We start from the raw sequence: 115,343 nt of genomic DNA on the forward strand, positions 1-115,343 counted from the left end.
ACAACTTTCGCCGTGAGGCCGGTGGCGAGGGTATTTCGTCCTACCCGCACCCACGGCTGATGCCGGACTTCTGGCAATTCCCCACCGTGTCCATGGGCCTTGGCCCGATCACTGCCGCTTACCAGGCGCGCTTCATGCGCTACCTGGAACTGCGCGACCTCAAACCCCACCAGGGGCGCAAGGTCTGGGCCTTCCTCGGTGATGGCGAAATGGACCAGCCGGAATCCCTGGCCGCCATTTCCCTGGCCGGGCGCGAGAAACTCGACAACCTGATCTTTGTGGTCAATTGCAACCTGCAACGCCTGGACGGCCCGGTGCGCGGTAATGCCAAGGTGATCCAGGAGTTCGAAAGCCTGTATCGCGCCGCCGGTTGGAACGTGATCAAAGTGATCTGGGGCGGTGGTTGGGACGCCCTGCTGGACAAAGACCACAGCGGCCTGCTGCGCCAACGCATGATGGAATGCGTGGACGGCGACTATCAGAACTACAAGTCGCAGAACGGCGCTTATGTGCGCGAACATTTCTTCGGCAAATACCCGGAGTTGCTGGCATTGGTTGCGGACATGTCCGACGACGAAATCTGGAAGCTCTCACGGGGCGGGCATGACCCGGACAAGGTCTACAACGCCTACGCCGCCGCTGTGCGCCATAGCGGCCAGCCTACGGTGATCCTGGCGAAAACCGTCAAGGGTTTCGGCATGGGTGAAGCCGGCGAAGGCCAGAACATCAACCATCAATTGAAGAAGATGGGCGCAGACGCGGTAAGAGCCTTCCGCGATCGTTTTGGCCTGGAAGTCGCGGACGAGCAACTCGCCGACATTCCCTACCTCAAGCCCGCCGCCGACAGCGAAGAAGCCCGTTACTTCGCGGCGCACCGCCAGGCCCTGGGCGGCTATGTACCGGCACGCCACAGTGCGGTCGAACCCTTGCAGATCCCCGAACTCGCCGCCTTTGCCACCCAGCTCAAGGACACCGGCGAACGGGCGATCTCCACCACCATGGCCTTTGTGCGCATCCTCGGCACCCTGCTCAAGGACCCGCACCTGGGCAAACTGATCGTGCCTATCGTGCCGGACGAGTCGCGCACCTTTGGCATGGAAAGCCTGTTCCGTCAGATTGGCATCCACTCCGCCGTAGGCCAGCTCTACACCCCGCAGGACGCAGGGCAACTGAGCTACTACAAGGAAAGCAAGGACGGACAGATCCTGCAGGAAGGCCTGAATGAATCCGGCGCCATTTCCTCGTGGATCGCGGCCAGTACGTCCTACAGCAACCACGGCTTGATGACGGTGCCGTTCTATATCTTCTACTCGATGTTCGGCTTCCAGCGGGTCGGCGACCTGGCCTGGGCCGCCGGCGATGCACGGGCACGCGGTTTTTTGCTGGGGGCCACGGCCGGCCGCACCACGCTGATGGGCGAAGGCTTGCAGCATGACGATGGACACAGCCATATCCTGTCGTCGGTGATTCCGTGCTGCGTGTCCTACGACCCGACATTTGCCTACGAGCTGGCGGTGATCATTCGCGAAGGCATGCGGCGGATGTACGTGGAACAGGAGGACATCTACTACTACATCACCCTGCTCAACGAGAATTACCCGCACCCGGCGATGCCCGAAGGGGTGGAAGACGGGATTCTGAAGGGCATGTACCCGCTCAAGACCAGCGAGCAGGCCCGGGTGCAACTGATGGGCAGTGGCTCAATCCTGCGCGAAGTGATCGCGGCGGCCGAGCTGCTTGAGCAGGACTTCGGCGTGCACAGCACTGTGTGGAGCGCCACCAGCCTCACCGAATTGCGCCGCGACGGGCATGCAGCCGAACGCTGGAACCTGCTGCACCCGCAGAGCGAGCCACGGGTAAGTTATGTGGAGCAATGCCTGGCCGGGCAGAACGGGCCGGTGGTGGTGGCGACGGACTACATGAAGCTGTTCGCCGATCAGATCCGCCCCTTTGTCCACGGCCGACGCTTTGTGGCACTGGGCACGGACGGCTTCGGGCAATCGGATACCCGTGACACCCTGCGCGCGTTCTTCGAAGTGGACCGTTATTTCATCGCGCTGGCAGCCTTGAAGGCGTTGGCGGATGATGGCGTTATCGGTCGTGAAAAAGTCAGTGAAGCCATCAGCCGCTACGGGATCAACGTCGACAAGGTCAACCCCGTGGCGGTCTGAATTACTGCGCCGGTGTCGGCAGGGGCGGAATCGCTTCTGTCGGTGCCGGCAGGTCCGGGTTACTGGTAGCCGGCGCGGGTTCCGCCTGCGGCGCAATCGGCGCGGCCTCGGCAGGCGGCGTGACGGGCTGGGAAACGGCAGGCTCCTCCTTCGGCGGTTCGGTTTTCTCTGCTGCCGGTACGGTTTTAGGTTCCGGCACACCCAGCTCGGCTTTCGGCTGCTCGGGGATATGCGCGGCCTTTTTTACTTCCTGAGGCAAGAACACGTCCACCAGCGCAAAATAGCGCTCGTAGAATTTCGGTGCCGAAACGGTCTCGCTCGCCACCTTCACCATCGAGTCATCGGTGGAACCGATCGGCATCGACACCGAACCCAGCACGCCCACGCCCAGGCTCGCGGAGTTGTTGACCTTCTTCAGCGCGTAACGGTCCTGCAAGGCGTTGGCGAACATGGTGGAGTGATTGGTACCTTTGCCATCGTCGGCACACACCACGTTGAAGCTGATCTGCAAGTGGGTCTCGCCGGTCTGCTGGAAGCTCTTGTTACCCACCACCAGTTTCGGATCGCTGCTGGTGATGATATAGCCCTGGCTCAGCAAGGCACGTCGCGCCGCTTCGCACGCCGCCACATCGGTGACCGGGTAATCGCGGGAAAACGTACCGGAGTCGTCGAAATTCTCATGTTCATAAATGGCGGTCTTGGGTGACGAGCAGCCCGCGGCGCCCGCCAGCACCAGCGCCAGCCCGAGGCTACGCAAGTGAAATGATGTCGACATTGAAAATCCTGAGGAAAACGGTCCGGGCGGTATTGTGCAACAGAACGAGGCCTTGGCGCGCGCATTCCTGTCGGTAAAACGTCACAGCCTTACCTTACGCCGCCCGTAGGAAAAAGACCTGCACATATATGATCAATAAACACGCGCAATTTGACCGAAGCATGGCGACTTGATGGCCATAACATCCAGAAACTGCCTCGGTGTTCCAGAAAATCATCCAGCACCCTTTGCAGGCGCCCCTCCTGCACGGCCTGTTCGACCATGTAGTCCGGCAGGCAGGCGATCCCCAACCCGTCGAGCACCACATGCTTGAGGGACTCGATGGTGGTACTGACCAACGGAGTGCGCAGGACCGGCTCCGACGCGCCGGGGGCGTGGCGTTCGGCGGGTTGCCCGCATTGCTGCAAACCGCACTGGCCAAATCGGCAGGTGAGTCGGCGGACGCCGCGCAATCGATGCTGGTGACCGTGTGGAACCTGGGCATCGCTGGCGGCGGCCTCGCGGGCGGGGTGCTGCTCCAGGGCTGGGGCGTCGCCGCATTTCCCTGGGCGGTGGTGTTGCTGATGCTGTGGGCATTGGCCGGGGCGTCGAGAGGCGCCCGCAGCTGAAGAATCAATAAGACCGTACATGGCTGAGCACCACGGCCGAAAGATACAGACCGGCACCAAACACGCCATGGGACAGCACACTGCGCAGGCGATTTCTCCAAGGTGTTGGTGTGCGAGACGCCGCCACACCCGCGCCCATCGCGGGCTGCATCACAAAGTAAGGGATCACCACCGTCAGCGTGCCCACCATCAACGCAGGCAACCATTGGGGATCATGCAGCCATTGCACGCCGTAGATACTCACCAACAGCGCCGCAAAGGCGATACCCACGGCATAGTGAATCGCCCAGCCCAGCGCCGATTCGCCGCGTACCGGCGAGGCCTTGCCGATACTGGCATGGGCAAGCGTGCCGTGACGCAGGTGGCCGGCCCAGCGGCCCACCATCGAGTAATCGAGCGTTGTAATGCCCAAGCCTTTGAGGATCATCGACCACACATCCATCACGACAGTCGCCCCGATCCCGATCAATACCAGCCTTACACCTTCTTCCATCGACAACATGACCTGCCCTCCGATTGATGAGCCCCTCGTTCACAGGCAGGATAGAAGTTGAAGTCAACTTCAAGTCAAGGGAGGCATCATGGATATCTCGGAAGTGGCCCGGCGTACGGGGCTGCCCTCCTCCACCGTGCGGTTTTACGAGAAGGCCGGGTTGATCACCGCGACCAGTGCCCCAGGGGAACGGCGCCACTTCAGGCCCGCAGTGCTCGATCAATTGGCGCTGATCGCCCTCGGACAAGCCGGCGGCCTGTCGCTGGATGAAATCCGCAGCATGCTGCCCTTCGAGGGCGTATTGCAGGTGGACAGACAGCTGTTGCTGGACAAGGCCGACAGCATCGACGCGACCATCAAGCGCCTGAAAGCGATGAGTCAGGGCTTGCGGCATGCGGCGGACTGCCCGGCACCTGACCATGGGCAATGCCCGAATTTCAAGCGCTTGCTCAAGGTCGCGGCAGGCACGCTGAAAAGGAGCAGAACGGCGCGTACCCCATCGGGCAGTCCACTCCAACGCCCATAAAAAAGCCCCCGGTCTTTTCAGGCCGGGGGCTTTTGAGTCAAACCGACATCAGAACTTCTTGATGTCAGCCTTGGTTTCCAACTGCTTGCGGTAGGCCGCGAAGTCCTGCTGACCGACACGGGAAGCGAGGAAGCGGCGGTATTGCGCCTTTTCTTCGTCCGTTGGCGCAGCGGCTTCGTTGACGCCGTTCAGGCGCACGATGACCAGGCTACCATCCGCCAGGGTCACGGTGGTGAAGGTCGGCTTGTCCTTGGCCGCAGGCTTGGGCATGCGGAACAGGGCTTGCAGCACAGCAGGGTCGATCGCTTCCTGGCTACGGGTAGCGGCTTCAGTGACCTTCCAGGCCTGGCCGTCGACCGGCTGGTTCAGCGGGGTCTTGCCATCACGCAGGCTGGCGATCAGCTCGTCAGCGTGAGTCTTGGCAGCCGCGCTGGCGCGTTCCTTGGCCATCTGGGTGCGGATCGCCGCTGCGACGCTTTCCAGCGGCAGTTGCGAAGGCTTCAGGTGCTCTTTGGCACGCAGCACGATGATGGTTTCCGGGTCCAGCTCGATAGCGCTGCTGTTGGCACCCTCATCCAGCACTTCCGGGCTGAACGCAGCGGTGACCACGGCCCGGTTGGCCGCAACACCTTCGCCTCCTTCACGGCCAAACGGCGCGGAGGTGTGTACAGTCAGTTTCAGGTCGGACGCCGGCTGGGCCAGGTCGGAGGCTTCGAATGCCGCATCTTCCAATTGTTTGGTCGCTTCGACATAACGCTGCTCGACCTGCTGGGTCTTGAGCTCTTTGGTCAGCTTGTCTTTCAGGCTGGCAAAGGTCGGCACTTGCGGTGCTTCAACGCCGAGCAGCTTGATCAGGTGCCAACCGAAGCTGCTGCGCACCGGTGCCGAGACCTGGTCCTTGTTCAACGCGTACAAGGCGGTTTCGAAGTCCGGGTCGTAGACGCCAGGGCCGGCAAAGCCCAGGTCACCGCCGTTGCTGGCCGAGCCTGGATCCTGGGAGAACTCCTTGGCCAGGGCTTCGAACTTCTCACCCTTGGCCAGGCGTGCCTGGATTTCTTCGATCTTGGCCTTGGCTTGCGCGTCGGTGGTCTTGTCGTTGACTTCAATCAGAATGTGCGCGGCACGACGCTGCTCAGCAAGGTTGGCGATTTCTTTCTGATAGGCGGCCTGCAACTCATCGTCCTTCACGGTGACCTGGTCGAAGAAGGAAGACTTCTTCAGTTCCAGATAGTCGATGACCACTTGATCAGGGGTCATGAACTCTTTGGCATGCTGGTCGTAGTAAGCCTTGACCTCGTCGTCGGTGAGTTTCACCGCGGCAGGGTTGGCCTTGATGTTGACGGTGGCGAAATCGCGGGTCTGCTTTTCCAGGCGGGCGAATGCCAGGACTTCCGCGTCGGTCACAAAACCGCTGCCGGCGATGCCTGCGCGAACCTGGCCGATCAGCATTTCCTGGGTCAGCATCTGACGGAACTGCATACGGGTGTAGCCCAGTTGGCGAATGACCTGGTCAAAGCGGTCAGGGCTGAACTTGCCGTCCACCTGGAATTCCGGCGTCTGCAGGATCACCTGATCCAGTGCAGCTTCGGAGAAGCCAAACTTGGAGTCGGCGGCGCCTTGCAGCAGCAGCTTGCGATCGATCAGGCCCTTGAGGGCCGCGTCGCGCAGCAGTTTTTCGTCCAGCAGCGAAGCATCGAAATCCTTGCCCAGCTGTTGCATCAGCTGGCGGCGTTGCATGTCGACGGCCTGGCTCAGTTCGGTCTGGGTGATTTCTTCACCGTTGACCTTGGCCACGTCCTGCTTGTTGTTACCCGAAGCCTGGAAAATGGCCTCGATACCGGTGAACGCCATCAACGCGACGATGATCCCGATAATGGTCTTGGCAATCCAGCCTTGTGAATTGTCCCTGATATTTTGCAGCATGCGTCCCCCAGAAACGGTTGAACTTCAAGAATAGGCAACCGTGGAGCGTGGGTAGAGTACGGATATAAGAAAGGCGCATCCAAGGATGCGCCTTCTCGCAACTGGCGGAGCGGACGAGGGTTTTCGTTCTCCCCCCGGCTTGGCGACCCGATGAATACCTGGGTCTGCTGGCCGCTCCGCTGCCAGGTCGAACCTGCGTCCGACCCGGGTAGGTAAAGGCTTGGTCGAAGCTTAGTTAACGGCTTCTTTCAGGGCTTTACCGGCTTTGAAACCTGGTTTCTTGGCGGCAGCGATTTGCAGTGGGTCGCCAGTCTGTGGGTTACGGCCAGTGCGAGCTGGGCGGTGAGTCACAGAGAACGTACCGAAGCCTACCAGTACCACGGAGTCGCCGGCCTTCAGAGCGCCAGTGACGGATTCGATTACTGCATCCAGCGCACGGCCAGCAGCAGCTTTCGGGATATCAGCGGATGCAGCGATAGCATCAATCAGTTCCGACTTGTTCACTCTAAGTCCCCTTATATATCTATTGAGTATGATTCTAAGTTTTTTGGTGAAAGCAAAAACCAGTGCTGAATGGCCTACAGACACTTAAGAGCCGCTTTATAACAAGGGCTCTAAAAAGCTGTCAAGGAAGCCCCCAGGCTTTAACGCATTAATGCGTGCTAATTCTTTCCTTGGAATCAGACTCGCGTTTTTCGTCCTTTGCAACTATCTCCGGAGCCACATCCGGCAAGGGCTCCGGCGCGTATTGCAGCGCAATTTGCAGGACCTCGTCAATCCATTTAACCGGTTTAATCTGAAGATCTTGCTTGATATTGTCAGGAATTTCCTTCAAGTCGCGAACATTCTCTTCAGGAATGATCACCGTCTTGATACCCCCCCGGTGTGCAGCCAGCAATTTCTCTTTCAGGCCACCGATAGCCAATACCTGGCCACGCAGGGTGATTTCACCGGTCATGGCGACATCGGCGCGTACCGGAATGCCGGTCAACGCCGATACCAGGGCCGTGCACATGCCTACACCAGCGCTAGGGCCGTCCTTGGGGGTCGCCCCTTCCGGCATGTGGATGTGCGTGTCGTGCTTCTCGTGGAAGTCCAGGGGGATCCCCAGGCTCCTGGCGCGGCTGCGCACCACGGTCTGCGCGGCAGTGATGGACTCGACCATCACGTCACCGAGGGATCCGGTCTTGATCAACTGGCCTTTGCCTGGAATCACTGCGGCTTCGATGGTCAGCAACTCGCCGCCCACCTGGGTCCACGCCAGGCCAGTCACCTGGCCGACCTGATCCTGCTGTTCGGCCAGGCCGTAGCGGAATTTGCGCACGCCCAGGAAGTGCTCCAGGGAGTCGGCCGTGACCTTCACCGAGAAGCGTTTTTCCAGTGCGTGCTCTTTGACCGCCTTGCGGCAGATCTTCGCAATCTGGCGCTCAAGGCCCCGTACACCGGCCTCGCGGGTGTAGTAGCGCACGATGTCGCGGATCGCCTCGACCTCGAATTCGATCTCGCCTTTCTTCAGGCCATTGGCCGACGTCTGCTTGGGCGCGAGGTATTTGACGGCGATGTTGATCTTTTCGTCTTCGGTGTAACCCGGCAGACGAATCACCTCCATCCGGTCCAGCAGCGCTGGCGGGATGTTCATGGAGTTGGAGGTGCACAGGAACATCACATCGGAGAGGTCGTAGTCGACTTCCAGGTAATGGTCGTTGAAATTGTGGTTCTGCTCGGGGTCGAGCACTTCCAGCAACGCCGATGCCGGATCGCCTCGCATGTCACTGCCCATTTTGTCGATTTCATCGAGCAGGAACAGCGGGTTGCGCACACCCACCTTTGTCATCTTTTGAATCAATCTTCCTGGCATCGAACCGATGTATGTGCGGCGATGACCACGGATTTCCGCTTCATCCCGTACACCACCAAGGGCCATGCGCACGAACTTACGGTTGGTAGCGTTGGCAATCGACTCGGCCAGGGAGGTTTTACCCACACCCGGCGGACCAACCAGGCACAACACCGGGCCACGAATCTTCTTCACGCGTTTTTGCACAGCGAGGTATTCGAGGATGCGTTCCTTGACTTCTTCCAGGCCATAGTGATCGGCGTCGAGAATGTCTTCGGCACGAGCGAGGTCCAGGCGTACCTTGGTCTGAGCCTTCCACGGCACCTGCACCAGCCAGTCGATGTAGGACCGCACCACGGTGGCTTCGGCCGACATCGGCGACATCTGCTTGAGCTTGTTCAGCTCGGCGGTGGCTTTGGTCAGGGCGTCTTTCGGCAGGCCGGCGGCATCGATGCGCTTTTTCAGCTCTTCGATTTCGTTGTGGCCTTCCTCGCTGTCGCCGAGTTCCTTCTGAATGGCCTTCATCTGCTCATTCAAGTAGTACTCGCGCTGACTGCGCTCCATTTGCTTCTTCACGCGACCACGAATGCGCTTCTCAACCTGCAACAGGTCGATTTCGGCATCCAGCAGTGCCAATACATGTTCTACACGTGCCGGCAAGTCGATGATTTCGAGGATGTCCTGCTTCTGCTCGATCTTCAGCGCCATGTGCGCAGCCATGGTGTCGACCAGGCGGCTCGGCTCATCGATGCTGTTGAGGGAGGACAGGACTTCAGCCGGGACCTTCTTGCCCAACTGCACATACTGCTCGAACTGCGAGAGCAGGCTGCGTACAAACACTTCGGACTCGCGCTCGGGGGCCTCGACTTCGTCGATCAGCGCCACTTCGGCGCGCAGGTGGCCGTCCACTTCCATGAAGCGCTCCACCGCACCACGCTGCTCGCCTTCCACCAGCACCTTGACGGTGCCATCGGGCAGCTTGAGCAGTTGCAGCACGGTGGCAATGGTACCGACGCGATACAGGGCATCTTCGCCTGGATCATCATCGGCAGGATTTCTCTGGGCCAACAGCAGGATTTGCTTGTCGCCCGTCATCGCGGCCTCGAGGGCTTCGATAGACTTCTCGCGCCCCACGAACAGCGGGATAACCATGTGCGGATAGACGACGACATCACGCAACGGCAGGAGAGGCAATTCGATGGTTGTCTTCATGATTTCGCCTCTATGACAATTGAAAAGTAAGCTTGAAACCAAGATGGGGTCTGCATGCAAAAAAAACAAGCTTATTGCCAGCAGTTAACGCAGTAAACGCTCCTGCGTAAAAAACGCCGTAAAAACAAAGGGGCCCCTGGAGGCCCCTTGCTTATACAGACAGTGCGAAACGCTTACGCGTCTGGCGCAGCCTTGGCAGTCGGCTCACTGTTTTCGTAGATATACAGTGGCTTGGACTTGCCTTCTATAACGCTTTCATCGATCACCACTTTACTCACCTCGGACTGCGAGGGGATTTCGTACATGGTGTCGAGCAACACGCCTTCGAGAATCGAACGCAGGCCACGTGCACCGGTCTTGCGCTCCAGTGCCCGCTTGGCCACTGATTTGAGTGCGTCGGTACGGAACTCGAGGTCTACACCTTCCATCTCGAACAACTTGGCGTATTGCTTGGTCAGGGCGTTCTTCGGCTCGGTGAGGATCTGGATCAAAGCCGCCTCATCCAACTCGTCCAACGTGGCCAGGACCGGCAGACGGCCAACGAATTCAGGGATCAGACCGAACTTGACCAGATCGTCAGGTTCGACTTCACGCAGGGACTCGCCCACCTTCTTGCCTTCTTCCTTGCTGCGCACTTCTGCACTGAAACCAATGCCACCACGGGTGGAACGCTGCTGGATGACTTTTTCCAGGCCGGAGAACGCACCGCCACAGATGAACAGGATGTTGCGTGTATCAACCTGAAGGAATTCCTGCTGCGGGTGCTTGCGGCCGCCTTGTGGCGGTACGGAAGCGACCGTGCCTTCGATCAGTTTCAACAGTGCCTGCTGCACGCCTTCACCGGAAACGTCCCGGGTGATCGACGGGTTGTCCGACTTGCGCGAGATCTTGTCGATTTCGTCGATGTAGACAATACCCATCTGGGCCTTCTCTACGTCGTAGTCGCACTTCTGCAGCAGTTTCTGAATGATGTTCTCGACATCTTCACCCACGTAGCCAGCCTCGGTAAGGGTGGTGGCGTCGGCGATGGTGAACGGAACGTTCAGCAGGCGAGCGAGGGTTTCTGCAAGCAGGGTTTTACCCGAGCCTGTAGGACCGATCAGCAAGATATTGCTCTTGCCGAGTTCAACTTCGTCGCCTTTCTTGTCACGCTGGTTCAAGCGCTTGTAGTGGTTGTATACCGCTACGGCCAGAACCTTCTTTGCACGCTCTTGACCAATCACATACTGGTCAAGGATGCCGCTGATTTCTTTAGGCGAAGGCAATTTATGCGCGCTGCTCTCGGCCTGGGCTTCCTGCACCTCCTCACGGATGATGTCATTGCACAGGTCGACGCATTCGTCGCAGATAAACACCGAGGGGCCGGCAATCAATTTGCGTACTTCATGCTGGCTTTTGCCACAGAAGGAGCAATAGAGCAGCTTGCCGTTGTCCTCGCCGTTGCGGGTGTCAGTCATTCGTTCGATCCAAATCCGATAGGCTTGCAGCACAAGATGAAGGCTTATGCGGGCTTTTTCAAGCCCGCCAGTGGTCGGACATGCCGACCAGCCCTATTTTGAGCGGCTTATTATTAAGCGGGACGCTGGGTGATCACTGCGTCGATCAGGCCATATGCCTGCGCCGCTTCGGCACTCATGAAGTTGTCGCGGTTGGTATCGCGCTCGATTTCTTCCAGGGTGCGCCCGCTGTGCTTGGCCATCAGCGTGTTGAGGCGCTCGCGGATAAACAGGATTTCCTTGGCGTGGATTTCGATGTCCGACGCCTGGCCCTGGAAACCGCCCAGTGGCTGGTGAATCATCACGCGCGAGTTGGGCAGGCAGAAGCGCTTGCCCTCGGCACCGGCAGTCAGCAGGAACGCGCCCATGCTGCAGGCCTGGCCGATGCAGGTGGTCGACACGTTCGGCTTGATGAACTGCATGGTGTCGTAGATCGACATGCCCGCCGTTACCGAACCGCCTGGGGAGTTGATGTAGAGATGGATGTCCTTGTCCGGGTTTTCCGCTTCAAGGAACAGCAGCTGCGCACAGATCAGGTTGGCCATGTAGTCCTCTACGGGGCCCACCAGAAAGATCACTCGCTCCTTGAGCAGGCGCGAGTAGATGTCGTAGGCGCGTTCGCCACGAGCGGACTGCTCGACAACCATCGGGACCAGGCCGCCAGCGGCCTGGATATCAGAGTTCTGCTGAATATAGGAATTACGGAACATGCTCTGCAGTTACTCCCAAATAGTCATGTCTTGAAAACGCATAAGCCAGCGCGAGGCTGGCTTATGGTTGAATTTCCAACGAGTTGGACAATCAGTCGGCTTGTGCTGCTTCCGCCGGTTTGACTGCTTCTTCGTAAGAGACCGCTTTATCGGTCACCTTAGCCTTCTGCAGAACAGTATCCACAACTTGTTCTTCCAGCACAACCGAACGCACTTCGTTCAGTTGCTGATCGTTCTTGTAGTACCAAGCCACGACCTGCTCAGGCTCCTGGTAGGCCGAAGCCATTTCCTGGATCATTTCGCGAACGCGGTCTTCGTCCGGCTTGAGGTCGAACTGCTTGACCACTTCAGCCACGATCAGGCCCAGCACGACGCGACGCTTGGCTTGCTCTTCGAACAGCTCGGCCGGCAGCTGGTCAGGCTTGATGTTGCCACCAAACTGCTGGACAGCTTGAACGCGCAGGCGATCCACTTCGTTGGTCAGCAGTGCCTTGGGCACTTCGATCGGGTTGGCAGCCAGCAGACCGTCCATGACCTGGTTCTTGACCTTGGACTTGATGGCCTGGCGCAGCTCGCGCTCCATGTTCTTGCGAACTTCGGCGCGGAAACCTTCGATACCGGTTTCCTTGATACCGAATTGCGCGAAGAATTCTTCGTTCAGCTCTGGCAGCTTAGGCTCGGAAACGCTGTTGACAGTCACGGTGAACTCGGCGGCTTTGCCAGCCAGGTCCAGGTTCTGGTAGTCAGCAGGGAAGGTCAGGTTCAGAACGCGTTCTTCGCCGGCTTTGGCGCCAACCAGGCCGTCTTCGAAACCCGGGATCATGCGGTTGGAACCCAGCACCAGCTGAGTGCCCTTGGCGGAGCCGCCAGCGAACACTTCGCCGTCAACCTTGCCAACGAAATCGATGTTCAGCTGGTCTTCGTTCTGGGCAGCACGGTCGGCCACTTCGAAACGAGTGTTCTGCTTGCGCAGGATTTCCAGCATGTTGTCCAGGTCCGAGTCAGCCACTTCGGCGCTCAGGCGCTCGATGGCGATACCGTCGAAACCGGCCACTTCAAACTCAGGGAACACTTCGAATACGGCAACGTATTCCAGGTCCTTGCCTGCTTCCAGGGACTTAGGCTCGATCGACGGCGAACCCGCCGGGTTCAGCTTGTGTTCAACGACCGCTTCGTAGAAAGAAGCCTGGATCACGTCGCCCACAGCTTCCTGGCGCGCATCGGCACCAAAACGGCGCTTGATTTCGCTCATTGGCACTTTGCCTGGACGGAAACCAGCGATCTTGGCCTTCTGGGCAGTCTGCTGCAGACGCTTGTTGACCGCAGTCTCGAGACGCTCAGCCGGCACGGTGATGCTCAGGCGACGCTCGATAGCAGTAGTATTTTCAACAGAAACTTGCATGGATATTCCTCGTTGCACAGACGTTAGCCGGCCATTTCCGACCCCAATCAAGGGCATGCATTCTAGTGGGTCAAACTCAAGAAGTCACCCTACTGCAAATACGCCCGAAAACAGCCGGCAATTTATCGGTACGAAGGCACTGATGCACCTCGCCCCGGTGACAAATACAGCCCATCACGCCAGGGCTCTGCGCCGCCCCTTCTATATATAGAAGAAGTCGTCATCCATCTCCCTGACGGCCAACCCTTCAAACAGGGCTGACAGGCAGCGCAGCATCATCGAGATACATAAATACGACGAAACGCCCTGCCGTTGCGGCCCACTACGTGCTGCCGCCGAATAGTCGAACCACTGAAACCAAAAAAGGCGCCAGACTGTTAAATCTGGCGCCTTTCGAATATGGGGTGGACGAAGGGGATCGAACCCTCGACAACGGGAGTCACAATCCCGTGCTCTACCAACTGAGCTACGCCCACCATATTGCGTTAACAAAGAAACCAAACCACTTCTTTGTCTAGCCCTACCCCGTTTCTCAACAAGGCCAGGCTTTATTTGGTGCGGATGAAGAGACTCGAACTCTTACGCCTCGCGGCGCTGGAACCTAAATCCAGTGTGTCTACCAATTCCACCACATCCGCGCTTGAAGCTCTTAAAGCAAAGGCGCCAGACGATTAATCTGGCGCCTTTCAAAATATGGGGTGGACGAAGGGGATCGAACCCTCGACAACGGGAGTCACAATCCCGTGCTCTACCAACTGAGCTACGCCCACCATCTGACGCTACTTGTGCCAAAGCTGCCTAATGGCGCACCCGGCAGGACTCGAACCTGCGACCATCCGCTTAGAAGGCGGATGCTCTATCCAGCTGAGCTACGGGCGCCTTATTAATCTGTACTCTTGGAGGATTACAAACTAAGTGCTTCCAGCCTTGCAGAACAACACGCTATTCTGCTCGGCCTTCTTAACCAGTGCTAGGCTGTGCCCGACAAGTGCGACGAATAGTATAGACGCCCTCCAAACCCGTCAAATCTTTTTTGAAAAAAATTCATTTTATTTAAGGGGTTAGGGCAATTTGCAGACCAAGCGCCTTTGCCCTAACGCCTTGGCATGCGAGAATGCGCGCACTTTTCTTCCCCCTCTCGATGGTTAATCACGCGTAATGACTGCACAACTTATCGACGGCAAATCAATCGCCGCCAGCCTGCGCCAGCAGATCGCCAAACGAGTCACCGAGCGCAGCCAGCAAGGCCTGCGCACGCCTGGCCTCGCGGTGATCCTGGTCGGCAGCGATCCTGCCTCTCAGGTTTATGTCTCGCACAAGCGTAAAGACTGTGAAGAGGTCGGCTTTATTTCCAAGGCCTACGACTTGCCTTCCGAGACCACCCAGCAGGCCCTTACCGACCTGATCGACGGCCTCAACGACGACCCGAAGATCGATGGCATCCTGCTTCAACTGCCATTGCCCGAGCACCTGGACGCCTCCAAATTGCTGGAGCGCATTCGTCCGGACAAAGACGTCGACGGTTTCCACCCTTATAACGTCGGCCGCCTGGCCCAGCGTATCCCGCTGCTGCGCCCGTGCACGCCGAAGGGCATCATGACCCTGCTGGAAAGCACCGGTGTCGACCTGTACGGCCTCGACGCCGTGGTTGTTGGCGCGTCCAACATCGTCGGTCGCCCGATGGCCATGGAACTGCTGCTGGCCGGCTGCACCGTGACCGTTACCCACCGCTTCACCAAGGACCTCGCCGGCCACGTCGGCCGCGCCGACCTGGTGGTGGTTGCCGCCGGCAAGCCGGGCCTGGTCAAGGGTGAGTGGATCAAGGAAGGCGCCATCGTCATCGACGTGGGCATCAACCGCCAGGAAGACGGCAAGCTGGTCGGCGACGTGGTGTACGAAACCGCCCTGCCCCGCGCCGGCTGGATCACCCCGGTACCCGGCGGTGTCGGCCCGATGACGCGCGCCTGCCTGCTGGAAAACACCCTGTACGCCGCAGAGACCCTGCACGCTTAATAACCGGGTGTACTGAAAAAGCCCTGCCTTATCGCAGGGCTTTTTATTGCCCATAATAAATCCTGTTTTTTCTTAGTTTTTAAGTACTTTCGTCTGGTTCCAGAAGAACATTCGACAGTTTCTGATCCATACTCCTAAAATGTAACGGCATTTATCCAAAAACCGTTCCCGAACGGTATTTCCTTACTTTTTTAGCGAGTTCATCCGCGTGAAAATTCGTCTCTCTATCGTCAGCCTATTTTTTGCGTTTACAGGCACTTTCGCTCACGCCGCCGAAACCACCCAGGCCCCGCGTGATACCTCCAAACTGCAAATCGCCTCCGGCAGCGCCATGCTGGTGGACCTGCAGACCAACAAGGTCATCTATTCCAGCAACCCCGACGTGGTGGTGCCGATCGCCTCGGTGAGCAAGTTGATGACCGGCCTGGTGGTCCTGGAAGCCAAGCAGAACATGGATGAATACATCGATATCAACATCAAGGACACGCCGGAAATGAAAGGCGTGTTTTCCCGGGTGAAAATCGGCAGCGAGATGCCACGTAAAGAAATGCTGCTGATCGCCCTGATGTCCTCGGAGAACCGCGCCGCCGCCAGCCTGGCGCATCACTATCCAGGCGGTTACCCGGCGTTTATTGCCGCGATGAACGCCAAGGCCAAGGCGCTGGGCATGACCAGCACTCACTACGTTGAACCCACCGGCCTGTCGATCCACAACGTGTCCACCGCCCGTGACCTGAGCAAACTGCTCGCCGCCGCGCGTCACTACCCCTTGCTGAGCCAATTGAGCACCACCAAGGAAAAGACCGTGTCGTTCCGCAAGCCCAACTACACCCTGGGCTTCTCCAACACCGACCACCTGATCAACCGCGCCAATTGGGACATCAAGCTGACCAAGACCGGCTTCACCAACCAGGCCGGCCACTGCCTGGTGCTGGTGACCAGCATGGGCAACCGCCCGGTGTCATTGGTGATCCTGGACGCTTTCGGCAAATTCACCCACTTTGCCGATGCCAGCCGTATCCGCAATTGGGTTGAAACCGGCAAGAGCGGGTCGGTGCCGGATGTGGCGTTGCGCTACAAGGCCGACAAGAACCTGAAAAATCGGCCGAATGCTGCAGAAGCGCGTCGATAACCGACCATAAGAAACGGCGCTTGATAGCGCCGTTTTTTATTTGCTTTCCGCCAACACCTTCAGTGCCTGCGCCGCCGCCCGCTCCTGCCCGGCCTGGGCCGTCGCGCCAGCCGCATCCCGCCAGCGCTGCGCGTCGACGTTGGCTGGCAGTTGGCTCGGGCGCTGGGTGAGGATTGCCCAGTTCCCGGCACTTTTCCATTTTGACTCGAAGTCGCCGAAGCTCATCAACAGGCGCCGATCCATGCCTGAGCGCAGCAGCACCGTGCTTTTCTGCTGATTGAACCCCACCACTACCACGTAGTGCGCGTCGGACCACAACCCGCCACCAATCCGCGCCATCACCGGATAACCCGCCGCCACCTGTGCCAGCACCGCCGTCAGCTTCGCATCCAGCGGATACACCATCAGCCCGTACTCACGCGCCAGTACCTGCATGTTGCGCTCAAGGTCCGCTTCACCGCCCGGCAGATGCAATGGCTTATCCAGCAACCCCGGTGTCATGACAATGCCTTGTTGCGACAGCATGCTGGCTAACGATGTAGGACCGCTCTGATAAGCCTCGCTGCGAAAGGTCGGCACGCCATTGAGTTCGACTCGCTCCGGCAGGCCCGCCAGCCTCGACGGTGCGGAGGAACAGGCCGCGAGGCCCAGGGCACAAGCAATTAACAAGGATGTTTTCAGGTTCGACCGTAACCGCAATTTTCTACTCTCTTGATCGACTGCCGGTAAGGGCCCTGATCATAGCCCAATCGCGATTGTGCAGGGGGCGTGGATATAGCAAAGAAGTTGGTCGCACTCGACCATTGGTCAATAGCAGGCAACCGCCGGGTAGCTAGACTGTCCATTGAGAAGACTGTGTGTGCCCCCTGCGGGGCGAAAGGAGGCCCGAATGAGCCTTGCAACGACGATTTTCCTGTTGATCTGCGGTTGGCTGGCGGTAGCCGGCGCCATGCTGTGGGGGGTGTTGCGCATTACCCGCCGGCACCATCACCCCCACGTCAAACCGACGGCACCCGCCAAGCCTCACAAGGCCGCGGTGCATCACGCCTAGCCCGGCATGCAATTGAAGTCCTGAGTGGCCGCAACTTCCTTGCCGTGCCCGTCCATCAAGGACGCACGCACGGTAGTACCCAGGCTGGATTCGACCAGGGTGTAGTGCTCACCCGCCTTGAAGTGCTTGTACTCGACACGCCCCTGGCAGTCCTGCTGATTGTCGTCGCCGGGTTCTTCCTCGAACAGCGTCACGTCCAGGCGATGATCGCCTGGTGGCACTTCAAAAAAGCGTCCGTCATCCACGCGCTTGCCATCTACCCGCTCGGCCATCAGGTCATTCGGCGCTTCTTCTTTCAGACCGATCCACGCTTCGCTCGGGTCAGCCTTGGGGATCGGGCCGGCACATGCCGACAACAACAGCACAGCACCAAGGGCAGGAATCAACAATAAAGGTTTGAGTGACATGGCAGGGCTCCAAAGAAAGACAATGTGTCCGATGGGTTGCAAGCTTGAGGAGCTGCCCTTTGTAGAACAAATGAATACATATGAAACGATCTTCAGCCCTAACCTAAATGTTCCTTCACCTGGCTGAAAGGTGCGTGTTAGGTGGGTCGCGTGAGACTGCCGGGGTTTGCAATCCTGCTCCTTCCGGAGGTTTCACGCATGCTCGGGCTGGTAAAGACCGCACTGCAAAAGCCATACACCTTTATCGTGTTGGCCATCTTCATCTGCATCATCGGGCCAATGGCGGCCCTGCGTACCCCTACTGATGTTTTCCCGGATATCGGCATCCCCGTGGTCGCCGTGGTCTGGCAGTACAACGGCCTGTCGCCGGACGCCATGGCCGGCCGGGTGATCTACACCTACGAACGCTCCCTGAGCACCACCGTCAACGACATCGAACATATCGAATCGCAATCGCTGCCCGGCATGGGCATCGTCAAGATTTTCTTCCAGCCCGGCGTGGATATCCGCACCGCCAATGCCCAAGTGACGGCGGTTTCACAAACCGTGCTCAAGCAAATGCCACCCGGCATCACGCCGCCGCTGATCCTCAACTACAGCGCCTCCACGGTGCCGATCCTGCAAATGGCGTTCTCCAGCCCCAGCCTCTCGGAAGCCAAGATCCGCGACCTGGTGCAGAACAACATTCGCTTGCCGCTCAGTTCCCTGCCCGGCCTGGCCATGCCGACACCGATGGGTGGCAAGCAACGCCAGATCACCCTCGACCTCGACCCGCAGGCGCTGGCTGCCAAAGGCCTGTCGGCGCAGGACGTGGGTAACGCCCTGGCACTGCAGAACCAGATCATCCCGGTGGGCACCGCCAAACTCGGCCCCGACGAATACACGATCCTGCTCAACAACAGCCCCAAGGCCATCGATGAACTCAACGACCTGCCGATCAAGACCGTCGACGGTGCGCTGATCACGATTGGCCAGGTGGCGCACGTGCGTGACGGCTCGCCACCGCAGACCAATATTGTGCGCGTCGACGGCCACCGCGCCGTGCTGATGCCGGCGCTGAAAAACGGCAGCATTTCCACCCTGTCGATCATCGACGGCATCCGCCAGATGTTGCCGCGCATCAACGAAACCCTGCCGCCGTCGCTGAAGACCTCGCTGCTCGGCGACGCATCGGTGTTCGTCAAGCAATCGGTGGGCAGCGTGGCCCAGGAAGGCATCATTGCCGCGCTGCTGACCAGTGCGATGATCCTGCTGTTCCTCGGCAGCTGGCGTTCGACGCTGATCATCGCCGCGTCGATTCCCCTCGCCGTGCTCTCGGCCATCGCGTTGCTGGCGGCCAGCGGGCAAACCCTCAACGTGATGACGTTGGGCGGGCTGGCGCTGGCCGTGGGCATCCTGGTGGACGACGCCACGGTGACCATCGAAAACATCAACTGGCATCTGGAGCAAGGCAAGGCGGTGAAGACCGCGATCCTCGACGGTGCCGCGCAAATTGTCGGCCCGGCGTTCGTCTCGCTGCTGTGCATCTGCATCGTGTTCGTGCCGATGTTCCTGCTGCAAGGCATCGCCGGTTACCTGTTCCGGCCGCTGGCCCTGGCGGTGATCTTTGCCATGGCCAGTTCGTTCATCCTCTCGCGGACGCTGGTGCCGACCCTGGCGATGTTCCTGCTCAAGCCGCACACGCCGGAGCCAGGCGCCGGGCATCACCCGGAAGATGAATTCATCAACCACCACGAGGGTGAACAGCACCCGAAACCGCGCAATCGCGTGCTGCAATCAGTGCTGAATTTCCAGCAGGGCTTCGAGCGTCACTTCTCGAATATCCGCGACACCTACCACGGCTTGCTGACCTTGGCGCTGGGCAATCGCAAGCGTTTTATCGTAGGCTTCCTGGCCTGTGTGCTGGCGTCGTTCCTGCTGCTGCCGAGCCTGGGCCAGGATTTTTTCCCGGCCACCGACGCCGGCGCCCTGGCCCTGCACGTACGCTTGCCACTGGGCACGCGTATCGAAGAAAGCGCCGCGGCCTTCGACCGCATCGAAGCGCGGATCCGCGAAGTCATCCCCGCCGAAGAGTTGGACACCATCGTCGACAACATCGGCATTCCGCTCAGCGGCATCGACATGGCCTACAGCAGCAGCGGCACCATCGGTCCGCAGGATGGCGATATACAGGTCACCCTGAAAAAGGACCATGCGCCCACCGCCGATTACGTGAAAAAACTGCGTGAAGCCCTGCCGCAAAGTTTTCCCGGCAGCCACTTTGCCTTCCTGCCGGCGGACATCAGCAGCCAGATTCTCAACTTTGGCGCTCCGGCTCCGCTGGACGTGAAGATCTCCGGGCGCAGTGATGAAGAAAACCGCGCCTATGCAGTGGAGCTTGAGCGACGCCTGCGAAACGTACCGGGCATCGCCGACCTGCGTATCCAGCAATCCACCGGCTACCCGTCGCTGCAGGTGAACGTCGACCGCCTGCGCGCCAATGGCCTGGGTATCACCGAGCGCGACGTGACCAACAGCATGGTGGCGTCCCTCGCCGGCAGTTCCCAGGTGGCGCCGACCTTCTGGCTCAACCCGGCCAACGGTGTGTCCTATTCCATCGTCGCGGCCACCCCGCAATACCGCCTCGACAGCCTGCCCTCGCTGGAAGCCCTGCCGGTGACCGGTGCTAACGGCCAGTCGCAGATCCTCGGCGGTGTAGCCACCATCTCCCGCGTGCAGAGCCCGGCGGTGGTGACCCACTACAACATCGAGCCGACCCTGGACCTGTATGCCAACGTGCAAGGCCGCGACCTCGGCGGCGTGGCCCGTGACGTGCAGAAAGTGCTGGATGACACCGCCGCCATGCGCCCCAAAGGCGCGGTGATCAGCCTGCATGGGCAGATCGATGCACTGCATGAAGCGTTCAGCGGCTTGAGTTTTGGCCTGCTCGGTGCGGTGGTGCTGATCTACCTGCTGATCGTGGTCAACTTCCAATCATGGGTCGACCCGTTCGTGATCATCACCGCCTTGCCGGCGGCGCTGGCGGGGATCGTGTGGATGCTGTTCCTCAGCGGCACGTCCTTGTCGGTGCCGGCACTGACCGGCGCGATCCTGTGCATGGGCGTCGCCACCGCCAACTCGATCCTGGTGGTGAGTTTCTGCCGCGAACGCCTGGCCGAACATGGCGATGCATTGAAGGCGGCGCTGGAAGCCGGCTACACGCGTTTTCGTCCGGTGTGCATGACCGCCCTGGCGATGATCATCGGCATGTTGCCCCTGGCGATGTCCGAAGAACAGAACGCCCCGCTCGGCCGCGCGGTGATCGGTGGCCTGATCCTCGCCACCACCGCCACCCTGTTGTTTGTACCCGTGGTCTTCAGCCTGGTCCACGGTCGTCACCCTAATCGTGCTACAGCTGGAGAAACGTCTCATGTCGTCTGATCACAAACCCTCGCGCAAGCGTCTGATGCTCATGGGTGTCGGCGGCCTGACCCTGGCCGCCCTGTTGGTCGCCAACGGCCTGCACGCCCGCACCTTGCACGAACAGTCGGTCACGGCCTGGACCGAGACCGCCGCCATCCCGCAGGTGATGGTGTTCCAACCGCAGCAGAATGCGGCCGGCGATACCCTGCGCCTGCCCGCGCACCTGGAAGCCTGGAGCAAGGCACCGATCCATGCGCGGGTCAGCGGCTACCTCAAGGACTGGAAAGCCGACATCGGGACGCGGGTCGAAGCCGGGCAAATCCTTGCCGAGATCGACAGCCCCGACCTCGACCAACAACTGGCGCAGACCCACGCACGCCTGGTGCAGGAACAGGCCAACGCACGCCTGGCCGCCACCACCGCCACGCGCTGGCAGAACTTGCTGGCGAGCCACTCGGTGTCGCGCCAGGAAGCCGATGAGAAAACTTCCAATGCCGCCGCCGCCAAAGCCAACGCCGAGGCCGCCGCTGCCGACTACGCCAGGCTGATCGCACTGGAAAGCTACAAGACTATCCGCGCGCCGTTCGCCGGCACCATCACCGCACGTAATACCGATATCGGCCAGTTGATCAAGGCCGACACCGACAGCGACCCGGAGCTGTTCAACATCGCCGACACACACCAACTGCGCCTGTATGTACCGGTGCCGCAGAACTACGCCGCGGTCATCCACCCCGGCCTTGAAGCCGAGCTGACGGTACCCGAGCATCCTGGCGAGCACTTCAAGGCGCGCCTGATCGGCGACTCCACTGCCATCGACCGGCGCTCCGGCACCCTGCTCGCGCAGTTCGTGGCCGACAACCCCAACGGCGAGCTGCTGCCCGGCGATTACGCCGAAGCGACCCTGCCGATCCCGGCGGACACCCATGGCGTGAGCATCCCGGCCAGCGCGTTGATCTTCCGCGCCCAGGGCACGCAAGTGGCGGTGCTGGATGCGCAGAATCATGTGCACTTGCAGGACATCCATATCGGCCTCGACCTCGGTGAACGGCTGGTCATCGACCAAGGCCTGAAACCCGCCGACCGCGTGGTCGACAACCCGCCCGACGCCCTGCGCGAAGGCGACCCGGTACAACTGGCAGCCGCCGCTGGAGGTACGCATGCGCCCAAGGCTTAAGCCCCTCGTTGCACTGATGTTGCTGGCGTTACAGGGTTGCTCGATGGCGCCCACCTACAAAGTGCCGCCGATTGACCTGCCTGCGAACTACCGCGAGCAGACCAGCGACGGACCCTGGCACAGCGCGCAACCGTCCGATCAACTGGCACCCGAATGGTGGAAGCTCTACCACGATTCACGCCTGAGCGATCTGCAACAGCAACTGCTCAAGGCCAACCCGGACCTGGCGGCGGCACTGGCGCACTTCGATGCGTCCCAGGCGTACGCCAGCCAACTGCATGCCGGGCTGTTCCCGCAGATCACCGCCAGCGCACAGCCGTTGCGCCAGCGCCAATCGGATTCACGGCCGCTACGCGGGACCACGCAGCCGTCGGTGTACAACAGCAATAGCGCAGGGTTTTCGTTGAGTTACGACCTGGACCTGTGGGGCAAAATCCGCAACCAGGTGGCGGCGGGTGACGCCCAGGCGCAAGCGTCGGGTGACGACCTGGCGGTGGCGCGCCTGAGCTTGCAACATCAACTGGCGAGCCTGTATGTGCAGCTCAATGGGCTGGATGCACAGGCGCGGATTCTCAAGCGTTCGCTGGATGATTTCAGCCAGGCCCTGCAACTGACCCGCAGCCGGTATGAGGGTCAGATCGCCTCGGAGCTGGACCTGACGCGTGCACAGAATCAACTGGCCGAAGCCAAGGCGCAGTTGGATGAAGTCCGTGGGCAACGCAACCTGACCGAGCATGCCATCGGTGAACTGGTGGGCGTGGCGGCCAGCCAGTTCACCGTGCCGCCGAGCCCGCAATTGATTGCACTGCCGGGCATTCCATCGCAGCTGCCAAGCCATCTCCTGCAACGTCGGCCGGATATTGCAGCGGCGGAACGGCGGGTGTTTGCCGCCAACGCCAACATCGGCGTAGCGAAGGCAGCGTGGTATCCGGATTTCAGCCTGACCGGGTTGATTGGCGGGCAGACGCAAGGCGTCGGCAACCTGCTGTCCGCCGGTAATCGCTACTGGGCGCTGGGGCCGCTGGTGAACCTGCCGATATTTGACGGCGGCCGCCTGAGCGCCAACGAGCGCCAGGCCAAAGCCGAATTCGAAGAGGCATCGGCGCACTACCGCAGCCAGGTGCTGAAGGCCGTGCGCGAGGTGGAAGATAACCTGGGGCAATTGCGAGATCTGCAGCAGGAAGCCTTGGATGAGCAGGCAGCAGCGGACGCGGCGCAGCACACCCAGGCGCTGGCGATGAACAGCTACGAGGCGGGGGCCGTGAGTTATCTGGATGTGGTGACGGCGCAGACGGCAGCGTTACAGGCGCAGCGCACCTTGCAGGCGGTGCAGACGCGGCAGTTGCAGGCGAGTGTGGGGTTGGTGACGGCGCTTGGCGGTGGCTGGCAGCCGGGTGCTTGATAAGGTGGGTCAGTCACATAACTGTCAACTGACTACCGCAATCGGGGGCAAGCCCCCTCCCACACTTGTCCTGTGCCAGACACACAATGTATGAACGCCGCAGAACCAATGTGGGAGGGGGCTTGCCCCCTTCCACCCTGCTCCTGCGCCAGACACACAATGTATGAACACCGCAGAACCAATGTGGGAGGGGGCTTGTCCCCTTCCACCCTGCTCCTGTGCCAGACACACAATGTATGAACGCCGCAGAACCAATGTGGGAGGGGGCTTGCCCCCGATGGCGTTCTTCCAGACACATCCTGCCAAAGGCCGGCCAATCAGCCTTTTACACACCGATCTAGCCTCTCTGAACACACCTTGAGAGGGCCAGGGAATGGCAGATTTACCCGCTTCACATCGGCTGCGCATCGGACGCTTCAGCGAACCCAACCGCATCTACCTCATCACCACCAACACCCACGAACGCCTACCGATATTCAGCGACTTCCACCTCGGTCGACTGGTGGTCTGGCAGTTTCGCCTGGCTCAGTACAGAGGGCTCGCAAACTCGCTGGCGTGGGTGATCATGCCTGACCACTTTCATTGGCTTATTGAGTTGAAAAAAGGCTCGTTGGCGGACCTGATGCGGCAGGTGAAATCCAAGAGCACGCGGTCCGTCAACGGCCTAAGCGGACGCAAGGGAAGACTCTGGCAGGAAAGCTTCCACGACCGGGCACTGCGCAAGGAAGATGACTTGGTGAAAATGGCCAGGTATGTGGTGGCTAACCCATTGAGGGCAGGGTTGGTAGAGAAGATTGGCGACTACCCGCTGTGGGATGCAATCTGGATATAAAGCTGAACACACACTCATCGTGGGAGGGGCTTGCCCCCTCCCACATTTTTTACTGCATTTCAGGCGGCCAGCTTGCCGCTGGCGATAGCGGCTGACGCTGCAACCATCGCGCGCAACAACACCGCACATCCCGCCGCCAGGTCATCCGGTGCAGCATTCTCGATTTCGTTATGGCTGATGCCACCTTCACACGGCACGAAAATCATCCCCGCCGGGCCCAGTTCGGCGACGAAAATTGCGTCGTGCCCTGCCCCGCTGACGATATCCATGTTCGACAAGCCCAGGCCATTGGCGGCATTGCGCACCGCGTCTACGCAGCCCTGATCGAAATACAGCGGCGGGAAGTCAGCGGTGGGCTCCATCTCGAAACTGAGCCCATGCTTGGTGCAGGTGTCCTCAATGACCTTGCGCACCTCACTGATCATCGAGTCCAGGCGCGCCGGCTCCAGGTGACGAAAATCCAGGGTCATGCGCACTTCACCGGGAATGACGTTGCGCGATCCCGGATAAGCCTGCAGGCAACCTACCGTCCCACATGCATGAGGTTGGTGCCCCAATGCGGCAGCATTCACCGCCGCCACCACCGCCGCCGCGCCCACCAGGGCATCCTTGCGCAGGTGCATCGGCGTCGGCCCCGCATGCGCCTCGACGCCACGCAGTTTCAGGTCGAACCACTTCTGCCCCAAGGCGCCGAGCACCACGCCAATCGTCTTCTTCTCATCCTCAAGGATCGGCCCTTGTTCGATATGCGCCTCGAAATACGCTCCCACCTTGTGCCCGCTGACCGGCCGCGAGCCCGCGTAGCCAATCGCATTCAGCGCATCGCCCACACTGACGCCATCCACATCGACCTTGGCCAAGGTATCGGCCAGGGTGAATTTCTCGGCAAACACCCCCGAGCCCATCATGCAGGGCGGGAAGCGCGAACCTTCTTCGTTGGTCCACACCACCACTTCCAACGGTGCCTCGGTCTCCAGCTTGAGGTCATTGAGCGTACGCAGCACTTCCACCCCCGCCAGCACGCCAAAGCAACCGTCGAACTTGCCGCCGGTGGGCTGGGTGTCGATATGGCTGCCGGTCATCACCGGCGGCAGGTCAGGGTTGCGTCCGGGGCGGCGGGCGAAGATATTGCCGATGCCGTCGACGGTCACGGTGCAACCGGCGTCTTCGCACCACTGCACGAACAGATCGCGGGCCTTGCGGTCGAGGTCGGTGAGGGCCAGGCGACACACACCCCCCTTGGGCGTGGCGCCGAGCCTGGCCAGGTCCATCAGCGATTGCCACAGGCGGTCGCGGTTGATGTGCTGATGGGTGGATTGCAGAACGTCCAGGGCAGCGTTCATGGGGATCTCCTCAGGCTACATTTCTTCTTATGGATTGACGGTGACCGGCGTGGCCCCGCGCTTGGCATTCAGGCCGTAATACAACAACCCACCCAGCGCCGAACCGGTAAACCAGCCATAGCTGTAGAACCAGCTGAACGCATCGCTGCCCAACGACAGCAAGGTCAGCACCACCGGCACGCCGAAGGCGATGAAACCGCTCCAGTTCCATGCCGGGTACACGTCATCGCGATACAGGCCGGCCAGGTCCAATTGCTGTTTGCGGGTGATGAAATAGTCCACCACCATGATCCCGGCGATCGGCCCCAGCAGGCTGGAATAGCCGAGCAACCAGTTGGAGTAGACGGTCTCCAGGCTCACCTCGGAAACGATCAGGCCGAGTTTCTTCAGCAGCTCATGGGCCATCAACGCCAGCCCGACCAGGCCGGTGAGGATCACCGCCGTGGTGCGGTTGATCAGCTTGGGCGCGATGTTCTGGAAGTCATTGGTGGGCGAGACAATGTTCGCGGCGGTGTTGGTGGACAAGGTGGCGACGATGATCAGCGCCATGGCCACGGCCACCCACACCGGGCTCTGGATATGCCCGATCAGTGTCACCGGATCGGACACGCTCACGCCCACCAGTTTCACCGAAGCGGCGGTCATGATCACGCCGAGGGCGGCGAACAGGAACATGGTCAGCGGCAGGCCGAAAATCTGCCCGAGAATCTGGTCCTTCTGGCTTTTGGCGTAGCGGCTGAAATCGGGAATGTTCAGTGACAAGGTGGCCCAGAACCCTACCATCGCGGTGAGCCCGGCCATGAAGTAACCGGTCAGGCTCGCACCCTCGGGACGCTTGGGCGGGATCGCCATCAATTCGCTGATCGACACGTTGGGCATCGCCCACACCAGCAGGCCGATGCCCACCGCCACCAGCAACGGCGCCGACAAGGTTTCCAGGCGCTTGATCGATTCGGCGCCACGCAGCACCACCCATAGGTTCAGGCACCAGAAAATCATGAAACCGATCACCTCGCCGGTGCCGCCAAGGGACTTCCACCCCTCGAAGATCGAGCCCAGGAACAGGTGGATCGCCAACCCGCCAAACATCGTCTGGATACCGAACCATCCGCACGCCACCAGTGCCCGAATCAGACACGGCACGTTCGAACCAAGGATGCCAAATGACGACCGCAACAACACCGGAAACGGTATGCCGTACTTGGTGCCCGCAAAGGCGTTGAGGGTCAGCGGAATCAGCACCACGATGTTCGCGAGCAGGATCGCCATCAGCGCCTCGCCCACCGACAGCCCGAAGTACGCAGTGAGCACGCCACCCAGCGTATACGTGGGCACGCAGATCGACATACCGACCCACAGCGCGGTGATGTGCCACTTGTTCCAGGTGCGTTCGTGCACCTTGGTCGGTGCCATGTCGTGGTTGTAGCGAGGGCTGTCGAGGACGTCGGGGCCGGCGTCGAGTTCGTACAGGCCGTTGCGTTCAATGACTTGCGATCTGTTCTGTTGCATGGCCGCTCCACGGTTTTTTCGAATTATTGTTGCGCGCCTGCAGTTGGGTGCAGGCGGCCGGAGTACCTCGTAAACAACATGACATCACGGGCCCGGCCAGCCGCCTCTGCACTCAATAACCGTGCCGACAAGCGTTACCGCACCCTCACCGCTTATATAACGTGCTGATGTTTATCAGCTTTCCGATTGCGCCTTCGGTACTTGCCGCCTTACTCAGGCTAAATAGTGCGGAAGTTGCCCGAACCATCAGGACTCAATCTGGTGCAACACAATTATTTTTATTTCCCCTACCCGTCAAGAGGCATGTCTCAAGCGTCTGATTTGCAATAGGAAATGTTGCTCAATTCAAGAACCTGTCAAGTGCGTCAAAATGGTGAGAGGTCGCTACATTTTGGTGATTATTGATTTTTATCCTTAAAAATCAATAGTTTGAAAACGATATATGCTTATAAAAAATCTTCTTGCCCAATCGAAAAACTCGGGCTAGTTTCTATTCCTGTCACCGATGACAGGAATTAACCGACCATCGGCAAGCAGCAATACAACACTTAGAACTGGCACAAGCCGGTCAAGCCTGTGAGGAACTCGACATGTCGCTGTTGATCCGTGGCGCCACCGTTATTACCCATGATGAAAGTTACCGCACCGATGTATTGTGCGCAGGCGGTCTGATCCGGGCTATTGGTACGAACCTGGATATTCCCGCCAGCACTGAAATACTCGATGGCAGCGGCCAATACCTGATGCCCGGCGGCATCGACCCCCACACCCATATGCAATTGCCCTTCATGGGCACCGTGGCCAGTGAAGACTTTTTCAGCGGTACGGCGGCGGGCCTGGCGGGAGGCACCACGTCGATCATCGACTTCGTCATTCCCAACCCACAGCAATCCTTGCTGGAAGCCTTTCACCAATGGCGCGGCTGGGCGGAAAAGTCCGCCTCCGATTACGGCTTCCATGTGGCGATCACCTGGTGGAGCGAGCAGGTGCGCGAGGAAATGGCCGAGCTGGTCAGCCACCACGGCATCAACAGCTTCAAGCACTTCATGGCCTACAAGAACGCGATCATGGCGGCGGACGACACCCTGGTCGCCAGCTTCGAGCGCTGCCTGGAGCTGGGCGCAGTGCCCACCGTGCATGCGGAAAACGGCGAGCTGGTGTATCACCTGCAACGCAAGCTGATGGCCCAGGGCATCACCGGGCCGGAAGCGCACCCGCTGTCGCGTCCGTCGCAGGTGGAAGGCGAAGCGGCCAGCCGGGCGATCCGCATCGCCGAGACCCTCGGCACGCCGTTGTACCTGGTGCATGTGTCCACCAAAGAAGCGCTGGACGAAATCACCTACGCCCGTGCCAAAGGCCAGCCGGTCTACGGTGAAGTCCTCGCCGGGCACCTGTTGCTCGACGACAGCGTCTACCAACACCCCGACTGGCAGACCGCTGCCGGCTACGTGATGAGCCCGCCGTTCCGACCCCGCGGGCACCAGGACGCGCTTTGGCACGGCCTGCAATCGGGCAACCTGCACACCACCGCCACCGACCACTGCTGCTTCTGCGCCGAGCAAAAAGCCGCCGGGCGCGACGACTTCAGCAAGATCCCCAATGGCACCGCCGGTATCGAAGACCGCATGGCGCTGTTGTGGGATGAAGGCGTGAACACCGGGCGCCTGTCGATGCAGGAGTTCGTGGCGCTGACCTCCACCAACACTGCGAAGATCTTCAACCTCTACCCGCGCAAAGGTGCAATTCGCGTGGGTGCGGATGCCGACCTGGTGCTGTGGGACCCACAGGGCACGCGGACCATTTCCGCCAAGACCCATCACCAGCAGGTCGACTTCAACATCTTCGAAGGCAAGACCGTGCGCGGCGTGCCCAGCCATACCATCAGCCAGGGCAAGCTGGTCTGGGCCGATGGCGATCTGCGCGCCGAGCGCGGGGCCGGGCGTTATGTGGAGCGGCCGGCGTATCCGCCGGTGTTCGAGCAGTTGAGCAAGCGGGCTGAGTATTCCAGGCCAGTGGCTGTGAAGCGCTGAGACCGCTATCGGGGGCAAGCCCCCTCCCACACTTGACCGCGTTGATCCTGTTGGAATGGGGTCAATGTGGGAGGGGGCTTGCTCCCGATGAGGCCAGTGCAAGCAACAAAAAAACCAATGCCCATCAGAGGCAGCACCTCAATAACCGTGAGGCCAACACCGTGATCCAGACCCTGACCCATCTCCCCCATCCCGTTGAGGATGGACCGACACTCGCCAGCCATTTCACCGACCTGGCACCGCCCCTCAACGCCCGCCAGGCCCAACTGGAAGCCTCGCGCTGCCTGTATTGCTACGACGCGCCCTGCGTGAACGCGTGCCCCAGCGAAATCGATATCCCGTCGTTCATCCGCAACATCCACACCGAAAACGTGCAAGGCGCGGCGCAGAAGATTCTCTCGGCCAATATCCTCGGCGGCAGTTGCGCGCGGGTGTGCCCCACCGAAATCCTGTGCCAGCAAGCCTGCGTGCGTAACAACGCCGAAGAATGCGCTCCGGTGCTGATCGGCCTGTTGCAACGCTACGCCATCGACAACGCGCACTTCAGCGAACACCCCTTCCACCGCGCCGCGCCTACCGGCAAACGGATTGCCGTGGTCGGTGCCGGGCCTGCCGGTCTGTCTTGCGCCCATCGCAGTGCCATGCACGGTCACGACGTGGTGATTTTCGAAGCCCGGGAAAAAGCCGGCGGCCTGAATGAATACGGGATCGCCAAGTACAAACTGGTGGATGACTTTGCGCAGAAGGAGCTGGATTTCCTCTTGCAGATCGGCGGTATCGAGATCCGCCACGGCCAGCGCCTGGGGGACAACCTGACGTTGAGCGACCTGCACCAGCACTTCGATGCGGTGTTCCTCGGCCTCGGCCTTGCCGCCAGCAAACAGCTCGGCTTGCCGAATGAAGACGCGCCCGGCCTGCTCGCCGCCACCGACTACATCAGCGAACTGCGCCAGGCCGACGACCTCACCCAACTGCCCCTGGCCGATCACTGCATCGTGCTTGGCGCCGGCAACACCGCCGTCGACATGGCCGTGCAAATGGCCCGCCTCGGCGCCCGCGATGTGAACCTGGTGTACCGTCGCGGCCTGGCGGACATGGGCGCCACCCACCACGAACAGGATATCGCCAAGGCCAATCAGGTACGCCTGCTGACGTGGGCCCAGCCGGAGGAAGTGCTGCTGGACGATCAGGGCCACGTGCGTGGCATGCGCTTCCTGCGCACGCGTATGGAAAACGGCCGTCTGCACCCCACCGGTGAAACCTTCGAGTTGGCCGCCGACGCAATCTTCAAAGCCATCGGCCAGGGTTTCGATAACGAGGCCCTGCGCGACCCGTTGGCCGAGCAACTGCACCGGGTCGGCGAGCGTATTTTCGTCGACGAACAGCTGCGCACCAGCATTCCCGGGGTGTACGCCGGCGGCGATTGCGTCAGCCTCGGCCAGGACCTCACCGTGCAGGCGGTGCAACACGGCAAGCTGGCCGCCGAAGCCATGCACGCCCAACTCATGTTGACTGTGGAGGCTGCGTAATGGCCGATCTCTCGATTGTGTTCGCCGGTATCAAGGCCCCCAACCCGTTCTGGCTGGCCTCCGCGCCGCCCACCGACAAAGCCTACAACGTGGTCCGCGCCTTCGAAGCCGGCTGGGGCGGCGTGGTGTGGAAAACCCTGGGCGAAGACCCGGCGGCGGTCAACGTGTCGTCACGCTACTCGGCGCACTACGGCGCCAACCGGGAAGTGCTGGGCATCAACAATATCGAGCTGATCACCGACCGCTCGCTGGAGATCAACCTGCGGGAAATCACCCAGGTGAAAAAGGACTGGCCCGACCGTGCACTCATCGTGTCGCTGATGGTGCCGTGCGTCGAGGAGTCCTGGAAAAACATCCTGCCGCTGGTTGAAGCCACGGGTTGCGACGGCATCGAGCTGAACTTCGGCTGCCCCCACGGCATGCCCGAACGCGGCATGGGCGCGGCGGTGGGCCAGGTGCCGGAGTACGTGGAACAGGTGACGCGCTGGTGCAAGACGTACTGCTCGCTGCCAGTGATCGTCAAGCTCACCCCGAACATCACCGATATCCGCGTGGCGGCACGGGCGGCGTACCGCGGCGGTGCGGATGCGGTGTCACTGATCAACACCATCAACTCCATCACCAGTGTGGACCTGGAGCGCATGGTTGCCCTGCCTGTAGTCGGCACCCAAAGCACCCACGGCGGTTACTGCGGTTCAGCGGTGAAGCCGATTGCGCTGAACATGGTCGCCGAAATCGCCCGCGACCCGCAGACCGAAGGCCTGCCGATCTGCGGCATTGGCGGCATCGGCAACTGGCGCGATGCGGCGGAGTTCGTCGCCCTGGGCTGCGGCGCGGTGCAGGTGTGCACGGCGGCAATGCTGCATGGGTTTCGCATTGTGGAGGAAATGAAGGACGGGCTGTCGCGCTGGATGGACAGCCAGGGTTACACCAGCCTGCAGGAGTTCTCCGGGCGAGCGGTGGGCAACACCACGGATTGGAAGTACCTGGATATCAACTACCAGGTGATCGCCAGGATCGATCAGGCCGCCTGCATTGGCTGCGGGCGTTGCCATATCGCCTGCGAAGACACCTCGCACCAGGCCATTGCCAGCCTGAAACAGGCGGATGGCACACATAAATATGAGGTGATCGACGATGAGTGCGTGGGCTGCAACCTATGCCAGATCACCTGTCCGGTGGCCGATTGCATCGAGATGGTACCGATAGACACCGGCAAGCCGTTTTTGAATTGGACGCAGGATCCGAGGAATCCCTACCGGGAGGCTGTGTAGGCCTTTAGACCGGCATCGGGGGCAAGCCCCCTCCCACATTCGACCGCATTCTTTCAGGTGAAATGCAGTCAGGTGTGGGAGGGGGCTTGCCCCCGATGAGGCCCTCAACCCCAACAGAGATCAAGGCTCCAACCCAATCCCCCGCAAAATCACACTGGTCACCGTCTGGATCGCCTTCTCGAACTGCATATCCGACAACGGCTGGTGATCATTCAAGATTTTTACCTGGTGATCAAAGTCCGCATAGTGCTGGGTCGAGGCCCAGATCATGTACAGCAGGCTCGATGGTTCCACCGGCAGGATGCGTTTGTCCTCCACCCATTGGCGAATTTTCGCTTCCTTCATCTTGGCCCAGTCGTACAGGCTTTCATCCAGCGCCTCACCCAAGGTCGGCGCGCCGTGGATGATTTCGTTGGCCCAGACTTTCGAACCATACGGCCGCGTGCGCGAGCGCTGCATCTTGGCGCGGATGTAGCTGCTGAGCACCACCCGGGGGTCATCGAAGGTCTCGAAGCTCAGGGCGTCCTGCTTCCACACTTCCAGCAGGTCGAACAGCACGGCGCTGTACAGCTCGCTCTTGGTGGTGAAGTAGTAATGCAGGTTGGAGCGCGGCAGTTGCACTTCTTCAGCGATGTCGGCCATGGCGGTGCTGCCGTAGCCTTTTTCGGCGAAGATTTTCTCCGCGGCCAGCAGGATTTTTTCGACGTTGACCCGACGAATTCCGATCTTGTGATTGCCCATAAGGGCTCCCTGACAACAACTTGGCTTAAAGACTACCATCGGCTCTAGATCGGGGCGACAGGCCATAGTGAAACTTCTGACGCGAACCTTTCCCCCGGAAATCGGATTGGTTAGGATCGCGGTCCCCATGAAGGATCATTGCAATGACTATTCGACCTCGTGTGGCTACCGACGACACCGTGCTGGGAGCACTGTGGGAACGCTCGGTGCGCGCCACCCATGACTTCCTCCCCGAGGATGACATTCAACGTTTGCTGCCCCTGGTACGCGACACCTACCTGCCGATGCCTGCCCTGGAAGTGTGGGTGTATGAAGATCAACAAGGCATCGCCGGTTTTATCGGTACCGGCGGGAACAATGTGGAGATGCTGTTTATCGACCCCGAGCGTCGTGGCCAGGGCATCGGCCGCCAGTTGCTGGACCACGCCCGTGCCCGTCACGACACGCTCACCGTCGATGTAAACGAACAAAACCCACAAGCTGTGGGGTTCTACCTGCACTATGGTTTTATCCAGGTCGCGCGCTCGCCGCTGGATGGCGAAGGCAAGCCCTTTCCCTTGCTGCACATGGCTCTACCGACTCCCTGACCCCGAAGGTATTGAACAATGTTGATCAAGAAAAGCCTCACCACCCTCGCCCTGCTCGCTTCCTTGCTCGGCGCCTCGGCAGCGTTTGCCCATGCCCACCTCAAGGGTGCGGAGCCAGCGGCCGACAGCAGCGTCGCTGCGCCCAAGGACCTGCGCCTGACCTTCAGCGAAGGCGTCGAAGCCACCTTCACCAAGGTGTCCCTGAGCAAGGACGGCACCGAAGTCGCGATCAAGGGCCTGGAAACGCCGGACGCCGACAAGAAAGTGCTGGTGGTCACCCCGGCCGCCCCGTTGGCCGCCGGTACCTACAAAGTGGTGTGGAACGCGGTCTCGGTCGACACCCACAAGAGCAACGGCGAATACAGCTTCAAGGTCGGCCAGTAACCCATGGCTACCCTGCTGGTGCTGTGCCGTTTCCTGCATTTCAGCGTCGTGTTGTTGATGTTCGGGGCCTGCGCATTCAGGCCCTGGCTGCTCGGCGCTGCACCGCAACCGGCGCTGGACCGGCAACTTGAGCGGATCACCCAGGGGTTGGCCTGGCTGGGGCTGGGCTCCGGTCTCGCCTGGCTGTTGCTGATCACCGCGAGCATGGCCGGCCGCTGGGACGCGGCATTGCAGCCGGCCACCGTACAGCTGGTGCTGGGCAAGACCTTCTTTGGCCAGGTGTGGGTGTGGCATCTGTTGCTGAACCTGCTGCTGGTGATCGTGTTGGTCAAACCATGGCCGATGATGCGCCTGCCAGTGATCGCACTGCTGCTGGCGACACTGGCACCGGTCGGCCATGGCGCCATGCTGGACGGACTCAGCGGCAGGTTGCTGATCCTCAATCAGGTGGTGCACCTGGTGTGTGTCGGTGCCTGGCTCGGCGGGTTGCTGCTGCTGGTGTTGATCCTGCGCCAATCCCCGCCTGTTGCGCTGGAGCCGATCCTGCGACGGTTCAGCGGTGTGGGTTATGGCCTGGTCGCCGGCTTGCTGGTGACTGGCTTGATCAACGTGCGTGTACTCACCGGGCAACTGTGGCCTACACCGTTGTTCAACGGGTTCGCCCTGATCCTGTTGATCAAGGTGCTGCTGGTGCTGGGCATGTTGGCCCTGGCGCTGCTGAACCGGCTGCGTATCGAGCGCTGTGAAGAACGCCTGGGCAGCCTGAAGGCCAGCGTGAAGCTGGAGTGGGTGCTGGGGATTGCCGCCGTCGCCGCCGTTTCCCTCCTGGGCACCTTGCCGCCGATGCTCATGGTTGACTGAAACACACCGTCATCGGGGGCAAGCCCCCTCATACATTGAACCTCCACACCGAGCAGGTCATCGTATAACTTCTACTTGACAGCGCCTGAAAACCTCGCAAATATCGCACTCAATGTTGTACGACAACGTATGACAAATAATAAAAACAACAAAAGAAAGGGAGCTTCACTGTGAGTTCACTCGCCCGCAATTCCTCCGTTCGCCTGGGTGTTATCGGCCTCGGCAGCCTGGCCTTCACCTTGCCCCTCGCCGCTTCGGCAGAAGGCTTCGTCGACGATGCCAAAGCCACGCTCAACCTGCGCAACGCCTACTTCAACCGCAACTTCACCAACCCGAGCAACCCTCAGGGCAAGGCCGAAGAGTGGACACAGAACTTCATCCTCGATGCCAAGTCCGGCTACACCACAGGCACGGTGGGCTTCGGTATTGATGTGCTGGGCCTGTATTCGCAAAAGCTCGATGGCGGTAAAGGCACCGGCGGTACGCAGTTGCTGCCGATCCACAGCGATGGCCGCCCGGCCGACAATTTCGGCCGCCTGGGCGTAGCACTGAAAAGCAAATTATCGAAGACTGAATTGAAGGTCGGCGAGTGGATGCCAGTGCTGCCGATCCTGCGCTCCGACGATGGCCGTTCCCTGCCCCAGACCTTCCGTGGCGGCCAGGTCACGTCTAATGAGATCGCCGGCCTGACCCTCTACGGCGGGCAATTTCGCGGCAACAGCCCGCGCAATGACGCGAGCATGGAAGACATGTTCATGAACGGCAAGGCCGCGTTCACCTCCGACCGTTTCAACTTCGGTGGCGGCGAATACAGCTTCAACGACAAGCGCACCCAGGTCGGTGTGTGGTACGCCGAACTCACCGACATCTATCAGCAACAGTATTTCAACCTGACCCACAGCCAACCCGTGGGCGACTGGACCCTGGGCGCCAACCTCGGCTTTTTCACCGGCAAGGAAGATGGCAGCGCGCTGGCCGGCGACCTCGACAACAAGACCGCTTTCGCCCTGCTCTCGGCCAGGTACAACGGCAACACCTTCTATGTAGGCCTGCAAAAACTCACCGGCGACAGCGTGTGGATGCGGGTCAATGGCACCAGTGGCGGCACCCTGGCCAACGACAGCTACAACGCCAGCTACGACAACGCCAAGGAGAAATCCTGGCAGGTGCGCCATGACTTCAACTTCGTGGTGCTCGGCATTCCGGGGCTGACCCTGATGAACCGCTACATCAGCGGCAGCAACGTGCACACCGGGGCGATCACCGATGGCAAGGAATGGGGCCGCGAATCAGAGTTGGCCTACACCGTACAGAGCGGTGCACTCAAGGACTTGAACGTGCGCTGGCGCAACTCGACCATGCGTCGGGACTTCAGCAATAACGAGTTCGACGAGAACCGGCTCTTTATCAGCTACCCGATTTCGCTGCTGTAGGTTTCGGGCCGGGCGCAGACGTCGAGTCAATGCATATCCCGCATTTGAAACCCCATCGCCTGTATTAGCGTTGACAACCCAGGGAATCCCTAACGATACTTCGATATAGTCATACGACAACCTACAACAACAATGGAACCCTCATGACCACTTCCACAACCACGCCTGTTCCATTCAACCGCCTGCTGCTCACCGGTGCCGCCGGCGGCCTCGGCAAAGTCCTGCGCGAGCGCCTGCGCCCCTACGCCAACGTGCTGCGCCTGTCGGACATCGCCAACATGGCGCCGGCCGCCGACGCGTCCGAAGAAGTGCAGACCTGCGACCTTTCCGACAAGCAAGCCGTGCACCACCTGGTGGAAGGCGTCGACGCCATCCTGCACTTCGGCGGCGTCTCGGTTGAGCGTTCGTTCGAAGAAGTGCTCGGCGCCAATATCTGCGGGATTTTCCATATCTACGAAGCCGCCCGCCGCCAAGGCGTGAAGCGTGTGATCTTCGCCAGTTCCAACCATGTGATCGGCTTCTACAAGCAGGGTGAACAGCTCGACGCCCACTCGCCGCGCCGCCCGGACAGCTACTACGGCTTGTCCAAGTCCTACGGCGAAGACATGGCCAGTTTCTACTTCGACCGCTATGGCATCGAGACCGTGAGCATCCGCATCGGCTCGTCGTTCCCGGAGCCGCAGAACCGCCGGATGATGCACACCTGGCTGAGTTTCGATGACCTCACACAGTTGCTGGAGCGTGCGCTGTACACGCCCAACGTCGGCCATACCGTGGTGTACGGCATGTCGGATAACCTCGACACCTGGTGGGACAACCGCTACGCCGCGCACCTGGGCTTTGCGCCCAAGGACAGCTCGGAAGTGTTCCGCGCCCAGGTCGAGACCCAGCCACCCGTGGCCGCCGATGACCCGGCCAAGGTCTACCAGGGTGGCGCGTTCTGCGCGGCCGGGCCATTCGGGGACTGACCATGACCGCTGAATTGATCGTCGACGCCCGCAACGCCGTGGGCGAATGCCCGGTGTGGGTGCCCGAGGAGAACGCACTGTACTGGGTGGATATTCCCAACGGTGGCCTGCAACGCTGGAGTGCTGCCACCGGCCATCTCGCCGCCTGGAAAGCCCCGCAGATGCTCGCCTGTATCGCCCGCACCAATGCCGGCAACTGGGTCGCGGGAATGGAAACCGGCTTCTTCCAACTGACCCCGCACAACGATGGCAGCCTCGACACCACGCCGTTGGCCGGTGTCGAACACCCCCGCGCCGACATGCGCCTGAACGACGGTCGCTGTGATCGCCAGGGCCGCTTCTGGGCCGGCAGCATGGTGCTGAACATGGGCTTGAATGCGGCCGAGGGCATCCTCTACCGCTACGCTTGCGGCGCCGCGCCCCATGCACAACTGGACGGTTTCATCACCCTCAACGGTCTGGCCTTCAGCCCGGATGGCCGTACGATGTACGCCTCGGACTCGCACCCCTTGGTGCAACAGATCTGGGCCTTCGACTACGACACCGACACCGGTACGCCCTCCAACCGCCGCGTCTTCGTGGACATGCACAACTACCTCGGTCGCCCCGACGGCGCGGCGGTAGACGCCGACGGCTGCTACTGGATCTGCGCCAACGACGCCGGCCTGATCCACCGGTTCACCCCCGACGGCCGCCTCGACCGCTCCCTCACCGTACCGGTGAAGAAACCCACCATGTGCGCCTTCGGCGGCAGTCGCCTGGACACCCTGTTCGTCACCTCGATCCGTGACGACCAGAGTCCCCAGTCGCTGTCCGGCGGCGTGTTCGCCCTCAACCCCGGCGTTGTCGGATTGCCGGAGCCCACGTTCACCCTCTAGCTGCATCGCTGTGCCTTGAATACAACAATAACAAGACAGGAGTGACACCCCATGGACTTCAAACGCACCTTGCTCGCCGCTGCATGCTTGACCCTCGCCAGCGCCGCACACGCCCTGGAAATCAAGTTCGCCGACATCCACCCCGCCGGCTACCCCACCGTCGTCGCCGAAGAAAACATGGGCAAGGCCCTGACCAAGGAAAGCAATGGCGAACTGACCTTCAAGTACTTCCCCGGCGGTGTGCTGGGCTCCGAGAAAGAAGTGGTCGAACAGGCCCAGGTCGGCGCGGTCCAGATGACCCGTGTCAGCCTCGGTATCGTCGGCCCGGTGGTGCCGGACGTGAATGTGTTCAACCTGCCGTTCGTGTTCCGTGACCAGGCGCACATGCGCAAGGTCATCGACGGCGAGATCGGCGATGAGATCCTCGCCAAGATCACCGATTCGGAATTCGGCCTGGTGGCCCTGGCCTGGATGGACGGTGGCACGCGCAACCTCTACACCAAGAAACCGGTGCGCAAGATCGAAGACCTCAAGGGCATGAAGATCCGCGTGCAAGGCAACCCGTTATTCATCGAGGCCTTCAATGAAATGGGGGCCAACGGCATTGCCATGGACACCGGCGAGATCTTCAGCGCCCTGCAGACCGGGGTGATCGACGGCGCGGAAAACAACCCGCCGACCCTGCTCGAACACAACCACTTCCAGAACGCAAAGTACTACACCCTCACCGAACACCTGATCTTGCCCGAGCCCATCGTGATGTCGAAAATCACCTGGAACAAGCTCACTCCCGCCCAGCAGGACATGGTGAAGAAAGCCGCCAAGGCCGCCCAGGCGGACGAGCGCGTGCTGTGGGACGCCAAGTCCGCCAGCAGTGAAACCAAGCTCAAGGCCGCCGGCGTGGAATTCATCACCGTCGACAAAAAGCCCTTCTATGACGCCACCGCGCCGGTGCGCGCCAAATACGGCGCGGCTTATGCCGATATCATCAAGCGTATCGACGCCGTTCAGTAACGCCCTCCTTCTCTAGCAAGGCCCGGCGCGGTCGGCATCGACGCGCCCGGTTACGGTGAACGCCATGAAGAATTTACTGCTGCGCATCAACGACCGCCTGTACATGACCTGTATCTGGGTCGCCGGCCTTTCGGTACTGGGGGTTGCGCTGATCATCCCCTGGGGCATCTTCGCCCGCTACGTCCTCGGCACCGGCGCCAGTTGGCCGGAACCCACCGCCATCCTGCTGATGCTGATCTTCACCTTCGTCGGCGCCGCCGCCAGTTACCGCGCGGGTGCGCATATGTCGGTGGCGGTGGTGACTGACCGCCTGCCGCCACGCCAACGCCAGATCGCCGGTATCGTCGCGCAACTGTTGATGGCGACGATCTGCCTGTTCATGGCCGTGTGGGGCACCAAGTTGTGCCTGTCCACCTGGAACCAGTTCATGAGCGCCATCCCCACACTGCGCGTGGGCATCACCTATATGCCAATCCCCATCGGCGGGCTGCTGACCCTGGTGTTCGTGCTGGAAAAACTCCTGCTCGGCGACCAGAGCCAGCGGCGCGTGGTGCGGTTCGACCTGGTGGAAGAAAACGAAGGGGCTGCCTGAAATGGATGCATTGATTCTGTTGGGCAGTTTTATCGCCTTGATCCTGCTGGGCATGCCAGTGGCCTACGCCCTGGGGATGTCGGCACTGATCGGCGCGTGGTGGATCGACATCCCGTTCCAGGCCCTGATGATTCAGGTGGCCGGGGGCGTGAACAAGTTTTCGCTGATGGCGATTCCGTTCTTTGTGCTAGCCGGAGCGATCATGGCCGAGGGTGGCATGTCACGTCGGCTGGTGGCGTTTGCCGGGGTGCTGGTGGGCTTTGTGCGCGGCGGCCTGTCCCTCGTCAATATCATGGCCTCGACGTTTTTCGGCGCCATCTCCGGCTCCTCGGTGGCCGATACCGCCTCGGTCGGCTCGGTGCTGATCCCGGAAATGGAACGCCGTGGGTACCCACGGGAATTTGCCACCGCCGTGACCGTCAGCGGTTCGGTGCAGGCGTTGCTGACGCCACCCAGCCATAATTCGGTGCTCTACTCCCTGGCCGCCGGCGGCACCGTGTCCATCGCCTCGCTGTTCATGGCCGGCGTGGTGCCGGGCCTGTTGATGAGCGCCTGCCTGATGGTGCTGTGCCTGATCTTTGCGAAAAAGCGCAACTACCCCAAGGGCGAAGTCATTCCCCTGAAGCAGGCGCTGAAGATCGCCGCCGATGCCCTCTGGGGCCTGATGGCCATGGTGATCATCCTCGGCGGCATCCTCTCGGGCATCTTCACCGCCACCGAATCGGCCGCGATTGCCGTGCTGTGGGCATTCTTCGTGACCATGTTCATCTACCGCGACTACAAATGGCGCGAGCTGCCCAAGCTGATGCACCGCACGGTGCGCACCATTTCCATCGTGATGATCCTGATCGCCTTCGCCGCCAGCTTCGGCTACATCATGACCCTGATGCAGATCCCGGCGAAGATCACCACGGCGTTCCTGACCCTATCGGACAACCGCTACGTGATCCTGATGTGCATCAACATCATGCTGCTGTTGCTCGGGACGGTGATGGACATGGCGCCGCTGATCCTGATCCTCACGCCGATCCTGCTGCCGGTGGTGCTCGGACTGGGCGTCGACCCGGTGCATTTCGGCATGATCATGCTGGTCAACCTCGGCATCGGCCTGATCACCCCACCGGTGGGCGCGGTGTTGTTCGTGGGCGCCGCAGTGGGCAAGGTGAGCATCGAGAAGACCGTGAAAGCGCTGCTGCCGTTCTATGGGGTGCTGTTCCTGATCCTGATGGCGGTAACCTACATCCCGGCGCTGTCGTTGTGGCTGCCAAGCGTGGTGCTGTGATGCTGATCGAACTGGAAGACAACCTGACCCACCTCACCCTGGCCCCGGCCGTGGGCGCAAGCATCGTCAACTGGCGCGTGCGGGCCAGCGGCCAGCCGTTGTTGCGCCACAGCGACCAACAGGCCCTGGATACGGGCCTGCCGGGCAAACTTGGCTGTTACCCGCTGGCACCCTGGTCCAACCGGATCGCCCAAGGCGGGTTCGATAACCCCGACGGCTGGCTGGCGCTCACGCCGAACAGCATGACCGACCCGCTGCCCATTCATGGGTCGGCCTGGCAACAGGCGTGGCAGGTGGTCAGCCAGTCGGCGGACGAAGTGGTGCTGGAACTGCTGTGCGACACACCGTTCGCCTATCGCGCCGAGCAGCGGTTCTGCTTGCGCGGCGGTGAACTGAGCATCACGTTGCGGGTGACCCATCTGGCGGATAACCCCGCGTGGCATGGCTTGGGATTGCATCCCTACCTGCCGCGCACAGCGCAAACGCGGTTGCAGGCCAAGGCCTCGCAGGTGTGGATGAGTGATGCGTCGAAACTGCCCACGGGGCTGGCACCCGTGCCGGCCGCCTGGGACTTCCAGACGTTGAAGACCTTGCCGGAAGGCCTGGTGGACAATGGCTTTTGCCAGTGGGACGGGCATTGCCTGATCGAGCAGCCAGAGTTGGGCTACACGCTGGAATGCCAGGCCACCGGCGCCGACTACTTTCTGCTGTACTGCCCACCGGGGCTGGGGTTCTTCTGCATCGAACCGGTGAGCCATCCGGTGAATGCCCATCACCTGGCCGGACGGCCGGGCCTGAAACTGCTGGAACACAATCAGTCGGTACAACTCAACTTCAAGCTCAAATACATACAACATGTGGGAGGGGGCTTGCCCCCGATGGCGGTGAATCAGTAACACAGTGGGTAGCTGACACACCGCTATCGGGGGCAAGCCCCCTCCCACAGTTTTGATGTGTGTTGAGTCAGGGTGGAGCGTTTTTCAGGCGCCCGGCAGTGTCGATACTGACGACCACCGACAACCCAGGCCGCAACCGCTCGCTCTCGGCCTGGTTCGGATCTACGGTGATCCGCACCGGCACGCGCTGGGCGATCTTCACGAAGTTGCCGGTGGCGTTGTCCGCCTGCAACAGGCTGAACTCCGAACCGGTGGCCGGGGAAATATGCTGCACCGTGCCGTGGAATTTGCGGTGGTTCAAGGCATCTACCGTGAAGGTCACCGGCTGGCCGACCTGCACGTTGTCCATCTGGGTTTCCTTCATGTTGGCAATCACCCACAGCTGCGGCGGCACCAGCGCCATCAGTTGCGCGCCGGAGTTGACGTAGGCCCCCAGGCGCACGCCAATCTGCCCCAACTGACCGTCACGCGGCGCAGTGATGCGGGTGTTGGACAGGTCGATACGCGCCAGCTCCACCGCGGCCTCGGCACTCGCTACGGCAGCTTCCAGGGAGCCACGGTTGACGATCACTGTCTGCAGGTCCTGTCGTGCGATTTCCAGGCTGGCCTGGGCCTGGGCCACGGCGGCGATGGTCTGTGCATTGGCGGCGCGGGTCACGTCCAGCTCGCGCCTGGACACTGAGCCGTCGCTGATCAGTTCTTCATTGCGGCGCAAATCGGCCGTGCTTTTGCGGGCTTGTGCCTGGCTGTCCACCAAGGCTGCCTGGCGCAGCTTGATGGTGGCTTCGGCGCTGTTGCGCTGCTGCACCACATTCGCCAGCGAGGCCTTCTGCACCGCCAGTTGCGCCAGCGCCTGGTCCAGGCGCTGTTTGTAGATGCGATCGTCGAGGCGCACCAGCAGGTCACCGGCCTTGACGTATTGGAAGTCCTGCACCGGCACTTCGAACACATAGCCGCTCAGTTGCGGGCCGATGATCGTCACCTGCCCACGCACCAGGGCGTTCTCGGTGGTTTCCACGGCGCTGCTGAACGGCGGCAACTGCCAGGCATACAACACGATCAGCACCCCGACAATGGCAATCGCGGCAAACCCCAGCGATGAGACGATGCGCACCCGCAGGGAACGTGGCTCGGTGACCGAGGCGCCTGGCGGCGTGGTGCCTTCCGGGGTGGCGGCGATGGCGTTGGTGGTCGTGGTGGTGGTGGAAGTCGGTTCGGTCATGAAGAAGCGCCGCTGGGTTGAACGGGAGGGGCTGCTGTTTTGGTCGTGCTCATCAGCCACAGGCTGCGGATAAAGATCCAGATCATGGTCAGTATCGCGATGATCGCGATCAGCATGAAGACATCGTTGTAGGCCATCACGTTCGCCTCGCGGGTCGCCGCCGTGGCCAGGCTGCGAATGCCCATGAGGTTGCGCAACTCGGGGTCGGCGACAATGCCGCCATAGGCCGAACCGCCGCTCGATACCCGCGCGGCCACACGCGGATCGAGCAGGGTCAGATGCTCGACGATCATGCTGGAATGGTACTTCTCGCGCACGATCTGGAACGTGCCCAGCAACGCCGCGCCAATCAGGCCGCCGAGGTTCTGGCAGATACCGAACATCACCGAGAAACTCACCAGGTTGCGCGGGTTGGCCAGCACGTTCCTGGTGCCCAGCACCATGGTCGGCCCCAGGAAGAATGTACCGCCGAAGCCTAGCAGGAACTGGCTGACATACAGGTTCTGCGGCCGGGTCAGGTTGCTGGAAAAACTGTCCATCACCGACCCGGTGGCCATCAGTGCCAGGGAAATCACCAGCGGCATCAACAGGTGCGCCGGGTTGATGGTCAACGCACTCACCGCCAGCCCGGCAATCGCCCCCGCCAGCATCACCACGTACAGGGTGTGCATCTGCTGGTAGCTCATGTTCAACATCTGCATGAAACCCACGGCGCCGGTGGACTGCTCGGACAGCACCATGCGGATCAGGATCACCGCCAGCGCCAGGCGGATCATCACGCCGCTGCCCAGCCAGCGGGTCATCAGCATCGGGTTGGCGCGGTTATGCTCGATGGCCAGCCCGGCCATGATCAGCACCAGGGAACAGGCCGAGGCGATGCCGATCCACGGTGCTTCCAGCCACCAGTCGATGCGGCCCAGGGACAGCACGGCGCAGAGCAAGGCGACACCGGTGGCAAGGATGGCGAAGGTGAGGAAGTCGAGTTTCTCGAAGGTCTTGAAGCGGTCGCCGGGCGGGAGTTTAAGCAGGAATACGCAGCCCAGGCAGATCAGCGCCATGCCCAGTTCAAACAGATACAACCCGCGCCATTCAGCAATTTGCAGCAAGTCTTCGGAGAACAGGCGCGCCAGTGGCAACGCCAACTGCGCCGTACCCAACCCCAGCACCAGGGACTTCAAGCGCCACTTGGCCGGGAACGCCTGGATCATGTAGTACAAACCCAACGAACTCAGCGCCGCCCCCACCATGCCATGGGCCGCGCGCACCGCGATGGCCGAGCTGAGGTCGTTGACGAACAAGTGGCCGAAAGTCACCAAGGCGTACAGCACCAGGAACACCTCGGTAAATGCACGCAGCCCGAACTGCTGGCGGAACTTCACCAGCAGCAGGTTCATGCACACGTTGGTCATCACATAGGCGGCGGGCAGCCAGGCCATTTCAGCGGTGGTCGCGCCGAGTGCGCCTTGCAGGTATTGCAGGTTGGCGATGACCAGTGCGTTTCCCAACCCACCGGTAATCGCCACCAGCACGCCCACCATCGCGAACAGCCAACGCTTGTGCGTCGGGTGCAGCGGCGTAGACGGCGAACCGGGCAGGCTCGGGCGCTCGTGGGGCTCCCAGGTGTGGGGGGTGTATTTGTTCATTCGATGACTCAGGTAAACCCATACTCAGAGACAGTAAACCTGAGCGGAGTTCATCTTGCCATGTCGAGGGCATAATTGATGCGAAGAACCTGAAATGTACGAGGGCAAGTCGACTTGTCGCCCTGCCCCGCTGGGATGTCCTGTGTATTCAGATCCAGCCGAGCCAACTCCAGTAGGTCGCAGCGAATACCAGCATCAACAGGTAGCCAACCAGCGTCACCAGAACCCCCACCTTGGCGAACTGCCGCGCCGTGAACGTCCCGGTCCCCAGGCACACCATGTTCTGCGGTGCATTGATCGGCAGGATAAACCCGTAGCTCATCACAAACCCCAGGAGCATGGTCATGCCCAACCGGCTGAAATCCCCCGGCAAGGTCTGCAACACCGCGATCAGGATCGGCAACAGCGCCGAGGTCAACGCGGTGGCGCTGGCGAAGCCCAGGTGGATCAGGATCAGGAACGCACCAAGAATCGCAAACACACCCAGCGGCCCCACCTGGTCAAGCCCGGTATGCGCCACCACTTGCGCGCCCAGCCATTGCCCGGCCTGGGTGGTCAGCAGCGCCGTTCCCAAGCTGATGCCTACCCCGAACACGATCACCGTTCCCCACGGAATGCGCGACTGCACATCCTTCCAGGTCATCACGCCGATACCCGGCAATAACAGGAACACCAGGCCGGCGTAGGTGGTCGAGGTGGTGTCGAAACTGTGCAGTCGCCCTTCCGTGGCCCAGGCCAGTAGCAGCAACACCGAAACGCTCAACAGGCGCTTCTGCGCGCCGGTCATCGGCCCTATCTCCACCAGCGACTGCGCCACCGCCTCTTTACCGCCGGGGATGCTGTCGGTCTCCGGCGGCAGCAACTTGAGCACGAGGAACAGCAACACCGCCGACATGATCAACGCCCACGGCGCGCCGGCAATCAGCCAGTCGATCCACGACACGCGCTGGCCAAGCATCTTGTCCATGAAACCGACGGTGAGCAGGTTCTGCGCGGCGGCGGTCTGGATGCCGACGTTCCAGATGCTGGTGCCCTGGGCCACCACGATCATGATGCCAGCGGCGATATTCGAGCGTTTGTCCACGCCGAACGCGGCGATCACGCCCATCATGATCGGCACCACGCAGGCACTGCGCGCCGTGGCGCTGGGTACCACGAGGCTGAGCAGCACCGTCACCGCAATCGCCCCCAGCAGGATGCGCCGGGTGCTGGTGCCGACCCGGCTAAGGGTCACCAAGGCGATACGCCGGTCCAGGCCGGTGTGGGTCATGGCTGCTGCGATAAACAGCGCCCCGGCCACCAGCGCCAGCGCCGGGTTGGAAAACCCGGTGAGCGCCATGCTGATCGCCGGGCTGGTGCCGATCACATGCGCGGTGTCCTGCAACGACGGCGCGGTGCCCAGCAGAAAGGCCATCAGCGACGTGATCATGATCGCACTGGCTTCATAGGACACCGCTTCAGTGATCCACACCACCACGGCAAACGCGAGGATCGCCAGCATGCGGTGCCCGGCGACCGGCAAGTCGGCGGGCACCGGCAACAGCAGCACCCCGGCCATCACCAACACGGCGACGACCAGGCCCAGGGGTAATTTGAAAGATGCCGCACTCATGGGCCACTCCAAGGCTCTAGATCAGGCCTTGAGCATGGGCTAAAAGCACCTGCGACGTGTTGACCTAGGCCAACAACTGGCTCAACACGGCCCGCAACTTGCCGGGCTTGACCGGTTTGTTCAGCAACGGCGCTTCCAGCCGGCGCAACGCCCTACGGCACTGGTCGGTGCGGTCGGCGCTAATGATCACGGCCGGGATGTTCAGTTCGAAATGCTCACGCAGGTGCTTGACCACCGCACACCCCACCACCCCATGGTCGAGGTGATAATCGGCCAGGATCAGTTCCGGCGCCCTGCCCTCCAACGCCAGCAACGCTCCGGCCTGGTCGGTGGCGGTGACCACATCACAGCCCCATTGCCCGAGTAGCGCGCGCATGCTGTCGAGGATGCTCACCTCGTTGTCGATCACCAGCAGACGCCGTCCCGGCAGCGGGTTGCCGGTGGTCGGCTGGGCCGGCAACTGGCTGATCGGCAGAGGGACCTCGTTGCTCAACGGCACCTCGATACTGAACATCGAGCCCCGTCCCGGCCACGAGCGTACGGCAATCGGGTAAGCCAGGATTTCGGCGATCCGCTCGACAATCGCCAGCCCCAGCCCAACGCCTTTACGGTCCGCAGCACGGCCGACGTCGAGCTGGTTGAACTCGAGGAAGATCGCCTCCAGCCGGTCCTCAGCAATCCCGCGCCCGGTGTCCCAGACCTCCAGGCGCAGGCAATCGCCCCGCTTGCGCGCGCCCAACAGGATGCAACCTTCGTCGGTATAGCGGCAGGCATTGCTGAGGAAGTTACGCAAGATCCGCGTCAGCAATCGCAAGTCGGTGCTGATCGCATAGCAGCCGGTGTGCACCCGCAGGTTCAACCCGGCCGCCTGGGCCACCGACTGGAACTCCGAGACCAGCGGCGCGAACAATTCGTCGAGGCGGTACAGCGCCACATCTGGCTTGACCGCCGCCTGGTCGAGCCGCGAGATGTCCAGCAAGTCGGTGAGCAAGTCCTCGGCGCCCTCCAGCGCCTGGTGCGTGCGCTCCACCAGCACCTGCTCGACGCTGGGCAACGACCGTTCACGCAAGGTGGCGATCAACAAGCGTGCGGCATTCAGCGGTTGCAACAGGTCGTGGCTGGCGGCGGCGAGGTATTTGTCCTTGCTGCGGTTGGCGGCCTGGGCGGCGTCGCGGGCGTCGCGCAGGTCCTGTTCGATCTGCTCGCGCTGGGCGATCTGCTGTTGCAGGTTGTGGTTGGCTTCCAACAGTTCGTCGGTGCGTGCGGCGACCCGCTGCTCCAACTCGTCATTGAGACGGATATAGCGCTTGCGCTCAGCCTCCAGCTCATCCAGCCGCGCCGTGAGTTCCGGGTAATGGCTCTTGCGCGCCGACTGGTCGCCCAGCCCCAGCAACCCGGCGAGTGCGCGCTGCTGGTCGTCAGAGAGCTTCGCCATAGACGACCTCGACGTCACGCTGGCTCGACTCTCTCGGGTTGGTGAGGATGCACGGATCCCCCATCGCATGCTGGGACAGGAACGGAATATCCGCCACGCGCACACCATGCAGGCCCAGGGTTTCGTGGAAGCCGATGGCCCGCTTGAGCGCTATCAAATGCTCCACCAGCCGCCCGCAGATCTGCCGGTGATTGAGGCCGCGACAGTCGATACCAAACGTCTCGGCAATCACCTTGAAACGCTCCGGCGCCGAGCTGTAGTTGAACGCCACCACATGCTCCACCAGCACCGCGTTGCACAGCCCATGGGGCAGGTCGAGGAAGCCGCCGAGGCTGTGGGACATGGCGTGCACTGCGCCGAGGATCGCGTTGGAAAACGCCAACCCGGCCTGCATGCTGCCGAGCATGATCTTCTCGCGCAGGGCGATATCCGTGGGGTTGGCGATCATCTGCACCAGGTTGCCGTTGATCAGGCGCATCGCCTCCAGCGCATGGGGGTCGGTGAGTGGGCCGTGGCCGGTGGAAACGAACGCCTCGATAGCATGCACCAATGCGTCGATGCCGGTGCAGGCGGACAGGAACGGGTCCATGCTGGCCGTGGTTTCCGGGTCGATCAGCGACACATCCGGCACTACCGCCTTGCTGACGATAGAGAACTTCATGCGTTCCTGCTGGTTGGAAATGATCACGAACTGCGAGACATCCGCCGAGGTGCCGGCGGTGGTGGGGATCAGGATCAGCGGCGGGCTGGGCACGCGAAGGGTGTCGACGCCCTCGAACTCAAGAATGCTGCGCCCGTGGGCCACCACGATGCCGATGGCCTTGCCGCAGTCCATCGGGCTGCCGCCGCCGATGGCTACGATCACGTCGCAGTGGTGTTCGCGGTACACCTCGGCGCCGGTCATCACTTCTTCGACACGCGGATTGGGCGAGACGGCGCTGTACAGGCAGTAGTCGATGCCGAGGGCTTGCAGGCTGGCTTCCACATCGGCCACCCAACCGGCGGCGATCACGCCAGGGTCGCTGACCACCAGCACCTTGCGCGCGCCGAAGGTCTTGGCGTAGTTACCGACGTTGTGCCGGCAACCGGCTCCAAAGATGATTTCAGGCGAGACGAATTTACGCAGGAGGCTCAGATTTGGGCTCATTGGAAAGCCTGTTTTTATTATTTTGGAAGAATGCGCTCCACACTAACCGATCCGGCTGCGAATGCAATCAGACCAAAGAGGCATCCTTCCGACAGCTCCCGCGATCAACGGCTGGCGAAGTACATGGTCACTTCGAAGCCGATACGCAGGTCGGTAAACGCAGGTTTGGTCCACATGGGGGCAGTCCTCTTGTTGTTCCGGAAAATTCCGGTGGGGTCATTAATGCATGGGGGAGATGGGGCAGCGAATGCTACTTTCGAAGTATCAAGCGCACTGCATTAGTCGCGAATGTACAGAGGCCAAAATGTGGGAGGGGGCTTGCCCCCGATGGCAGCGGGTCAGTCAACATTTATGTCAATGACACACCGCTATCGGGGGCAAGCCCCCTCCCACAGGGGACCGCGTTGCAATCAGAGGGTCAGAAGAAGCCCAGCGGGTTGATGTCGTAGCTCACCAGCAGGTTCTTGGTCTGCTGGTAGTGATCCAACATCATCTTGTGGTTTTCACGCCCGACGCCCGATTTTTTGTACCCGCCAAACGCCGCATGCGCCGGGTACAGGTGATAACAGTTGGTCCACACCCGACCCGCCTTGATCGCCCGGCCCATGCGGTAGGCGCGGTTGATGTCGCGGGTCCACAGGCCGGCGCCCAGGCCGAACTCGCTGTCATTGGCAATCGCCAGGGCTTCGGCCTCGTCCTTGAAGGTGGTCACGCCCACCACCGGGCCGAAGATTTCCTCCTGGAACACACGCATCTTGTTGTGGCCCTTGAGCAGGGTCGGTTGGATGTAATAGCCGCTGGACAGGTCGCCTTCCAGGCGCTCGGCCGCGCCGCCGGTGAGCAGCACCGCGCCCTCTTCCTGGGCGATCTTGAGGTAGGACAGGATCTTGTCGTATTGCTGCTCCGAGGCCTGGGCGCCGACCATAGTCTCGGTGTCCAGCGGGTTGCCGCGCTTGATCTTGACGATCTTCTTCATCACCTCGGCCATGAACGGCTCGTAGATCGACTCCTGCACCAGCGCCCGCGAGGGGCAGGTGCACACTTCGCCCTGGTTGAAGAACGCCAGCACCAGACCTTCGGCCGCCTTTTCGATAAACGCAGGCTCGGCGCTCATGATGTCTTCGAAGAAGATGTTCGGCGACTTGCCGCCCAGCTCCACGGTGGACGGGATGATGTTCTCGGCCGCCGCGTGCATGATGTGCGCGCCCACCGGGGTGGAGCCGGTAAAGGCGATCTTGGCGATGCGCTTGCTGGTAGCCAGGGCCTCCCCGGCTTCGCGGCCAAAACCTTGCACGATGTTCAGCACGCCGGGCGGCAGCAGGTCGCCGATCAGCTCGGCAAACACCATGATCGACAAAGGCGTCTGCTCGGCCGGCTTGAGCACGATGCAGTTACCGGCGGCGAGTGCCGGCGCGAGTTTCCACGCCGCCATCAGCAATGGGAAGTTCCACGGGATGATCTGCCCGACCACGCCCAATGGTTCGTGAAAATGATAAGCCGCTGTGTGCTCGTTGATCTCGGCGGCCCCGCCTTCCTGGGCACGGATGCACCCGGCGAAGTAGCGGAAATGGTCAACGGCCAGGGGCACGTCGGCGTTGAGGGTTTCGCGCACGGCCTTGCCGTTGTCCCAGGTCTCGGCCACAGCCAGCACTTCCAGGTTCTGCTCGATACGGTCGGCGATTTTCAGCAGCACCAGGGCGCGGTCCTGGGCCGAGGTCTTGCCCCAGGCATCGGCGGCGGCGTGGGCGGCGTCAAGGGCCTTATCGACATCGGCGGCGCTGGAACGCGGGAACTCGGCGATGACTTCACCGGTGACCGGCGAGGTATTGGTGAAGTACTCACCCTTGAGCGGCGCGACGAACTCACCGCCGATGTAGTTGCCGTAGCGCGGCTTGAAGCTGACGATGGCGCCGGGGGTGCCAGGTTGGGCGTAGATCATGGTGAGGCCTCTGCTTATTGTTGGGTGTTGATGGGCTGCATCTGGGTGCGTTCGTAGTGGGGGTACAGGTGGGTCACGCTGCGGGTCAGTTCATAGCGGCTCAGGTTGATGCCCGCGAATCGCTCGGGGATAGGGCTGCGGATCAGCTCGGGCATGTCGCTGCCATGGGCTGCCCCGTCGCGTAGCAATTGATCGAGCCAGGTGAGGTAGTCACGCATCTGTTCGAAGGGTTTGGCGTCGGTCGCAATGGGGCCGTGGCCGGGCACGATCAGGGTCCAGGGCAAGCCTTGTAGGGTGGCGATATCCGCCAGCCAGATCGCCAGCCCCGGTGAGTGGGGCGTGGTGAGTGCGCGCTGGTAGAACACCAGGTCGCCGGCAAACAGCACGCCGGTCCTGCGGTCGAGGATCGCCAGGTCGGCGCCGGTATGGCCGCGCAGGTGCAGCAGTTGCAGGTCGTGGCTGCCGAAGGTTTTCACCCCCGCTTGCAGGGCTTCGGTGGGCAACACCACTTCGGTGCCGCGCATCCAGTCACCCACCATGCGGTACAGGTTCTCGGCCATGCTGTCGCCCTGCTCATGCAGCAAATCCTTGGTGCCGGCCACGGCGCCAATCGGTACATCCCTGAAGGCTTGGTTGCCCAGGGCGTGGTCGGGATGGTGGTGCGTCAGCAGCACCTGGATCACCGGTTTGTCGGTGACACGGGCGATGGCCTGGCGCAGGGCTTCGCCGTAGCGCCTGGACGGCCCGGTGTCGATCACCACCACGCCGGGCTCGGTGACGATGAACCCGACATTGACGATATTGCCGCCATTGTCCCTGGTGAAGTTGTCGGTGCTGCCTTCCAGCAGCCAGGTGTTATCGGCGATCAACCGAGGTTTGAGGACGTAATCCAGGTCCGCCAGCACCGGCAGGCTGAACAGCAGCAGCCACAGCACAATCCAGCGCAGGCTCATGGGATGGCCGCCTCGAACTGGTTGCCGCTGGTGTCGCGCAGGGTCAGGCGCGTGGGCTCGCGGCCTTCGATGTCGAAGGCCAGGCTGGGGTTTTCGCTGACGGCGGGGAACAGTTCCAGGCGTGCCAGCAGTTGGTTATCTGCGCCACGCAGCTCGGCCTGGTGGATAAAGAATTCGGGAATGCCGCTGATCATGCCATTATCCATCGGATGGGCAACTTGCAGTTTCACGCGGCTGAACTCGGCACGCGGGTAACGGCCGCCGAGCACTTCGCCTAGGTGCTCTTCCCAGCCGGGTTGGGTGCGCACCACGCTGGGCGCGGTGCAGCCGCCACCGGCGGCATCGATCAGGGCCGAGCCGACATGCCACATGCCATCCCGGGTGAGCACCGCTGCACGCAACGGCGTGGCCTGTTCGATACGAATCCGCAGCGACAGCCACGGCAGTACTGGCCCCAACGGCTGGAAATCGACGATCTGCGGCAGCGGGTTCAACTCGGCCCAGGCAAGGATCTTCACCACGTCCCCCTTGAAGGCGCGGGCGTCGATCTCCAGCGGCACCTGGCGCGCATCCTCGGCGAACGGCGGCGCCAGGAGCTTCACCCGCTCGTCGAACACAAACGCTGCATTGTCGAGCAAGCGCTGGTGATAATAGGCCCACATCACCGAGGGCACCGGGTCGACGGGCGCGCCCCAGGCCAGCATCGGCACACAGCACAGCCACCACCCGCGCAGGCCCATGGCTTACTCCTCGACGTGCACGCTGTCGAGGTAGGTGCGCACCGCCCACAGGGCTTCCTGGCTGAGGTAGTCGGCCATTTTCGGCATGTACACCCGGCCATCGCGCACGGCGCCGTGGCGCACACGTTCCACGAACCATTCATCGCCGGCGTCGCCGGCATCGAGCATGCGCAGGTCGGGGGCGATGCCACCGGACTTGGCTTCCAGGCCATGGCACGCCGCGCAGTTCTGGTTATAGGCCGACGCACCGACCTCCACCGCTTTGTCATGTTCGGGCGTGGTGCGATAGGGGTTGGTGGCGGCCCAGCCATCGGCGTCCAGCGGCACGCCGGCGTCCTTGATCGGGGTGAGGCCTTTGGTTTCCACGGCGGTGGGCGTCACGTTGCCGTGAGCCCAGGCGGATCCACTACTGATTGCACCGGCGAGCAGGCAGGCGGTAATCAAGGCGTTGCGTTTTGTTGTCATTATTTTTCCCTCGGGAGTGCACGCAAAACCTCTTGGCAGAGGCTATGGCAACCATCTTAGGAAGCACCCGGCAGGACCCGTATGCTGCTTTGGTGGGCGGGTTCTCATCCGTTGGTAGCAGGCCTTGTGGGGCACTGCTAAATCAGAGGCGGTTCGGGAAATTGTCCCGGCAACACCGGGACTTTTTCCGTATTCGCCACGGCGTTCACGTCGCACCCTGTGCAGGCCATAACCTCCACTGGGAACTGCAACCATGACAATAAGATCGCTACCCGCCCTCTCGCCGCTGAGCCTTGCCGTGCAGGCCTTCCTGCTGGTCGGCAGCCTGTCCTTGAGTGCGGCCAGCTTCGCCGCCGCCGAGCCTGCCAAACAGACCCGCAACGTCACCTGGGAAGACATCGCCAACGACCACCTGACCACCAAGGACGTGCTGCAATACGGCATGGGCACCAACGCCCAGCGCTGGAGCCCGCTGGCCCAGGTCAACGACAAGAACGTGTTCAAGCTCACACCGGCCTGGTCTTATTCGTTCGGCGACGAGAAGCAGCGTGGCCAGGAATCCCAGGCCATCGTCAGCGACGGCGTGGTCTACGTCACCGGCTCCTATTCCCGGGTGTTCGCCCTCGATGCGAAGACCGGCAAACGCCTGTGGACCTACAACCACCGCCTGCCCGACAACATTCGCCCGTGCTGCGACGTGGTCAACCGGGGCGCGGCGATCTTCGGCGACAAGATCTACTTCGGCACCCTCGATGCACGCCTGATCGCCCTCGACAAGAACACCGGCAAAGTGGTGTGGAACAAGAAGTTCGGCGACCACGCCGCTGGCTACACCATGACCGGCGCCCCGGTGCTGATCAAAGACAAGGTCAGCGGCAAGGTGCTGCTGATCCACGGCAGCTCCGGCGATGAATTCGGCGTGGTCGGCCAGCTGTATGCGCGCGACCCGGACACCGGCGAAGAGGTGTGGATGCGCCCGTTCGTGGAAGGCCACATGGGCCGCCTGAACGGCAAGGACAGCACCCCGACCGGCGACGTCAAGGCTCCGTCCTGGCCGGATGACCCGACCACCGAAACCGGCAAGGTCGAGGCCTGGAGCCACGGCGGCGGCGCGCCCTGGCAGAGTGCGAGCTTCGATGCCGAGACCAATACCATCATCGTCGGCGCCGGCAACCCTGGCCCGTGGAACACCTGGGCGCGCACCTCCAAGGACGGCAACCCCCACGACTTCGACAGCCTCTACACCTCCGGCCAGGTCGGCGTCGACCCGAGCACCGGCGAAGTGAAGTGGTTCTACCAGCACACGCCGAACGATGCCTGGGACTTCTCCGGCAACAACGAGCTGGTGCTGTTCGACTACAAGGACAAGGCCGGCAAAGTCATCAAGGCCACCGGCCACGCCGACCGCAACGGCTTTTTCTACGTGGTCGACCGCAACAACGGCAAGCTGCAGAACGCCTTCCCGTTCGTCGACAACATCACCTGGGCCAGCCACATCGACCTGAAGACCGGCCGCCCCGTGGAAAACGAAGGCCAGCGTCCGGCCAAGCCTTTGCCGGGTGAAACCAAGGGCAAGCCGGTGGAAGTCTCGCCGCCGTTCCTGGGTGGCAAGAACTGGAACCCCATGGCCTACAGCCAGGACACCGGGCTGTTCTACATCCCGGGCAACCAGTGGAAAGAGGAATACTGGACCGAAGAGGTCAACTACAAGAAGGGCTCGGCGTACCTGGGCATGGGCTTTCGCATCAAGCGCATGTATGACGACCACGTCGGTACCCTGCGGGCGATGAACCCGACCACCGGCAAGGTGGTGTGGGAGCACAAGGAACACCTGCCGTTGTGGGCCGGCGTACTGGCGACCAAGGGCAACCTGGTGTTCACCGGCACCGGCGATGGCTTCTTCAAGGCCTTCGACGCGAAGACCGGCAAGGAGCTGTGGAAATTCCAGACCGGCAGCGGCATCGTCTCGCCGCCGATCACCTGGGAACAGGATGGCGAGCAGTACATCGGCGTGACAGTCGGCTACGGCGGCGCGGTGCCGTTGTGGGGCGGCGACATGGCGGAGCTGACCAAGCCGGTGGCACAGGGTGGGTCGTTCTGGGTGTTCAAGATCCCGAGCTGGGACCTGAAAACCGCGCAGAAGTAACCTCACCCTATATGCGGGGGTCATCCTTTGTGGCGAGCGGGCTTGTCCCGCGTTGGGCAGCGAAGCGGCCCCCGGCTTTTCTCCAGCCTCACCGAGTCGTCAGGTTTTGGGCTGCTGCGCAGCCCAACGCGGGGCAAGCCCGCTCGCCACAGCAAGCCCGCTCACCCCAGGATCCCCAGAGGTCTCGCGATGAAATATCTGCCATTTTTAATCCTGCTATCCCTGCCCTTGGCTCACGCCGACGAGGGCGACGACGCGCCGCTGGTCATCAACGGCTGCACCCTGGCCGCACACAGCCAATGCCCCGGTGCCAACCTCAAGGGCGCCGACCTGAGCAACCAGGACTTGAGCAAAATGAACCTGGCCGGTGCCGACCTGCGCGATGCCGATCTGCGCCACGCCAACCTCGACCTGGCCAACCTGGAAAAAGCCCAGCTGCAAGGCGCCAACCTGACCCGCGCCAGCCTGCAACAAGCCAACCTGCGCCTGGCCGACTTCACCGGCGCCACGCTGATGGCCGTGCAAGGCTGGGGGCTGTTCGCCCAGGGTGCGCAGTTTGAAAACGCCAACCTCAGCGCCGCCTACCTGCAATTTGCCCGGCTGTCGGGGGCCAAGCTGCACCACGCCAACCTGCGTGCGGCCGACCTGGAGATGACCTGGCTGAGCAAGGCCGATCTGCAAGGCGCCGACCTCAGCGACGCCAATCTGCAAGAAGCCAAGTTCGGCGAAAGCAACCTGGAAAAAGCCACGCTCACCGGCAGCCGCCAGCACTATGCGAATTTCCAGGATGCGAATATGGACGGTTGCAAGGATTGCCCGACCACCTGGGATCGTTAACCCGCCACCCGCACCACCCCCATGTCGATACCCAAATGCACCAACTCGGCATGGGAACTCACCTGCAACTTACTCTTGAGCAAGGTCAGGTGATTGGACACGGTCTTGCTGCTGATACTCAACTGAGCGGCAATCGCGCGCGCCGGGGTGCCCTTGGCGAGCATCAGGAAAATCTCCAGCTCACGCTGGGTCATGCTTTGCAGGCGCCGGTCGGTGGGGTGGTAAGCCAGCTGGGTGGCCAGGTCCTGTTCAATATAGGTGTGGCCGTCAAGAATGCGCTCGACCGCATCCAGCATCACCGCCGGCAACGCGCTTTTGGTCAGGTAGCCGGACGCACCGGCCTCCAGCGCCTGGCGCACCAGGGGCAATTCGGCATGCTGACTGAAAAACAGCACGCGCAATTGCGGCAGGCGCTGGCGCAGGCGGCGGGTGGTTTCCAGGCCGCTGATACCCGGCAGGCCAAAGCCGATGATCACCAGGTTGGGTACCGCTTCGTGCACCCGCGTCAAGGCGTCCTCGCCACTCGCTGCTTCGCGCACCACCACATCCGGCAGCCCGCTGCGCAACAGGCTGGCGTAACCCAGGCGGACCACGGCGTGATCATCGACCAGCAGGATGTTCATAGTGCCTCCCATGGCAGTACCTCTGGCCATGCTAGAACCCCGGGGACCAATGGGACCTACTACTTTGGTACTGGTTTTGCTGTCTATCGTCGCATTCCCAAGGCAGCGGGACTGGCGTGTAATGGGGGCATAACGATAAGGACCGGACCCGCCATGCTGCCCGCTAGACTGCCACTTGCGGCACTGTTGTGCCTGTTCATCACGCACGTACAGGCCGACACGCCACTGTTTTCCGCCGATGGCTACCGCATCAGCCTGTACCGCAGCCCCACGCCCGAACACCTGCCCGGGGCCGTCATTGTCGACACCCCGGCCCTGCAGACGCTGTTGGCCCAGATGCCCGCACCGGTATTGATCGACGTGTACCGCCGCCCGTGGCTACAGGGTCGTTTCATCGAAGACCAGCACCACGCCAACCTGCCCGGCAGTCACTGGCTGGCCAATACCGGCGACGGCGACCTCACGCCCGAGTGGCAAGGTTACTTTGTGCGTCACCTTTACAAGTACACGGGCGGCAACCTGGCGCGCCCGCTGGTGTTCTACTGCCGCGCCGATTGCTGGCTGAGTTGGAACGCGGTAAAACGGGCCGCCAACCTGGGCTATACCACTGTGTATTGGTACCGCGATGGTTTGGATGCATGGGAAGCGGCAAACCTGCCAGTAATGGCTGCGACACCCGAACCCTTTGAATAAAAAACCACAACAAGAAGGTGAACGGCCATGTACAAAATCCTGATCGCCGATGATCACCCGCTGTTTCGCGAGGCGATCCACAACGTCATCAGCGACGGTTTCCCCGGCAGCGATGTGATGGAAACCGCCGACCTGGACAGCGCCCTCGCCCTGACCCAGGAACATGACGACCTCGACCTGATCCTGCTGGACCTGAACATGCCCGGCATGCACGGCCTCAACGGCCTGATCAACCTGCGCAACGAGTCGCCGACCATCCCGGTGGTGATTGTCTCGGCCGAGCAGGACAAACAGATCGTGCTGCAGGCCATCACCTACGGCGCCGTGGGTTTTATCACCAAATCATCACCGCGCCTGCAAATGACCGAGGCGATCCAGCAGATTCTCAACGGCAATGTGTACCTGCCGCCGGACATCATCCGCACCCAGAAAAACACCGGGCAGCGGCGGATGAATGACAGCCCGGGGTTTGCCCCGGAGCTCTTGCAGGCACTGACCCGTAAACAATTGCTGGTGCTGGAGCGGATGACCAAGGGCGAATCGAACAAGCAGATTGCCTATACGCTGGAGATTGCCGAGACCACGGTGAAGGCCCATGTGTCGGCGATTTTGCGCAAGTTGAATGTGCATAACCGGGTGCAGGCGATACTCAGTGCCGGGGATATCGATTTCGGCTCGTACCTGCGCCGCTGACGGTCTGACACTCCACAAATCAACTGTGGGAGGGGGCTTGCCCCCGATGGCAGAGTGTCAGTCAGCACATCCATTGATTGATGCACCGCTATCGGGGGCAAGCCCCCTCCCACAGTTGATCTGCATTTTGTCAGGGCCGGCTGAGCAGGTGGCTCATGGCGGTTTTCAGCTTCATGGGCCTGACGGGTTTGTGCATCAACGTATGCCCTAGCTCACGTATCTGCAGCTTCAATTCTCGGCTCGTACCTGCGTCGCTGACCCTTTGACACATCACAAATCAACTGTGGGAGGGGGCAAGTCCCCTCCCACATTTGATCTGCATTTTGTCAGGGTCGGCTGAGCAGGTGACTCATGGCGATTTTCAGCTTCATGGGCCTGACGGGCTTGTGCATCAAGGTATGCCCCAACTCCCGTATCTGCTGCTTCAATTCTCGGCTCGTACCTGCGTCGCTGACCCTTTGACACATCACAAATCAACTGTGGGAGGGGGCTTGCCCCCGATGGCAGAGTGTCAGTCAGCACATCCATTGATTGATGCACCGCTATCGGGGGCAAGCCCCCTCCCACATTTGATCTGCATTTCGTCAGGGCCGGCTGAGCAGGTGGCTCATGGCGGTTTTCAGCTTCATGGGCCTGACGGGTTTGTGCATTAACGTATGCCCTAGCTCACGTATCTGCAGCTTCAATTCATTGCTGTAGTTGGCGGTGATCATCAACGCCGGCACCGCGCTCCCGCGCCGGGCGTTGATGCGGGCCACGGCGTCCACGCCGTTCTGGTCGTCGTCCAGATGGTAATCGGCAATCAACAGGTCCGCCTCGGCATGGTAGTTGTCCACCTGCCGCGCCAGGTCCTGTTCCGACAGCGCCGTGATCACCCGGCAGCCCCAGCCTTCGAGCAAGGTACGCATACCCGCGCAGATCGCCGCGTCGTTATCCAGCACCCACACCCGGGCACCTTGCAGGCGCTCGAGCAACGGCTCGCTCATGGAAGGCGCAGGCAGCGACTTGGGGGCCGTGGCGCTCAACGGTACCTCCACCGAGAACATCGAGCCTTTGCCCGGCCAGGATCTGACGCTGATGCGATGGCCGAGTATCCCGGCGATCTTTTCCACGATGGCCAGGCCCAGGCCCAGGCCGCGGTCCTGGTCCGGTCGCTGCACGTCGCCGCGTTTGAACTCCTGGAAAATCTCCTCCAAGCGCTCTTGGGCAATCCCCATGCCGCTGTCCCACACCTGGATCAACAGGCGCTGCTGCTGACGCCGGCAACCCAGCACCACCCGCCCCTGGTAGGTGTAGCGAATGGCATTGCTGAGCAGGTTGCGCAGGATCCGCGCCAGCAACTGGATGTCGCTGCGCACCAACGCAGAGCAGCCGACAAAGTGCAGCGCCAGGCCTTCGGCGCGGGCCAGCTGGGTGTACTCGGCGGCGAGGTTGTCGAGCAACTCACTCAAGGCGAACGGCGCGATATCGGCCTTGATCACGCCAGCATCCAGCTTGGAAATATCCACCAGGGTCCCCAGCAGGTTTTCCACGTCCTCCAGTGAGTTGCTCACATTGCGCACCAGGGCTTCGCTGGGACGCTCCAGCAAGGCACTGGTGAACAGCCGCGCCGCATTCAACGGTTGCAACAGGTCATGGCTGACGGCGGCGAGAAACTTGGTTTTCGACAGGTTGGCCTGCTCGGCCTCGAGCTTGGCTTCGCGCAGACGGGTTTCCATGCGACGGCGCTCGTCGATTTCCTTGAGCAGTTGGTCATTGAGCGACGTAAGCTCCGAGGTGCGCTGGGCCACGCGCTGTTCCAGATGCTGGTAGGCCTGGTGCAAGGCTTCGGCCGTGCGGCGGCGTTCGGTGATATCGCGGATCAACACGAAGATCCCCACCACCTCGCCACTGGCCAGCATATTCGGGACATAGGAACGCAGCATGTAGCGTTCCTGGTGGTTGATGTTGGTTTCGGCGAACTCGAAGGTCACGCTCTCCCCCGCCAAGGCACGGGCGACGTAGGCGTCCAGGCGCTGGCAATGCTGCTCGCTGTGCACTTCGCGCAGGCTCTGGCCGAGCATCATGCCGCGCGGCCAGCAGTACCATTCTTCATAAACCTTGTTGGTGAACTCATAGACCAGGTCGGCATTCAGGTAGCCGATCAGCGCCGGCACGTTGTCGGTGATCAGGCGGATCCAGCGCTCGCTCTCCTGGGCTTTCTGCGCCGCCGCCTGTTCGCCACGCAGCGTTTCGGCACGCAGGCGGGCGTTGATCAGCAGGTGGTTGCTGGCCTTGAGTTCGGCCATCGCCTGGTTCAGCGCGTCGGTGCGCTCGCGCACTTGCTCGGCCAGCACCACCGAATGCTGGAAGGTGGTGTAGGGGTTGTTGCCCTGGGGCATGCCGGACTCGATGCGCTCGATCAGCGCCACATTGATCCGCGCCAGCTTGAGGTTGTCCTGTTGCAGCCGGGCCAGCTGAGCGGGCAGGTCAGCGCCGGCCTCGGGCAATGGCGACCCCGGTGAAGGTCTGGTTGATGTGCATGCCATTGAACTGTTCTCCGTAGGTGTTGAAACCCATCACCCGCTGGTCCCGCAAGTAACCGCCGAGCTGTTCGAGGGTGCCGTTGTCCTCCAGCTCCAGGCGGCGCAAAAAGCAATCGCAGCCGATGGTCAGCAACAGGTCGCCGAGGCGCGCTTGCAGGCCGTCGAACAGAGCCTGCAGGTTCGGCAGCAGCGGGCCGGGCGTCATCACCGTCAGCACGATGCCGTTTTCCACCGCGCAGTAGAAACTCAGGCTGAGGTCTTCATGCACCTGCTGGATAGCGCGCACGTAGTATTGGTCGTGGATACGCACCGCCAACGGGTGGGCGGCGAACGTGCGGTGGTCGAGGTCGGCCACCGCCACACCGATATGCCGCGCGTACTCTTCGGCGGCGGGCTCGGCGTTGAGTTCGAACACACGGCGTGACGCGCTGTCGGCGCCGGTCACCACCAGTTTTTCCGTGCGCGGCAGGATATGGTGGGTGGTGAACACCTCGAAATCCAGCCAGGTGTTGACCAGCATCACCACCGCCGCGCCGCTGTGGAACACGCCGTTGAAGTACACGTGGGTGTGGGTGAGGAAGTTGTCGTCACCGGCCGAGCCGCCGAAATGCGGGATATCCCCAAGGGCCGCGCTAAGGGCGGCGAGGACCATTTCTTCGCGGCTGGACAGGCCGTCAAGCAGGGTCAGCGCAAACGTGTTGCCCTTGATCGGCGCCAGCGTGTTGCTGCGACAGCCACCGACCAGACGTTCGACCATGTCCTGGGCACCGATCAGGCTGAAGTGCTCGACCTGATCGATCAGCTCGGTGGCGATGGAAAAGTGCGCGTGGTTAAAGCCCATCGCGGTGATGCAATTACGGCCGTAGCCTTGGGGCGTGATTTCGCCGGCGCTGGTGCAGCCGACCACCCGTACCTTGCCGAAGCACTGTTGCAGGGCCTGGCCAAGGGCCTGGAGGTCGTAGGACGCGGAACAGAAAAACAGCACAAAACCCAGGTACGGGTGCAGCAGTTGCTGGGCCAATTCCTCGGCGGCCTGCCCGGCATCGGTGGCCTGGGACATGGCGCTGACTACGCCTTCACTGTTGTGCATCGTTGCCTCCCCCTCTGAAGCTTCAGTGTACGAAGGGCCTGGGCATGGGCCTATGCTACTTGGGTACTGGGTGGGGGATGCGATGGGATGAGGCTTTCAAGACCACTCTCTCAAAAGCCAATGGAGATCCAATGTGGGAGGGGGCTTGCCCCCGATTGCAGTGTGTCAGTCGATGCATGAGTGATTGATCCACCGCTATCGGGGGCAAGCCCCCTCCCACATTTTGATCGCATTTCAGATGACTACCACGTGAGGACAGCACCTACGGCAAAGGTATCGGTGTCTTCATTTTGGGCTTGGGTGTCATGCGCCTCGATCTGGAACTGGTTGTACTCCGCCACCAGCTTCAGGTTGTCGCCGAGCTTGAGGTCGTCCACCTGCTTGGTCATGTTGAAGCCCAGGTAGTTGGGCAAGAAGCCCATCTTCACACGCGACTGGCGGCGGTCGTATTGGTCACCGGCACGGCCGACGTCACTATTGACGTAGAAGGCGTTGATGTAGCCATCGGTGGAGAAGGTGGTTTCGTCCTTGTCGTACAGCATGATTTCGGCGTCGGCGAATGGGCTGAGGCCCAGGCCGAGGATAAAGACAGGTAACAGACGCAGGGGGACGTTCTTATTATTATGCATGGTGCGCTCCGCAACGGGGACTTGATGTCGGAGGCGATTATCAAAAGGCGGTGGGCCATGGCATACGCTGCCTTGGCCCTGATTTGCGGACGCTTTGGAGGGGCAGCGGGTGCCCGGCAAGTTCGGTTTAGTCCAGGCCCGGCACTTAGGATGTAAGACCGGCCTTGACCAACATGCCCACGGCCACCACGACACACAGGCTGGCAAACCCCACTTGCAAGGTACGCGCAGGAATCACCGAACACAGGCGCCGACCGGCCAGCATGCCGACGATACTCGCGGCGATAAACACCCAACCCACCGGCTCGATGCGCACACCGGCATGCAACGCGCCGGCCACGCCGATCAACGACAGCAGGCTGATCACCATCAGGGAGGTGGCGACGATGCCGCGCATCTGCACGTCGGTGAGTTGCTTGAATGCCGGCACGATCAGGAAGCCACCGCCGACACCAAGCAGGCCGGACACCGCACCGGTCACTGCGCCGAGAGCGGCCAGGGTCGCGCTGCATTTGGCAGTCCAGGCCAGGCGCCCGGTGTGCTGGTCGAGCATGCAGTTCTTCTGGCCCCAGGAGGCGGTGCCGTGGTCACTCGGCCCTGCCTCGCGTTTTTCCCGCTGCAACATGCGCCAGGCCACCAGCACCATCAATGCGCTGAACAGCCCCATCAACAGGGCTTCAGGCAATTGGTGGGCGAGATACACCCCCACCGGCGAAAACAGCGCGCCAAGCAAGGCGATCAGCAACGCCGCGCGGTAGCGCACCAAGCCATGGCGCAAACCATCGACCGCCCCCACCGCAGCCGCCGCGCCCACGGCGAGCAGTGACACCGGCGCCGCCTGGGTCATGCTCAAACCCAGGCCCAGCACCAGCGCCGGCACCCCGAGAATGCCGCCACCGGCGCCGGTCAGGCCCATGACCAGGCCCATCAACAATCCCAACACACTGGCGAGCAGCATTCAGTCCACCTTGCTCAGGCGGGTCAGCCATTCGCGGCCCTTGAGCATGCCGTTCCAGTAGAACCACGGCAGCAAGGTCGCCTTGAGGAACCACATCGAACGACGCGCCCGGGTCGGGTCCAGGGGAAAGGTCGGCAGCAGCTTGCCGCCATAGCCAAACTCGGCCAGCACCACCTTGCCCTTCTCCACCGTCAAGGGGCAGGAACCGTAGCCGTCATATTTGAGCGGCAACGGCGCCTGTTTGCGCAGGGCCAGCAGGTTTTCGGCAACCACCACGATTTGCTTGCGCACCGCTGCGGCGGTCTTGGCGTTGGTGGTGCCGCACACGTCGCCCAGGCCGAAGATATGCGGATACCGCAGGTGCTGCAGGCTATGGGGGTTTACCTCACACCAACCGGCGGCGTCGGCCAGTGGGCTTTGGCGGATAAAATCCGGGGACACTTGCGGTGGCACCACGTGCAGCAGGTCGAAGGTTTTATCCTCGACGCGGACGTTACCCTCGGGGTCCTTCACCTCGAACCAGGCCTTGCGCGCAGGGCCATCGACTTTCACCAGGTTGGCATTGAACGCCAGGCGGGCGTTGTATTTTTCCACGTACTTCATCAGCGGCGGCACAAAGGTTGCCACCCCGAACAGTGCGGCGCCGGCCAGGTTGAATTCGACGTCGATATTGTTCAGCGTGCCCTGTTTGAGCCAGTGATCGCAGGACAGGTACATGGCTTTCTGCGGCGCACCCGCGCATTTGATCGGCATGGCCGGCTGGGTGAAGATCGCCTTGCCGCCCTTGAGTTGCTGCACCAACTGCCAGGTGTAAGCAGCGTGCTGGTAACTGTAGTTGGATGTGACGCCATGTTTGCCCAGGGTGTCTTGCAGCCCCTCGACCTTTTCCCAGGCCAGGCGCAGGCCGGGGCAGACGATCAGGTTGTTCCAGGTGACGCGCTGACCGCTGTCGAGCACCAGGGTCTGCTCATCGGGCAGCAGTTCGGTGACGGCGGCCTGTACCCAGGTGACGCCATTGGGCAGGACATCGGCCAGTGGGCGGCGAGTTTTCTTCACGTCGTAGGCACCGCCGCCGACCAGGGTCCAGGCGGGCTGGTAGCAGTGGTGGTCGCTCGGTTCGATCAGGGTGATATGCAGGTGGGGATCGCGCTTGAGCAGGCTGGCCAGCAGGCCGATGCCCGCCGAGCCGCCGCCGATGACTACGATATCGCCACTGATGGTAGGGCCCCAGTGTTGGTCGGTCATGGTCTATCGCCTTTGTAATACATGCACACAAGGGTCGCTGCCGGATGGCGTCACGCCCAGCTTTTTATGACCGCGCCGCAGTACAGCCCGGACAGGGTCTTCATCACTTGAATCACTTCATGGCTGGCCAGCCCGTAGAAAATGTATTTGCCTTCCCGACGGGTGGCCACCAACCCTTCGTCACGCAGGATGCCCAACTGTTGTGACAGCGTGGGCTGGCGCACGCCGGTCAGGGCTTCCAGCTCGCCGACATTGCGCTCGCCCTGGGTCAGCTGGCACAGGATGAGCAAGCGATCCTCATTGGCCAGGGCCTTGAGCAAGGAGCAGGCCTTGGACGCCGATGCGCGCAACTGGGCAACTTCGCCTTCACTCAGAGTAGATTCCATTTGCCTCGGGTCCTTTGTGTCACTTAAGCTCGAAACATTATGTGAAAACGTAAACTGATTGTAACTACTTTTTTCTCCATCGGGGACGTTCGCCATGCCAGCGTTGATTCAAGCCTTTCTGGACGAGGCATCGTCGACCTACACCTACGTCGTCTATGAAACCGACGGCGGCCCGTGCGCCATTGTCGACTCAGTGCTCAACTACGATCCGGCCTCGGGGCGCACCGACACCGCCCAGGCCGATAACGTCATCGCCTTCGTGCGCGAGCACGGCTTGCAGGTGCAGTGGCTGCTGGAAACCCACGCCCACGCCGACCACCTGTCGGCGGCGCCCTACCTGCGCCGCACCTTGGGCGGCAAGATCGCGATTGGCCAGTCCATCAGCAAAGTCCAGGGCGTATTCAAGCACCTGTTCAACCTGGAGCCGGAATTTCGTGTAGATGGCTCGCAGTTCGACCACCTGTTTGCGCCGGATGAGGTGTTTCACATCGGCAATATCAAGGCCCAGGCGCTGCATGTGCCAGGGCATACACCGGCGGACATGGCCTACCTGATCGACGGCCGATTGATCCTGGTGGGCGACACGCTGTTCATGCCGGATGTCGGTACCGCCCGCTGTGATTTCCCCGGCGGGGATGCGCGGCAGTTGTATGCATCGATGCGCAAGTTGCTGGCCTTTCCTTTGGAAACCGAACTGTACGTGTGCCATGACTACCCGCCGGAAGGCCGAGAGGCTAAGTGCCGGACCACAGTGGCCGAGCAGCGCGCAGGCAATATCCATGTGCATGACGGGGTGGATGAAGCGGCGTTTGTCGAGATGCGCACCCGACGCGACGCCGGGCTGGGGATGCCGACGCTGCTGCTGCCGGCGATCCAGGTGAATGTGCGGGCGGGGAATATGCCGCCGGCGGAAGATAACGGCGTGACCTACCTGAAAATCCCCGTCAACCAACTCTGAAAATGGTCTCTGATCTGAAATGGGATCAAATGTGGGAGGGGGCTTGCCCCCGATTGCAGTATGTCAGACACATCATGTGTAGCTGATCCACCGCTATCGGGGGCAAGCACCCTCCCACTTTTATCAGGCACCCAGACTGATGCCATTGGCCGGCAGCGGCAGTGCGGTTTTATAGCGCACCTGCTTGAGCGCAAAGCTTGAGCGGATGTTCGCCACTCCCGGCACCTTGGTCAGAAAGTCCATCATGAAACGCTCCAGCGACTGGATCGTCGGTACCAGCACGCGGATGAGGTAGTCCGGGTCGCCGGCCATCAGGTAGCACTCCATCACTTCCGGACGGTCCGCAATTGCCCCTTCGAACTGCTGCAACGCCAACTCATTCTGCTTTTCCAGGCTCACGTGAATGAACACATTGACGTGCAGCCCCAGCAGGTCGGCGTCCAGCAGCGTGACCTGGTCGCGAATCAGGCCCAGTTCTTCCATCGCCTTCACCCGGTTGAAACACGGCGTGGGCGACAGGTTGACAGAGCGGGCCAGGTCGGCGTTGGTGATCCGTGCATTCTCCTGCAGAGCGTTGAGAATGCCGATATCGGTACGGTCCAGTTTGCGCATGAGACAAATTCACCTGTTTATTATGTTTATGCAGGTTTTTTATCCGCAAATGACCGCGGGCGCAACGAAACAGAGATAAATATTCTTCTACGCCACGCCTATGATTGTTGTAGGACAAGATTTCCCCTACCCGGGGACTGACTGTCAGCTAGCGCGCCCACTACAAGAAATTCACAAGATAGAGCGTAGAAAGCCATGACCCAGCAGTATGAACCACTGCGTCTGCACGTCCCTGAACCCTCGGGCCGTCCAGGCTGCAAGACCGACTTCACGTACCTGCGCCTGACCGACGCAGGCACCGTGCGCAAACCCGCCATCGACGTAGAACCCGCCGACACCGCCGAACTGGCCAAGGGCCTGATCCGCGTGCTCGACGACCAGGGCCAGGCCCTCGGTCCGTGGGCCGAAGGCGTCCCGGTGGAGATCCTGCGCAAAGGCATGCGCGCCATGCTCAAGACGCGGATCTTCGACAACCGCATGGTGGTCGCCCAGCGTCAGAAAAAAATGTCGTTCTACATGCAGAGCCTTGGCGAAGAAGCCATCGGCAGCGCCCAGGCCCTGGCCTTGAACATCGACGACATGTGCTTCCCCACCTACCGCCAGCAAAGCATCCTGATGGCCCGTGAAGTGCCACTGGTAGACCTGATCTGCCAGTTGCTGTCCAACGAACGCGACCCGCTCAAGGGCCGCCAGTTGCCAATCATGTACTCGGTGAAAGACGCTGGCTTCTTCACGATTTCCGGCAACCTCGCCACCCAGTTCGTACAAGGCGTGGGCTGGGGCATGGCCTCGGCGATCAAGGGCGATACCAAGATCGCTTCCGCCTGGATCGGCGACGGCGCCACCGCCGAATCCGACTTCCACACCGCCCTCACCTTTGCCCACGTGTACCGTGCGCCGGTGATCCTCAATGTAGTCAACAACCAGTGGGCCATCTCCACCTTCCAGGCGATTGCCGGCGGCGAAGCCACCACCTTCGCCGGACGCGGCGTGGGTTGCGGCATCGCCTCCCTGCGGGTGGACGGCAACGACTTCATCGCGGTGTACGCCGCTTCGGCCTGGGCTGCCGAGCGCGCGCGCCGCAACCTGGGGCCCACGCTGATCGAGTGGGTGACCTACCGCGCCGGTCCGCACTCCACCTCGGATGATCCTTCCAAATACCGCCCCGCCGACGACTGGAGCCACTTCCCCCTGGGCGACCCGATTGCCCGTCTCAAGCAGCATCTGATCAGGATTGGCCAGTGGTCCGAAGAGGAGCACGCGGCGGTCAGTGCCGAACTTGAAGCCGAAGTGATTGCCGCGCAAAAGCAGGCCGAACAGTACGGCACCCTGGCCGGTGGCCAGATTCCAAGCGCCGCGACCATGTTCGAGGACGTCTATAAAGAGATGCCGGAGCACTTGAAGCGCCAGCGTCAAGAGTTGGGGGTCTGACATGAACGATCACAACAACAGCATTGAAGTGGAAACCGCCATGACCACCACCACCATGACCATGATCCAGGCCTTGCGCTCGGCCATGGATGTGATGCTCGAACGAGACGATAACGTGGTGGTGTTTGGCCAGGACGTGGGCTATTTCGGCGGCGTGTTCCGTTGCACCGAAGGCTTGCAGACCAAGTACGGCAGCTCGCGGGTGTTTGACGCGCCGATCTCGGAAAGCGGCATTATCGGCGTGGCCGTGGGCATGGGCGCCTATGGCCTGCGCCCGGTTGCCGAAATCCAGTTCGCCGACTACGTCTACCCCGCCACCGACCAGATCATCTCGGAAGCGGCGCGCCTGCGTTATCGCTCGGCCGGCCAGTTCACTGCGCCGCTGACCATGCGCATGCCCTGCGGCGGCGGTATCTACGGCGGCCAGACCCACAGCCAGAGTATCGAAGCGGTGTTCACCCAGGTCTGCGGCCTGCGCACGGTGATGCCGTCCAACCCCTATGACGCCAAGGGCCTGCTGATCGCCTCCATCGAAAACGATGACCCGGTGATCTTCCTCGAGCCCAAGCGCCTGTACAACGGCCCGTTCGACGGCCACCACGACCGCCCGGTAACGCCGTGGTCGAAACACCCGCAAGCCCAGGTGCCGGACGGTTACTACACCGTGCCGCTGGACGTGGCCGCCATCGTGCGTCCGGGTTCGGCCGTCACCGTGCTGACCTACGGCACCACGGTATATGTGTCGCAAGTGGCCGCCGAAGAAACCGGCATCGACGCCGAAGTCATCGACCTGCGCAGCCTGTGGCCGCTGGACCTGGAAACCATCGTCAAATCGGTGAAGAAGACCGGCCGTTGCGTGGTGGTACACGAAGCCACCCGCACCTGCGGCTTTGGTGCCGAGCTGGTGTCGCTGGTGCAAGAGCATTGCTTCCACCACCTGGAAGCGCCGATCGAACGCGTTACCGGTTGGGACACCCCCTACCCGCACGCGCAGGAGTGGGCGTATTTCCCAGGGCCGTCCCGCGTGGGTGCGGCGTTGAAACGGGTCATGGAGGTCTGAATGGGCACGCACGTTATCAAGATGCCGGACATTGGCGAAGGCATCGCAGAAGTTGAACTGTCGGTGTGGCATGTGAAGGTCGGCGACATGGTGGTCGAAGACCAGGTGCTGGCGGACGTAATGACCGACAAGGCGATGGTGGATATTCCCTCGCCGGTGCACGGCAAGGTGATCTCCCTCGGCGGCGAGCCGGGTGAGGTCATGGCGGTGGGCAGTATTCTGATCAGCATTGAAGTGGAAGGCGTGGGCAACGCCAAGGATGCGCCGGTCGTCAAAGAGGCGCCGAAGGCCGTACCGGTGATGGAAGCCAAGCCTGCACCGGTCGTGGTTGAAAGCAAGCCAGCACCGGTTGTCGCGGCCCAGGCCCCCGTGGCACGTGCCGCCGACGAGCGCCCATTGGCCTCCCCCGCCGTGCGCAAACACGCCCTGGACGCCGGGATTCAACTGCGCCTGGTGCAGGGCACGGGCCCCGCCGGGCGGATTCTGCACGAAGATCTCGACGCCTACCTGCAACAAGGCGCGGCAAAGTCTTCGGCAACGGCCAACCCTTATGCCGAACGCAACACCGAGGAACAGATCCCGGTGATCGGCATGCGCCGCAAGATCGCCCAGCGCATGCAGGACGCCACCCGGCGCGCCGCGCATTTCAGCTATGTTGAAGAAATCGATGTTACCGCCCTCGACGAGTTGCGCGTGCACCTCAATGAGAAACACGGCGCCACACGCGGCAAGCTGACCCTGCTGCCGTTCATCGTGCGCGCCATGGTCGTGGCGTTGCGCGACTTCCCGCAGATCAATGCGCGTTACGACGACGAAGCCCAGGTCATCACCCGCCTCGGCGCGGTGCATGTGGGCGTCGCCACCCAGAGCGATGTCGGCCTGATGGTGCCGGTGGTGCGCCACGCCGAAGCCCGCAGCCTGTGGGGCAATGCCGAGGAAATCGCACGCTTGGCCACGGCGGCGCGCAACGGCAAGGCCAGCCGCGATGAGCTATCGGGTTCGACGATTACCCTGACCAGCCTGGGCGCGCTGGGCGGCATTGTCAGCACGCCGGTGCTGAACCTGCCGGAAGTGGCCATCGTCGGCGTCAATCGCATTGTCGAGCGGCCGATGGTGATCAAGGGCCAGATCGTGGTGCGCAAGATGATGAACCTCTCCAGCTCCTTCGATCACCGCGTGGTCGATGGCATGGACGCGGCGCAATTCATCCAGGCCATTCGCGGCCTGCTCGAACAACCCGCCAGCCTGTTCCTGGAGTAAGGCATGACGCAGACATTGAATACCACCCTGCTGATTATCGGTGGCGGCCCTGGCGGTTATGTGGCGGCGATCCGTGCCGGCCAACTGGGTATCCCGACCACCCTGGTGGAGGGTCAGGCGCTGGGCGGCACGTGCCTGAATATCGGCTGCATCCCATCCAAGGCCCTTATCCATGTGGCCGAGCAATTCCAGCAAACCGTGCACCACAGCCAGGGCTCACAACTGGGCATCGAAGTGGATGTGCCAACCCTGGACATCCGCAAGAGCGTGGAATGGAAAGACGGCATTGTCGATCGCCTGACCACTGGCGTCGCGGCGCTGCTGAAAAAGCACAAGGTGCAAGTGATCCACGGCTGGGCCAAGGTGGTGGACGGCAAGACCGTCGACGTCGGCGACCAGCGCATCCAGTGCGAACACTTGCTGCTGGCCACCGGCTCGAAAAGCGTCAACCTGCCAATGCTGCCGATTGGCGGGCCGATCATCTCCTCGACCGAAGCCCTTGCACCGAAAAGCGTGCCCAAGCGCCTGATCGTGGTGGGCGGCGGTTACATCGGTTTGGAACTGGGCATCGCTTACCGCAAGCTCGGCGCCGACGTGAGTGTGGTCGAAGCACAGGATCGTATCCTGCCGGCCTATGATGCCGAGCTGACGCAGCCGGTGAACGAATCCCTCAGGCAACTGGGCGTGAAGCTTTACCTCAAGCACAGTGTTACCGGTTTTGCCGATGGCAGCCTGCAAGTGCGCGACCCGAACGGCGACACCTTGTCGTTGGCCACTGATCAGGTGCTGGTTGCCGTCGGTCGCAAACCCAACACCCAGGGCTGGAACCTCGAAGCGCTGAACCTGGACATGAACGGCGCGGCGATCAGGATCGACAATCGCTGCCAGACCAGCATGCGCAACGTGTATGCCATTGGCGACCTGAGCGGCGAGCCGATGCTGGCGCACCGGGCCATGGCCCAGGGCGAGATGGTCGCCGAACTGATCAGCGGTAAGCATCGCGAATTCAACCCGGCGGCCATTCCGGCGGTGTGCTTTACCGACCCGGAACTGGTGGTGGTCGGCAAGACGCCCGACGAAGCCAAGGCCGCTGGCCTTGACTGCATCGTGTCGAGCTTCCCGTTCGCGGCCAATGGCCGGGCCATGACCCTGGAGTCCAAGACCGGCTTCGTGCGGGTGGTGGCACGCCGTGACAACCACCTGATCGTCGGCTGGCAAGCCGTGGGGGTGGGCGTCTCGGAACTGTCCACCGCCTTTGGCCTGAGCCTGGAAATGGGTTCGCGCCTGGAAGACGTGGCGGGCACCATCCATGCGCATCCGACCCTCGGCGAAGCGGTGCAGGAAGCCGCGCTGCGGGCGTTGGGGCACGCACTGCATCTGTAAAAACGCGGTGAGGCCATCGGGGGCAAGCCCCCTCCCACAAGGGGAATGCATTCCAAATGTGGGAGGGGGCTTGCCCCCGATAGCGGTGGATCGGTCACACCCAGTGGCTCCCACACAAGCCAAGAATGCAGTATTGTTGCGCCCATCCAGAAAAAAACCGACTTGACCAACGATAGAGGGTGTCATGGGTAACGAAAGCATCAATTGGGACAAGCTGGGTTTTGACTACATCAAGACCGACAAGCGGTTTCTCCAGGTCTGGAAAAACGGCGAATGGCAAGAAGGCACCCTGACCGACGACAACGTGCTGCACATCAGCGAGGGCTCCACCGCCCTGCACTACGGCCAGCAGTGCTTCGAAGGCCTCAAGGCCTATCGTTGCAAGGACGGTTCGATCAACCTGTTCCGCCCGGACCAGAATGCCGCCCGCATGCAGCGCAGCTGTGCACGCCTGCTGATGCCGCACGTGTCGACCGAAGACTTCATCGATGCCTGCAAGCAAGTGGTCGCGGCCAACGAGCGCTTCATCCCGCCGTATGGCAGTGGCGGCGCGCTGTACCTGCGCCCGTTCGTGATCGGCACCGGTGACAACATCGGCGTGCGCACCGCACCGGAGTTCATCTTCTCGGTGTTCTGCATCCCGGTCGGCGCCTACTTCAAGGGCGGCCTGGTGCCGCACAACTTCCAGATTTCCACCTTCGACCGCGCCGCGCCACAAGGCACCGGTGCCGCCAAGGTCGGTGGCAACTACGCCGCCAGCCTGATGCCGGGTTCCGAAGCGAAGAAAGCCGGTTTTGCCGACGCGATCTACCTGGACCCGATGACCCATTCGAAAATCGAAGAAGTCGGCTCGGCCAACTTCTTCGGGATCACCCACGACAATAAGTTCATCACGCCGAAGTCGCCTTCGGTACTGCCAGGCATCACCCGCCTGTCGCTGATCGAACTGGCCAAGACCCGCCTGGGCCTGGACGTGATCGAGGGCGAAGTGTTCATCGACAAACTGGACCAGTTCAAGGAAGCCGGCGCCTGCGGTACGGCGGCGGTGATCTCGCCGATCGGCGGCATCCAGTACAACGGCAAGCTGCACGTGTTCCACAGCGAGACCGAAGTCGGCCCGATCACCCAGAAGCTCTACAAAGAGCTGACCGGTGTGCAGACCGGTGACGTTGAAGCGCCGCAAGGCTGGATCGTCAAGGTCTGAGCCACCTGGAAAAACCCGCCATCTCAGGCTGTGTGAAAACGCAGCCTGGTCTGGCGGTTTTTTTCATTGTCAGGGGATATTCACCACTAGCTTCTTGCCCATGCTGATCCTGGGTTCCACCCCATACCCCAATGCCTCGTAGAACCCGACGACCCCCTCATTACCACTGGTGATCTGCAGGTTGATCTTCATGCAGCCCAGCGCCGTCAATACCTGTTCCGCATGCCGCACCAGCGACGATCCCAAACCCTGCCGCCGATAGTCCCCATGCACCGCCACTGAATACAGCCAGCCACGGTGCCCGTCGTACCCGGCCAGAATGGTCCCGATCACGGTTTTTTTGTCCGTCGCGACAAAGAACAGCCCATCGTCGACCGCCAGCTTCTTATCAATCGCCAGGGCGGGCAGGTTGTGCGCCGTTTCGTAGCCGAATGCCTCCTGCCATAACGCTACCACCTGCGCCCGGTGCTGACGGTCGCGATACGGCCCGATGGGATGCCGGGACAGCAGGGCCTTTTCCATCACCAACGTACGTTCGCTGCCGTGATAAACGTCGCGCACGGTGTGAAACCCCAATTTGGTGTAGAACGGCTCGGCGGTCAGCGATGACGGCACGCTCAGCACCGTCACCCCGGCTTCGCGGGCGCGTAGCTCAATCTCGATCATCAACAATCGCCCAATGCCCTGCCCTTGCAGCGCCGGGTTGACAAATACCGAGCGCACCACATTCGCATCCAGCGCTGCGGTGGCGACGATCACCTGATCCTGAATCGCTACCAGCACCACGCGTCGCTTGAGCAGTTCCAGCACCGCCTCCGGCGTGAAGTTAGCGGCAACCCGCGCAATCACATGCGCCGGATAGTCCCGCGCATTGCTGCTGTGCAGGGCGGCCAGGATGACCTGGCTGATGCCCTCGGCATCGGTGGCTTGGGCTAAACGAACGACGGTAGACATAATTCCTCCTGGCTGACACAGCTGCAACAAACACCACTCTACCCATGTGGGAGGGGGCTTGCCCCCGATAGCATGCTTTCAGATATAGATTTTCTGGCTGACCCACCGCTGTCGCGGGCAAGCCCCCTCCCACAGGTTGCGTGCATTTCACTCCGGCAGCCGATTCGGCTGCCATACCCCACTTTTCAGCTTTCCCGGCTGAACCACCCCTCGGTTTCAGCCGGGATTCATCCCGCACAACCCACAAAATACACCCACTGCTCACCCCATGGATGTCGTGCCCCCATGCAAACCACCAACACCGTCTTGATGATTCGCCCGGCGCGCTTTGCCTTCAACCCGGACACCGCGATCAACAACCGTTTCCAACGCCCGCCCCTCGACCCGCTCCACGCACAGCAGAAAGCGCTGGAGGAGTTCGACGGCTATGTCACCACCCTGCGCAATCACGGCGTGGAGGTTCTGGTGGTGCAGGACACCCCGGCGCCGCACACCCCCGACTCGATCTTCCCCAACAACTGGTGGAGCAGCCACGCCGACGGCAGCCTGGTGCTGTACCCGATGGAAGGCCAGAACCGACGACTGGAACGCGACAAAGGCGTGCTGCAAGTGTTGGAACAGCGATTTACGGTCAAGGACACCATCGACCTCAGCCACCTCGAACAACAGAACATCTTCCTCGAAGGCACCGGCAGCATGGTGCTCGACCGCCAGCACCGCATCAGCTACGCCTGCCACTCCGGGCGCACTCACCACGACGCCCTGCGCCAGTTCGCCGAACGCCTCGACTACCAGCTCTGCGTGTTCCATGCGGTCGACCGCCACCACGCGCCGATCTACCACAGCAACGTGATGATGAGCGTCGGCCGCGACCTCTCGGTGGTGTGCCTGCAAGCCCTGCCGATTGCCGATGAGCGCCAGGCCCTGGAGCGCTCCCTGCGCGACACTGGCAAGGACATCGTCGCCCTCGACTTCGACCAGTTGGAAGCCTTCGCCGGCAACATGCTCGAAGTCCACGACCGCGACGGCCAGCCGCTGCTGGTGATGTCGGCCAGCGCCTGGGGCGCCCTGCAACCGACCCAGCGCCAACACATAGAACGCCACACCCGGCCGGTGGTGGTGAACATCGACAACATCGAACGCATCGGCGGCGGCAGTGCCCGCTGCATGCTGGCGGAAGTGCACCTGCCCGCCCGTCCCTCATTTCAATAAGGAGTCTTTCCATGACCCGCTATATCGACGTCAACGATCTCTGCTACCTGGTCTCGCAAAAAGGCCTGCCCACCTGCATCACCGAGATGGCCGAGTACATCCGCGCCGATTACCTGCGCTGGCAGGATTTCGAGAAATGCGCGCGCCTGGCCAACCACTCGCCGGACGGCGTGATCGAGCTGATGCCGGTGTCCGACGCGTCGCTGTATGCGTTCAAGTACGTCAACGGCCACCCGAAAAACACCCTGGCCGGCATGCTCACCGTGATGGCCTTCGGTGCGCTGGGCGATGTCGATACCGGCCTGCCGGTGCTGCTGGCGGAAATGACCCTGACCACCGCGATCCGCACCGCCGCCACCTCGGCGCTGGTCGCCCGCTACCTGGCCCGCGAGAACAGCCGCAGCATGGCGCTGATCGGCAACGGCTCGCAGAGCGAATTCCAGGCCCTGGCCTTCCACGCCATGCTCGGCATCAATGAAATCCGCCTGTTCGATATCGACGCCAAGGCCACCGTCAAGCTGGCGGCCAACCTCAAGGCCTTCCCGGCAATCAAAGTGATCCTGGCCGGCAGCGTGGCCGAGGCCGTCAAAGGCGCCGACATCGTCACCACCGTCACCGCCGACAAGGCCTACGCCACCATCCTCACCGACGACATGATCGAACCCGGCATGCACCTCAACGCCGTCGGCGGCGACTGCCCAGGCAAGACCGAACTGGACCGACGTATCGTCGAGCGCGCCCGCGTGATCGTCGAGTACGAACCACAAAGCCGTATCGAAGGTGAAATCCAGCACATGCCGGAAGATTCGCCGGTGACCGAGCTGTGGCAAGTGATCAACGGCCAGCAGCCAGGCCGCGAGAATGCGCGCCAGGTCACGCTGTTCGACTCGGTGGGTTTCGCCATCGAAGACTACTCGGCACTGCGCTACGTAATGGACGTCGCAAAAGCGCTGGATGTGGGCAGCACACTTGAACTGGTGCCGGACCTGGCCGATCCCAAAGACCTGTTCGCACGCCTGGCCCGGCAGCCCGGCGTACAGCAGAAAAGGCGTGCCTGAGACCGCTCTGGCCTGCTGCTTTGCGTCGATGGCAGGCCGGTTTTTCAGGGATGAAAAGCCGATTCAGCGGGTGTCACAGCCGATTCCGCTGCATTGCCAGTTTTAACAGCGCAATTCGCGCTTTGTGCACGGGGTAAACGACACAAAAAACGCACCATCATGAAGCATTCTCTGCTCCCAGTTATTCACTGCCCTGACATCAATTACAAAATATAGGGACCTGCACATGACTCCATTGCGATCACTCTTCGCCGCGCTGCTGTTGCCACTCTGCGCAAGCGCCGCCCACGCCCAGGACTGGAAAGAAATCCGCTTCGGCGTATTCCCCGAATACCCACCCTTCGAATCGGTGGCCGCCGACGGCAGCCTGCAAGGCTTCGATATCGAGTTGGGCAACGCGATCTGCGCCAAGCTCGAAGTGAAATGCACCTGGGTCCACAACGAATTCGACGGCATGATCCCGGCCCTGCGTGCGCGCAAGTTCGACGCGATCATGTCGTCCATGGCCGTCACCCCCGCCCGTGAAAAAATCATCGACTTCAGTGACCGGCTGTTCCTCAGCCCGACCTCGGTGATCACCCGCAAGAGCGCCGACTTCGGCGACACCCCGCAATCCCTCAAGGGCAAGCAGGTCGGCGTACTGCAAGGTTCGTTGCAGGAGGCCTATGCCCGTGCGCACCTGGCCAGGCTTGGGGCGCAGATCAAGGCGTACCAGTCCCAGGACCAGAACTACGCCGACCTGCAGAACGGCCGCCTCGACGCGACCCTGACCGACAAGCTCGAAGCCCAGCTCAACTTCCTGTCCAAGCCCGAAGGTGCCGACTTCAAGACCGGCCCGGCCTTCAAGGATCCGACCCTGCCCCTGGACATCGCCATGGGCCTGCGCAAGAACGACCAGGAACTGCGCACGCTGATCAACAAGGGTATCGCTGCCGTGCAGGCGGATGGCACTTACGCGCAGATCCAGAAGAAGTACTTCGGTGATCAGGATATCTACCACGAGTGACCCCCTTGCCCTCTGTGGGCTCTGGCTTGTGTGGGAGGGGGCTTGCCCCCGATAGCAGTGGATCAGCTGATACAGGTGTCACTGACATACCCTCATCGGGGGCAAGCCCCCTCCCACAAAAAGCCTCTCCCACAGTAAATCTGTGCGCCAACGAGACTCTTCCCATGAATGAATTCCTCAACTTGCAGGGCTACGGCCCGATGCTCGCCCAGGGTGCGTGGATGACGCTCAAGCTGTCCTTCCTCGCCCTGGCCCTGAGCCTCGCCCTTGGCCTGATCGCCGCCGGCGCCAAGCTCTCCAGCGCCAAATGGCTGCGGGTACCGGCCACGCTCTACACCACGCTGATCCGCAGCGTGCCGGACCTGGTGCTGATCCTGCTGATTTTCTACAGCCTGCAACTGTGGCTAAACGACCTGAGCGAAATGTTCGGCTGGGGCTACTTTGAAATCGACCCGTTTACCGCAGGCGTCGTCACCCTGGGCTTCATCTACGGCGCGTATTTCACCGAGAACTTCCGGGGCGCGATCCTCAGCGTGCCGGTCGGCCAACTGGAAGCGGCGACCGCCTATGGGCTGAGCCGCTGGCAGCGTTTTCACCTGGTGCTGTTCCCGCAGCTGATGCGCTTTGCCCTGCCGGGCCTGGGCAATAACTGGCTGGTGTTGCTCAAGTCCACGGCGCTGGTGTCGATCATCGGCCTGTCGGACCTGGTCAAGGCCGCGCAGAACGCCGGCAAGACCACCAACGAGCCGCTGTACTTCCTGATTCTCGCCGGCCTGGTGTACCTGGTGATCACCACCCTCTCCAACCGCATCTTCAAGCGCCTCGAACGGCGCTACAACCTCGGCATCAAGGGGATGGCGCGATGATCGAACTGTTCCAGCAATACGGCCTGGCCTACCTGTTCAGCGATGGCGCGGGGCTGTCCGGCGTGGCCATGACCCTGTGGCTGTTCATCATCTCGGTGGTGTTCGGCTTCGTGCTGTCGATTCCACTGGCACTGGCGAGGGTTTCCGAGCACTTCTGGCTGCGCTGGCCGGTAGAGGTCTACACCTACCTGTTCCGCGGGACGCCGCTGTATATCCAACTGCTGATTTGCTACACCGGGCTGTACAGCCTGGAAGTGGTGCAGGACAACGCCTTGCTCAACCAGTTTTTCCGCAACGCGCTGAACTGCACCCTGCTGGCCTTCGTGCTCAACACCTGCGCCTACACCGTGGAAATCTTCGCCGGGGCGATCCGCAATATTCCCCACGGCGAAATCGAAGCGGCCCGCGCCTATGGTTTGCATGGCTGGCGGCTGAACCTGTTTGTGGTGGTGCCGGCGGCCTTGCGCCGCGCATTGCCGGCCTACAGCAATGAAATGATCCTGATGCTGCACGCAACCTCCCTGGCGTTTACCGCCACCGTCGCCGACATTCTCAAGGTGGCCCGCGACGCCAATGCCGAGACGTTCCTGACGTTCCAGGCCTTCGGCATCGCCGCCCTGCTCTACATGCTGCTGTCCTTTGCACTGGTGGGCCTGTTCCGACTGGCCGAACGTCGCTGGATGCGTTTTCTTGTTCCTACCCGAGGCTAACCCATGAATCAGTCCGCGCAGGCCCTGGCCACTTATCCCGTTGAAGAACCCGTTGCCACACCCGCCACCGCCGCTATCAAGCTGCAAGTCGAAGGCATCCACAAACGCTACGGCGAACACGAAGTGCTCAAGGGCGTATCGCTGAATGCGCGCAATGGCGATGTGATCAGCCTGATCGGCGCCAGCGGCTCCGGCAAAAGCACGATGCTGCGCTGCATCAACTTCCTCGAACAGCCGGACGCCGGGGTGATCACTCTGGACGGCATCAGCATCGAAATGCAGCAAGGCCGCGCCGGCACCCGCGCGCCGCACCAGGCCCAACTGCAGAACCTGCGCACACGCCTGGCCATGGTGTTCCAGCACTTCAACCTGTGGAGCCACATGACCGTGCTGGAAAACATCACCATGGCCCCGCGCAGGGTGCTGGGCGTGAGCGCCGCCGAGGCGGAAAAGCGCGCACGCCTGTACCTGGACAAGGTCGGCCTGCCGGGCCGCGCGGCGGATCAGTACCCGGCGTTCCTGTCCGGCGGCCAGCAGCAGCGCGTGGCGATTGCCCGGGCCTTGGCGATGGAACCGGAGATCATCCTGTTCGATGAGCCGACTTCCGCGCTCGACCCAGAACTTGTAGGAGAAGTCCTCAAAGTCATACAGACGTTGGCCGAGGAAGGTCGTACCATGCTGATGGTCACCCACGAAATGGGCTTTGCCCGCCAGGTGTCCAGCCAAGTGCTGTTCTTGCACCAGGGCAAGGTTGAGGAACAAGGCGACGCCAGGATCCTCGACCACCCCAGCAGTGAGCGCCTGCAGCAATTTCTTTCCAACCGTTTGAAGTGAAACCCATGGATACCAAGGCCAACGGACCCCATTCCTCCCCTGCGCTGGACCGCATCGATGAAGCCATTATCGAAGTGCTGCGCCATCAGGGGCGCATCACCTACGAAAAGCTCTCGTCGCTGGTACACCTCACGCCCCGGCCCTGCCTGGAACGGGTGCGCAAGCTGGAGCGGCGCGGGGTGATCCGTGGGTATGGGGCGATCATCGATGTGCAGATGGTCTCGCCAGGCTTGTCATTGCTGGTACTGGTGGCCTTGTCCAACCAAAGCGGGCGCTCGGCGCAAAAGGCCTTCGAAGCCTGTGTGAAGGCCTGCCCGCAGGTGTTCGAATGCCAGCTGATCAGCGGGCCGTTCGACTACAGCCTGCGCATGCGTTGCCGGGACATGGAGCATTACCGGGTGTTGACAGAGACCTGGCTGAACAATGATGAGTTGCACATCGATAAGTTGGTGGCGCATCCGGAATTGGCAGTGGTCAAGAACACCGCCACCGAGTTGGCCTGAACTTATCTCTCCAAAACACTGCCGATCGAATGTGGGAGGGGGCTTGCCCCCGATAGCAGTGTGTCAGTCTATGCATCTGTGACTGACACTCCCTCATCGGGGGCAAGCCCCCTCCCACATATTCAACCCTGCCCGCTTAAGATTCTCTTGCCAGGCTTGGTGCCAATCAGCCTGGCCTGCCCATCCTTCTGCTTTCCCGTCCGCGCCTCGCTGATCAACCCCGGTATCAACTTGCCCTCCGGCAGGTTCTTCCAGAACCGGCTGGGCAAATGCCCTTCCATCACCTTGGGGTTCAACCGTGCGGGGTTGAAGATATGGCTGTAATAGGTCAGCCACATCGCGCTATGGGGGTCCTCGACATTCTGCGCCAACTGCCGCCACGCCTCGGGGCACTCGCGCTGGTGGATCAACTGCTCGCCATCGTAGTAAACCCCATCCAACGGCGTGGCGATCATCCAGCGATGACGGCCCATGCGCCCGATAAAATGTTGGCTGGCGGATTTCAGGATGTCATGGGCCGGTTCATGCCAGGCCACGTATTCCGGCAGTTCCGGCCCCGCTCCCGCCGGCAGCGCGATAAACCGCACAAATGCATGCAGGTGGTGCGCCTCGCGGCTGACCTGCTTGATCCGCCGCTGCAACTCGCTGCCCAGCTTGTCCCCGGCCAGCATCGCGGTGCGGTCGCCATGGCTGACGCGCCACAGCACCTCATACAGCAGGCTCCAGCGTTGGTCGCCGTGGTAGCAGGCAGCCGATTCCAGCAGTTCCAGCAGGGCCTTGGGCACTCGCGTCTGGAAAGGCCCGGGCGCCTCGGGAATCGACTGGTCAGTGGCAAACAGGTCCGCCACCTCCGCCTCGCCCCAGCTCACCTGACTGGGGTCGACCTGATGGCTGAGCAGCCAGCGTGCCTGGTCGCGCCAGGTGGCGAACAGGTTGTCGCATTCCAGGCTGATCACCCCCACAACCCCATCTGCTCGGGTTGCGGGCGGTCGCGCAGTTGCTCGCGCAACAGCACGCTGGTGCTGTCGGCCTGTTGCGGATGGTAGTCGCTGGTGATGAAAAACGGCTTGGCCTTGGCCAGCACGCAGCGCATGCGCGCCAGGTCTTCGAAGCGGATCTTGCGTTCGCGGCGCAGGTCCACCAGGCGCTGGGTGGTGCGCAGGCCAATGCCTGGAATGCGTGCGATCAAGGTCGGTTCGGCGCGATTCAGGTCCAGGGGGAACACATCGCGGTTGTCCAGGGCCCAGGCCAGCTTGGGGTCGATGTCCAGGGCCAGGTGGCCGGGGCCTTTGAACAGCTCATTGGCGTTGAACCCATAGCTGCGCAACAGGAAATCGGCCTGGTACAAGCGGTGCTCGCGCATCAGCGGCGGCGCGGCCAGGGGCACGCTTTTCGGGCTGTTGGGGATGGGGCTGAACGCCGAGTAATACACGCGACGCAGCTTGAAGTTGCCGTACAACGCCTCGGCACCGTGGAGGATGGTGCTGTCATCGGTGTCGTCGGCGCCGACGATCAGTTGCGTGCTCTGCCCGGCCGGGGCAAAACGCGGTGCACGCGGTTCGTTGCGGACCGTCTGCTCGCCAGTGTAGATGGTCTGCATGGCCTGCTTGATCGAGACGATCTTTTTTTCCGGCGCCAGGGTCTGCAGGCTGGCCTCGGTGGGCAGCTCGATGTTCACGCTCAGCCGGTCGGCATAGCGCCCGGCCTCGGCGATCAGCGCCGGGTCCGCGTCGGGAATGGTCTTGAGGTGGATATAGCCGCGAAAGTCGTGTTCTTCGCGCAGCAGCTTGGCCACGCGCACCAACTGCTCCATGGTGTAGTCGGACGAACGGATGATGCCGGAGCTGAGAAACAGCCCGCTGACGCAATTGCGCCGATAGAAATCCAGGGTCAGGGTCACCACCTCCTCCGGGCTGAACCGTGCGCGTGGCACGTCGCTGGAGCGGCGGTTGACGCAGTACTGGCAGTCGTAGAGACAGAAGTTGGTGAGCAGCACCTTGAGCAACGACACGCAACGCCCGTCCGGCGTATAGCTGTGGCAGATGCCCATGCCATCGGTGGAACCCAGCCCCGTCTTGCCCTCGGAACTGCGCTTGGGCGCGCCACTGCTGGCGCAGGACGCGTCGTACTTGGCGGCGTCGGCGAGAATGCTGAGTTTTTCGATCAACTGCATGGAGGGCTACCGATACTGGTTTTTTGTACAGTATCAGGCAGCCCTCCCGGTCACAAGCGCAGTTGGTCAGCTGGCGGTGGCAAGCAACAGGTCCTGCACCGAGCGCCCCTTGCCGCGCCCACGGTCCAGGGCATACAACGACGCCGCAATTTCATCGGCGCGGATCGGCAGCACCGACAGCAAGGTGTCGCTCAAACCGTGGCTGGCCTGGCTGAAACCCTGGATGTAGATGCCGGCGTTGCATCGCTCGTCGGTGACGATGCGGTAGTCGCGCGCCACATCGAAGTCGCCCAGGTAGTCTTCCAGCGGCGCGAGCAAGGCGCGGTGCGTCTGGCGCTCGTAGCCGGTGGCCAGGATCACCGCGTCGTAATGGTTGAGGCAGGTTTCGCCGTTGGCGTTGTTGCGTAGAGCCAACTCGATGCCCAGCGGGCCCGGCGTGGCCTTCTCGACCACGGTCATGGTGCGGAACGCCTGGCGGGCGATGCCGGAAACTTTCTGGCGGTAGAAAATGCCGTAGATGCGCTCGATCAGGTCCAGGTCCACCACCGAATAGTTGGTGTTCTGGTACTCGGCCACCAGGCGCTCGCGATCGGCGCCCTCCTGCTGGAACACCAGGTCGGTAAAGGCCGGCGAGAACACTTCGTTGACGAACGGGCTGTCATCGGCCGGCTTGAGCGCCGAGCCGCGCAGGATCATGTCGACCTGCACCGACGGGAAGCTGTCGTTCAGGTCGATAAAGGCTTCGGCCGCACTCTGGCCGCCGCCGATGATGGCGATGCGCATGGCCTTGCCGTCGACACACGGCTGGCTGGCCATGCGCTCCAGGTATAGGGAATGGTGGAACACCCGGCTGTCGCCTTTGAGCGCGTTGAACGCCTCGGGAATACGTGGCGTGCCACCGGCGCTGACCACCACCGAACGAGTGGTGCGCACATGCTGCTCGCCCAGGGCATCGCGGGAGATCACGCGCAGGGCTTCGACCTGCTGCTGGTGCAGGATCGGCTCGATGGCCAGCACCTCCTCGCCGTAGCGCGCCTGGGCCTGGAACTGGCCGGCGACCCAGCGCAGGTAATCGTTGTACTCCATGCGGCACGGGTAGAAGGTGCCCAGGTTGATGAACTCCACCAGGCGGTCGTGGGCTTTCAGGTAATTGACGAAAGAGTACGGGCTGGTGGGGTTGCGCAGGGTCACCAGATCCTTGAGGAACGAGATCTGCAGCTCGCTCTGGGTGACCAGGGTATTGCCGTGCCAGCGGTAGTCGGCCTGTTTGTCCAGGAACAGTACGTCCAGTTTGCCCTGGGCCTTTTCGCGCTCCTGCAGGGCGATGGCCAGCGCCAGGTTCGAAGGGCCGAAACCGATACCGATCAGGTCGTGAACCGCGGGCGAAGCAATTGCCTGTGTCATTCCAGTGTCCTCTGGATAAGCCCCTTGGCGGTGGGGCGGGAATACCTTTCAAGGCCTGCACATCAGGCCGTGTGTTGATAGGAAACGAGGACAGTGAAATAAAATTTAACTGATCAGTGATCAGTGCGCTTCCCACTCGCGCATGCGCACCCGGCAGTGCTTCATGGCGTTGACGATGTGTTTTTCCACCAACGCGCGGGAAATGCACAGGCGTTCGGCAATCTGCAGGTGGGTCAGGCCGTCGAGTTTGCGCAGCAGGAAGCTGTCGCGACAGGCCGGCGGCAGCTCGGCCAGGGCGCGTTCGAGCAGTTCCAGGCGCTGGCCGTGGTCGTGGGTGGTGTGCGGCGAACTGCTGGCAAAGCGTTCTTCGGCATCGAGTACGTCCAGCGGTTCGACCTGGCGCAGGGCGTTGCGCCGGTGGCCGTCAATCACCAGGTTAAGCGCGGTGCGGTATAAAAAGGCACGGGGTTGTTCGATGGGGGTGTCGCTGGAACGTTCCAGCACCCGGACATACGCGTCATGCACCACATCCTCGGCCACCTGACGGTTGCCCAGCTTGGCGTTGAGGAAACACACCAGCTCGCGATAGTAGTTTTCCAACATGACTCCCGGCCGCGGGGTGGCGGCATTAGGTCCCCGGGTGCAAAAAAGACAGCGTTCAGGTGATGGCAGTTTGAGTGTGTGCAATTTATAGTAATTCTCATCTACTTTTAAAGCAGACTCGCATCAACGGACGATTTTTTTCTTCAAGGGAGCTGTAACTGCTTATGTAACCGCCTAAATCCCCGCGCAATTCTCTCGTTTACTTGTCAGCTCCCCGCAACTGCGGTCCGAACTTTCCTGGCTGGAAACCCACGCATGAAACGCCCTCGACCCGCCCGACGCGCCTTGCTCGTTATCGCGTGCCTGATCCCCATTATCGCCGTCGCGGCCTGGCAGGTGCTGCCGCCGGGGCGTGACACCCTCACCACCGTCAGCGTCACCCGCGGCAATATCGAAAACAGCGTGACCGCCCTGGGCACCCTGCAACCGCGTCGTTATGTGGACGTGGGCGCCCAGGCATCGGGGCAGATCCGCAAGATCCACGTCGAGGCCGGCGACCAGGTGCAGGAAGGCCAACTGCTGGTGGAGATCGACCCGTCCACGCAGAAGGCCAAGCTCGACGCCAGCCGCTACGCCATCGAAAACCTCAAGGCCCAGTTGCAGGAGCAAAAGGCCCAGCACGAACTGGCGCGCCAGAAATACCAGCGCCAGCAGCGCCTGGTCGCCGGCAACGCCACCCGCGAGGAAGACGTACAAACCGCCAAGGCGGAATTGAGCGCCACCCAGGCCCGGGTCGATATGTTCCAGGCGCAGATCCTGCAAGCCCAGGCCAGCCTGCGCAGTGATGAAGCCGAGTTGGGCTACACGCGGATTTATGCGCCGATGACCGGCACCGTGGTCGCGGTGGACGCACGGGTCGGCCAGACCCTCAACGCGCAGCAGCAGACACCGTTGATCCTGCGGATCGCCAAGCTGTCGCCGATGACCGTCTGGGCGGAAGTCTCGGAAGCTGATATCGGCCACGTCAAACCGGGCATGACCGCCTATTTCACCACCCTGAGCGGCGGCAACCGGCGCTGGACCAGCACCGTGCGGCAGATCCTGCCGATCCCGCCCAAGCCGTTGAACGAAACCCAGGGCAGCGGCAGCCCCAACAGTTCGAATAAAAGCGGCAGCGGCCGCGTGGTGCTGTACACCGTGTTGCTGGATGTGGACAACAGCGACAACGCGTTGATGGCGGAAATGACCGCCCAGGTATTTTTCGTCGCCAGCCAGGCCCAGAATACGCTGACGGCGCCGATCGCTGCGCTACAGGGCACGGCCAACGCCAACCAGCAGATCGCCCGGGTGGTGGGCAAGAATGGCCGTATCGAGCAGCGCCAGGTGCAGGTCGGCATCAGCGACCGCTTGCGCGTGCAGGTACTCGACGGCCTGAACGAAGGTGATCAACTGCTGGTCGGCCCGGCCGATGGCAACGGGGGTTGAGGTGAACACGGCCCTGATCGAACTCAAGGACATCCGCAAGTCCTACGGCGGCGGCGACAGCCCGCAGGTCGACGTGTTGCGCGGCATCGACCTGGCGATCCATGCCGGGGAATTCGTCGCCATCGTCGGTGCCTCCGGCTCCGGCAAGTCCACGTTGATGAACATCCTCGGTTGCCTTGACCGCCCCAGCACCGGCGACTACCTGTTCGCCGGGGAAAACGTCGCGCACCTGGACAGCGACGAACTGGCCTGGCTGCGCCGCGAAGCCTTTGGTTTTGTGTTCCAGGGCTACCACCTGATCCCCTCGGGCACGGCCCAGGAAAACGTCGAGATGCCGGCGATCTACGCCGGTATCAGCGCCGCCGAACGCCATGCCCGCGCCCACGCCCTGCTCACCCGCCTGGGCCTGGCCGAGCGCACCGGCAACCGTCCGCACCAGCTGTCCGGCGGCCAGCAGCAGCGAGTGTCCATCGCCCGTGCGTTGATGAACGGCGGCCATATCATCCTCGCCGACGAACCCACCGGCGCCCTCGACAGCCACAGCGGCGCCGAGGTCATGACCCTGCTGGACGAACTGGCCAGCCAGGGCCACGTAGTGATCCTGATTACCCACGACCGCGAAGTGGCTGCGCGGGCCAACCGCATCATCGAAATTCGCGATGGCTTGATCATCAGTGACTCGGCCAACGACAGCGACACCAAGCCCGTAGCCACCACCGGGGCCCTGCAAGCCGTGGACCTGCGCCAGCGCCTGGCCGACGGCGCCGAGCACAACGGCGCCTGGAAAGCCGAACTGGTGGACGCGGTGCAAGCTGCCTGGCGTGTGATGTGGATCAACCGCTTCCGCACCGCGCTGACCCTGCTGGGCATCATCATCGGCGTGGCGTCGGTGGTGGTGATGCTGGCGGTGGGCGAAGGCAGCAAGCGCCAGGTCATGGCGCAGATGGGGGCGTTCGGCTCCAACATCATCTACCTCAGCGGTTCATCGCCGAATCCGCGCACGCCGCTGGGGATCGTGACGCTCGATGACGTGCATGCGCTGGCGGCCCTGCCGCAGGTGCAGCGCATCATGCCGGTCAACGGCAACGAAGCCGGGGTGCGTTTCGGCAATGTCGACTACATGGCTTACGTGGGCGGCAACGACACCAACTTCCCGGAGATTTTCAATTGGCCGGTGGTCGAGGGCAATTACTTCACTGCCGCCGACGAGCGTGCCGCTGCCACCGTGGCGGTAATTGGTCATCGTGTGCGCGAGAAGCTGTTCAAGGGCGAGGTCGACCCCATCGGCCAGTACATCCTGATTGAAAACGTGCCATTCCAGGTGATCGGCGTGCTGGCGGAAAAAGGCGCCAGCTCCGGCAACAAGGACAGCGACGATCGCGTTGCCATCCCTTACACCGCCGCCAGCGTGCGCCTGTTCGGCAGCTACAACCCCGAGTATGTGGTGATCGCCGCGGCGGACGCGCGCAAGGTCCGCGAGGCCGAGGTGGCCATCGACCAGTTGATGCAAAAACTGCACAACGGCAAGCGCGACTATGAGCTGACCAACAACGCCGCGATGATCCAGGCGGAGGCGCGCACGCAGAACACACTGTCGCTGATGCTCGGTTCGATTGCCGCGATTTCCCTGTTGGTGGGCGGCATCGGGGTGATGAACATCATGTTGATGACTGTACGCGAGCGTACCCGTGAAATCGGTATCCGCATGGCCACCGGCGCACGCCAGCGCGACATCCTGCGTCAGTTCCTCACCGAAGCGGTGATGCTTTCGGTGGTCGGCGGCCTGTGCGGCATCGCCCTCGCGCTGTTGGTGGGCGGCGTGCTGGTGCTGGCCAAGGTGGCGGTGCAGTTTTCCCTGGTGGCGGTGTTCGGTGCATTCGGTTGCGCCCTTGTCACCGGCGTCGTATTCGGCTTTATGCCGGCCCGTAAAGCTGCCCGGCTCGATCCGGTCAAGGCGTTGACCAGTGAATAAACGATCCCTTTACCTGCCCGGCCTCTGCGTATTGCTCAGCGCCTGCACCGGCAACCCGCCTGCCATCGACAGCGGCATTGCACCGCCGGCTGCCTGGCAATATACCGAGCGCAGCGCCGCCCAGGCCACCCAGCAGCAATGGTGGACCCAGTTCGGCAGCCCGCAGCTCAATCACCTGGTCGACCAGGCCCGCCGGGACAGCTTCGACGTGGCCGCCGCCACGGCCCGCGTGCGCCAGGCCCAGGCCAGCGCAGTGATCGCCGGCGCGCCGCTGCTGCCGGAGGTGAAATTCAACCTCGCCACCAGCCGCCAGAAATTGCTGCGCGGCCCGGGTGGCCCGGACCTGGACGCAACACGCAGCGATGATACCGTCGATAACTACAGCGCCAACCTCACCGCCAGTTACGAGGTGGACTTCTGGGGTGGCCGCGCCGCCGCCCGCGACAGCGCCTTACAGAGTCTGCGCGCCAGCGCGTTCGACCAGGCCACGGTGGAACTGACCCTGCTCAGCAGCGTCGCCGACCGCTACGCGCAAACCCTGGCCGCCCGGCAGCGCGAGCAGATTGCCGAGCTGAACCTGGCCAATGCGCGCAATGTGCTCGCGCTGGTGCAGACCCGCTATGACGCCGGCTCCGCCACCGCGTTGGAACTGGCCCAGCAAAAAAGCCTGGTGGCCAGCCAGCAACGCCAATTGCCGCTGATCCAGCAACTGAGCGAAGAATCGCGGATCACCCTGGCCGCCCTGCTCGGCCAGCCGGTACAAGGCCTGGACCTGGGCTCCGAGAGCTTCCAGGCGCTGACCTGGCCAACCATCGGTGCGGGCATGCCCAGCCAACTGCTCAGCCGCCGCCCCGACCTCGCCAAGGCCGAAGCACAACTGGCGGCGGCACAGGCCGACGTCACCGTGGCCCGCGCCGCCATGCTGCCTGCCATCACCCTGGGCGCAACCCTGGGCTCGGATGCCTACAAGGCCCTGGATATCCTGCGCAGCCCCTACTACACGCTGACCGCCGGCCTGGTCGGCCCGATCTTCAACAACGGCCGTTTAAGCGCTGAACGCGACAAGGCCCGCGCCCGCCAGGATGAACTGCTGCAAACCTATCGCGGCGCGATCATCAACGGTTTTGCCGATGTGGAAAAAGCCCTCAGCAGCATCACCCGCCTCGACCAGCAACGCGAATGGCAGCGTGAAGAACTGCAACAGGCGCAGACGGCGTTCCAGATTGCCGAAAGCCGCTACCAGGCCGGCGCCGAAGACCTGCTCACCGTGCTGGAAACCCAGCGCACCCTGTACGCGGCCCAGGACCAGAACGTGCAACTGCGCTTGTCACGCCTACAGGCCAGTATCGCCCTGTACAAAGCACTGGGTGGTGGCTGGCAGACAGAGATCCGATAAACAAAACTCCAATTTCATACAACAGACGTTCTTTCAGCCTACATTCTTCGACCCAAGGTCCTTGGTAAAAAAGCCGCTATCACACGGTTGCCCGGGACCTCTCGATGACTTCTGCAAAACACCTGACGGGCGCCTGCCTCTGGCTGATGGCAAACCTTGCTACAGCCCAGCCGTTGATCCCCCCCACTGCCATCGACTGGTTGCTGGACTGTCCCCTGCCCTCCGTTGAACGCCTGGACCCTGCGGTACTGGAACGGACCCAATGCGGCACCGTGAGCGTACCGCGCAATCATGCCGCGCCCCGCCAGGGCAGGTTGCGCTTGTACGTAACCCGCGTCGGGGCCCGCGACCCGTTGAACCGTGAAGGGGTGATCATTGCCCAGGCCGGCGACGCGGCCAAAAAGACTCAGGTCGGCACCTTCGTCATCCACCTGGCCAGCCTGTGGGGCTCCCACTCCCACCCGGCCTATCGCCGGCTGGTCGACCGTTATGACGTCATCGAGCTCAGCACCCGCGACCTCAGTACCGACAATGGCATCGAGCAGGCAGCCCAGGACCTGGAGTTCGTACGTACCCAACTCGGGGAAGCTCAATTGCGTTACCTGGGCAATGCCGACAGCGCACGCCTGGGCAACCGCTACGCCACGCTGTTCCCCGAGCGGGTCACGCGCATGGTACTGGTCAACGCGCACGCGAGCGAAATGGCGGCGCCCTTCGTTGAACAACTGCGCCTGAAAGACTCGTCCACACAAGACTCCAGCAGTTGCATCAACCGCTGGGTGGGCGACTTCCTGATCTACGGCAAGCAACCTCCACGCTCCACGCGCTGCCTGGATTCCGCCGAAGGACAGTAACCCCCTGTTTGCGACCTGTTGTCCTCAAAAACGACACCCGGCGTTGACGTTGGGGGTCGATCGTTATTAAGTGCTATTTATCCGCATTAATACGATAAATCGAACCCATGCTAAGCCGCCCGCTACGACGCAAACGCCAGAAGCTGTCCGATGTGATTGTCGAGTCGGTCAAGCGCTCAATCGTCACCGACGCCTTGAAACCCGGCGACCGCCTGCCCACCGAACGTGAGTTGATGGAAAGCTTCCAGTGCTCCAAGGGCTCTGCCCGCGAAGCACTCAAGGCCCTGGAAGTGGAAGGCCTGGTGAGCACCCGCACCGGCCCCAGCGGTGGCGCCTACCTGAACCAGGCCGGCACCGAACCGGCCAGCCGCGCATTGCGCAACTACCTGCACTTCCAGCACCTGGACGGCGAACAGGTGTACCAACTGCGCAAAGTCATCGAAGTGGAACTGGCGGTGTCGGTGCTCGGGCGCCTCAGCGAAGACGACTACCAGGCCCTGCAAGACAACGTGGACTTCTGCAGCGCCCCGGAAGACAGCGAGGTCGGCCAGCGCGAACAACGCCTGGCGGAGCTGGAGTTCCACAACCTGCTGGCCAAGGCCTGCCCCAACCCGCTGCTGAGTTTCATGGCGCAGTTTCTCAACGACCTGCTGCGCGACCTGGTGGTGCTGAAAAAAGCCTACAAGCCCAAGCGCAAGCAGTTCGACGCGGCCAACCTGGATTATCACAAGCAGTTGCTGATCGCCTTTCGTGCCGGGGATGAAAGCGCGGTACGCAGCTTGATGCATGAACACATGTGCGATGCCGAACACCACATGACCGCGCTGGAAGGCCAGGTCAGCCCGCATTTTCTACTGGAGTTCGATCACTCTTAAAGAACACCACAGACCCCATGTGGGAGGGGGCTTGCCCCCGATGACGCCAGCACATTCAACATTAATGTCGACTGACACACCGCTATCGGAGGCAAGCCACCTCCCACATGTGGGCTGCATTTCAACCACACATCGTTTCATCCAATAACAGGCCTGCCCACAGGCCCTTGCTCCACCGTATCGCCATTGCCACTCCTGCCAATAACTAAACCAGGGAGTCACCCCATGCAGCGTCGTACGTTGTTGAAAGCCAGTCTCACCGCCGCAGCCGCCCTCAGCCTCCCGCTGAGCGTGCGCTCGGCATTCGCCGCCGAGCCCTTTACCTTTTACGGCCTCAAGTCCATGTCTGGCGCGTTTGCCAGCTATGGCAAGTTTGCCGACATGGGTTCGCGCCTGGCGGTGGAGCAGTACCCGCAGGTGCTGGGTCGCCCGTTGAACTACAAGGTCATCGACACCGAAGGCAACGCCGGCAAGGCGGTGCGCAAGGTCCAGGAAGCCATCCAGCAGGACGGCGCGCGGTTCTTCCAGGGGTGCACCTTGTCCTCGTCGGCACTGGCGGTGGCCAAGGAAGTCGACAAGGTCGGCGGCGTGTTCATGACCCCGGTGGGCGCCGATGAAGTCACCGGCAAGGACTGCAACAAGGCGACGTTCCGCTGGTCCGTGCCCACCTACGGCGCAATCCGCGAAACCATGGTGCCGCTGATCAAACTGCTGCCCGACGCCAAGCGCTGGTACACCATCACCCCGCAATACGTGTTCGGCGAAGCCCTGCTCGAAGGCGCCAAAAACGTGCTCAAGGAACACGGCCTGGAACACGTCGGCAACAGCTACCACTCGCTGCAGGAACAGGAATTTTCCGGCTACCTGACCAACGCCATCTCGACCAGACCCGACGTGCTGGTGCTGCTCAACTTCGGCAGCCAGTCGTCCAACACCCTGCGCCAGGCGGTCAACTTCGGCATCAAGGAGCGCATGAAAGTGCTGCTGGTGTGGTCCGCCGGACTCGACCAATTCCAGGAACTGGGCAGCGATGTACTCGAGGGCGTGTACCTTGGCGCACAGTACTGGCACCAGGTCGACACCCCGCTCAACCGTGAACTGGTCAAGCTGACCCAGGCCAAGTACGGCATCAACCCCACCTACCCGCTGGCCGCCGACTACATCAGCACCAGGGTCATGCTCGAAACCATCATCGCCACCGGCAGCTTCGACGGGCCGACCGTGGCCAAGGCCATGCAGGGCCTGAGTTTCGAAGGGCCCACCGGCAAGGAATCGATCCGCGCCGGCGACCACCAGGTGATCAAGGACTACTACCTGCTGATCGGCAAGGCCAGCAGCGAGATGGCCGACAAGGACGACCTGGCCAAGGTGCTCAGCGCCGGCCAATCGTTCCCGCCGGTGGACGCCACGGGCTGCACGCTCGGCTGATCCCCTGAATTTTGTAGCGCAGGGCCGCGCAAGCGGCGTCCTGCCGAGGGTTCCTGCATGCTTAATCTTTACCTGTTCCAGATCCTCAACGGCCTTGGGCTGGGGATGATCTACTTCCTCATTGCGGTCGGGCTGACGATCATTTTCGGCCTGCTCAACTTCGTCAACTTCGCCCACGGCGCGTTCTTTCTGCTGGGTGCCTACATCTGCTACACCGCCGTGAGCCTCACCGGCAACTTCTGGCTGGCGCTGCTGATCGCGCCACTGGTGGTGGCTGCACTGGCCTGGGTGATCGAGCGCCTGTTGATCCAGCGGATCTACCACTTGCCGCACATGTTCCAGATCCTGGTGACCCTGGGGATTGCACTGATCATCCAGGAGGCCAGCGTGATGATCTGGGGCCCGGTGGGCAAGAGCGTCGCGGTACCGGAACTGCTGCGCGGCGTGCTGGTGGTGGGTGACTTCGTGTACCCCTACTACCGCCTGTTCCTCATTGTGTTTTCCGGGCTGGTCGGCCTGGGCCTGTGGTTGCTGCTGGAACGCACGCGCTTCGGTGCCCTGGTGCGCGCCGGCAGTGAAAGCACCGAAACCGTGTCGCTGCTGGGCACCAATATTTTCCGCCTGTTCTCCATGACCTTCGCCCTCGGCGTGGCCCTGGCCGGCGTCGCCGGTGTGCTGTTCGCACCGTTGCGCGGCGCGCAGCCCTTTGTCGGCCCGGAGATTCTCGGCGTGGCCTTCGTGGTGGTGGTGATCGGCGGCATGGGCTCGTTCAGCGGTGCGCTGGTTGGCGGTTTGCTGGTGGGCGTGGTGCAAAGCCTGATGACCACACTCTGGCCCCAGGGTGCGAGCCTGATGATCTACGGCGCGATGGCCGTGGTGATTCTGGTCCGTCCCTACGGCCTGTTCGGGAGAGCCTGACATGAGCGAGAAAAATCCCCTGCCGTTTGCCAAGACGCAATCGCGCGCAATGCTGCTGTGGGTGTTGGCGGTATTGATCGGCCTGCCGCTGATCTTGCCGTCGGCGACCCTGGCCACCGAGATCCTGATCTTTGCCATGGCCGCCCTGGCCTGCAACCTGTTGCTGGGCTACACCGGGCTGCTGTCGTTCGGCCAAGGCATCTTCTTCGGGGCCGGCGCGTACTGTGCGGCGCTGCTGATGATCCACCTGCAACTGGGCCTGTTCACCGCGTTGCTCGGCGCCGCCATTGCGGGTGGGTTCCTGGCCTTGCTGGTGGGTGCCCTGGCGATCCGGCGTACCGGTATCTATTTCGTGATGCTGACCCTGGCGTTCAGCCAGATGGCGTATTTTGTCGCCTACACCCTCAGCGACTGGACCGGCGGCGACAACGGCCTGCTCAGCGTGCCGCGCCCGGAAATCCGCCTCGGCGACACCGTGCTGCTGTCCCTGGCCGACGCCCGCGCGTTCTACGGTTTTGTCGCGGTGCTGTTCCTGCTGATCTTCATCGGTGCGCGCCGGGTGATCGCCTCGCCGTTCGGCAGCACGCTGATGGCGATCCGTGAAAACGAAACCCGCGCCTCGGCCATCGGCTACGACACGCGGCACTTCAAGATCCTGGTGTTCGTGCTGTCCGGCGCCGTCACCGGGATTGCCGGGGCGCTGTACGCCATGCTGCTGCACTTTGTGCCGCTGTCGAACATCGACCTGGCGATGTCCGAGAACATCCTGATCATGACCATCGTCGGCGGCACCGGTTCGCTGTTTGGCTCGTTGCTGGGCGCCGGTTCCATCGTGCTGCTCGGGGATTTCCTCTCCGACCTGTGGCCGCGCTGGCTGATGCTGCTGGGGGTGATCCTGATCCTGGTGGTGATCTTCATGCGCGGTGGTTTGTGGGGCGGCCTGGCGTCGCTGTTCGAGAAGGTACGCGGCAGCCGCAAGAACGTGGTTATCGCCAAGGAGGAAGGGCTATGAGCATCCTGCTGGAAACCCAGGACCTGGAACTGGCCTACGGCGCGTTCCACGCAGTGAATGGCGTGAACCTCAAGGTCGAGGCCGGCACCATCCACACCATCATCGGCCCCAACGGCGCCGGCAAGACCAGCCTGTTCCACTGCCTCACCGGCGAGCGCCAGGCCACCGCTGGAGCAATTCATTTCGACGGTAAAAACCTGATGCGCAAGCCCGCCCACGGCCGTGTGGGCCTGGGCATGGCGCGTTCGTTCCAGCTGACCAGCCTGTTTCAGAACCTCAGCGTGCGCGAGAACCTGCGCCTGGCCGCCCAGGGCCGTGACGGCGCACGTGCCCTCAACTTCTGGCGTCGCGTGGACAGCCAGCGCGAACACCTGGAGATGGCCGACCAGGTGCTCGAACGCCTGCAACTCACCGCCCGCGCCGACACCCTCGCCGGCGAGTTGTCCCACGGCCAGCAACGGGTACTGGAGGTGGGCATGTCGATCTGCTCCAAGCCGAAACTGTTGATGCTGGATGAGCCCACCTCGGGCATGGGCATCGACGATATCCCGATCATGACCCAGTTGATCAGCGACCTCGGCCGCGATCACACAGTACTGCTGATCGAACACAACATGAGCATTGTCATGTCCATCAGCCAACGCATCACGGTGATGAGCCACGGCCAGATCCTGGTGGAGGGCACGCCGGAATTCGTGCGCGCCGATGAACGTGTGCGCACTGCATACCTTGGGGAGGCTGCCTGATGCTGATCGTCGAGAATATCCATTCCTACTACGACAAGAGCCACGTGCTGGAAGGCGTGTCGCTGACCGTCAACCCCGGCGAACTGGTAACGCTGCTCGGCCGTAATGGCGCCGGGAAGACCACCACCCTGCGCAGCATCCTCGGCATCATCTGCCCGCGCCAGGGCCAGATCCACTTCAACGGCCAGGCGCTGGTCGGGCAGAAGATCTTCGAAATCGCCCGTCAGGGTTTGGCATTGGTCCCGGAGAACCGTGGGATTTTCCGCTTGCTCACCGTCGAGGAAAACCTGCGCATCGCCGCACGCAAGACCAGCCGCTGGCAACTCGAAGACGTGTACGCCATGTTCCCGCGCCTCAAGGAGCGCCGCAAAAACGCCGGCCATGCGCTGTCCGGCGGCGAGCAGCAGATGCTCGCCATCGCCCGCGCCCTGCTCAACGACCCCAAGCTGCTGATCCTCGATGAACCCACCGAAGGCCTGGCCCCGGTGATCGTCGACGAACTGGTGAAAATCCTGCGCAAGGTCAAGGACGACGGCCTGCCGGTGCTGCTGGTGGAACAGAACCTGATGGTCTGCGACAAGCTCGCCGACCGCCATTACGTGCTTGAACAGGGCCGCGTCGTCTACGAAGGCAGCGCCGAAGCCTTCCGCGCCGACCCTACGATCAAAAACCGTTATTTGGCCCTGAGTGCCTGACCGGAGATTGCAGATGAACAGTTTTGCGCAACCGCTCCAGAGCAACGCCCTATTGATCAACCGCGACCGCCTGTGGCAATCGCTGATGGACCTGGCCCGACTCGGCGCCACCGCCAAGGGCGGCGTGTGCCGCCTGGCCCTCACCGACCTCGACCGCCAGGCCCGCGACCTGTTCGTGCAGTGGTGCGAGGCCGCCGGGTGCAGCGTCAGTGTCGACGCCATCGGCAATATCTTTGCCCGCCGCGCCGGGCGCAACCCCGCCCTGCCCCCGGTGATGACCGGCAGCCATATCGACACCCAACCCACTGGCGGCAAGTTCGACGGCTGCTACGGGGTGATGGCCGGGCTGGAAGTGATCCGCACCCTGAATGACCTGGACATCGAAACCCAAGCGCCGATTGAAGTGGTGGTGTGGACCAACGAAGAAGGCTCGCGTTTTCCGCCGTGCATGATGGGCTCCGGGGTATTTGCCGGTAAGTTCGACTTGCAGGACACCCTCGACAAAGTCGATGACCGGGGCCTGTCGGTGGGCGCCGAATTGCAGCGCATCGGTTACGCCGGTTCCCGCGCCGTGCTCGGCCACCCGGTCGGTGCCTACTTCGAAGCACATATCGAACAAGGCCCGGTACTGGAAGACCAGGCCACTACCATTGGCGTGGTCATGGGGTGCCTGGGGCAGAAGTGGTTCGATCTGACCCTTACCGGCGTAGAGGCCCACGCCGGCCCGACGCCGATGCACCTGCGCAAGGACGCCCTGGTCGGCGCCGCCGAGGTGGTCAGCGCAGTCAACCGCATCGCCCATCAACAGCAGCCCCACGCCTGCGGCACGGTGGGTTGCCTGAGCCTGCACCCTGGCTCGCGCAACGTGATTCCCGGCCAGGTGCACATGACCATCGACCTGCGCCACCTGCACGCGGACAAGCTGCAAGCCATGGTCGATGAAGTGCGCGACGTGATCGAAGCCACTGCCCAGCGACACGACCTGACCTTTGAGCTGACGCCCACCGCCGACTTTCCACCGCTGGACTTCGCCCCGGCCTGCGTCAATGCGGTGCGTGACGGCGCCGAAGCCTTGGGCCTGAGCCATATGGACATCGTCAGCGGGGCCGGGCACGACGCGATTTTTGTCGCCGAACTCGGCCCGGCCGGCATGATCTTTGTGCCGTGCGAAGGCGGCATCAGTCATAACGAAATCGAAAACGCCGCGCCGGATGACCTGGCAGCCGGCTGCGCGGTATTGCTGCGCGCCATGGTCAATGCGGCACAGGGGGACGTGGCATGAGCGAGATCGGCCAACTGACAGCGGTGCAACTGCTGCAGCATTTTCGCGACCAGACCTTGTCGCCGGTGGAAGTCACCGAGGACGCTTTGTTGCGCATCGAGCGCTACAACCCGGTGGTGAACGCCTATTGCCACGTCGACCCGGAAGGTGCTCTGAACGCCGCACGCGCCTCGGAACAACGCTGGCTCAAGGGCCAACCCTGCGGCCCGTTGGACGGCGTGCCGGCGTCGATCAAGGACCTGACACTGACCATCGGCATGCCGACCCGCAAGGGCTCGCGCACGTCATCCGCCGAAGGGCCGTGGGACGTCGACGCGCCTTTCACGGCCTTCATGCGCAAGGCCGGCGCGGTGCTGCTGGGCAAGACCACCACCCCGGAATTCGGCTGGAAAGGCGTCACCGACAACCCGCTGTACGGCATCACCCGCAACCCCTGGGACACCCGCACCACGGCGGGCGGCTCGTCCGGCGGCGCGGGCGCAGCGGCGGCGTTGAACCTCGGCGTGTTGCACCAGGGCAGCGACGCCGGCGGCTCGATCCGCATTCCCTGCGCGTTTACCGGCACCTTCGGGATCAAGCCGACCTTCGGTTATGTGCCGCAGTGGCCGGCCAGCTCCATGACCATTCTGTCGCACCTGGGGCCGATGACCCGCACGGTGGAAGACAGTGTGCTGATGCTGCAAACCATCGCCCAGCCGGATACGCGCGATGGCTTGATCGGTGCTCCACGCACCACACCATGGCTGACGCCGGGTACGGATTTGAAAGGGTTGCGTGTGGCCTACAGTCCGAACTTCGGTTACGTGAAGGTCGACCCACAAGTGGCCAAGGTGGTCGCGGAGGCGGTGCGAGGCCTGGAACAACTGGGCGCCCATGTCGAGCAGATCGACCCCGGTTTCAGCGACCCGCTGGACGTCTTCAGCACCTTGTGGGCAGCCGGCGCGGCACGCCTGACCGGCGCCATGAGCGAGACACAAAAACAACTGCTGGACCCCGGACTGTCAAGGATTGCACAACGCGGCGAACAGTTGAGCCTGGACGACTTCAGCGCCGCCCTTGAAGCCCGCGCCGCATTGGTGGCGCGCATGGCCGCGTTCCATGAGCATTACGATGTGCTGGTGTCGCCGATGATGCCGATCACCGCATTCGAAGCCGGGCACGACGTACCGCCCGGCTCCGGCTTGCAGGCATGGACGCAGTGGACGCCCTTCACCTACCCCTTCAACCTGACCCAGCAACCGGCGGCATCGGTGCCGTGCGGGCTGGCGGCGAATGGCTTGCCGGTGGGCTTGCATGTGGTGGGCGCGCGGTTTGCCGATGAGCAGGTGTTGAGGGTGTGCCAGGCGTATGCAAAGGCATTTCCGACCAAGCACCTGCAAGCGCCAATCATCAGAACACCGTAGGACCCAATGTGGGAGGGGCTTCACGCCGATGGTCCTGGCCTTATCTGGCTAAGGACGAACACTGCAACTGTGGGTACTTTTCGCCAGTTCTACCTGAAGATCTTGGAAGCAAGCCTTCTCCCACCGTTTCGAGCGCATTCCATTACACTGTCCCCCATTCATCCCCGGGGGCTTCATGGACATCGAACTGGCACGCACCTTCCTCGAAATCACCCGCTGCGGCAGCCTCGCCGCAGCGGCCGAGAAACTGCACGTCACCCAGACCGCCATCACCGCACGGGTCAAGAGCCTGGAAAGCCAATTGGGCAGCACGCTGTTCATCCGCAACCGCGCCGGCGCCAGGCTGACCGCCGACGGCGAGGCCTTCGTGGTGTACGCCAACCAGTTGCTGCAAACCTGGGAAGCGGCCAAACGCGACCTGCCGTTGCCCGATGGCTATCGCAACGTGCTGCACATCGGCGGCGAGGTCAGCCTGTGCAACCCGTTGATGCTCGGCTGGGCCCAGGCCCTGCGCCAGAACATCCCCGGCCATGCCCTGCGCACCGAAATCCGCGAAGGCGAATACCTGCTGCGCCAACTGGAGCTGGGTGTGCTGGACGCCGCGCTGGTGTTCCAGCCGCAATACTGGCCGGGCTTGCAGGTGGAGCAGGTGCTGGAGGAAAAACTGATCCTGGTACAGCTGGTGAGCAACCCGGCGCCCTATGTGTACATCGATTGGGGACCCGGCTTTCGTCAACAACACGACGCCGCCCTGCCCGACAAGGCCCGCGCCGCACTGAGTTTCAACCTGGGGCCGCTGGCGTTGCAGTACATCCTGGAAAATGGCGGCGCCGGTTATTTTCGCACCCGCGTGGTGCAGAGCTACCTGGACAGCGGCGTGATGCAACGCGTGCCCAAGGCGCCGGAGTTCAGCTTCCCCACGTACCTGGTGTATTCACGGGCGCGGGATTCGGCGGTGTTGCAACAGGCACTGGCGTTGCTGCGCGAGGTGGTCAAGGCCGAAAGCGACTGGTCGCAGCGCTGGGACCCGCTGATTTGAAGCAACAATATCCGCCGCGCATGCTAGCCTGCGGGTGTTTCCTTTTGCAGCCTTACCGATGAACAAGAAAAAGTCCGTCACCATCAGCGACATCGCCAAACAGGTCGGCATGACCACCATCACGGTGTCCCGGGCGCTGAGCAAACCTGACCTGGTCAAGCCGGCCACCCTGGCGCGCATCCTCGAAGTGGCGCGGGAGCTGGACTATGTGCCCAACGCCTTCGCCCGCGGCCTCAAGCGCAGCGAAAGCCTGATCATCGGCGTGATCACCGCCTCGGTGGACAACCCGTTCTACAGCGAAATGATCAAGGCAATTTCCCGCGAGGCCAAGCAGCACGGCTACACCATCATGCTGGTGGACACCGATGAGCTGGAAGAACTGGAAAGCAAGGCCGTGGACACCCTGTTGGGCTACCGCGTGGCGGGGATCATCCTGTCGCCGGTCTCGGATGAGCCGGGCTACCAGCCCGACTACCTGGAACGCCTGGCCAACGGCAAGACCCCGGTGGTGCTGCTCGACCGCACGATCCACGACAGCCCGTTCAGCCGCGTGGTGCTCGACAACTACCACAGCGGCATCCAGGCCGCGCACTACCTGCTGCGCCAGACGCCCGACCTCAGGCGCCTGCTGGTGCTGACCGGCCCCGAACATTCACGCATCACTGTGGAGCGCCTCAAAGGCCTGCGTGAAGTGCTGGCCGAACACCCGCAGGTGCAGGTCGAAGTGCAGGCCGGCGACTACACGCTGATGCCGTCCTACCTGCACACCCTCGACTACCTGGCCGAACACTCGGCGCCGGACGCAATCATGGGGTTCAACCAGTTGATCACCCTCGGCGCCCTGCGTGCGCTGCGCATGCACAATATCCCCCACGACAGCCTGACCATCTGCGGCATCGACCGCCTGCCCTTCGCCGATATCTTCGGCGTGCCCATCGCCTGCGTGGCCCATGATGCGTCGCTGGCCGGCAGCAGCGCGGTACGCCTGCTGCTTGACCGTCTCGAAGACCCGGGCAAGCCCCGGGACAAGGTGGTCATCGCCGGCCAGTTGGAAAACGGCTAGCGGCTGGTATAGCCGCCGTCGATGGGCAGGCTGACGCCGCTGATCATGCTGGCCGCGCGGCTCAGCAGGAACAGCACCGGCAGGGCCACTTCCGCAGTTTCAGCAAACCGCCCCAAGGGAATTGCCGCCAGCGCCGGATCGCGCTTGGCCGGCGCGGACCACGCCATGGCTGCCATCGGCGTGAGTGTGACCGTGGGGTTGACGCTGTTGACGCGAATGCCGAAGCGGCCCCACTCGGCGCATTGCACACGGGTGATCGCATCCAGCGCCGCCTTGGAGGCGCAGTAGCCGAGGTGATCGTCCAGCGCCACCAATGACGCCTGGCTGGAGACGTTGACGATGCTGCCGGCGATCTGCGCTTCGATCATTTTTGCCGCCACGCGGCTGGCGACCTGCGCGGCGGCGCGGGCGTTGACCTGCATCACCTGGTCGAACGCCTCGGCGCTGATGGCGGCGGCGGGCTCCAGGCGCGAGATACCCGCGCAGTTGACCAGGCCGTGCAGCGGCGGCAGGTCTTGCAGGGCATTGTCGAGGGCGGCGCTGTCGGCGATGTCCAGGCAGAGGCTATGGCAGCCGAGTTCGGCCAAGGCTTGGGCGTCGCGGCCAAGGGCAAACACATCGGCGCCGCTGGCAATCAGTTGCAAGGCGATTTCACGGCCGATGCCACTGCTGGCGCCGGTGACGAGGATGCGGTGGTGGGTGAAGTCGAAGGCTGCGTTCATTCAATTCTCCTGCAGGCTGTGCATGATCGGTTTCAGGGCCGGATACAGCTTCAGGTATTCGCCGAACGCACGGTCGTACGCCTCGACATTTTCCGCCTTGGGCTCGGCTCGCAACTCCAGCTGTACCCAGCCCTTGTCCATCTCCCCATCGCTCACCAACCCCACCGTATGTGCCGCCAGCAACGCCGCGCCCAACGCCGCCTCAACCTCCTGCACGATGGTGTACACCGGATACCGCGTAACGTCCGCGATGATCTGCATCCACAGGTCCGAATGGCTCGCCCCGCCCACCACGATCAAGCGCGGGTCCAGGGAATGCGCGCCGCGCGTGCCCGCTTCGATGTTGTGCCGCAGGGCAAGACTCACCCCTTCCAGCACTGCGCGGTACAGGTGGATTCTGCTGTGATACAGGTTCAAGCCGACAAAACTGCCACTGGCGCGGTCGTCCCACACCGGGCTGCGCTCACCCATCAGGTAGGGCAGGAACAACAACCCTTCGCTGCCCGCCGGGATATGCGTCGCACGCTGTTCCAGCAACGCCAGGCTGTCCTGGCCGCTGGCCTTGGCCTGCTGCTCTTCGGCCTGGCAGAACTGCTCGCGAAACCAGCTCACCGAAGCCCCGGCGGTGATCGCACCGCCAAAGATATACAGGTCGCGGTGGCCGTTGTAGACGTGGGGCATGCTCACCAGGCCATGGTGTGCATCCACCTGCTGGTTGAGGTACCCCCAGCACATGCTGGTGCCGATCATTGCCACATGATTGCCTGGTTGAGTCACTCCCGCCGCCAAGGTTGCCATGGCCGCATCGACGCCACCGGCCAGGATCGGTGTCCCCGCCTGCAGGCCCAGACGCGCAGCCCACCCCTCCAGCAACCCACCGACGACCTCCCCGGAATACACCAGGCGCTCCGGCATCATCGCCGGCGGTATGCCCAATGCATCGAGCATTTCGTCAGACCAGCCACGCGTCTTCACGTCGTAGACGCCACCGATGTTGCCGGCACTGCTGTGGTCCACCGCCAACTCACCGGTGAAGCACCAGTTGATGTAGCTGTTCGGTGGCAGCAGGTAGCGGGTTTTCGCCCACACCTCGGGCTGGTGCTGCTTGAGCCAGAGCATCTTGGTGAAACCGTAGTAGCTGTCCACCGAGTTGCCGCTCACCTCGAACAGGCGCTCCAGGTCCACATGCTCACGCACCCAGGCCACCTGCTCGCCGGCGCGGCGGTCCATCCAGATCAGGCACGGGTGCAGCGGTGTGAGCTGCGCATCCACCGCAATCCCCGAGCCGCCGTACAGGCTGCTGATGCACAGCGCCTTGACCTGGTCTTTCGCCACGCCGGCCTTGGCCATGCACTGCGCCACACAGATCTCGACCGCGTCCAGCCAGACCTGCGGCCATTGTTCGGCCCAGCGCACTTTCGGGGTATCCACGCGATACCCCTGGCTGTGCTGGGCGATGATCGTGCCGTGACCATCCACCAGCAGCGCCTTGGTGCTCTGGGTTCCGATGTCGACCCCCATCACGTAATTCATGCTCAAACCACCGGCTTCAACAGCACCTTGATCGACTTGGTCGAGTTGGCCAGCTCGAAGGCTTCGGCCCAGTCGTCCAGCGGGAAGTCATGGGTGACGATGCCTTTGGAGGTGACCAGGCCGCGCTCGAACAGGTCGATGGCGATCGGGTAGCAATAGGGGCCGAGGTGCGCGCCGCGGACGTCCAGTTCCTTGCGGTCGCCGATGATCGACCAGTCGACGCTGGTCTCGGCGCCGAACACGCTGAACTCGACAAAACGCCCGAGCTTGCGGATCAGGTCCAGGCCCTGGGTGACACCGGCCGGTACGCCGGTGGTTTCGATGTAGACGTCGCAACCGTAGTTGTCGGTGAGGCCGTTGATGATCTCGCGGGCGTTGTCGCGCGACGGGTTGATCACCACATCGGCGCCGAATGTCTTCGCCAGCTCCAGGCGCTCATCGACCATGTCGATCACCACCAGTTTCTTCGGGGTTTTCAGCGCGGCGACTTGGACCATGCACAGGCCGAGGGTGCCGGCGCCGGCGATCACCACCACGTCGTCGAGCTGGATATCGCCACGGTTGACGGTGTGGATCGAACACGCCATCGGTTCCACCAGTGCCGAGTCTTCCAGCGACACCGACTCGGGAATTTTGTGCACGATGGCGGTCTTGGGAATGCGCATGTACTGGGCCATGCCGCCTTCGGCGACTTCGCGCTGGAAGCCGAAGATGTTGTGCACTTCGCACATCCAGTACTTGCCGGATTTGCAGAAGCGGCACTTGCCGCAGGGCACGATCTGCTCGGCGATCACCTTGTCGCCTACCGCGACTTCAAAGTGCTCTTCGGCGCCCTCGCCCGCCTCCACCACATAGCCGAAAAACTCGTGCCCCGGCACCACCGGCGCCTTGACCCACGGGTTGTCGCCACCCCAGAACATCGCCGCGCCAGAGTGGCACTTGCAGTCACTGGCGCAAATGCCACAGGCGGCGATGCGGATCACCAGTTCATTGGCGCGCGCCTGGGGTTTGCCGATGCGCTCCAGGCGATAGTCTTTGGGGCCGTGGCAAACGACGGCTTGCATTTGGGTGTGCTTGTCCATGGTGTTAGGTCCTGTCTTGAGTTTATTTATGGCGCTGACGGCTGATGAAAATCGCCAGCAAAATGATCCCGCCCTTGATCACGCTCTGGACGTAGGGTGAAACGCCAAGCATGTTCAGGCCGTTGTTCAGCACGCCGAGCAGCATGGCGCCGAGCAAAGTGCCCACGATCACCCCGCGCCCGCCGGCAATCGACGCGCCGCCGAGTACCACGGCGGCAATCGCATCCAGCTCGAACGACACGCCGGCATTCGGCTGGCCGCTCATCAGGCGTGAGGTGAGTACCAGCCCGGCAATCGCCGCCGTCAGGCCGCTGATGCCATACACCAGCAACTTGAAGCGCGCGGCGCGCACGCCGGACAAGCGCACCGCTTCTTCATTGCCGCCGATGGCGTAGATGTAGCGGCCGATGCGCGTGTGTTGCAGCAGCACATAGGCGGCGGCGTAGGTGACCAGCATGATCAGGATCGGCACTTCGATGCCGAACAGGCTCTGGCGACCAAAGAAGCCAAACCACTCCGGCAGCCCGGAAATCGGGTAGCCGTCGGTGTACATCAGGCCCAGGCCCCGGGCGATGCCCATGGTCGCCAGGGTCACGATGATCGGCGGCATGTGCAGGTAGGCGACGAACAGGCCGTTGCCGATGCCGAAGGCCACGCCGATCAACATCCCCGCGCCAATCGCCAGGCCCGGCGGCAAGCCCGCGACCATCAGGCCAGCGGTGAGCGTGCCGGACAACGCCATCACCGGCCCCACCGACAGATCGATGCCGCCGGTGAGGATCACGCAGGTCATGCCCACCGCGATGATCGCGTTGATCGACACCTGGCGGGCGATGTTCGACAGGTTGCTGGCGGAGAGGAAGGTGTCGCTGGCCAGGATCATCACCAGGGTCACCACCACCAGCCCCACGAACGGGTAGAACGCCGGCGAGCGCACCAGCCGCGCCAGGTTCAGGCGCAGCCGACTGCTGTCGACGGTGTTAATGGACGTATTCACTTGAGCCCCCTGTTGCATGGCGCATGACCTCTTGAGGATTGACGGCGGACGCTTCGAGTACCTTGACGATGGCGCCCTTGTGAAACACGGCGACGCGGTCGCACATGCCGATGACTTCCGGCAACTCGGAGGAAATCATGATGATTGCGTAGCCCTGTGCGGTGAGGCTGCGCATCAGCGCGTAGATCTGCGCCTTGGCCCCCACGTCGATGCCACGGGTGGGTTCGTCGAACACCAGCACGTCGCAGTGGTGGTTGATCCAGCGGGCGATCACCACCTTCTGCTGGTTGCCGCCACTGAGGTTGAACACCCGGCTTTCGCCGCTGGGCGCCTTGATCGACAGCTGACGCATCAGGTCTTCGACGCTGGCGCTTTCCCTGGCCTTGTCGATCAGGCCCGAAGCGTTCTGGTATTTGGGCAGGTTGTTCAGCGAGATGTTTTCACGAATGCTGAAATCGGTGATCAGCCCTTCGCTCTTGCGGCTTTCCGGCAGCAGGCCGATGCCGTGGGCGAGCGCTTGCGCCGGGTCATCGAGGGTGATTTTCTCACCGCGCAGCCACACGTCTTTGCTCACTGACGGCAGCGCGCCCATCATGCCCAGCGCCAGTTCGGTGCGACCGGAGCCGACCAGACCGGCAAAACCGAGGATCTCGCCCTTGTGCAGTTGGAAGCTGTTGCGGGGCCCGTTGCGCACCAGCTGGATGTCCCTGACCTCCAGCAACAGCGGGCCGCGTGCGCCGCTCGGTTTGGGCGGAAAACTGCATTCCAGGCGCCGCCCGACCATCATCTCGACCAGGCGGTCGATATCACTGTCGGCCACCTCGGTGACGCCGACATTGCCGCCGTCGCGCAACACGCTGATGCGGTCGCACACCTGGAAAATCTCCTCCAAGTGATGGGAGATGAATATCACTGCCACGTCCTGGCGCTTGAGCTCGCGCATGATCTCGAACAGCAGCTCGGCTTCGCTGGGCGTGAGGGTGGCGGTGGGTTCGTCGAGCACCAGCAGGCGCGCATCCAGGGCCAGGGCCTTGGCGATTTCGACAAACTGCTGCTCGGCCACGCTCAGGTGCTTGACTGCGCATTGCAGGTCAATGGTCACGCCCAGGCGCTTAAACAAGGCCTCGCTGGCCTCGACCATTTCGCGCTTGCGCAGCAGGCCGAAACGGTTGCTGAGCTCATGGCCGAGGAAGATGTTTTCCACCGCCGTGAGGTAGGGAATCAGGCTGAATTCCTGGAACACGATGCCGATGCCAGCGGCGATTGCATCGCGGTAGGTGGCGAACTGCCGGGCCTGGCCATCGATCAGGATCTGGCCTTCGTCCTGATGCTCGACGCCGCCGAGGATCTTCATCAGGGTCGATTTGCCCGCGCCATTTTCGCCGAGCAAGGCATGGATCTCGCCGCGCTCGACCTGCAGGTTGATGGACTTGAGGGCCTGTACGCCCGGGTAACGCTTACAGATGTTTTCCAGCTTCAGAAGACTGCTCATACCGCCGACCTCGTATTCAGAAGGAGACCGCAAGCCCCACGGATGGCGTGGGGCCTGGGTGATTTACCAGCTGAAATCCTTGGCCTTGTCCCGGTCGATCAAGGTGATGTCCACCGGGATGGTGGCCGGCACTTGCGAGCCCCACTTCTTGGCCAGGGCAATGCCCAGGGCAAGGCGGATCTGGTCGCGAGGGTATTGCGCCGAGGTGGCGATGAACTTGCTGCCCGGCTTCTGGATCGCCTTGATCGCTTCCGGCGCGCCGTCGACGCTGACCAGTTTCACGTCCAGGCCGCTGGCTTCGATGGCCGAGAGTGCGCCGAGGGAGCCGTTGTCATTCACGCTGAAAATACCTTTGAGCGTCGGTTGCGCCTGCAGCATGTTTTCGGTGACGGTCAGCGCCTGGTCGCGCTCCTGCTTGCCGTTCTGGATGCTGACAATCTTGATGTCCGGGTGCTTGGCCACGGCTTCCTTGCAACCGCGCACACGCTCCAGGATCGGCACCACGGCGATGCCGTCGAGGATGGCGATGTTGCCTTTGTCGCCGATGCTCTTGGCCAGGTATTCACAGGCCTGGAAGCCGGCATCGAAGTTTTTCGAACCGACAAAGGAATCCAGCGGGCCATCCGCCTGGGCATCGACCGCGACAACCACCACACCGGCGGCATGGGCGGATTTGACGGCCGATTGCACGCCGACCGAATCGGTGGGGTTGATCAGCAGGATATCGATGCCTTTTTGCAGCATGTCTTCGACGTCGCTGACCTGCTTGGACACGTCGTGGCGGGCGTCGGTGATGATCAGTTTCGCACCGATGCTCGCCCCGGCTTCTTCCAGGGCGTTTTTCATGGTGACGAAATAGGGGTTGTTGATTTCCTGGAAGGACGCGCCGATGCGGATCGGCTTGGCGGCGTCGGCAAAAGCAGGGGCGGCGGTGCCGAGGGTGATGCTTACAGCCAATAAACACAGGGTTTTCGGGAGCATTTTCATGGCGTGGTTCTCTGTTTTGTTTTTATTGTTAGAGCAAATGTTATCGTTAACATTTTGCGAGAAGCTAACAAGGAAATTCGGGTGACGCAAGGGGCCACTGGTCGGCTTCGGTCGGAATGTGGGAGGGGGCTTGCCCCCGATGGCGGAGTGTCAGTTGGCGATGTAAGTGACTGACCCGCCACCATCGGGGGCAAGCCCCCTCCCACACGTGTTCATGTGTGCACCACAAAACCTCGCACAATCTTGAGTACCAACTAAGCTCAGCCTCCAATAAAAAATACCGAGCTGCCTGCCATGGCCCATCCCACCGAGACCTTTCGCGCCCGTTACCGCGCCCAAGTCGCGCGCCACTACAACCCCTGGCTCCACGCCAGTTTCGTGTTCGGCTACGGCATCGCATGCATCAGCCTGGCCTGGTCATCGACGCACCAGATCACCGCACTGCAATGGCTGACCGTGCCCGCGACGCTGGTGTTCTTCAACCAGTGTATCTACCTGGTGCACCGCCACCTCGGCCACCACAAACACGCCTTGTCCCGCCTGTTTTATGCGCGCCACACTGGCGATCACCACAGCTTTTTCACCCCCGGCCACATGACCTACGACAGCCCCCGGGACTGGCGCGTCATCCTGTTCCCGGCCTGGCTGATCGTGTTGCACAGCCTGGCGATCACACTGCCCGCGTGGTGGTTGATCAAACAACTGAGCCCCAACGTCGCCGGCCTGTTCGCCGGGTGCATGATCCTCGGGTATTTGCTTTACGAATTGTTTCACGCCTGTGAGCACCTGCCCGCCGACCACCCGGTGGCGCGCCTGCCGTGGATCCGCCAGATGCACCAGTTGCACGCCCTGCATCACCGCCGTGAGCTGATGCAGGGGCGCAATTTCAATATCGTCCTCCCGCTGATGGATTACCTGTTCGGCACCCTGTACTGGGAGCCGGGCCCCCACGACAACCAGGAATCGTCATGAGTACCCGTCCCAAAAAACTGCGTCATCTGTTGTTTGTGCTGTTTCTGCTGGTGGTTGCCTTCTTGTTGCTGATGCCCACCAAAGTGCAACCGGTGAACTGGACACCGCCCAAGCCACCTTCGATGAAGGACGGCCCCTACGCCGAAAACCAGCGTCTCAAGGGCGTGCAGAAGATCGGCGCCCAGGACATCGCCGGGCCAGAGGCGTTGCTGCTGGATGCACAGGGTTATCTGATCAGCGGCCTGCATGACGGGCGCATCATCCGCACCGCGCCCGACAGCCGCAGCCTGGAGGTGCTGGCCGACACCGGCGGGCGGCCCCTGGGTCTGGCGCTGCACCCGGATGGGCGCTTGATCATTGCCGATGGCATCAAGGGCCTGCTCGCCCTGGATGCAAACCGCCAACTCACTACCTTGAGCACGGGTGCCAATAACGTCCCCTTCGGTTTCACCAATGACGTCACCGTGGACGCCAGCGGGCGTTATGCCTACTTCAGTGATGCATCGAGCCGCTGGGGTTACGGCCAGGACGGCGAAGCGGTGATCGAGCATGGTGGCGATGGCCGGTTGCTGCGCTATGACTTCAGCAACAGCACCACCGAGGTGCTGCTCGACCAGCTGCAATTCGCCAATGGCGTGGCCCTGGGCCCGGATGAACATTACGTACTGGTCAATGAGACCGGCGCCTATCGCATCAGCCGGTATTGGCTCAAGGGCGAACGTGCCGGCAGCCATGACCTGTTTATCGACAACCTGCCCGGCCTGCCGGACAACCTCAGTTTCAACGGCCAGGACCGTTTCTGGGTGGCGCTGTATTCACCGCGCAACCCTTTGCTGGACAGCTTCGCCGGGTACCCCTTGCTGCGCAAAGTGATGGTGCGGGCGTTGATGGTGGTGCCCAAGCCGATCGAGCGCAAAGCCTTTGTGCTGGGGTTGGATACGCAAGGCAAGGTGATTGCCAATTTGCAGGATGGCAGCGCGGGGAATTACTCGCCCATTACCACCGCTCGGGAATACGGCGAGTGGTTGTACCTGGGCTCGTTGAAGGGCACGAGCATGGCGCGGTTGCCGTTGGCACAGGCGTTGGCGCCCTGACGCAAAAAGGGCATACAGGCGCGCGGCCTGTATGCCCTGGTGGTTACTGGTTAAACACGCTTAGCTCTTGGTGCTGCTGAGCAGGGTCTGCTTGCACAGATGGCCAAAGCTGACGAACTCAGTGTTATCACCACCCACGCCGATACCTGGGTATTCCAGCACTTCCATGCGCCATACCCCGTAGTTGAAGTCGGTACGCCAAGTGTTTTTGTAGCCCTGGGCGTAGTCGACAAAGGTGGTCTGGAAGTCACCGAAGCAGGTGCCCACGTTGATCGTGCCACTCGCCTGACCGGCACTGTTGGTAGCCGCCGAATACCCTTTGTAGACGATAGCACCGGTGTCGGGGTTGATGTGCTGGTCGAGGTAGACGATCGGGTGCAGCCCCACCAGCGGTGCGCCGGTGCTGTCCGACAGCCCCATGGTCCAGGTCAGGTCGCGATAGGCCTGGGTGGTCATGTAGCCATACCCCACGTCGGACGCGGAGTAAGGGATGCGCAACACGTTGCCTTCGCCTTTTACATCAGGGCTGTTGACCCGAGGGTTGGAACCGAAGGACAGGTTGTATTTGCCCGTTGCGCTCCAAGGCTCATTCGGGTGTTGGTTCGGACGAACACGCACCTTGACTACCCCACCGACACCCGGGTTCGGGATCGACGTCGACACGACATTCGCACCCACGGTGACCCACTGGCTGCCATCGAAACGCTCAAGGATCCACTTGTTACGGGTGCTGCCACTGGCCGCGTCGGCCGTCAGGGCTATGCCTACGCTCTGGCCACGGACCGCCGTGAAATCAAAGTAGTCGACATCGTCTAGGCTGTCGGCGTTGCCTTTGATGTAGTTCAGGGTATCCGGCAGTTGAAACGCCGTGTCGGGCGTGTCATTGGGTTCATAGGCATCGATGTTGGCATCCACCGCCACACCGAACTGGAAGCTGGAGCCCTGCACCGCTGCGTTGGCTTCCATGAACCAGTAGTAGTCACCGGCAGGCACCACCCCGCTCAGGCTTTCATCGCCCGTGCCTGGATTATTGGAGGTGCCCAGCGGGAGCGGATTGCCTTGACCATCGTCCTGGAACAGGGTCAAAGACATGTCGGTGCCTGCGGTCTGACCCACCAGCAACGCGTTGATGCGCGCCTTCTGTGGCAGGTTGAAGTGGTAGCACAGCAGGTCACCGGTCTGTACGCCATTGATGGTGTACAACTGGTTCACATCCAGCGTGGTTTCACAGCCCTGGACCAGTGCCGCCTGCACGGCGGCCGCTGCCTGGGCATCGGCTTTCTTGACCTGGGTTACCGGCGCCGGAGCGGCATGATCTTCCACCACCGAATCGGCCTGGGCCTTGGCGGCGAACGCCGGTTTTTTCAGTTGAGCACCCGCTTTGAGTTGCTGCTTGAGCGTCGCTGGGGCCTTGGTGGCCGGCACTATACCGGCGGCTTTGAGGCTTTGCTTGATGTCAGTTTGAACGGCTTGTGCAGCCAGGTGAGGGTATTGCTCGGCCAGGGCGAAGGCCGAAACGAAGCAGGAGGCCGCCATGGCCGCGCCCAGCATAAAGGCTTTTTTCGATTTCATTTTTTATCCATCCATAGTTAAAAAGTGAAGCTCAGGTGACGTCCGGTCACCTGGGATGGAATGTAGGATATGACTGGATGGATGTACAGTGTTTTTTGAAGAAATTTCAATTTCTATGGAGTGGGGATGTCGCACCACCAGCGCCAGAAGCTCCAGATAGCTGTTGCAATCAACCACATGAACCCAAGGTAATAGGGCCAAACCACCCAGCGCTTAAGCGATAAGGGAATGGAAGCCAGTTCGGCCTCAGTCACCACCCCAGCTTTCAGATGGCGCTTTGAATCTGAAAGTATTTCAGCAATCAGCATCATGCGATATTGCCTGTCGATCCAACGGCTTCGGCCCCAAAATCGCTTATTGCCGCAGACCATTTCGTTTTGGCTGAAGTAACTCTCCACCTCGTCGAGCTTTGTATATTCGACAAAAAACCCCAGCCCCAAAACGACAAACACTCCTGCAAAATGCACAAGGGTGAAGGCAAGAAAACACGACACTGTTAAGCTCCTTCCGGCACAAAGATCACATCCCCATTGGCCTCTTGGATCTTTCCACCCAATAAAGCACTTTCATGACCAAGAGCATTACCTACGGTCTGCCCACCCGCAGCGCCGCCAATAATTGCGCATGCAAGCTCGCCGCACCCCTTCATCGCAATCCCCAAAAACATGCGACAACCACGAATCGCAAGTTTGGCACCATACTTCCCCCTCCCACATCCAGCGCCAACCCCACCCTCGAACTGCACAGGGCCTTCCCAGTACGGAGTATTCAGGTCTGACTTAGAGCCAAGTGCACCAATAGCCCCAATAGGCAGCCAAAAATATCGCAAGACGAAACAACCACACAAAACGACGCCTGAGGGGTAAAGGTACGGAGGCTAACTCTGCCTCTGTCACAACACCGTCTTTCACGTGGCGTTTTGGCATAGATAGGATGTCGATCATCAAGCACATACGACTAAATCTAGGGAACCGCTGGTTTTCCCAGCGTTGTTGAAGTTTGCGTACCTCTGAATTTTCACTGAAGTAACTTTCCACCTCTTCGAGTTTTGTGCGCATGGCGTAACGCATCAGTCCCACAAAAGCGAACGTCCCAATCACCATCACGCTGGTGAAGGCAAAAAACCACGACATCGTTAAGCCCCCTCTGGTTGAAAGATCAAGTCACCATCAATCTCTATGACCGCACCGCCCAGAAACGCCCCACCAGCGCCACCTAGACTCCCTCCTGCGTACCCTCCAGCAGCGCCACCAATAATTGCGCATGTCAAACCTCCGCTTCCCCTCGCTGCGACACCTAAAAAAATAGTGCACGCGCGACGAGTGAGCTCCGCCCCCAAAAGCCCTACCCCCGCCGCCCCCACGACCCCACCCGTAAACTTCCCCGCCTCCACATACTTCGCCCTTCTACACTGCGCCTCCCGCCCCTCCACACACGCCTCCTTGATCTCCAACCCCGCCACCCCCACGTCCAGCGCCAACCCCACATAAGTCCCTTTGCCCAACCACTTCGACATCTGCGCAATCTCCCGCATCCGCTTCGCATACCCCGCAATTTCACCTTTATGCAGATAGCTCTTGGTCGATAGGCCCAACACCTTTTTTAACGAATCATTGCCCTGCAACCCCGTACCCAACCGCGCCGCACCTTGCAGTTGCACCTCCAACCGCCGGAACAATCCCTGGCGCTGTTGAATAAACGCAGCCCTGTCCAACACACCGTCCTTCAACCGCTGATGCAACCGCTCGATCTCCTCCAGCGTCTGCGCCACTTCATCCAGGTGCCGCGCCCAGGCCGAGGTCGCACTGCCGATGCCAATCGAGCCATTCGCCATGAAACTCTGCAGCAAGTCATAGTTATCGATCACCGTCGTGCCGGCCGCAGCACTTCCCTCCAGATGGCGGCGTACCTCCTCGGCATGCCGCATCAACCAAGCCTCCTCCACCGAGCAATTCACGCTGTGGCTGTCGGGAATAATCACCAGTTGCCCGGGCGCCACCAGGCCGGGACGCAGGTGCCGGTTCAGCACGTCAAAATGAGCGGAACGCTGGCGGCCCGGGGCACCGCCCATCAGTCGGTTTTTCAAGCTCTGATAGTCCGTCGCGCGGTCGTTGATAAAGCTTTGCGCCATGCCTCACATCCGGTGAGCAATGAAGATGGCGTCGAAATATAAGCAAGCGCCTAGGCCCCGGACACACGTCCAGGGGGGGCGATTTACATTTGGGAAGCTGCCTACGCAGCAAAGAAATACAGCCTACGGAAACAACCCTAATACCCGGTCATTTCCAGGTAACCCACCCCGCCCTCGAACTGCACCGGGCCTTCCCAGTACGGGATACTCAGGTTCATCCAGGCATTCGGGTTGACTGCTTGCGTAGTGATATCCAGCTGCTTGCCGGGGATTTTCAGCGACCAGCGGGTGGGGATCTTGCGCCCTTCTATGGCCGTCGTTTCCAGCGGCGTCAGTTGGATATCCGCGTTGTGCAGGGTTTGTGTATGGCCCTCGCGATCAATCCAGGTGCCGGTCAGGTAGGACGCGCCATCGGTTTGCCGTACTCGGAACAACATCAATTGCTCGCCCCGGTCCAGGTGCAGGGAAAACCAGTCCCAGCCGGTCTGGCTGGCGGTCAGCGGTTGGCTGCTCCATTCGCGGTCGAGCCAGGCCGGGCCGCTGACTTGATACACCCGGCCATCAAGGCTGACGCTGCCGCTGGCGTTGAAAAACGGTTGGCTGTAGTAGTACGAGGCCTGGCCCTGGTCGGATTTGCGGCTGTAACCGCTGTCGCCCTGCAGCACCAATGGACGGCTGGATGTCAGGTGCAGGTCGTAGGCGAATTGCGCACCGCTGGCCTTGAGTTGCATGTCCGACAAGGCGCCCATTGCACCCGGACGGGTGGCGAAATTCCAATCATCGATCCAGGCGTTGAACGGCACTGCCTGGGCTCCGGCCTGGCCGACGCCACCGCGTGCGTAACGCTCGGCGGCGTAATGGTGGGTGGCGGACGTGACGGCCGCGTGGCCGAGCCACACGGTGGAGTCATGCCAGCCTGCTTGCACCGGCCCGGCCTTGAGTGCATTGCGAAACAACGTCCATTGCACGCCAAATACATTGCCCTGCGCGTCCTTGAGATTGGCCGTGACGTACCACCATTCGATACGGAAGTCCGCATGGGAGCCATGATCCTCGGGGAAGCTGAACACCTTGCCCGGTACCACCTGGGCAAAGTCCGCCGCGTCGCTGCCCAGGCCGGCAAAGCTTTCCTGTGGCGCGGGCACTTTGTCGCAAGCGGCCAGTAACAGACACACCACCAACAGGGGCTTAATCTTCATGGGCAAACGTCCTCAACAAATCCGCAGGACGGCTGCGGTACAACTGCCACAACGGCCAGGCCGACGCCAGCAAGGTCGCCAGCATCGCCAGCCCTAGCAATTGCGCCAGCTGCCACGGGAACACCTGCAATGGCAGGCGCCAGCCAAACGCCTGCACGTTGATCACTGCATCCAGGCACCACGCCAACAGCAGGCCGAGCGGTACGGCCAGCACCAACGTGAGCACCGCCAGCAGCCAGGTCTGGCCGAGGTTGAGCAGCATCAATTGCCGACGCGTGACGCCCAATGCCCACAGCGGTGCGAGCTGGCCCAGGCGGCTCTGGCTCTGGGTCAACAGGCTGATGAACAACGCCACGCCGGCCACGCCCAAGGTCAGGCTGTTCAGGGCAGCGGTGGCGGCGAAGGTGCGCTCGAACACCTGGCTCGACCAGCCCTTGAGTTGTTGCTGATCGACGATACGGTTGTCGTCCAGGGCAAAGGCGCGCTGCACCTCACGTACCAGCGGCGCCACGTCCGACGGTGACACCCGCAGGTTGAAACGCGCCGGTGACAGCGTCGGCCAGTGCGCCAGCAGATGTTGTGAGCTGACCAGCACATGCCCCTTGGGATTGCCGTAGTCGGCGTAAATCCCCACCACCTTCGGTGACCACACACCCTGGGGCGTGGGGATGTTCACGGCATCGCCCAGTTTCACCCCGAGCCGGCGCGCCAGTTGCTCGCTGAGCATCAAGGTGTCGCCCTTCTGCAACTGGTCCCAGGGTTCGCTCGTGGCCTCCAGCAGCGGCCAATGCTGACGGTAGGTGGGATCGTCGACCACGCCAAACAGGTCCGCCGGCCAGCCCTGCACTTGCACGGCGACCTGCCAGGTGGGCAGCACGGCCTGCACTAACGGCTGTTGCGTCAGCCAGGTGCCGAGTTGTTCGGCCTGGGCAGGGCTTTGTGGGTTGAGATACAACTCGGCAGTCAGGCGCTGCTCCAGCCAGTTGTTGAAGGTATGACGAAAACCCGAGGTCATGGAGCCTGCGCCGATGTTCGCGGCCAGGGCCAAGAGCAGCGCCATCAGGGCCAGGCTCAAGGCCGGCAACTGCTGGCGGCAGTCGGCGAGAAACCACTGGCCGAGCACCGAACGGCTACGCCCCAACACGGCCTTGAGCAGGCCGTTGAGCAGCACCGGCAACCCCAGGGCGGCGCCAAGCAGCAATGCCGCCATCAGTACAAAGCCGGCAGCCAGGCTGTTACCCAGCCACAGCGCCAGCACGGCGATCAGCAACGCAGCGGCGGCCACCCACGCTTGACGACGCAACCAGCGACCGTGAGCTTCATGCCAGGCCTGGGCGTTGGCCAGCGCCAGC

General features: G+C 62.0%; 102 protein-coding genes, 4 tRNA genes and 4 pseudogenes (2 of these 110 cut by a window edge). 56 read left to right on the top strand and 54 right to left on the bottom strand.

Translation table 11 applies throughout. The annotated features are described in order from the left end of the window. Window positions 1–2,171, top strand: the 3' portion of a protein-coding gene (gene aceE, locus BM110_RS06985) for a pyruvate dehydrogenase (acetyl-transferring), homodimeric type (RefSeq protein ID WP_093512907.1). 490 nt of this gene lie to the left of the window's left edge; only the last 2,171 of its 2,661 coding nucleotides appear in the window; its start codon lies off the left edge, out of view; the stop codon is at window positions 2,169–2,171. A 1-nt stretch (window position 2,172) separates the two neighbouring features. On the opposite strand, the gene BM110_RS06990 is transcribed toward aceE, so the two are convergent. Together BM110_RS06990 and BM110_RS06995 are read right to left on the bottom strand one after the other, a co-directional pair. Next, window positions 2,173–2,946, bottom strand: coding sequence for a DUF2242 domain-containing protein (locus BM110_RS06990; RefSeq protein WP_093124153.1), 774 nt, complete (start codon window positions 2,944–2,946; stop codon window positions 2,173–2,175). Between the two features lie 89 nt (window positions 2,947–3,035). Further along, window positions 3,036–3,326: pseudogene (locus tag BM110_RS06995) on the bottom strand (LysR substrate-binding domain-containing protein); the annotation flags it as partial. Here BM110_RS06995 and BM110_RS07000 point away from each other — a divergent pair. Continuing rightward, window positions 3,318–3,554 (top strand): annotated as a pseudogene (locus BM110_RS07000) (MFS transporter); the annotation flags it as partial. The pseudogenes BM110_RS06995 and BM110_RS07000 sit on opposite strands and share 9 nt — an antisense overlap. Window positions 3,555–3,558: 4 nt before the next feature. Here the strand turns inward: BM110_RS07000 and BM110_RS07005 are convergent. After that, window positions 3,559–4,056, bottom strand: coding sequence for a DUF2938 domain-containing protein (locus BM110_RS07005; protein ID WP_092244779.1), 498 nt, complete (start codon window positions 4,054–4,056; stop codon window positions 3,559–3,561). Between the two features lie 79 nt (window positions 4,057–4,135). Here BM110_RS07005 and BM110_RS07010 point away from each other — a divergent pair, with 79 nt between their 5' ends. Beyond that, a complete protein-coding gene (locus BM110_RS07010; protein WP_093512909.1) occupies window positions 4,136–4,573 on the top strand; it encodes a helix-turn-helix domain-containing protein in 438 nt (145 codons plus the stop codon). Window positions 4,574–4,621: 48 nt separating this feature from the next. On the opposite strand, the gene BM110_RS07015 is transcribed toward BM110_RS07010, so the two are convergent. The 10 genes from BM110_RS07015 to BM110_RS07060 form a co-directional block, all read right to left on the bottom strand. Further along, window positions 4,622–6,496, bottom strand: coding sequence for a SurA N-terminal domain-containing protein (locus BM110_RS07015; RefSeq protein ID WP_093124165.1), 1,875 nt, complete (start codon window positions 6,494–6,496; stop codon window positions 4,622–4,624). A 231-nt stretch (window positions 6,497–6,727) separates the two neighbouring features. Next, complete coding sequence (locus BM110_RS07020) at window positions 6,728–7,000, bottom strand: HU family DNA-binding protein (RefSeq protein ID WP_093124168.1); 273 nt, start codon at window positions 6,998–7,000, stop codon at window positions 6,728–6,730. A gap of 148 nt (window positions 7,001–7,148) precedes the next feature. Beyond that, window positions 7,149–9,545, bottom strand: coding sequence for an endopeptidase La (lon, locus tag BM110_RS07025; protein ID WP_071492029.1), 2,397 nt, complete (start codon window positions 9,543–9,545; stop codon window positions 7,149–7,151). 173 nt (window positions 9,546–9,718) lie between these two features. Next, window positions 9,719–11,002: an ATP-dependent Clp protease ATP-binding subunit ClpX gene (gene clpX, locus BM110_RS07030; protein WP_003238279.1), complete on the bottom strand. Its 1,284-nt coding sequence runs from the start codon at window positions 11,000–11,002 to the stop codon at window positions 9,719–9,721. A gap of 113 nt (window positions 11,003–11,115) precedes the next feature. Further along, window positions 11,116–11,751 carry an ATP-dependent Clp endopeptidase proteolytic subunit ClpP gene (gene clpP / locus BM110_RS07035; protein ID WP_092244767.1) on the bottom strand — a complete coding sequence of 212 codons (636 nt, stop codon included), beginning with the start codon at window positions 11,749–11,751 and terminating at the stop codon, window positions 11,116–11,118. A 91-nt stretch (window positions 11,752–11,842) separates the two neighbouring features. Beyond that, window positions 11,843–13,153, bottom strand: coding sequence for a trigger factor (gene tig / locus BM110_RS07040; RefSeq protein ID WP_092244764.1), 1,311 nt, complete (start codon window positions 13,151–13,153; stop codon window positions 11,843–11,845). 400 nt (window positions 13,154–13,553) lie between these two features. After that, window positions 13,554–13,629 (bottom strand) — tRNA-His (locus BM110_RS07045). Window positions 13,630–13,706: 77 nt separating this feature from the next. Beyond that, a tRNA-Leu gene (locus BM110_RS07050) sits at window positions 13,707–13,791 on the bottom strand. 56 nt (window positions 13,792–13,847) lie between these two features. Beyond that, window positions 13,848–13,923, bottom strand: a tRNA-His gene (locus BM110_RS07055). 32 nt (window positions 13,924–13,955) lie between these two features. Beyond that, window positions 13,956–14,032: transfer RNA gene (locus tag BM110_RS07060), tRNA-Arg, on the bottom strand. 279 nt (window positions 14,033–14,311) lie between these two features. On the opposite strand from BM110_RS07060, the gene folD reads away from it, so the two are divergent. Next, window positions 14,312–15,166 (top strand): bifunctional methylenetetrahydrofolate dehydrogenase/methenyltetrahydrofolate cyclohydrolase FolD, encoded by an 855-nt coding sequence (gene folD, locus BM110_RS07065; protein ID WP_071492047.1) that lies wholly within the window; start codon window positions 14,312–14,314, stop codon window positions 15,164–15,166. Window positions 15,167–15,374: 208 nt separating this feature from the next. After that, a complete protein-coding gene (pbpG, locus tag BM110_RS07070) occupies window positions 15,375–16,298 on the top strand; it encodes a D-alanyl-D-alanine endopeptidase (protein WP_071492048.1) in 924 nt (307 codons plus the stop codon). A gap of 36 nt (window positions 16,299–16,334) precedes the next feature. On the opposite strand, the gene BM110_RS07075 is transcribed toward pbpG, so the two are convergent. After that, a complete protein-coding gene (locus tag BM110_RS07075) occupies window positions 16,335–16,997 on the bottom strand; it encodes a C39 family peptidase (RefSeq protein WP_093124208.1) in 663 nt (220 codons plus the stop codon). 190 nt (window positions 16,998–17,187) lie between these two features. Here BM110_RS07075 and BM110_RS29555 point away from each other — a divergent pair, with 190 nt between their 5' ends. Further along, window positions 17,188–17,349, top strand: coding sequence for a hypothetical protein (locus tag BM110_RS29555; RefSeq protein ID WP_165447913.1), 162 nt, complete (start codon window positions 17,188–17,190; stop codon window positions 17,347–17,349). On the opposite strand, the gene BM110_RS07080 is transcribed toward BM110_RS29555, so the two are convergent. Beyond that, on the bottom strand, window positions 17,346–17,756 hold the full coding sequence (locus BM110_RS07080; RefSeq protein WP_058426814.1) for a PA0061/PA0062 family lipoprotein: 411 nt from the start codon (window positions 17,754–17,756) through the stop codon (window positions 17,346–17,348). The genes BM110_RS29555 and BM110_RS07080 overlap by 4 nt on opposite strands. Window positions 17,757–17,954: 198 nt before the next feature. Between BM110_RS07080 and BM110_RS07085 the strand changes: the two genes are divergently transcribed. The 4 genes from BM110_RS07085 (at window position 17,955) to BM110_RS07100 (ending at window position 24,569) form a co-directional block, all read left to right on the top strand. Beyond that, complete coding sequence (locus BM110_RS07085) at window positions 17,955–21,176, top strand: efflux RND transporter permease subunit (protein WP_093512911.1); 3,222 nt, start codon at window positions 17,955–17,957, stop codon at window positions 21,174–21,176. Beyond that, window positions 21,166–22,335, top strand: a complete 1,170-nt coding sequence (locus tag BM110_RS07090) for an efflux RND transporter periplasmic adaptor subunit (protein WP_093512914.1) — start codon at window positions 21,166–21,168, stop codon at window positions 22,333–22,335. Before BM110_RS07085 ends, BM110_RS07090 begins: the two co-directional genes overlap by 11 nt. After that, window positions 22,319–23,737, top strand: a complete 1,419-nt coding sequence (locus BM110_RS07095) for an efflux transporter outer membrane subunit (RefSeq protein WP_093512916.1) — start codon at window positions 22,319–22,321, stop codon at window positions 23,735–23,737. The genes BM110_RS07090 and BM110_RS07095 overlap by 17 nt, the downstream gene beginning before the upstream one ends. 373 nt (window positions 23,738–24,110) lie before the next feature. Further along, a complete protein-coding gene (locus BM110_RS07100; RefSeq protein ID WP_093124221.1) occupies window positions 24,111–24,569 on the top strand; it encodes an REP-associated tyrosine transposase in 459 nt (152 codons plus the stop codon). Window positions 24,570–24,628: 59 nt separating this feature from the next. Here BM110_RS07100 and BM110_RS07105 read toward each other — a convergent pair whose 3' ends face one another. Both BM110_RS07105 and BM110_RS07110 read right to left on the bottom strand, forming a co-directional pair. Then, window positions 24,629–25,912, bottom strand: coding sequence for a Zn-dependent hydrolase (locus BM110_RS07105; protein ID WP_093512919.1), 1,284 nt, complete (start codon window positions 25,910–25,912; stop codon window positions 24,629–24,631). A gap of 27 nt (window positions 25,913–25,939) precedes the next feature. Continuing rightward, the gene (locus BM110_RS07110; RefSeq protein ID WP_093512921.1) at window positions 25,940–27,421 is read right to left on the bottom strand and encodes an NCS1 family nucleobase:cation symporter-1; all 1,482 of its coding nucleotides are present in this window, start codon (window positions 27,419–27,421) and stop codon (window positions 25,940–25,942) included. A gap of 590 nt (window positions 27,422–28,011) precedes the next feature. Here BM110_RS07110 and hydA point away from each other — a divergent pair. From hydA to preA, 3 genes are all read left to right on the top strand, one after another. Then, window positions 28,012–29,451: a dihydropyrimidinase gene (gene hydA / locus BM110_RS07115; protein ID WP_093512923.1), complete on the top strand. Its 1,440-nt coding sequence runs from the start codon at window positions 28,012–28,014 to the stop codon at window positions 29,449–29,451. A 161-nt stretch (window positions 29,452–29,612) separates the two neighbouring features. Then, entirely contained in the window at window positions 29,613–30,980 is a 1,368-nt protein-coding gene (locus BM110_RS07120) for an NAD(P)-dependent oxidoreductase (protein ID WP_093513170.1), read from the top strand. After that, window positions 30,980–32,254 carry an NAD-dependent dihydropyrimidine dehydrogenase subunit PreA gene (gene preA / locus BM110_RS07125; protein WP_093512925.1) on the top strand — a complete coding sequence of 425 codons (1,275 nt, stop codon included), beginning with the start codon at window positions 30,980–30,982 and terminating at the stop codon, window positions 32,252–32,254. Before BM110_RS07120 ends, preA begins: the two co-directional genes overlap by 1 nt. 120 nt (window positions 32,255–32,374) lie before the next feature. On the opposite strand, the gene BM110_RS07130 is transcribed toward preA, so the two are convergent. Beyond that, window positions 32,375–32,995 carry a TetR/AcrR family transcriptional regulator gene (locus tag BM110_RS07130; RefSeq protein WP_025854871.1) on the bottom strand — a complete coding sequence of 207 codons (621 nt, stop codon included), beginning with the start codon at window positions 32,993–32,995 and terminating at the stop codon, window positions 32,375–32,377. A 143-nt stretch (window positions 32,996–33,138) separates the two neighbouring features. Between BM110_RS07130 and BM110_RS07135 the strand changes: the two genes are divergently transcribed. The 10 genes from BM110_RS07135 (at window position 33,139) to BM110_RS07180 (ending at window position 41,890) form a co-directional block, all read left to right on the top strand. Beyond that, on the top strand, window positions 33,139–33,582 hold the full coding sequence (locus BM110_RS07135) for a GNAT family N-acetyltransferase (protein WP_092244734.1): 444 nt from the start codon (window positions 33,139–33,141) through the stop codon (window positions 33,580–33,582). Between the two features lie 18 nt (window positions 33,583–33,600). Next, complete coding sequence (copC, locus tag BM110_RS07140; protein ID WP_093124246.1) at window positions 33,601–33,966, top strand: copper homeostasis periplasmic binding protein CopC; 366 nt, start codon at window positions 33,601–33,603, stop codon at window positions 33,964–33,966. Between the two features lie 3 nt (window positions 33,967–33,969). Continuing rightward, a complete protein-coding gene (copD, locus tag BM110_RS07145) occupies window positions 33,970–34,827 on the top strand; it encodes a copper homeostasis membrane protein CopD (protein WP_093512928.1) in 858 nt (285 codons plus the stop codon). 170 nt (window positions 34,828–34,997) lie between these two features. Further along, window positions 34,998–36,260: an OprD family porin gene (locus BM110_RS07150; RefSeq protein WP_093124254.1), complete on the top strand. Its 1,263-nt coding sequence runs from the start codon at window positions 34,998–35,000 to the stop codon at window positions 36,258–36,260. Between the two features lie 143 nt (window positions 36,261–36,403). After that, the gene (locus BM110_RS07155) at window positions 36,404–37,228 is read left to right on the top strand and encodes an NAD-dependent epimerase/dehydratase family protein (protein ID WP_093512931.1); all 825 of its coding nucleotides are present in this window, start codon (window positions 36,404–36,406) and stop codon (window positions 37,226–37,228) included. 2 nt (window positions 37,229–37,230) lie between these two features. Beyond that, window positions 37,231–38,106 carry an SMP-30/gluconolactonase/LRE family protein gene (locus BM110_RS07160; protein WP_093512933.1) on the top strand — a complete coding sequence of 292 codons (876 nt, stop codon included), beginning with the start codon at window positions 37,231–37,233 and terminating at the stop codon, window positions 38,104–38,106. Between the two features lie 51 nt (window positions 38,107–38,157). After that, the gene (locus BM110_RS07165) at window positions 38,158–39,120 is read left to right on the top strand and encodes a TRAP transporter substrate-binding protein (protein WP_071492064.1); all 963 of its coding nucleotides are present in this window, start codon (window positions 38,158–38,160) and stop codon (window positions 39,118–39,120) included. A 64-nt stretch (window positions 39,121–39,184) separates the two neighbouring features. Further along, window positions 39,185–39,712 (top strand): TRAP transporter small permease, encoded by a 528-nt coding sequence (locus BM110_RS07170; RefSeq protein ID WP_071492065.1) that lies wholly within the window; start codon window positions 39,185–39,187, stop codon window positions 39,710–39,712. Between the two features lies 1 nt (window position 39,713). Continuing rightward, on the top strand, window positions 39,714–40,994 hold the full coding sequence (locus tag BM110_RS07175) for a TRAP transporter large permease (protein ID WP_092244716.1): 1,281 nt from the start codon (window positions 39,714–39,716) through the stop codon (window positions 40,992–40,994). Further along, on the top strand, window positions 40,994–41,890 hold the full coding sequence (locus BM110_RS07180) for an aldose 1-epimerase (RefSeq protein ID WP_093512936.1): 897 nt from the start codon (window positions 40,994–40,996) through the stop codon (window positions 41,888–41,890). The genes BM110_RS07175 and BM110_RS07180 overlap by 1 nt, the downstream gene beginning before the upstream one ends. Before the next feature lie 67 nt (window positions 41,891–41,957). Here the strand turns inward: BM110_RS07180 and BM110_RS07185 are convergent, their stop codons facing one another. From BM110_RS07185 to pedF, 10 genes are all read right to left on the bottom strand, one after another. Next, the gene (locus BM110_RS07185; protein WP_093512938.1) at window positions 41,958–43,112 is read right to left on the bottom strand and encodes an HlyD family secretion protein; all 1,155 of its coding nucleotides are present in this window, start codon (window positions 43,110–43,112) and stop codon (window positions 41,958–41,960) included. Next, window positions 43,109–44,755 (bottom strand): MFS transporter, encoded by a 1,647-nt coding sequence (locus tag BM110_RS07190; protein ID WP_092244707.1) that lies wholly within the window; start codon window positions 44,753–44,755, stop codon window positions 43,109–43,111. Before BM110_RS07190 ends, BM110_RS07185 begins: the two co-directional genes overlap by 4 nt. A gap of 148 nt (window positions 44,756–44,903) precedes the next feature. Continuing rightward, entirely contained in the window at window positions 44,904–46,367 is a 1,464-nt protein-coding gene (locus tag BM110_RS07195) for a DASS family sodium-coupled anion symporter (protein ID WP_092244705.1), read from the bottom strand. 64 nt (window positions 46,368–46,431) lie between these two features. Next, window positions 46,432–47,802 carry an ATP-binding response regulator gene (locus tag BM110_RS07200; protein WP_093512940.1) on the bottom strand — a complete coding sequence of 457 codons (1,371 nt, stop codon included), beginning with the start codon at window positions 47,800–47,802 and terminating at the stop codon, window positions 46,432–46,434. After that, the gene (gene ercA, locus BM110_RS07205) at window positions 47,786–48,949 is read right to left on the bottom strand and encodes an alcohol dehydrogenase-like regulatory protein ErcA (protein ID WP_071492072.1); all 1,164 of its coding nucleotides are present in this window, start codon (window positions 48,947–48,949) and stop codon (window positions 47,786–47,788) included. The genes BM110_RS07200 and ercA overlap by 17 nt, the downstream gene beginning before the upstream one ends. Before the next feature lie 104 nt (window positions 48,950–49,053). Beyond that, window positions 49,054–49,125: a pyrroloquinoline quinone precursor peptide PqqA gene (gene pqqA, locus BM110_RS07210; RefSeq protein WP_010209364.1), complete on the bottom strand. Its 72-nt coding sequence runs from the start codon at window positions 49,123–49,125 to the stop codon at window positions 49,054–49,056. A 242-nt stretch (window positions 49,126–49,367) separates the two neighbouring features. Next, entirely contained in the window at window positions 49,368–50,888 is a 1,521-nt protein-coding gene (locus tag BM110_RS07215) for an acetaldehyde dehydrogenase ExaC (RefSeq protein ID WP_093512942.1), read from the bottom strand. A 14-nt stretch (window positions 50,889–50,902) separates the two neighbouring features. Further along, window positions 50,903–51,841, bottom strand: coding sequence for a quinoprotein relay system zinc metallohydrolase 1 (locus tag BM110_RS07220; RefSeq protein WP_371914784.1), 939 nt, complete (start codon window positions 51,839–51,841; stop codon window positions 50,903–50,905). Further along, window positions 51,838–52,581 carry a quinoprotein dehydrogenase-associated SoxYZ-like carrier gene (locus BM110_RS07225; RefSeq protein ID WP_071492074.1) on the bottom strand — a complete coding sequence of 248 codons (744 nt, stop codon included), beginning with the start codon at window positions 52,579–52,581 and terminating at the stop codon, window positions 51,838–51,840. Before BM110_RS07225 ends, BM110_RS07220 begins: the two co-directional genes overlap by 4 nt. Window positions 52,582–52,584: 3 nt before the next feature. Continuing rightward, the gene (gene pedF, locus BM110_RS07230; RefSeq protein WP_093512944.1) at window positions 52,585–53,046 is read right to left on the bottom strand and encodes a cytochrome c-550 PedF; all 462 of its coding nucleotides are present in this window, start codon (window positions 53,044–53,046) and stop codon (window positions 52,585–52,587) included. A 253-nt stretch (window positions 53,047–53,299) separates the two neighbouring features. On the opposite strand from pedF, the gene exaA reads away from it, so the two are divergent. Together exaA and BM110_RS07240 are read left to right on the top strand one after the other, a co-directional pair. After that, on the top strand, window positions 53,300–55,192 hold the full coding sequence (gene exaA, locus BM110_RS07235; protein WP_083351482.1) for a quinoprotein ethanol dehydrogenase: 1,893 nt from the start codon (window positions 53,300–53,302) through the stop codon (window positions 55,190–55,192). Window positions 55,193–55,381: 189 nt separating this feature from the next. Beyond that, entirely contained in the window at window positions 55,382–56,029 is a 648-nt protein-coding gene (locus BM110_RS07240; RefSeq protein ID WP_071492077.1) for a pentapeptide repeat-containing protein, read from the top strand. On the opposite strand, the gene BM110_RS07245 is transcribed toward BM110_RS07240, so the two are convergent. After that, window positions 56,026–56,652, bottom strand: coding sequence for a response regulator (locus BM110_RS07245; RefSeq protein WP_092244689.1), 627 nt, complete (start codon window positions 56,650–56,652; stop codon window positions 56,026–56,028). The genes BM110_RS07240 and BM110_RS07245 overlap by 4 nt on opposite strands. A 153-nt stretch (window positions 56,653–56,805) precedes the next feature. On the opposite strand from BM110_RS07245, the gene BM110_RS07250 reads away from it, so the two are divergent. Continuing rightward, entirely contained in the window at window positions 56,806–57,345 is a 540-nt protein-coding gene (locus tag BM110_RS07250; RefSeq protein WP_093512946.1) for a PQQ-dependent catabolism-associated CXXCW motif protein, read from the top strand. 27 nt (window positions 57,346–57,372) lie between these two features. Next, a complete protein-coding gene (locus BM110_RS07255; protein WP_058427587.1) occupies window positions 57,373–58,038 on the top strand; it encodes a response regulator transcription factor in 666 nt (221 codons plus the stop codon). A 326-nt stretch (window positions 58,039–58,364) separates the two neighbouring features. Here the strand turns inward: BM110_RS07255 and BM110_RS30070 are convergent. From BM110_RS30070 to BM110_RS07285, 7 genes and pseudogenes are all read right to left on the bottom strand, one after another. Further along, window positions 58,365–58,469 (bottom strand): annotated as a pseudogene (locus tag BM110_RS30070) (hypothetical protein); the annotation flags it as partial. A gap of 153 nt (window positions 58,470–58,622) precedes the next feature. Then, window positions 58,623–60,566: a PAS domain-containing hybrid sensor histidine kinase/response regulator gene (locus BM110_RS07260; protein ID WP_102630131.1), complete on the bottom strand. Its 1,944-nt coding sequence runs from the start codon at window positions 60,564–60,566 to the stop codon at window positions 58,623–58,625. Next, the gene (gene nosP / locus BM110_RS07265) at window positions 60,508–61,653 is read right to left on the bottom strand and encodes a nitric oxide-sensing protein NosP (RefSeq protein WP_093124293.1); all 1,146 of its coding nucleotides are present in this window, start codon (window positions 61,651–61,653) and stop codon (window positions 60,508–60,510) included. Before nosP ends, BM110_RS07260 begins: the two co-directional genes overlap by 59 nt. 299 nt (window positions 61,654–61,952) lie before the next feature. Further along, window positions 61,953–62,282 (bottom strand): annotated as a pseudogene (locus tag BM110_RS07270) (porin); the annotation flags it as partial. Between the two features lie 145 nt (window positions 62,283–62,427). After that, the gene (locus BM110_RS07275) at window positions 62,428–63,240 is read right to left on the bottom strand and encodes a sulfite exporter TauE/SafE family protein (protein ID WP_092244676.1); all 813 of its coding nucleotides are present in this window, start codon (window positions 63,238–63,240) and stop codon (window positions 62,428–62,430) included. Further along, window positions 63,241–64,485: an NAD(P)/FAD-dependent oxidoreductase gene (locus tag BM110_RS07280; RefSeq protein ID WP_093124298.1), complete on the bottom strand. Its 1,245-nt coding sequence runs from the start codon at window positions 64,483–64,485 to the stop codon at window positions 63,241–63,243. A 50-nt stretch (window positions 64,486–64,535) separates the two neighbouring features. Continuing rightward, window positions 64,536–64,871, bottom strand: a complete 336-nt coding sequence (locus tag BM110_RS07285; protein WP_005789341.1) for an ArsR/SmtB family transcription factor — start codon at window positions 64,869–64,871, stop codon at window positions 64,536–64,538. A 94-nt stretch (window positions 64,872–64,965) separates the two neighbouring features. On the opposite strand from BM110_RS07285, the gene BM110_RS07290 reads away from it, so the two are divergent. Next, complete coding sequence (locus BM110_RS07290; RefSeq protein WP_093512951.1) at window positions 64,966–65,829, top strand: MBL fold metallo-hydrolase; 864 nt, start codon at window positions 64,966–64,968, stop codon at window positions 65,827–65,829. A gap of 123 nt (window positions 65,830–65,952) precedes the next feature. Here BM110_RS07290 and bkdR read toward each other — a convergent pair whose 3' ends face one another. Next, window positions 65,953–66,441: a Bkd operon transcriptional regulator BkdR gene (gene bkdR, locus BM110_RS07295; protein ID WP_092244668.1), complete on the bottom strand. Its 489-nt coding sequence runs from the start codon at window positions 66,439–66,441 to the stop codon at window positions 65,953–65,955. 195 nt (window positions 66,442–66,636) lie between these two features. Between bkdR and BM110_RS07300 the strand changes: the two genes are divergently transcribed. From BM110_RS07300 to BM110_RS07320, 5 genes are all read left to right on the top strand, one after another. Beyond that, window positions 66,637–67,872 carry a 3-methyl-2-oxobutanoate dehydrogenase (2-methylpropanoyl-transferring) subunit alpha gene (locus tag BM110_RS07300; RefSeq protein WP_093512953.1) on the top strand — a complete coding sequence of 412 codons (1,236 nt, stop codon included), beginning with the start codon at window positions 66,637–66,639 and terminating at the stop codon, window positions 67,870–67,872. Between the two features lies 1 nt (window position 67,873). Beyond that, on the top strand, window positions 67,874–68,932 hold the full coding sequence (locus BM110_RS07305) for an alpha-ketoacid dehydrogenase subunit beta (protein WP_016978112.1): 1,059 nt from the start codon (window positions 67,874–67,876) through the stop codon (window positions 68,930–68,932). Continuing rightward, window positions 68,933–70,192: a dihydrolipoamide acetyltransferase family protein gene (locus BM110_RS07310; protein ID WP_093124315.1), complete on the top strand. Its 1,260-nt coding sequence runs from the start codon at window positions 68,933–68,935 to the stop codon at window positions 70,190–70,192. A gap of 3 nt (window positions 70,193–70,195) precedes the next feature. Next, window positions 70,196–71,575, top strand: coding sequence for a dihydrolipoyl dehydrogenase (gene lpdA, locus BM110_RS07315; RefSeq protein WP_093124319.1), 1,380 nt, complete (start codon window positions 70,196–70,198; stop codon window positions 71,573–71,575). A 184-nt stretch (window positions 71,576–71,759) separates the two neighbouring features. Then, entirely contained in the window at window positions 71,760–72,779 is a 1,020-nt protein-coding gene (locus tag BM110_RS07320) for a branched-chain amino acid aminotransferase (protein WP_071492093.1), read from the top strand. A 69-nt stretch (window positions 72,780–72,848) separates the two neighbouring features. On the opposite strand, the gene BM110_RS07325 is transcribed toward BM110_RS07320, so the two are convergent. Then, window positions 72,849–73,733 (bottom strand): GNAT family acetyltransferase, encoded by an 885-nt coding sequence (locus BM110_RS07325; RefSeq protein WP_092244653.1) that lies wholly within the window; start codon window positions 73,731–73,733, stop codon window positions 72,849–72,851. Window positions 73,734–74,018: 285 nt separating this feature from the next. Between BM110_RS07325 and ctlX the strand changes: the two genes are divergently transcribed. The 7 genes from ctlX (at window position 74,019) to BM110_RS07360 (ending at window position 79,922) form a co-directional block, all read left to right on the top strand. Further along, window positions 74,019–74,945 carry a citrulline utilization hydrolase CtlX gene (gene ctlX / locus BM110_RS07330; RefSeq protein ID WP_092244650.1) on the top strand — a complete coding sequence of 309 codons (927 nt, stop codon included), beginning with the start codon at window positions 74,019–74,021 and terminating at the stop codon, window positions 74,943–74,945. Between the two features lie 11 nt (window positions 74,946–74,956). After that, on the top strand, window positions 74,957–76,003 hold the full coding sequence (locus BM110_RS07335) for an ornithine cyclodeaminase (RefSeq protein ID WP_093512956.1): 1,047 nt from the start codon (window positions 74,957–74,959) through the stop codon (window positions 76,001–76,003). Window positions 76,004–76,229: 226 nt separating this feature from the next. Continuing rightward, window positions 76,230–77,009 carry an ABC transporter substrate-binding protein gene (locus BM110_RS07340; protein WP_092244644.1) on the top strand — a complete coding sequence of 260 codons (780 nt, stop codon included), beginning with the start codon at window positions 76,230–76,232 and terminating at the stop codon, window positions 77,007–77,009. Between the two features lie 164 nt (window positions 77,010–77,173). Beyond that, window positions 77,174–77,875, top strand: coding sequence for an ABC transporter permease (locus BM110_RS07345; protein WP_071492097.1), 702 nt, complete (start codon window positions 77,174–77,176; stop codon window positions 77,873–77,875). Continuing rightward, window positions 77,872–78,585, top strand: a complete 714-nt coding sequence (locus BM110_RS07350; protein ID WP_065903984.1) for an ABC transporter permease — start codon at window positions 77,872–77,874, stop codon at window positions 78,583–78,585. Before BM110_RS07345 ends, BM110_RS07350 begins: the two co-directional genes overlap by 4 nt. Before the next feature lie 3 nt (window positions 78,586–78,588). Next, window positions 78,589–79,419, top strand: a complete 831-nt coding sequence (locus BM110_RS07355; protein WP_256575367.1) for an ABC transporter ATP-binding protein — start codon at window positions 78,589–78,591, stop codon at window positions 79,417–79,419. 5 nt (window positions 79,420–79,424) lie between these two features. Next, a complete protein-coding gene (locus tag BM110_RS07360) occupies window positions 79,425–79,922 on the top strand; it encodes an Lrp/AsnC family transcriptional regulator (protein ID WP_016974875.1) in 498 nt (165 codons plus the stop codon). 122 nt (window positions 79,923–80,044) lie between these two features. On the opposite strand, the gene BM110_RS07365 is transcribed toward BM110_RS07360, so the two are convergent. The 4 genes from BM110_RS07365 to BM110_RS07380 all read right to left on the bottom strand — a co-directional run bounded on the left by BM110_RS07365 (window position 80,045) and on the right by BM110_RS07380 (window position 84,102). After that, the gene (locus tag BM110_RS07365; RefSeq protein WP_092244641.1) at window positions 80,045–80,878 is read right to left on the bottom strand and encodes a TIGR03915 family putative DNA repair protein; all 834 of its coding nucleotides are present in this window, start codon (window positions 80,876–80,878) and stop codon (window positions 80,045–80,047) included. Next, window positions 80,875–82,095: a putative DNA modification/repair radical SAM protein gene (locus tag BM110_RS07370; protein WP_092244638.1), complete on the bottom strand. Its 1,221-nt coding sequence runs from the start codon at window positions 82,093–82,095 to the stop codon at window positions 80,875–80,877. The genes BM110_RS07365 and BM110_RS07370 overlap by 4 nt, the downstream gene beginning before the upstream one ends. A 66-nt stretch (window positions 82,096–82,161) precedes the next feature. Then, a complete protein-coding gene (locus BM110_RS07375) occupies window positions 82,162–83,499 on the bottom strand; it encodes a lysine N(6)-hydroxylase/L-ornithine N(5)-oxygenase family protein (protein WP_093512958.1) in 1,338 nt (445 codons plus the stop codon). A gap of 120 nt (window positions 83,500–83,619) precedes the next feature. Beyond that, window positions 83,620–84,102 carry a sigma-70 family RNA polymerase sigma factor gene (locus tag BM110_RS07380; RefSeq protein ID WP_071492100.1) on the bottom strand — a complete coding sequence of 161 codons (483 nt, stop codon included), beginning with the start codon at window positions 84,100–84,102 and terminating at the stop codon, window positions 83,620–83,622. Between the two features lie 255 nt (window positions 84,103–84,357). Here BM110_RS07380 and BM110_RS07385 point away from each other — a divergent pair, with 255 nt between their 5' ends. The 14 genes from BM110_RS07385 to BM110_RS07450 all read left to right on the top strand — a co-directional run bounded on the left by BM110_RS07385 (window position 84,358) and on the right by BM110_RS07450 (window position 100,210). After that, a complete protein-coding gene (locus tag BM110_RS07385) occupies window positions 84,358–85,527 on the top strand; it encodes an efflux RND transporter periplasmic adaptor subunit (protein ID WP_093512960.1) in 1,170 nt (389 codons plus the stop codon). Then, the gene (locus BM110_RS07390) at window positions 85,511–87,499 is read left to right on the top strand and encodes a MacB family efflux pump subunit (RefSeq protein WP_139212900.1); all 1,989 of its coding nucleotides are present in this window, start codon (window positions 85,511–85,513) and stop codon (window positions 87,497–87,499) included. The genes BM110_RS07385 and BM110_RS07390 overlap by 17 nt, the downstream gene beginning before the upstream one ends. Next, entirely contained in the window at window positions 87,492–88,895 is a 1,404-nt protein-coding gene (locus BM110_RS07395; RefSeq protein ID WP_093124348.1) for an efflux transporter outer membrane subunit, read from the top strand. Before BM110_RS07390 ends, BM110_RS07395 begins: the two co-directional genes overlap by 8 nt. 104 nt (window positions 88,896–88,999) lie before the next feature. Continuing rightward, window positions 89,000–89,749: an alpha/beta fold hydrolase gene (locus BM110_RS07400; RefSeq protein ID WP_093512962.1), complete on the top strand. Its 750-nt coding sequence runs from the start codon at window positions 89,000–89,002 to the stop codon at window positions 89,747–89,749. Between the two features lie 107 nt (window positions 89,750–89,856). Then, window positions 89,857–90,624 (top strand): FadR/GntR family transcriptional regulator, encoded by a 768-nt coding sequence (locus tag BM110_RS07405; RefSeq protein WP_093512964.1) that lies wholly within the window; start codon window positions 89,857–89,859, stop codon window positions 90,622–90,624. Window positions 90,625–90,849: 225 nt separating this feature from the next. Then, window positions 90,850–92,052 carry an ABC transporter substrate-binding protein gene (locus tag BM110_RS07410; RefSeq protein WP_092244625.1) on the top strand — a complete coding sequence of 401 codons (1,203 nt, stop codon included), beginning with the start codon at window positions 90,850–90,852 and terminating at the stop codon, window positions 92,050–92,052. A gap of 57 nt (window positions 92,053–92,109) precedes the next feature. Next, on the top strand, window positions 92,110–92,970 hold the full coding sequence (locus tag BM110_RS07415; RefSeq protein WP_015884776.1) for a branched-chain amino acid ABC transporter permease: 861 nt from the start codon (window positions 92,110–92,112) through the stop codon (window positions 92,968–92,970). Between the two features lies 1 nt (window position 92,971). Then, a complete protein-coding gene (locus tag BM110_RS07420) occupies window positions 92,972–93,982 on the top strand; it encodes a branched-chain amino acid ABC transporter permease (protein ID WP_093124359.1) in 1,011 nt (336 codons plus the stop codon). Beyond that, window positions 93,979–94,728 carry an ABC transporter ATP-binding protein gene (locus tag BM110_RS07425; protein WP_071492108.1) on the top strand — a complete coding sequence of 250 codons (750 nt, stop codon included), beginning with the start codon at window positions 93,979–93,981 and terminating at the stop codon, window positions 94,726–94,728. The genes BM110_RS07420 and BM110_RS07425 overlap by 4 nt, the downstream gene beginning before the upstream one ends. Then, on the top strand, window positions 94,728–95,423 hold the full coding sequence (locus tag BM110_RS07430; protein ID WP_028617000.1) for an ABC transporter ATP-binding protein: 696 nt from the start codon (window positions 94,728–94,730) through the stop codon (window positions 95,421–95,423). Before BM110_RS07425 ends, BM110_RS07430 begins: the two co-directional genes overlap by 1 nt. Before the next feature lie 13 nt (window positions 95,424–95,436). Beyond that, window positions 95,437–96,705, top strand: coding sequence for a Zn-dependent hydrolase (locus BM110_RS07435; protein WP_093512967.1), 1,269 nt, complete (start codon window positions 95,437–95,439; stop codon window positions 96,703–96,705). Then, entirely contained in the window at window positions 96,702–98,108 is a 1,407-nt protein-coding gene (locus BM110_RS07440; RefSeq protein ID WP_092244613.1) for an amidase, read from the top strand. The genes BM110_RS07435 and BM110_RS07440 overlap by 4 nt, the downstream gene beginning before the upstream one ends. Window positions 98,109–98,283: 175 nt before the next feature. Then, the gene (locus tag BM110_RS07445; RefSeq protein WP_071492112.1) at window positions 98,284–99,147 is read left to right on the top strand and encodes a LysR family transcriptional regulator; all 864 of its coding nucleotides are present in this window, start codon (window positions 98,284–98,286) and stop codon (window positions 99,145–99,147) included. Window positions 99,148–99,205: 58 nt separating this feature from the next. After that, window positions 99,206–100,210 (top strand): LacI family DNA-binding transcriptional regulator, encoded by a 1,005-nt coding sequence (locus BM110_RS07450; RefSeq protein WP_092244607.1) that lies wholly within the window; start codon window positions 99,206–99,208, stop codon window positions 100,208–100,210. Here BM110_RS07450 and BM110_RS07455 read toward each other — a convergent pair. The 6 genes from BM110_RS07455 to BM110_RS07480 form a co-directional block, all read right to left on the bottom strand. Continuing rightward, entirely contained in the window at window positions 100,207–100,932 is a 726-nt protein-coding gene (locus tag BM110_RS07455; protein ID WP_071492114.1) for an SDR family oxidoreductase, read from the bottom strand. The two genes, BM110_RS07450 and BM110_RS07455, sit on opposite strands and share 4 nt — an antisense overlap. Continuing rightward, complete coding sequence (locus tag BM110_RS07460; protein WP_093512970.1) at window positions 100,933–102,465, bottom strand: FGGY-family carbohydrate kinase; 1,533 nt, start codon at window positions 102,463–102,465, stop codon at window positions 100,933–100,935. A gap of 2 nt (window positions 102,466–102,467) precedes the next feature. Continuing rightward, window positions 102,468–103,547 (bottom strand): alcohol dehydrogenase catalytic domain-containing protein, encoded by a 1,080-nt coding sequence (locus BM110_RS07465; RefSeq protein WP_078049332.1) that lies wholly within the window; start codon window positions 103,545–103,547, stop codon window positions 102,468–102,470. A gap of 22 nt (window positions 103,548–103,569) precedes the next feature. Further along, window positions 103,570–104,562 carry an ABC transporter permease gene (locus tag BM110_RS07470; RefSeq protein WP_093512972.1) on the bottom strand — a complete coding sequence of 331 codons (993 nt, stop codon included), beginning with the start codon at window positions 104,560–104,562 and terminating at the stop codon, window positions 103,570–103,572. Further along, a complete protein-coding gene (locus tag BM110_RS07475; protein ID WP_093512974.1) occupies window positions 104,528–106,036 on the bottom strand; it encodes a sugar ABC transporter ATP-binding protein in 1,509 nt (502 codons plus the stop codon). Before BM110_RS07475 ends, BM110_RS07470 begins: the two co-directional genes overlap by 35 nt. 63 nt (window positions 106,037–106,099) lie before the next feature. Further along, entirely contained in the window at window positions 106,100–107,023 is a 924-nt protein-coding gene (locus tag BM110_RS07480) for a substrate-binding domain-containing protein (RefSeq protein WP_092244596.1), read from the bottom strand. 294 nt (window positions 107,024–107,317) lie between these two features. Here BM110_RS07480 and BM110_RS07485 point away from each other — a divergent pair, with 294 nt between their 5' ends. Beyond that, a complete protein-coding gene (locus tag BM110_RS07485; RefSeq protein WP_093512977.1) occupies window positions 107,318–107,995 on the top strand; it encodes a sterol desaturase family protein in 678 nt (225 codons plus the stop codon). Beyond that, the gene (locus BM110_RS07490; RefSeq protein WP_093512979.1) at window positions 107,992–109,089 is read left to right on the top strand and encodes an SMP-30/gluconolactonase/LRE family protein; all 1,098 of its coding nucleotides are present in this window, start codon (window positions 107,992–107,994) and stop codon (window positions 109,087–109,089) included. Before BM110_RS07485 ends, BM110_RS07490 begins: the two co-directional genes overlap by 4 nt. A 60-nt stretch (window positions 109,090–109,149) precedes the next feature. On the opposite strand, the gene BM110_RS07495 is transcribed toward BM110_RS07490, so the two are convergent. From BM110_RS07495 to BM110_RS07520, 6 genes are all read right to left on the bottom strand, one after another. Continuing rightward, window positions 109,150–110,661, bottom strand: a complete 1,512-nt coding sequence (locus BM110_RS07495; protein WP_071492122.1) for a hypothetical protein — start codon at window positions 110,659–110,661, stop codon at window positions 109,150–109,152. Between the two features lie 113 nt (window positions 110,662–110,774). Continuing rightward, a complete protein-coding gene (locus BM110_RS07500; protein ID WP_093512982.1) occupies window positions 110,775–111,155 on the bottom strand; it encodes a hypothetical protein in 381 nt (126 codons plus the stop codon). Window positions 111,156–111,440: 285 nt separating this feature from the next. Continuing rightward, window positions 111,441–111,794 (bottom strand): hypothetical protein, encoded by a 354-nt coding sequence (locus tag BM110_RS07505; protein WP_093512984.1) that lies wholly within the window; start codon window positions 111,792–111,794, stop codon window positions 111,441–111,443. Window positions 111,795–111,796: 2 nt separating this feature from the next. Next, window positions 111,797–112,792 (bottom strand): hypothetical protein, encoded by a 996-nt coding sequence (locus BM110_RS07510; RefSeq protein WP_093512986.1) that lies wholly within the window; start codon window positions 112,790–112,792, stop codon window positions 111,797–111,799. A 137-nt stretch (window positions 112,793–112,929) separates the two neighbouring features. Further along, a complete protein-coding gene (locus tag BM110_RS07515) occupies window positions 112,930–113,991 on the bottom strand; it encodes a lipocalin-like domain-containing protein (RefSeq protein WP_093512988.1) in 1,062 nt (353 codons plus the stop codon). After that, window positions 113,981–115,343, bottom strand: the 3' portion of a protein-coding gene (locus tag BM110_RS07520; protein WP_093512991.1) for an ABC transporter permease. 1,100 nt of this gene lie beyond the right edge of the window; only the last 1,363 of its 2,463 coding nucleotides appear in the window; its start codon lies off the right edge, out of view — the gene reads right to left on this strand; the stop codon is at window positions 113,981–113,983. The genes BM110_RS07515 and BM110_RS07520 overlap by 11 nt, the downstream gene beginning before the upstream one ends.

It is taken from the genome of Pseudomonas sp. NFPP28 (assembly GCF_900115535.1).
In the GTDB taxonomy this organism is placed as follows: Bacteria; Pseudomonadota; Gammaproteobacteria; order Pseudomonadales; family Pseudomonadaceae; genus Aquipseudomonas; species Aquipseudomonas extremorientalis.

Bases quoted from the DNA above. Each gene is read 5' to 3' on its own strand.
- tig (WP_092244764.1), bottom strand. From the start codon at position 13,153: ATGCAAGTTTCTGTTGAAAATACTACTGCTATCGAGCGTCGCCTGAGC.
- BM110_RS07335 (WP_093512956.1), top strand. From the start codon at position 74,957: ATGACCCGCTATATCGACGTCAACGATCTCTGCTACCTGGTCTCGCAA.
- BM110_RS07405 (WP_093512964.1), top strand. From the start codon at position 89,857: ATGCTAAGCCGCCCGCTACGACGCAAACGCCAGAAGCTGTCCGATGTG.
- ctlX (WP_092244650.1), top strand. From the start codon at position 74,019: ATGCAAACCACCAACACCGTCTTGATGATTCGCCCGGCGCGCTTTGCC.
- BM110_RS06990 (WP_093124153.1), bottom strand. From the start codon at position 2,946: ATGTCGACATCATTTCACTTGCGTAGCCTCGGGCTGGCGCTGGTGCTG.
- BM110_RS07080 (WP_058426814.1), bottom strand. From the start codon at position 17,756: ATGTCACTCAAACCTTTATTGTTGATTCCTGCCCTTGGTGCTGTGCTG.
- BM110_RS07280 (WP_093124298.1), bottom strand. From the start codon at position 64,485: ATGACCGACCAACACTGGGGCCCTACCATCAGTGGCGATATCGTAGTC.
- pedF (WP_093512944.1), bottom strand. From the start codon at position 53,046: ATGACAACAAAACGCAACGCCTTGATTACCGCCTGCCTGCTCGCCGGT.
- BM110_RS07130 (WP_025854871.1), bottom strand. From the start codon at position 32,995: ATGGGCAATCACAAGATCGGAATTCGTCGGGTCAACGTCGAAAAAATC.
- BM110_RS07245 (WP_092244689.1), bottom strand. From the start codon at position 56,652: ATGAACATCCTGCTGGTCGATGATCACGCCGTGGTCCGCCTGGGTTAC.
- BM110_RS07430 (WP_028617000.1), top strand. From the start codon at position 94,728: ATGCTGATCGTCGAGAATATCCATTCCTACTACGACAAGAGCCACGTG.
- exaA (WP_083351482.1), top strand. From the start codon at position 53,300: ATGACAATAAGATCGCTACCCGCCCTCTCGCCGCTGAGCCTTGCCGTG.
- BM110_RS07385 (WP_093512960.1), top strand. From the start codon at position 84,358: ATGAAACGCCCTCGACCCGCCCGACGCGCCTTGCTCGTTATCGCGTGC.
- BM110_RS07460 (WP_093512970.1), bottom strand. From the start codon at position 102,465: ATGAATTACGTGATGGGGGTCGACATCGGAACCCAGAGCACCAAGGCG.
- hydA (WP_093512923.1), top strand. From the start codon at position 28,012: ATGTCGCTGTTGATCCGTGGCGCCACCGTTATTACCCATGATGAAAGT.
- BM110_RS07505 (WP_093512984.1), bottom strand. From the start codon at position 111,794: ATGTCGTGGTTTTTTGCCTTCACCAGCGTGATGGTGATTGGGACGTTC.
- BM110_RS07350 (WP_065903984.1), top strand. From the start codon at position 77,872: ATGATCGAACTGTTCCAGCAATACGGCCTGGCCTACCTGTTCAGCGAT.
- BM110_RS29555 (WP_165447913.1), top strand. From the start codon at position 17,188: ATGAGCCTTGCAACGACGATTTTCCTGTTGATCTGCGGTTGGCTGGCG.
- lon (WP_071492029.1), bottom strand. From the start codon at position 9,545: ATGAAGACAACCATCGAATTGCCTCTCCTGCCGTTGCGTGATGTCGTC.
- BM110_RS07420 (WP_093124359.1), top strand. From the start codon at position 92,972: ATGAGCGAGAAAAATCCCCTGCCGTTTGCCAAGACGCAATCGCGCGCA.
- BM110_RS07160 (WP_093512933.1), top strand. From the start codon at position 37,231: ATGACCGCTGAATTGATCGTCGACGCCCGCAACGCCGTGGGCGAATGC.
- BM110_RS07185 (WP_093512938.1), bottom strand. From the start codon at position 43,112: ATGACCGAACCGACTTCCACCACCACCACGACCACCAACGCCATCGCC.
- BM110_RS07110 (WP_093512921.1), bottom strand. From the start codon at position 27,421: ATGCAACAGAACAGATCGCAAGTCATTGAACGCAACGGCCTGTACGAA.
- BM110_RS07285 (WP_005789341.1), bottom strand. From the start codon at position 64,871: ATGGAATCTACTCTGAGTGAAGGCGAAGTTGCCCAGTTGCGCGCATCG.
- BM110_RS07105 (WP_093512919.1), bottom strand. From the start codon at position 25,912: ATGAACGCTGCCCTGGACGTTCTGCAATCCACCCATCAGCACATCAAC.
- BM110_RS07300 (WP_093512953.1), top strand. From the start codon at position 66,637: ATGACCCAGCAGTATGAACCACTGCGTCTGCACGTCCCTGAACCCTCG.
- BM110_RS07435 (WP_093512967.1), top strand. From the start codon at position 95,437: ATGAACAGTTTTGCGCAACCGCTCCAGAGCAACGCCCTATTGATCAAC.
- BM110_RS07190 (WP_092244707.1), bottom strand. From the start codon at position 44,755: ATGAACAAATACACCCCCCACACCTGGGAGCCCCACGAGCGCCCGAGC.
- copD (WP_093512928.1), top strand. From the start codon at position 33,970: ATGGCTACCCTGCTGGTGCTGTGCCGTTTCCTGCATTTCAGCGTCGTG.
- BM110_RS07170 (WP_071492065.1), top strand. From the start codon at position 39,185: ATGAAGAATTTACTGCTGCGCATCAACGACCGCCTGTACATGACCTGT.
- BM110_RS07475 (WP_093512974.1), bottom strand. From the start codon at position 106,036: ATGAGCAGTCTTCTGAAGCTGGAAAACATCTGTAAGCGTTACCCGGGC.
- bkdR (WP_092244668.1), bottom strand. From the start codon at position 66,441: ATGCGCAAACTGGACCGTACCGATATCGGCATTCTCAACGCTCTGCAG.
- BM110_RS07490 (WP_093512979.1), top strand. From the start codon at position 107,992: ATGAGTACCCGTCCCAAAAAACTGCGTCATCTGTTGTTTGTGCTGTTT.
- BM110_RS07100 (WP_093124221.1), top strand. From the start codon at position 24,111: ATGGCAGATTTACCCGCTTCACATCGGCTGCGCATCGGACGCTTCAGC.
- BM110_RS07515 (WP_093512988.1), bottom strand. From the start codon at position 113,991: ATGAAGATTAAGCCCCTGTTGGTGGTGTGTCTGTTACTGGCCGCTTGC.
- BM110_RS07400 (WP_093512962.1), top strand. From the start codon at position 89,000: ATGACTTCTGCAAAACACCTGACGGGCGCCTGCCTCTGGCTGATGGCA.
- BM110_RS07440 (WP_092244613.1), top strand. From the start codon at position 96,702: ATGAGCGAGATCGGCCAACTGACAGCGGTGCAACTGCTGCAGCATTTT.
- BM110_RS07005 (WP_092244779.1), bottom strand. From the start codon at position 4,056: ATGTTGTCGATGGAAGAAGGTGTAAGGCTGGTATTGATCGGGATCGGG.
- BM110_RS07370 (WP_092244638.1), bottom strand. From the start codon at position 82,095: ATGCAGTTGATCGAAAAACTCAGCATTCTCGCCGACGCCGCCAAGTAC.
- BM110_RS07470 (WP_093512972.1), bottom strand. From the start codon at position 104,562: ATGCAACAGGGGGCTCAAGTGAATACGTCCATTAACACCGTCGACAGC.
- BM110_RS07010 (WP_093512909.1), top strand. From the start codon at position 4,136: ATGGATATCTCGGAAGTGGCCCGGCGTACGGGGCTGCCCTCCTCCACC.
- BM110_RS07220 (WP_371914784.1), bottom strand. From the start codon at position 51,841: ATGAGCCTGCGCTGGATTGTGCTGTGGCTGCTGCTGTTCAGCCTGCCG.
- BM110_RS07355 (WP_256575367.1), top strand. From the start codon at position 78,589: ATGAATCAGTCCGCGCAGGCCCTGGCCACTTATCCCGTTGAAGAACCC.
- nosP (WP_093124293.1), bottom strand. From the start codon at position 61,653: ATGCACAACAGTGAAGGCGTAGTCAGCGCCATGTCCCAGGCCACCGAT.
- BM110_RS07425 (WP_071492108.1), top strand. From the start codon at position 93,979: ATGAGCATCCTGCTGGAAACCCAGGACCTGGAACTGGCCTACGGCGCG.
- BM110_RS07495 (WP_071492122.1), bottom strand. From the start codon at position 110,661: ATGAAATCGAAAAAAGCCTTTATGCTGGGCGCGGCCATGGCGGCCTCC.
- BM110_RS07135 (WP_092244734.1), top strand. From the start codon at position 33,139: ATGACTATTCGACCTCGTGTGGCTACCGACGACACCGTGCTGGGAGCA.
- lpdA (WP_093124319.1), top strand. From the start codon at position 70,196: ATGACGCAGACATTGAATACCACCCTGCTGATTATCGGTGGCGGCCCT.
- BM110_RS07390 (WP_139212900.1), top strand. From the start codon at position 85,511: ATGGCAACGGGGGTTGAGGTGAACACGGCCCTGATCGAACTCAAGGAC.
- BM110_RS07450 (WP_092244607.1), top strand. From the start codon at position 99,206: ATGAACAAGAAAAAGTCCGTCACCATCAGCGACATCGCCAAACAGGTC.
- copC (WP_093124246.1), top strand. From the start codon at position 33,601: ATGTTGATCAAGAAAAGCCTCACCACCCTCGCCCTGCTCGCTTCCTTG.
- clpX (WP_003238279.1), bottom strand. From the start codon at position 11,002: ATGACTGACACCCGCAACGGCGAGGACAACGGCAAGCTGCTCTATTGC.
- BM110_RS07455 (WP_071492114.1), bottom strand. From the start codon at position 100,932: ATGAACGCAGCCTTCGACTTCACCCACCACCGCATCCTCGTCACCGGC.
- BM110_RS07175 (WP_092244716.1), top strand. From the start codon at position 39,714: ATGGATGCATTGATTCTGTTGGGCAGTTTTATCGCCTTGATCCTGCTG.
- folD (WP_071492047.1), top strand. From the start codon at position 14,312: ATGACTGCACAACTTATCGACGGCAAATCAATCGCCGCCAGCCTGCGC.
- BM110_RS07200 (WP_093512940.1), bottom strand. From the start codon at position 47,802: ATGGCGAAGCTCTCTGACGACCAGCAGCGCGCACTCGCCGGGTTGCTG.
- BM110_RS07195 (WP_092244705.1), bottom strand. From the start codon at position 46,367: ATGAGTGCGGCATCTTTCAAATTACCCCTGGGCCTGGTCGTCGCCGTG.
- BM110_RS07225 (WP_071492074.1), bottom strand. From the start codon at position 52,581: ATGGGCCTGCGCGGGTGGTGGCTGTGCTGTGTGCCGATGCTGGCCTGG.
- ercA (WP_071492072.1), bottom strand. From the start codon at position 48,949: ATGAGCCCAAATCTGAGCCTCCTGCGTAAATTCGTCTCGCCTGAAATC.
- BM110_RS07260 (WP_102630131.1), bottom strand. From the start codon at position 60,566: ATGGCATGCACATCAACCAGACCTTCACCGGGGTCGCCATTGCCCGAG.
- BM110_RS07345 (WP_071492097.1), top strand. From the start codon at position 77,174: ATGAATGAATTCCTCAACTTGCAGGGCTACGGCCCGATGCTCGCCCAG.
- BM110_RS07090 (WP_093512914.1), top strand. From the start codon at position 21,166: ATGTCGTCTGATCACAAACCCTCGCGCAAGCGTCTGATGCTCATGGGT.
- BM110_RS07290 (WP_093512951.1), top strand. From the start codon at position 64,966: ATGCCAGCGTTGATTCAAGCCTTTCTGGACGAGGCATCGTCGACCTAC.
- BM110_RS07465 (WP_078049332.1), bottom strand. From the start codon at position 103,547: ATGGACAAGCACACCCAAATGCAAGCCGTCGTTTGCCACGGCCCCAAA.
- BM110_RS07375 (WP_093512958.1), bottom strand. From the start codon at position 83,499: ATGACACAGGCAATTGCTTCGCCCGCGGTTCACGACCTGATCGGTATC.
- BM110_RS07445 (WP_071492112.1), top strand. From the start codon at position 98,284: ATGGACATCGAACTGGCACGCACCTTCCTCGAAATCACCCGCTGCGGC.
- BM110_RS07480 (WP_092244596.1), bottom strand. From the start codon at position 107,023: ATGAAAATGCTCCCGAAAACCCTGTGTTTATTGGCTGTAAGCATCACC.
- BM110_RS07415 (WP_015884776.1), top strand. From the start codon at position 92,110: ATGCTTAATCTTTACCTGTTCCAGATCCTCAACGGCCTTGGGCTGGGG.
- BM110_RS07155 (WP_093512931.1), top strand. From the start codon at position 36,404: ATGACCACTTCCACAACCACGCCTGTTCCATTCAACCGCCTGCTGCTC.
- BM110_RS07325 (WP_092244653.1), bottom strand. From the start codon at position 73,733: ATGTCTACCGTCGTTCGTTTAGCCCAAGCCACCGATGCCGAGGGCATC.
- BM110_RS07305 (WP_016978112.1), top strand. From the start codon at position 67,874: ATGAACGATCACAACAACAGCATTGAAGTGGAAACCGCCATGACCACC.
- preA (WP_093512925.1), top strand. From the start codon at position 30,980: ATGGCCGATCTCTCGATTGTGTTCGCCGGTATCAAGGCCCCCAACCCG.
- BM110_RS07485 (WP_093512977.1), top strand. From the start codon at position 107,318: ATGGCCCATCCCACCGAGACCTTTCGCGCCCGTTACCGCGCCCAAGTC.
- BM110_RS07410 (WP_092244625.1), top strand. From the start codon at position 90,850: ATGCAGCGTCGTACGTTGTTGAAAGCCAGTCTCACCGCCGCAGCCGCC.
- BM110_RS07510 (WP_093512986.1), bottom strand. From the start codon at position 112,792: ATGGCGCAAAGCTTTATCAACGACCGCGCGACGGACTATCAGAGCTTG.
- BM110_RS07180 (WP_093512936.1), top strand. From the start codon at position 40,994: ATGCTGATCGAACTGGAAGACAACCTGACCCACCTCACCCTGGCCCCG.
- BM110_RS07340 (WP_092244644.1), top strand. From the start codon at position 76,230: ATGACTCCATTGCGATCACTCTTCGCCGCGCTGCTGTTGCCACTCTGC.
- BM110_RS07165 (WP_071492064.1), top strand. From the start codon at position 38,158: ATGGACTTCAAACGCACCTTGCTCGCCGCTGCATGCTTGACCCTCGCC.
- BM110_RS07275 (WP_092244676.1), bottom strand. From the start codon at position 63,240: ATGCTGCTCGCCAGTGTGTTGGGATTGTTGATGGGCCTGGTCATGGGC.
- BM110_RS07380 (WP_071492100.1), bottom strand. From the start codon at position 84,102: ATGTTGGAAAACTACTATCGCGAGCTGGTGTGTTTCCTCAACGCCAAG.
- BM110_RS07360 (WP_016974875.1), top strand. From the start codon at position 79,425: ATGGATACCAAGGCCAACGGACCCCATTCCTCCCCTGCGCTGGACCGC.
- BM110_RS07095 (WP_093512916.1), top strand. From the start codon at position 22,319: ATGCGCCCAAGGCTTAAGCCCCTCGTTGCACTGATGTTGCTGGCGTTA.
- clpP (WP_092244767.1), bottom strand. From the start codon at position 11,751: ATGTTCCGTAATTCCTATATTCAGCAGAACTCTGATATCCAGGCCGCT.
- BM110_RS07240 (WP_071492077.1), top strand. From the start codon at position 55,382: ATGAAATATCTGCCATTTTTAATCCTGCTATCCCTGCCCTTGGCTCAC.
- BM110_RS07310 (WP_093124315.1), top strand. From the start codon at position 68,933: ATGGGCACGCACGTTATCAAGATGCCGGACATTGGCGAAGGCATCGCA.
- BM110_RS07320 (WP_071492093.1), top strand. From the start codon at position 71,760: ATGGGTAACGAAAGCATCAATTGGGACAAGCTGGGTTTTGACTACATC.
- BM110_RS07250 (WP_093512946.1), top strand. From the start codon at position 56,806: ATGCTGCCCGCTAGACTGCCACTTGCGGCACTGTTGTGCCTGTTCATC.
- BM110_RS07215 (WP_093512942.1), bottom strand. From the start codon at position 50,888: ATGATCTACGCCCAACCTGGCACCCCCGGCGCCATCGTCAGCTTCAAG.
- BM110_RS07085 (WP_093512911.1), top strand. From the start codon at position 17,955: ATGCTCGGGCTGGTAAAGACCGCACTGCAAAAGCCATACACCTTTATC.
- BM110_RS07015 (WP_093124165.1), bottom strand. From the start codon at position 6,496: ATGCTGCAAAATATCAGGGACAATTCACAAGGCTGGATTGCCAAGACC.
- BM110_RS07255 (WP_058427587.1), top strand. From the start codon at position 57,373: ATGTACAAAATCCTGATCGCCGATGATCACCCGCTGTTTCGCGAGGCG.